Origin of the sequence: Aliagarivorans marinus DSM 23064 (assembly GCF_000429485.1) — a bacterium.
GTDB classification, from domain to species: Bacteria; Pseudomonadota; Gammaproteobacteria; order Enterobacterales; family Celerinatantimonadaceae; genus Aliagarivorans; species Aliagarivorans marinus.
Genome location: NZ_AUBY01000017.1, coordinates 1 through 115,343, shown reverse-complemented (window position 1 = coordinate 115,343; position 115,343 = coordinate 1). Strand labels below are relative to the sequence as shown.

At 54.7% G+C, this 115,343-nt stretch carries 101 protein-coding genes and 2 rRNA genes (1 of these 103 running past the window's edge); 45 read left to right on the top strand and 58 right to left on the bottom strand.

The features are described from left to right. Window positions 1–920: the 5' portion of a homoserine kinase gene (gene thrB / locus G461_RS0108130; RefSeq protein ID WP_026971468.1), read on the bottom strand. It extends 43 nt beyond the left edge of the window; 920 of the gene's 963 nt are visible here — the first part of the coding sequence; its start codon is at window positions 918–920; the stop codon falls past the left edge of the window. Next, the gene (thrA, locus tag G461_RS0108125; protein WP_026971467.1) at window positions 921–3,392 is read right to left on the bottom strand and encodes a bifunctional aspartate kinase/homoserine dehydrogenase I; all 2,472 of its coding nucleotides are present in this window, start codon (window positions 3,390–3,392) and stop codon (window positions 921–923) included. 395 nt (window positions 3,393–3,787) lie between these two features. Between thrA and aceK the strand changes: the two genes are divergently transcribed. Continuing rightward, the gene (gene aceK / locus G461_RS0108120) at window positions 3,788–5,494 is read left to right on the top strand and encodes a bifunctional isocitrate dehydrogenase kinase/phosphatase (RefSeq protein WP_035479776.1); all 1,707 of its coding nucleotides are present in this window, start codon (window positions 3,788–3,790) and stop codon (window positions 5,492–5,494) included. Window positions 5,495–5,637: 143 nt separating this feature from the next. Beyond that, on the top strand, window positions 5,638–6,204 hold the full coding sequence (locus G461_RS0108115; protein WP_026971465.1) for a DUF481 domain-containing protein: 567 nt from the start codon (window positions 5,638–5,640) through the stop codon (window positions 6,202–6,204). 7 nt (window positions 6,205–6,211) lie between these two features. Here G461_RS0108115 and G461_RS0108110 read toward each other — a convergent pair whose 3' ends face one another. Continuing rightward, the gene (locus G461_RS0108110) at window positions 6,212–6,691 is read right to left on the bottom strand and encodes a putative 4-hydroxy-4-methyl-2-oxoglutarate aldolase (RefSeq protein ID WP_026971464.1); all 480 of its coding nucleotides are present in this window, start codon (window positions 6,689–6,691) and stop codon (window positions 6,212–6,214) included. Between the two features lie 605 nt (window positions 6,692–7,296). Here G461_RS0108110 and arcA point away from each other — a divergent pair. Beyond that, complete coding sequence (arcA, locus tag G461_RS0108100; protein WP_026958273.1) at window positions 7,297–8,007, top strand: two-component system response regulator ArcA; 711 nt, start codon at window positions 7,297–7,299, stop codon at window positions 8,005–8,007. 330 nt (window positions 8,008–8,337) lie between these two features. Further along, window positions 8,338–9,750 carry a pyruvate kinase PykF gene (gene pykF / locus G461_RS0108095; RefSeq protein ID WP_026971463.1) on the top strand — a complete coding sequence of 471 codons (1,413 nt, stop codon included), beginning with the start codon at window positions 8,338–8,340 and terminating at the stop codon, window positions 9,748–9,750. A gap of 82 nt (window positions 9,751–9,832) precedes the next feature. Here pykF and G461_RS0108090 read toward each other — a convergent pair whose 3' ends face one another. After that, on the bottom strand, window positions 9,833–10,426 hold the full coding sequence (locus G461_RS0108090; RefSeq protein WP_026958275.1) for a gamma-glutamylcyclotransferase family protein: 594 nt from the start codon (window positions 10,424–10,426) through the stop codon (window positions 9,833–9,835). 202 nt (window positions 10,427–10,628) lie between these two features. Here G461_RS0108090 and G461_RS0108085 point away from each other — a divergent pair, with 202 nt between their 5' ends. Then, window positions 10,629–11,084, top strand: a complete 456-nt coding sequence (locus G461_RS0108085) for a methylglyoxal synthase (protein WP_026958276.1) — start codon at window positions 10,629–10,631, stop codon at window positions 11,082–11,084. 18 nt (window positions 11,085–11,102) lie between these two features. On the opposite strand, the gene G461_RS23705 is transcribed toward G461_RS0108085, so the two are convergent. The 8 genes from G461_RS23705 to G461_RS0108045 form a co-directional block, all read right to left on the bottom strand. Then, window positions 11,103–11,765: a super-infection exclusion protein B gene (locus tag G461_RS23705; RefSeq protein WP_051326574.1), complete on the bottom strand. Its 663-nt coding sequence runs from the start codon at window positions 11,763–11,765 to the stop codon at window positions 11,103–11,105. Window positions 11,766–12,182: 417 nt separating this feature from the next. Next, a complete protein-coding gene (dusA, locus tag G461_RS0108075) occupies window positions 12,183–13,163 on the bottom strand; it encodes a tRNA dihydrouridine(20/20a) synthase DusA (RefSeq protein ID WP_026971462.1) in 981 nt (326 codons plus the stop codon). 119 nt (window positions 13,164–13,282) lie between these two features. After that, the gene (locus tag G461_RS0108070) at window positions 13,283–14,014 is read right to left on the bottom strand and encodes a glucose 1-dehydrogenase (RefSeq protein ID WP_026958277.1); all 732 of its coding nucleotides are present in this window, start codon (window positions 14,012–14,014) and stop codon (window positions 13,283–13,285) included. A gap of 94 nt (window positions 14,015–14,108) precedes the next feature. Beyond that, the gene (locus tag G461_RS0108065) at window positions 14,109–14,645 is read right to left on the bottom strand and encodes a hypothetical protein (RefSeq protein WP_026958278.1); all 537 of its coding nucleotides are present in this window, start codon (window positions 14,643–14,645) and stop codon (window positions 14,109–14,111) included. 73 nt (window positions 14,646–14,718) lie between these two features. Beyond that, a complete protein-coding gene (locus G461_RS0108060; protein ID WP_026958279.1) occupies window positions 14,719–15,735 on the bottom strand; it encodes a hypothetical protein in 1,017 nt (338 codons plus the stop codon). A 126-nt stretch (window positions 15,736–15,861) separates the two neighbouring features. Beyond that, complete coding sequence (locus tag G461_RS0108055; protein WP_051326575.1) at window positions 15,862–17,340, bottom strand: AGE family epimerase/isomerase; 1,479 nt, start codon at window positions 17,338–17,340, stop codon at window positions 15,862–15,864. Between the two features lie 104 nt (window positions 17,341–17,444). Continuing rightward, entirely contained in the window at window positions 17,445–17,900 is a 456-nt protein-coding gene (locus G461_RS0108050) for a GNAT family N-acetyltransferase (protein WP_035476993.1), read from the bottom strand. 90 nt (window positions 17,901–17,990) lie between these two features. After that, complete coding sequence (locus G461_RS0108045) at window positions 17,991–18,920, bottom strand: LysR family transcriptional regulator (protein WP_026958282.1); 930 nt, start codon at window positions 18,918–18,920, stop codon at window positions 17,991–17,993. A 114-nt stretch (window positions 18,921–19,034) separates the two neighbouring features. Between G461_RS0108045 and G461_RS0108040 the strand changes: the two genes are divergently transcribed. The 6 genes from G461_RS0108040 to G461_RS0108010 all read left to right on the top strand — a co-directional run bounded on the left by G461_RS0108040 (window position 19,035) and on the right by G461_RS0108010 (window position 29,025). Then, a complete protein-coding gene (locus tag G461_RS0108040) occupies window positions 19,035–19,970 on the top strand; it encodes an SDR family NAD(P)-dependent oxidoreductase (protein ID WP_026971461.1) in 936 nt (311 codons plus the stop codon). Between the two features lie 15 nt (window positions 19,971–19,985). After that, window positions 19,986–20,366, top strand: a complete 381-nt coding sequence (locus G461_RS0108035; RefSeq protein ID WP_026958284.1) for a DUF4345 family protein — start codon at window positions 19,986–19,988, stop codon at window positions 20,364–20,366. A gap of 156 nt (window positions 20,367–20,522) precedes the next feature. Then, window positions 20,523–22,865: a helicase-related protein gene (locus tag G461_RS0108030; RefSeq protein ID WP_026971460.1), complete on the top strand. Its 2,343-nt coding sequence runs from the start codon at window positions 20,523–20,525 to the stop codon at window positions 22,863–22,865. Between the two features lie 118 nt (window positions 22,866–22,983). Continuing rightward, window positions 22,984–23,982: a LacI family DNA-binding transcriptional regulator gene (locus G461_RS0108025; RefSeq protein WP_026958286.1), complete on the top strand. Its 999-nt coding sequence runs from the start codon at window positions 22,984–22,986 to the stop codon at window positions 23,980–23,982. Between the two features lie 380 nt (window positions 23,983–24,362). After that, the gene (locus G461_RS0108015; RefSeq protein WP_026971459.1) at window positions 24,363–27,815 is read left to right on the top strand and encodes a hypothetical protein; all 3,453 of its coding nucleotides are present in this window, start codon (window positions 24,363–24,365) and stop codon (window positions 27,813–27,815) included. A 301-nt stretch (window positions 27,816–28,116) separates the two neighbouring features. Next, entirely contained in the window at window positions 28,117–29,025 is a 909-nt protein-coding gene (locus G461_RS0108010; RefSeq protein WP_051333449.1) for an MBL fold metallo-hydrolase, read from the top strand. A gap of 3 nt (window positions 29,026–29,028) precedes the next feature. On the opposite strand, the gene G461_RS23700 is transcribed toward G461_RS0108010, so the two are convergent. The 8 genes from G461_RS23700 to nifL all read right to left on the bottom strand — a co-directional run bounded on the left by G461_RS23700 (window position 29,029) and on the right by nifL (window position 40,243). Further along, window positions 29,029–31,185 carry a putative bifunctional diguanylate cyclase/phosphodiesterase gene (locus G461_RS23700; protein WP_051333448.1) on the bottom strand — a complete coding sequence of 719 codons (2,157 nt, stop codon included), beginning with the start codon at window positions 31,183–31,185 and terminating at the stop codon, window positions 29,029–29,031. A 36-nt stretch (window positions 31,186–31,221) separates the two neighbouring features. Beyond that, complete coding sequence (locus G461_RS0108000; RefSeq protein ID WP_026971457.1) at window positions 31,222–32,154, bottom strand: phosphate/phosphite/phosphonate ABC transporter substrate-binding protein; 933 nt, start codon at window positions 32,152–32,154, stop codon at window positions 31,222–31,224. A gap of 310 nt (window positions 32,155–32,464) precedes the next feature. Then, window positions 32,465–34,537 (bottom strand): metallophosphoesterase family protein, encoded by a 2,073-nt coding sequence (locus G461_RS0107995; protein WP_026971456.1) that lies wholly within the window; start codon window positions 34,535–34,537, stop codon window positions 32,465–32,467. 228 nt (window positions 34,538–34,765) lie between these two features. Beyond that, window positions 34,766–35,422, bottom strand: coding sequence for a nitrogen fixation protein NifQ (locus G461_RS23695; RefSeq protein WP_051333447.1), 657 nt, complete (start codon window positions 35,420–35,422; stop codon window positions 34,766–34,768). Next, on the bottom strand, window positions 35,415–35,699 hold the full coding sequence (locus G461_RS0107985) for a 4Fe-4S binding protein (RefSeq protein WP_026971455.1): 285 nt from the start codon (window positions 35,697–35,699) through the stop codon (window positions 35,415–35,417). Before G461_RS0107985 ends, G461_RS23695 begins: the two co-directional genes overlap by 8 nt. After that, entirely contained in the window at window positions 35,699–37,009 is a 1,311-nt protein-coding gene (nifB, locus tag G461_RS23690) for a nitrogenase cofactor biosynthesis protein NifB (RefSeq protein ID WP_051333446.1), read from the bottom strand. The genes G461_RS0107985 and nifB overlap by 1 nt, the downstream gene beginning before the upstream one ends. A gap of 139 nt (window positions 37,010–37,148) precedes the next feature. Next, window positions 37,149–38,693, bottom strand: a complete 1,545-nt coding sequence (nifA, locus tag G461_RS0107975; RefSeq protein ID WP_035479773.1) for a nif-specific transcriptional activator NifA — start codon at window positions 38,691–38,693, stop codon at window positions 37,149–37,151. Continuing rightward, window positions 38,693–40,243 carry a nitrogen fixation negative regulator NifL gene (gene nifL / locus G461_RS23685; RefSeq protein WP_051333445.1) on the bottom strand — a complete coding sequence of 517 codons (1,551 nt, stop codon included), beginning with the start codon at window positions 40,241–40,243 and terminating at the stop codon, window positions 38,693–38,695. The genes nifA and nifL overlap by 1 nt, the downstream gene beginning before the upstream one ends. A 327-nt stretch (window positions 40,244–40,570) precedes the next feature. Between nifL and rsxA the strand changes: the two genes are divergently transcribed. From rsxA to G461_RS0107935, 7 genes are read left to right on the top strand one after another with little or no spacing between them, the layout of a single operon-like run. Next, a complete protein-coding gene (gene rsxA / locus G461_RS0107965) occupies window positions 40,571–41,149 on the top strand; it encodes an electron transport complex subunit RsxA (RefSeq protein WP_026971453.1) in 579 nt (192 codons plus the stop codon). Between the two features lie 11 nt (window positions 41,150–41,160). Next, window positions 41,161–41,688 carry an RnfABCDGE type electron transport complex subunit B gene (locus tag G461_RS0107960; protein ID WP_035477001.1) on the top strand — a complete coding sequence of 176 codons (528 nt, stop codon included), beginning with the start codon at window positions 41,161–41,163 and terminating at the stop codon, window positions 41,686–41,688. A gap of 19 nt (window positions 41,689–41,707) precedes the next feature. Continuing rightward, on the top strand, window positions 41,708–43,186 hold the full coding sequence (gene rsxC, locus G461_RS0107955) for an electron transport complex subunit RsxC (RefSeq protein WP_026971452.1): 1,479 nt from the start codon (window positions 41,708–41,710) through the stop codon (window positions 43,184–43,186). After that, entirely contained in the window at window positions 43,183–44,175 is a 993-nt protein-coding gene (locus tag G461_RS0107950; protein WP_026971451.1) for an RnfABCDGE type electron transport complex subunit D, read from the top strand. The genes rsxC and G461_RS0107950 overlap by 4 nt, the downstream gene beginning before the upstream one ends. 27 nt (window positions 44,176–44,202) lie before the next feature. Continuing rightward, entirely contained in the window at window positions 44,203–44,943 is a 741-nt protein-coding gene (locus tag G461_RS23680; protein WP_051333444.1) for an RnfABCDGE type electron transport complex subunit G, read from the top strand. Continuing rightward, the gene (locus G461_RS0107940) at window positions 44,918–45,628 is read left to right on the top strand and encodes an electron transport complex subunit E (RefSeq protein ID WP_026971450.1); all 711 of its coding nucleotides are present in this window, start codon (window positions 44,918–44,920) and stop codon (window positions 45,626–45,628) included. Before G461_RS23680 ends, G461_RS0107940 begins: the two co-directional genes overlap by 26 nt. Next, window positions 45,628–45,891, top strand: a complete 264-nt coding sequence (locus G461_RS0107935; protein WP_026958298.1) for an RnfH family protein — start codon at window positions 45,628–45,630, stop codon at window positions 45,889–45,891. The genes G461_RS0107940 and G461_RS0107935 overlap by 1 nt, the downstream gene beginning before the upstream one ends. A 60-nt stretch (window positions 45,892–45,951) precedes the next feature. On the opposite strand, the gene G461_RS0107930 is transcribed toward G461_RS0107935, so the two are convergent. From G461_RS0107930 to G461_RS0107915, 4 genes are all read right to left on the bottom strand, one after another. Next, the gene (locus tag G461_RS0107930; RefSeq protein WP_026971449.1) at window positions 45,952–48,219 is read right to left on the bottom strand and encodes an alkaline phosphatase; all 2,268 of its coding nucleotides are present in this window, start codon (window positions 48,217–48,219) and stop codon (window positions 45,952–45,954) included. A gap of 388 nt (window positions 48,220–48,607) precedes the next feature. Next, window positions 48,608–49,573 (bottom strand): sensor domain-containing diguanylate cyclase, encoded by a 966-nt coding sequence (locus G461_RS0107925; protein ID WP_026971448.1) that lies wholly within the window; start codon window positions 49,571–49,573, stop codon window positions 48,608–48,610. A gap of 141 nt (window positions 49,574–49,714) precedes the next feature. Beyond that, the gene (locus G461_RS0107920; protein WP_026971447.1) at window positions 49,715–50,377 is read right to left on the bottom strand and encodes an endonuclease III domain-containing protein; all 663 of its coding nucleotides are present in this window, start codon (window positions 50,375–50,377) and stop codon (window positions 49,715–49,717) included. Window positions 50,378–50,404: 27 nt separating this feature from the next. Continuing rightward, window positions 50,405–51,085 (bottom strand): SDR family oxidoreductase, encoded by a 681-nt coding sequence (locus G461_RS0107915; RefSeq protein ID WP_026971446.1) that lies wholly within the window; start codon window positions 51,083–51,085, stop codon window positions 50,405–50,407. 367 nt (window positions 51,086–51,452) lie between these two features. Here G461_RS0107915 and rsgA point away from each other — a divergent pair, with 367 nt between their 5' ends. Then, window positions 51,453–52,499, top strand: coding sequence for a ribosome small subunit-dependent GTPase A (gene rsgA / locus G461_RS0107910; protein WP_026971445.1), 1,047 nt, complete (start codon window positions 51,453–51,455; stop codon window positions 52,497–52,499). A 94-nt stretch (window positions 52,500–52,593) separates the two neighbouring features. On the opposite strand, the gene G461_RS0107905 is transcribed toward rsgA, so the two are convergent. Then, window positions 52,594–54,036: a right-handed parallel beta-helix repeat-containing protein gene (locus G461_RS0107905; protein WP_084429094.1), complete on the bottom strand. Its 1,443-nt coding sequence runs from the start codon at window positions 54,034–54,036 to the stop codon at window positions 52,594–52,596. Window positions 54,037–54,255: 219 nt separating this feature from the next. Here G461_RS0107905 and G461_RS0107900 point away from each other — a divergent pair, with 219 nt between their 5' ends. After that, window positions 54,256–55,419, top strand: a complete 1,164-nt coding sequence (locus G461_RS0107900) for an iron-containing alcohol dehydrogenase (RefSeq protein ID WP_026971443.1) — start codon at window positions 54,256–54,258, stop codon at window positions 55,417–55,419. Between the two features lie 46 nt (window positions 55,420–55,465). On the opposite strand, the gene G461_RS0107895 is transcribed toward G461_RS0107900, so the two are convergent. Continuing rightward, window positions 55,466–55,756 carry a carboxymuconolactone decarboxylase family protein gene (locus G461_RS0107895; RefSeq protein WP_026971442.1) on the bottom strand — a complete coding sequence of 97 codons (291 nt, stop codon included), beginning with the start codon at window positions 55,754–55,756 and terminating at the stop codon, window positions 55,466–55,468. A gap of 255 nt (window positions 55,757–56,011) precedes the next feature. Between G461_RS0107895 and G461_RS0107890 the strand changes: the two genes are divergently transcribed. Further along, window positions 56,012–56,551, top strand: coding sequence for a flavodoxin (locus G461_RS0107890; protein ID WP_026971441.1), 540 nt, complete (start codon window positions 56,012–56,014; stop codon window positions 56,549–56,551). Between the two features lie 55 nt (window positions 56,552–56,606). On the opposite strand, the gene G461_RS0107885 is transcribed toward G461_RS0107890, so the two are convergent. Next, window positions 56,607–58,142 carry a S1 family serine peptidase gene (locus tag G461_RS0107885; RefSeq protein WP_169727240.1) on the bottom strand — a complete coding sequence of 512 codons (1,536 nt, stop codon included), beginning with the start codon at window positions 58,140–58,142 and terminating at the stop codon, window positions 56,607–56,609. A 386-nt stretch (window positions 58,143–58,528) separates the two neighbouring features. Here G461_RS0107885 and G461_RS0107880 point away from each other — a divergent pair, with 386 nt between their 5' ends. The 3 genes from G461_RS0107880 to G461_RS0107870 all read left to right on the top strand — a co-directional run bounded on the left by G461_RS0107880 (window position 58,529) and on the right by G461_RS0107870 (window position 64,325). Beyond that, on the top strand, window positions 58,529–60,892 hold the full coding sequence (locus G461_RS0107880) for a glycoside hydrolase family 2 protein (protein ID WP_026971439.1): 2,364 nt from the start codon (window positions 58,529–58,531) through the stop codon (window positions 60,890–60,892). Window positions 60,893–60,977: 85 nt separating this feature from the next. After that, window positions 60,978–61,379: a cupin domain-containing protein gene (locus G461_RS0107875; protein WP_026971438.1), complete on the top strand. Its 402-nt coding sequence runs from the start codon at window positions 60,978–60,980 to the stop codon at window positions 61,377–61,379. Window positions 61,380–61,484: 105 nt separating this feature from the next. Beyond that, window positions 61,485–64,325, top strand: coding sequence for a beta-galactosidase (locus G461_RS0107870; protein ID WP_026971437.1), 2,841 nt, complete (start codon window positions 61,485–61,487; stop codon window positions 64,323–64,325). Window positions 64,326–64,426: 101 nt separating this feature from the next. Here the strand turns inward: G461_RS0107870 and G461_RS0107865 are convergent, their stop codons facing one another. After that, window positions 64,427–65,209 carry an IclR family transcriptional regulator gene (locus G461_RS0107865; RefSeq protein WP_026971436.1) on the bottom strand — a complete coding sequence of 261 codons (783 nt, stop codon included), beginning with the start codon at window positions 65,207–65,209 and terminating at the stop codon, window positions 64,427–64,429. Window positions 65,210–65,456: 247 nt separating this feature from the next. On the opposite strand from G461_RS0107865, the gene G461_RS0107855 reads away from it, so the two are divergent. The 6 genes from G461_RS0107855 to srmL all read left to right on the top strand — a co-directional run bounded on the left by G461_RS0107855 (window position 65,457) and on the right by srmL (window position 72,693). Next, the gene (locus G461_RS0107855) at window positions 65,457–66,602 is read left to right on the top strand and encodes a CaiB/BaiF CoA transferase family protein (protein ID WP_026971435.1); all 1,146 of its coding nucleotides are present in this window, start codon (window positions 65,457–65,459) and stop codon (window positions 66,600–66,602) included. After that, window positions 66,599–67,732 carry a CaiB/BaiF CoA transferase family protein gene (locus G461_RS0107850; protein ID WP_026971434.1) on the top strand — a complete coding sequence of 378 codons (1,134 nt, stop codon included), beginning with the start codon at window positions 66,599–66,601 and terminating at the stop codon, window positions 67,730–67,732. Before G461_RS0107855 ends, G461_RS0107850 begins: the two co-directional genes overlap by 4 nt. Before the next feature lie 3 nt (window positions 67,733–67,735). After that, window positions 67,736–68,509, top strand: coding sequence for an enoyl-CoA hydratase/isomerase family protein (locus tag G461_RS0107845; RefSeq protein WP_026971433.1), 774 nt, complete (start codon window positions 67,736–67,738; stop codon window positions 68,507–68,509). 59 nt (window positions 68,510–68,568) lie between these two features. Further along, the gene (locus tag G461_RS0107840) at window positions 68,569–70,038 is read left to right on the top strand and encodes an aldehyde dehydrogenase family protein (RefSeq protein ID WP_026971432.1); all 1,470 of its coding nucleotides are present in this window, start codon (window positions 68,569–68,571) and stop codon (window positions 70,036–70,038) included. A gap of 121 nt (window positions 70,039–70,159) precedes the next feature. Beyond that, window positions 70,160–71,356 (top strand): ABC transporter substrate-binding protein, encoded by a 1,197-nt coding sequence (locus G461_RS0107835; protein WP_026971431.1) that lies wholly within the window; start codon window positions 70,160–70,162, stop codon window positions 71,354–71,356. Between the two features lie 203 nt (window positions 71,357–71,559). Further along, window positions 71,560–72,693: a PheS-related mystery ligase SrmL gene (gene srmL / locus G461_RS0107830; RefSeq protein WP_026971430.1), complete on the top strand. Its 1,134-nt coding sequence runs from the start codon at window positions 71,560–71,562 to the stop codon at window positions 72,691–72,693. A gap of 82 nt (window positions 72,694–72,775) precedes the next feature. Here srmL and G461_RS0107825 read toward each other — a convergent pair whose 3' ends face one another. Beyond that, window positions 72,776–73,120 carry a winged helix-turn-helix transcriptional regulator gene (locus tag G461_RS0107825; protein ID WP_026971429.1) on the bottom strand — a complete coding sequence of 115 codons (345 nt, stop codon included), beginning with the start codon at window positions 73,118–73,120 and terminating at the stop codon, window positions 72,776–72,778. Window positions 73,121–73,226: 106 nt separating this feature from the next. Here G461_RS0107825 and G461_RS0107820 point away from each other — a divergent pair, with 106 nt between their 5' ends. After that, window positions 73,227–74,000, top strand: a complete 774-nt coding sequence (locus G461_RS0107820; protein ID WP_026971428.1) for an SDR family NAD(P)-dependent oxidoreductase — start codon at window positions 73,227–73,229, stop codon at window positions 73,998–74,000. Between the two features lie 53 nt (window positions 74,001–74,053). Here G461_RS0107820 and G461_RS0107815 read toward each other — a convergent pair whose 3' ends face one another. From G461_RS0107815 to pdsR, 4 genes are all read right to left on the bottom strand, one after another. Further along, window positions 74,054–75,940 carry a sensor domain-containing diguanylate cyclase gene (locus tag G461_RS0107815; RefSeq protein WP_169727239.1) on the bottom strand — a complete coding sequence of 629 codons (1,887 nt, stop codon included), beginning with the start codon at window positions 75,938–75,940 and terminating at the stop codon, window positions 74,054–74,056. A 352-nt stretch (window positions 75,941–76,292) separates the two neighbouring features. Then, window positions 76,293–77,603: a glycerophosphodiester phosphodiesterase family protein gene (locus G461_RS0107810; RefSeq protein WP_026971426.1), complete on the bottom strand. Its 1,311-nt coding sequence runs from the start codon at window positions 77,601–77,603 to the stop codon at window positions 76,293–76,295. Window positions 77,604–77,814: 211 nt separating this feature from the next. Then, a complete protein-coding gene (gene pdsS, locus G461_RS0107805) occupies window positions 77,815–79,992 on the bottom strand; it encodes a proteobacterial dedicated sortase system histidine kinase (protein ID WP_035479767.1) in 2,178 nt (725 codons plus the stop codon). Window positions 79,993–80,000: 8 nt separating this feature from the next. Continuing rightward, window positions 80,001–80,693, bottom strand: coding sequence for a proteobacterial dedicated sortase system response regulator (pdsR, locus tag G461_RS0107800; protein WP_026971424.1), 693 nt, complete (start codon window positions 80,691–80,693; stop codon window positions 80,001–80,003). A 236-nt stretch (window positions 80,694–80,929) separates the two neighbouring features. Here pdsR and pdsO point away from each other — a divergent pair, with 236 nt between their 5' ends. Together pdsO and G461_RS0107790 are read left to right on the top strand one after the other, a co-directional pair. After that, a complete protein-coding gene (gene pdsO / locus G461_RS0107795; RefSeq protein ID WP_051333443.1) occupies window positions 80,930–81,727 on the top strand; it encodes a sortase-associated OmpA-like protein PdsO in 798 nt (265 codons plus the stop codon). A gap of 208 nt (window positions 81,728–81,935) precedes the next feature. Continuing rightward, window positions 81,936–82,190 carry an FmdB family zinc ribbon protein gene (locus G461_RS0107790; protein WP_026971422.1) on the top strand — a complete coding sequence of 85 codons (255 nt, stop codon included), beginning with the start codon at window positions 81,936–81,938 and terminating at the stop codon, window positions 82,188–82,190. 8 nt (window positions 82,191–82,198) lie between these two features. Here the strand turns inward: G461_RS0107790 and G461_RS0107785 are convergent, their stop codons facing one another. Further along, complete coding sequence (locus G461_RS0107785) at window positions 82,199–83,569, bottom strand: (Fe-S)-binding protein (protein WP_026971421.1); 1,371 nt, start codon at window positions 83,567–83,569, stop codon at window positions 82,199–82,201. Window positions 83,570–83,714: 145 nt separating this feature from the next. Beyond that, window positions 83,715–84,113, bottom strand: a complete 399-nt coding sequence (locus G461_RS23675; protein ID WP_035479764.1) for a VOC family protein — start codon at window positions 84,111–84,113, stop codon at window positions 83,715–83,717. Between the two features lie 94 nt (window positions 84,114–84,207). On the opposite strand from G461_RS23675, the gene G461_RS0107775 reads away from it, so the two are divergent. From G461_RS0107775 to G461_RS0107765, 3 genes are all read left to right on the top strand, one after another. Continuing rightward, window positions 84,208–84,660 carry a YaiI/YqxD family protein gene (locus G461_RS0107775; protein WP_026971420.1) on the top strand — a complete coding sequence of 151 codons (453 nt, stop codon included), beginning with the start codon at window positions 84,208–84,210 and terminating at the stop codon, window positions 84,658–84,660. A 126-nt stretch (window positions 84,661–84,786) separates the two neighbouring features. Continuing rightward, window positions 84,787–85,926, top strand: a complete 1,140-nt coding sequence (locus G461_RS0107770; RefSeq protein WP_026971419.1) for an ABC transporter substrate-binding protein — start codon at window positions 84,787–84,789, stop codon at window positions 85,924–85,926. Window positions 85,927–86,203: 277 nt separating this feature from the next. After that, complete coding sequence (locus G461_RS0107765; RefSeq protein ID WP_026971418.1) at window positions 86,204–87,394, top strand: ABC transporter substrate-binding protein; 1,191 nt, start codon at window positions 86,204–86,206, stop codon at window positions 87,392–87,394. Window positions 87,395–87,600: 206 nt separating this feature from the next. On the opposite strand, the gene nifM is transcribed toward G461_RS0107765, so the two are convergent. The 12 genes from nifM to G461_RS0107705 form a co-directional block, all read right to left on the bottom strand. After that, a complete protein-coding gene (gene nifM, locus G461_RS0107760; RefSeq protein ID WP_035479761.1) occupies window positions 87,601–88,461 on the bottom strand; it encodes a nitrogen fixation protein NifM in 861 nt (286 codons plus the stop codon). After that, the gene (locus tag G461_RS0107755; protein WP_035477016.1) at window positions 88,451–88,909 is read right to left on the bottom strand and encodes a nitrogen fixation protein NifZ; all 459 of its coding nucleotides are present in this window, start codon (window positions 88,907–88,909) and stop codon (window positions 88,451–88,453) included. Before G461_RS0107755 ends, nifM begins: the two co-directional genes overlap by 11 nt. Before the next feature lie 86 nt (window positions 88,910–88,995). Then, a complete protein-coding gene (locus tag G461_RS0107750; protein ID WP_026958330.1) occupies window positions 88,996–89,271 on the bottom strand; it encodes a nitrogenase-stabilizing/protective protein NifW in 276 nt (91 codons plus the stop codon). Further along, window positions 89,265–90,434: a homocitrate synthase gene (gene nifV, locus G461_RS0107745; protein ID WP_026971416.1), complete on the bottom strand. Its 1,170-nt coding sequence runs from the start codon at window positions 90,432–90,434 to the stop codon at window positions 89,265–89,267. Before nifV ends, G461_RS0107750 begins: the two co-directional genes overlap by 7 nt. Before the next feature lie 11 nt (window positions 90,435–90,445). Then, window positions 90,446–91,660, bottom strand: a complete 1,215-nt coding sequence (gene nifS / locus G461_RS0107740) for a cysteine desulfurase NifS (RefSeq protein ID WP_026971415.1) — start codon at window positions 91,658–91,660, stop codon at window positions 90,446–90,448. Further along, window positions 91,660–92,556, bottom strand: coding sequence for a Fe-S cluster assembly protein NifU (gene nifU / locus G461_RS0107735; RefSeq protein WP_026971414.1), 897 nt, complete (start codon window positions 92,554–92,556; stop codon window positions 91,660–91,662). The genes nifS and nifU overlap by 1 nt, the downstream gene beginning before the upstream one ends. Before the next feature lie 277 nt (window positions 92,557–92,833). Then, complete coding sequence (locus G461_RS0107730; protein ID WP_026971413.1) at window positions 92,834–93,283, bottom strand: SoxR reducing system RseC family protein; 450 nt, start codon at window positions 93,281–93,283, stop codon at window positions 92,834–92,836. A 34-nt stretch (window positions 93,284–93,317) separates the two neighbouring features. Beyond that, on the bottom strand, window positions 93,318–93,623 hold the full coding sequence (fdxB, locus tag G461_RS0107725; protein ID WP_026958333.1) for a ferredoxin III, nif-specific: 306 nt from the start codon (window positions 93,621–93,623) through the stop codon (window positions 93,318–93,320). Window positions 93,624–93,642: 19 nt separating this feature from the next. Next, a complete protein-coding gene (locus G461_RS23670) occupies window positions 93,643–94,113 on the bottom strand; it encodes a NifB/NifX family molybdenum-iron cluster-binding protein (protein WP_051333442.1) in 471 nt (156 codons plus the stop codon). Further along, window positions 94,100–95,497 (bottom strand): nitrogenase iron-molybdenum cofactor biosynthesis protein NifN, encoded by a 1,398-nt coding sequence (gene nifN, locus G461_RS0107715; protein ID WP_026971412.1) that lies wholly within the window; start codon window positions 95,495–95,497, stop codon window positions 94,100–94,102. Before nifN ends, G461_RS23670 begins: the two co-directional genes overlap by 14 nt. After that, window positions 95,490–96,947 carry a nitrogenase iron-molybdenum cofactor biosynthesis protein NifE gene (nifE, locus tag G461_RS23665; RefSeq protein ID WP_051333441.1) on the bottom strand — a complete coding sequence of 486 codons (1,458 nt, stop codon included), beginning with the start codon at window positions 96,945–96,947 and terminating at the stop codon, window positions 95,490–95,492. Before nifE ends, nifN begins: the two co-directional genes overlap by 8 nt. A gap of 558 nt (window positions 96,948–97,505) precedes the next feature. Then, complete coding sequence (locus G461_RS0107705) at window positions 97,506–97,925, bottom strand: hypothetical protein (RefSeq protein ID WP_026971411.1); 420 nt, start codon at window positions 97,923–97,925, stop codon at window positions 97,506–97,508. Window positions 97,926–98,707: 782 nt separating this feature from the next. Here G461_RS0107705 and G461_RS0107700 point away from each other — a divergent pair. Both G461_RS0107700 and G461_RS0107695 read left to right on the top strand, forming a co-directional pair. Next, complete coding sequence (locus G461_RS0107700; RefSeq protein ID WP_051333440.1) at window positions 98,708–99,691, top strand: patatin-like phospholipase family protein; 984 nt, start codon at window positions 98,708–98,710, stop codon at window positions 99,689–99,691. 59 nt (window positions 99,692–99,750) lie between these two features. Continuing rightward, the gene (locus G461_RS0107695) at window positions 99,751–99,957 is read left to right on the top strand and encodes a DUF2986 domain-containing protein (RefSeq protein ID WP_035479758.1); all 207 of its coding nucleotides are present in this window, start codon (window positions 99,751–99,753) and stop codon (window positions 99,955–99,957) included. Between the two features lie 14 nt (window positions 99,958–99,971). Here the strand turns inward: G461_RS0107695 and G461_RS0107690 are convergent, their stop codons facing one another. The 6 genes from G461_RS0107690 to nifH form a co-directional block, all read right to left on the bottom strand. Then, on the bottom strand, window positions 99,972–100,253 hold the full coding sequence (locus tag G461_RS0107690) for a DUF6129 family protein (RefSeq protein WP_051333439.1): 282 nt from the start codon (window positions 100,251–100,253) through the stop codon (window positions 99,972–99,974). Continuing rightward, on the bottom strand, window positions 100,229–100,936 hold the full coding sequence (locus tag G461_RS23660; protein ID WP_051333438.1) for a NifB/NifX family molybdenum-iron cluster-binding protein: 708 nt from the start codon (window positions 100,934–100,936) through the stop codon (window positions 100,229–100,231). The genes G461_RS0107690 and G461_RS23660 overlap by 25 nt, the downstream gene beginning before the upstream one ends. Window positions 100,937–100,971: 35 nt before the next feature. Further along, window positions 100,972–101,184, bottom strand: coding sequence for a putative nitrogen fixation protein NifT (gene nifT, locus G461_RS0107680; protein ID WP_026971407.1), 213 nt, complete (start codon window positions 101,182–101,184; stop codon window positions 100,972–100,974). Between the two features lie 123 nt (window positions 101,185–101,307). Continuing rightward, window positions 101,308–102,879: a nitrogenase molybdenum-iron protein subunit beta gene (gene nifK / locus G461_RS0107675; RefSeq protein WP_026971406.1), complete on the bottom strand. Its 1,572-nt coding sequence runs from the start codon at window positions 102,877–102,879 to the stop codon at window positions 101,308–101,310. 114 nt (window positions 102,880–102,993) lie between these two features. Then, entirely contained in the window at window positions 102,994–104,460 is a 1,467-nt protein-coding gene (gene nifD, locus G461_RS0107670) for a nitrogenase molybdenum-iron protein alpha chain (RefSeq protein ID WP_026971405.1), read from the bottom strand. 29 nt (window positions 104,461–104,489) lie between these two features. After that, window positions 104,490–105,434, bottom strand: coding sequence for a nitrogenase iron protein (nifH, locus tag G461_RS0107665; RefSeq protein ID WP_281172005.1), 945 nt, complete (start codon window positions 105,432–105,434; stop codon window positions 104,490–104,492). 673 nt (window positions 105,435–106,107) lie between these two features. Between nifH and G461_RS0107660 the strand changes: the two genes are divergently transcribed. From G461_RS0107660 to modC, 4 genes are all read left to right on the top strand, one after another. Beyond that, a complete protein-coding gene (locus G461_RS0107660) occupies window positions 106,108–106,314 on the top strand; it encodes a TOBE domain-containing protein (protein WP_026971404.1) in 207 nt (68 codons plus the stop codon). A 366-nt stretch (window positions 106,315–106,680) separates the two neighbouring features. Next, entirely contained in the window at window positions 106,681–107,433 is a 753-nt protein-coding gene (gene modA / locus G461_RS0107655; protein WP_026971403.1) for a molybdate ABC transporter substrate-binding protein, read from the top strand. Then, entirely contained in the window at window positions 107,433–108,104 is a 672-nt protein-coding gene (gene modB / locus G461_RS0107650; protein ID WP_026971402.1) for a molybdate ABC transporter permease subunit, read from the top strand. Before modA ends, modB begins: the two co-directional genes overlap by 1 nt. Then, window positions 108,101–109,168, top strand: a complete 1,068-nt coding sequence (gene modC / locus G461_RS0107645) for a molybdenum ABC transporter ATP-binding protein (protein WP_026971401.1) — start codon at window positions 108,101–108,103, stop codon at window positions 109,166–109,168. Before modB ends, modC begins: the two co-directional genes overlap by 4 nt. A gap of 9 nt (window positions 109,169–109,177) precedes the next feature. Here modC and G461_RS0107640 read toward each other — a convergent pair whose 3' ends face one another. The 3 genes from G461_RS0107640 to G461_RS0107630 are packed head-to-tail and all read right to left on the bottom strand — an operon-like array spanning window position 109,178 to window position 111,567. Next, entirely contained in the window at window positions 109,178–110,101 is a 924-nt protein-coding gene (locus tag G461_RS0107640; protein WP_026971400.1) for a 5-oxoprolinase subunit C family protein, read from the bottom strand. Further along, window positions 110,083–110,790 (bottom strand): 5-oxoprolinase subunit PxpB, encoded by a 708-nt coding sequence (pxpB, locus tag G461_RS0107635; RefSeq protein WP_026971399.1) that lies wholly within the window; start codon window positions 110,788–110,790, stop codon window positions 110,083–110,085. Before pxpB ends, G461_RS0107640 begins: the two co-directional genes overlap by 19 nt. Before the next feature lie 36 nt (window positions 110,791–110,826). Beyond that, on the bottom strand, window positions 110,827–111,567 hold the full coding sequence (locus tag G461_RS0107630) for a 5-oxoprolinase subunit PxpA (protein ID WP_026971398.1): 741 nt from the start codon (window positions 111,565–111,567) through the stop codon (window positions 110,827–110,829). A gap of 387 nt (window positions 111,568–111,954) precedes the next feature. Here G461_RS0107630 and G461_RS25445 point away from each other — a divergent pair, with 387 nt between their 5' ends. The 3 genes from G461_RS25445 to G461_RS23645 are packed head-to-tail and all read left to right on the top strand — an operon-like array spanning window position 111,955 to window position 114,683. Beyond that, a complete protein-coding gene (locus tag G461_RS25445; RefSeq protein WP_051333437.1) occupies window positions 111,955–112,386 on the top strand; it encodes a FixH family protein in 432 nt (143 codons plus the stop codon). Continuing rightward, window positions 112,358–113,704, top strand: a complete 1,347-nt coding sequence (locus tag G461_RS23650) for a cytochrome c peroxidase (RefSeq protein WP_084429090.1) — start codon at window positions 112,358–112,360, stop codon at window positions 113,702–113,704. Before G461_RS25445 ends, G461_RS23650 begins: the two co-directional genes overlap by 29 nt. Further along, a complete protein-coding gene (locus tag G461_RS23645) occupies window positions 113,691–114,683 on the top strand; it encodes a hypothetical protein (RefSeq protein WP_157360258.1) in 993 nt (330 codons plus the stop codon). The genes G461_RS23650 and G461_RS23645 overlap by 14 nt, the downstream gene beginning before the upstream one ends. A gap of 329 nt (window positions 114,684–115,012) precedes the next feature. Here G461_RS23645 and rrf read toward each other — a convergent pair. Together rrf and G461_RS0107605 are read right to left on the bottom strand one after the other, a co-directional pair. Beyond that, window positions 115,013–115,128 (bottom strand): 5S ribosomal RNA (gene rrf / locus G461_RS0107610). A gap of 106 nt (window positions 115,129–115,234) precedes the next feature. Beyond that, window positions 115,235–115,343 (bottom strand): 23S ribosomal RNA (locus G461_RS0107605); the annotation flags it as partial.

Sequence of the window (115,343 nt, the reverse complement as noted above, 5' to 3'; positions counted from 1 at the left end):
TTACAAATATGGCAAAAGCCTTGGTCATTTTGCAGGAAGTTCTCTTCCATCCAACGGCTGATCCGCTGCGCCTGCTCCAGCACCGGGGTCACGATAAACACGGTCGGACCCGAGCCTGAGATGCCACAGCCTAACGCCCCGGAATGTGATACGTAGTCTTTAACCTCATCAAAGCGAGGGATCAGCTGAGAGCGATAAGGCTCGGCAATCACATCTTTGAGCACCGCAGCTGCCAACTCGGGCTGCTTACTGTAACTAGCATGAACAAAGCTGGCCAGATTACGGCCAAAGGCTAAGGTGTCTTGGCGACGATACTGCGCGGGCAATATCGAGCGGGCTGCAGAAGTAGAGATAGCGGTCCCCGGGTAAGCCAGTACCCAGTACCAATCTTCAAAGTGCGGAATGGTCTGGCTGATCACGCCGCCATCTTGCACCATCAGCTGCATACCTCCGAGGTAGCAAGGCGCGACGTTATCGTAGTGCACGCTGCCGCTGATCTGTCCTTCCAGCTCGCCCATCAGGGTCAGCATTTGATCTTTATCGAAGGGATAGTCACACAGTGCATTGAGCGCTTCTAACGCGGCAACAACTGAGCAGGCGCTGGAGCCTAGGCCAGTGCCCACGGGTAGGTTCTTCTCCAGCACCATGCGACATGGCGACAGCGCTCGTTGGTGAACCTTGTCCAGTAAATCGCGAAAAGCAAAGTAGCAATCGTAAAGAATGTTTTTCTTTGGATCTGCAGGCAATTTATCGGCGAACGGGCCTGAATTTTCAATAAGCACGTCGCCGCTGCTCATCTCTTCCACAAAGATCCTGTCGCCCAGTAGCGAGCCGTCAATCGGCGCTAATGCAGCGCCGAGCGAGTCAAAGCCAACGCTAACATTTGCCGTTGAAGCCGGGGCGTATACCACCAAGCCCATTTATACCTCCTGGTTCCAGTTCAAGGTACGCAACACATCGGCAAACACACCGGCAGCGGTTACCGCAGTACCGGCGCCGTAGCCACGCAACACCAGCGGAATTGGCTGATAGTAGCGGCTGTAGAAGGCCAGCGCGTTCTCGCCGTCCTTCACGCGATGTAGTGGATCGGCAGCAGCGACAGCTTGGATGGAGACCTTGCATTTGCTATCTTCGATGCTTCCAATATAGCGCAGCACTTGGCCCTGCTCGTCGGCATCTTTTTGCAGTTTGGCAAAATAAGCATCGGCCTCGGGCAGACGCTGCATGAACTCTTCGTTGCTTCCTTCGCAATCAAAGCCCGGCGGCAGTGCCATTTCCACTTCGATGTCTTCGAGGCTCAGCTCCATACCCGCCTCACGAGCCAGAATCAGCAGTTTACGCGCAACATCCATACCATTGAGATCTTCACGCGGATCGGGCTCGGTAAAGCCGTTATCCCGGGCAATACCGGTTGCCTCAGAGAAGCTCATACCTTCGTCCAGCTTACCGAAGATAAATGATAGCGAGCCAGACAAGATACCGTTGAAACGCACCAATTGGTCGCCGGCACGCAGCAGGTTCTGCAAGTTCTCAATCACCGGTAGGCCTGCGCCCACGTTGGTGTCGTACATAAACTTGCGGCGGGTCTTGAGGGCGGTTAGGCGCAGCTGGTTGTAGTACTCGATGCTGGCGGTATTGGCCTTCTTATTGGCGGTTACCACATGGAAGCCCGCGGCCAGGTAGTTCACGTAATCGGCGGCAACCTGGTCGTTGCTGGTACAGTCAACAATCACCGGGTTAATAAAGTGGTGGCTATCGAGCAGGCCTTGTACGGTTGGCAGATCAAAGCCGCCATTTTGCTCTGTGGCTTCTAGCTGGGCACGCCAATCGCTGAGCTCCAAGCCTTTCGGGTTAGTCAGTAGCTGGCGACTATTGGCGATACCACATACGCGGATGGCGATATGCTGCTCTTTCAGATGGCTCTGCTGCTCGTTGATTTGATCAATCAACGCGCCGCCCACACCGCCACAGCCAATCAGGAACAGATCGATGTAGTGCATGCTATCGAAGAAGTTCTGATGACACGCGCCCACGGCTTCTTCCACTTTATCTTGGGTAACCACAGCAGAGATCGAGCGCTCGGAGGAGCCTTGGGCGATTGCCACGATGTTAATCGAGACTTCCGCCAGCGAGGTAAAGAAGCGCGCTGCCACACCTTTACTCTTGCGCATGCTATCGCCCACCAAGGAGATAATCGCCAACTGGTCGATGGACTCGATGGATTCCAGCAGTTGGTTCGCCAACTCCAGTTCAAATTCACTTTGCAGGGCTCGCTTGGCGGTTTCGGCATCGGCACTGTGGATACAGAAACTGATGCTGTACTCGCTGGATGATTGGGTAATCAGTGCAATCGACACCTTGGCTTGCGCCATCGCACCGAAGATGCGGCTGGCCATGCCCACCATGCCCTTCATGCCCGGGCCAGATACGGTCAGCATGGTCAGGTTTTCCAGGCTAGAGATCGCCTTAACCGGCAGGTTGTTCTCTTGCAGATCTTTAGCGCCGATCAAGGTGCCCTCACCCTGCGGGTTAAAGGTGCTCTTAATCAGACAAGGGATATGATACTGGGCAATCGGCGCGATGGTTTTCGGATGCAGCACCTTGGCACCAAAGTAGCTCAACTCCATGGCTTCGGCGTAAGAGAGGCTGCGCAGCAAGCGGGCATCTTCCACCACGCGAGGGTCGCAGTTATACACGCCGTCTACATCGGTCCAAATCTCACAACAATCAGCAGCAAGGCATGCGGCCAATACCGCAGCGCTGTAGTCGCTTCCGTTACGTCCTAACACAACGGTTTCACCCTGCACGTTGGCAGCGGTAAAGCCGGGCATTAGCAGGACATCCAACCCTTGGTAGTCAACCGCGGCAAAGCGCGCCTTGCTGGCTTCGATATCCACCTGTGCTTCTATATAGCTATCGTTGTTGCTAAGCAGGAGTTGTTGAGGAACCAGGATATCCACCTGCTGCTGTTTAACTTGCAGCAAGGCCTTCATCCAGTTCACGCTTAAGCGCTCTCCGGTGGCCAATACGCTCGCGGCAATATTGTCTGGGCACTGGCGCAATAAACGAACGCCTTGCAATACTTCGCGCAGGCCTGCCAACTCTTTCTCCAGCATGGCTTGCAGCGGCGCAGCATCAAAGTTGCTGAATTCAGCGCTTAGATCGTCCAACAGGCTCTGGAAGATATGGGTGATACGAGTAAGCTGCTGCTGTCCATCTTCGCCTTGACTGGTTGCAGCAATGACCGCTTCCAACTCATTGGTAATCCCTGCTGGCGCCGACAGCACCACCGCCAATTGTCCTTGTTGTCGATTCCCCACAATGATCTCGGCAGCCCGCTTGAAACGTTCAGCGTTGGCTAACGAGGAACCGCCAAATTTGAGTACTCGCATTGATCCTCCTGCAAAAAAAAACCCGTATCGATTGATACGGGCCTTTTTGGTTGATGCTTTTTCTCGTTTACAACCAGCCCGCCACTGCCACTGTTGTGGTAATGGTCATCATGGTGGTGTGCATGGAAGAAAGCATAAACATAATTGAAAACATCCTATATTCTGAGCACTACCTTTAAACAGACGGGCGATTCTGTCAAGCTTTTTCCTAGCTAGCACTGGCCTTTCGTGTTCACTTACACCGCACGTTTTAGCGCGTTATCCTGCCTCCACTGCTTTTGTACCTGTGTCGCTAAACGAATATTTCAATAACGCAGGCTATGCTGCAGATGCGAGTTGGAACGCTTGTTTAAAATCTGCCATAGTCAATTTGCCGACTTGGAAAGGGATAACCAATGACAGACTCAATGGCCGATCAAGCAGCCCACGTTATGCTGCAGCGCTTCAATCGCTTTTATCAGTGCTTTCTCGATGTCACCCGCGGTGCTCAAGAGCGCTTCGAAGAGGCTAACTGGCTTGGTGTGCAACTAGCATCACGTGAGCGTATCCGCCTTTATGATCACCACGCCACTGAAGCACGTGCCGAGATAAAGGCTCTAACCGGCCACCTGCAGCGTAGCGACGCCTTCTCTGCCCAAGTGAAAACTGCCTACTCAGAGCTGCTCAAGCAGCACGATAACTTTGAAGTAGCGGAGTCGTTTTTTAACTCGGTCTACCAGCGTTTGTTCCACCATCGCTACATTCGTGAGGACCAACTGTTTATCCGCGCCCACCGCACCAGTCATTTAGTGGACTATCAGGCCATCCTGCATCACTTTGAAGGTAGCCAGCTGCAAGAACTACTACATGCACTCATCACCAGCTATCAGTTCGAGCTTCCCTTTGAAGACCTGCAACGAGATATTGCTTGGGTGGTCGCCAAGCTGGAGAAGCACCCCAGCATTGAGCAGGCTAAATGGCTGAAGCTAGATTTCGTTAAAGCGGTATTCTTTCGTAATAAAGGAGCCTATCTGATTGGCCGAATTGACTGTGGCGGAGAATCGGTGCCAATCGCCCTACCCATCTTGCATGGTGGAAAGAGCTTATATATCGACACCGTGCTCTCTTCCAGTGACGATGTCAGTATCTTGTTTGGCTTTGCCCGCTCCTATTTTATGGTGGATGCACCAGCCCCGCGGCGGATCGTGAACTTCCTAAAACTATTAATGCCCAACAAAACCGACTACGAGCTGTTTACCGCCATCGGCTGCCAAAAGCACGGAAAAACGGAGTTCTATCGCCACTACCTTTCTCATCTAAATAACTCCACTGACCAATTCGAGTTGGCACCGGGAATAAAAGGTATGGTGATGAGCGTGTTCACCCTGCCCTCCTACGATGTGGTATTTAAGATCATCAAGGATAAATTCACCCCGCCCAAGGAAGTCAGCCACGCCGTGGTCAAAGAGAAGTACCGCATAGTTAAGCAACATGACCGGGTTGGGCGGATGGCCGATACCCAAGAGTTCTCCAACTTCGACTTCCCATTAGAGCGCTTCAGCACCGAACTAATAGAAGAGCTACAAAAAGTGGCACCTTCTGCCCTGCAAATCGATGGTGACACCCTCACCATTAAGCACCTTTATACTGAGCGTAAGATGATACCGCTCAACATGTACCTTGATGATGCCGACGAAGCGCAAGCAAAAGCCGCCATTGAAGAGTACGGTAATGCCATCAAGCAGCTTGCTGCAGCCAACATCTTTCCAGGAGACATGTTGTTTAAAAACTTCGGTGTCACCCGCCATGGTCGGGTGATCTTTTATGACTATGACGAAATCTGCTACATGACTGAATGCAATTTCCGTGATATCCCACCTCCGCGTTACCCAGAGGACGAGTGGGCCGCAGAGCCTTGGTATTCAGTGGGCCCTAACGATGTGTTCCCCGAAGAGTTTGCCACCTTCTTAATGGGGCGGCCGCTGGTAAGAAAAGTGTTTAGCGAGGTTCATAGCGATCTGTTCAAGGCGGCTTACTGGCGCGACCGGCAAAAAAATATTGAAAAGGGTAAGTTTGAGGATGTGTTCCCTTATCGCAGGACGCAGCGCTTCCAAGCGAGATAGCAAACACTTACCAACGCAACATAACGAGCGCTAACGTACAAATAATTTGAACTTCCCCTATGATCTTTTGTCATGGATCGCCCATAATGATTGGTACCGCTCTGTTTAATCTATCAACAAAAGCTACCAACCAAGGAGGAAGGATGAACAAGCGCCGTTTTGCCCTGTTATGTCCGACCGCGTTGTTAGCGTGCATGGCATTATCTGCACAAGCAGAAGTGGTAAATCAGTTTGAAGTCACCATGACCGATCAGCTGCAGCTTCATAGCCGCACCCAAATCGACAATTGGTACGTGTCTGGCTACAACCGACTAAGCAACGAGCCTAGCGCTTCCCCCTATCAGTTAGAAGGCAGTGACCAGACTTGGTATTTCAACGGCGGTTATCAGCGCCCTATCTATCAAGAAGTTAACCTGTTTGTTGAGGCAGGGGTTAATTCCGAGTATCAAGACCTCGCCACCCAACGCGGTTTTAACGTAGCCACCGGGGTGAAATACCAAGCCAGTAGTAATCTGAGCGTTGCCTCTAAACTAACCTCAGTACACAAAGACAGCCAAGCGGGCTTAGAGCACAGCCTCGAGCTAAGCGGCTCCTACCAACTGCGCAATCGCTTTAATGTTGAAGCAAGCTACCAAATCGAGTCAGTTCGCGATACCGATGCTCAGCAAGTACAGCAGCAACTTCGTGTCGGACTAGGCTACCGCTTCTAAGCTCCTCTTAAATCAGCTTTTCCTTGCTTATGGCTATGCCGTTTAGGTCGGCATATAGATAAACTCCCGGCTCAATTATTACGCCATTTATCGCCACCGTTACATTGACCTCGCCAAGCCCTTTGCGCTCCGTCTTGATTGGGCAGGCACCGAGAGCTCGCACCCCCAATGGCATCGTCGAGATAGCTGCAACATCGCGGATTGCGCCGTTTATCACCACCCCCACCCAGCTATTCTCCACTGCGTTTGCGGCAATCAGATCGCCCATCAGCGCGCGGCGAAGGCTTGCGCCACCGTCAACCACCAGCACCTTGCCCTCTCCTTCTTGGGCTAACAGTTCCTTAACCCGGCTGTTATCTTCATAGCAACTTACTGTTACCACTTGGCCCTGGAAGTTATCGAGTCCGCCGAACACAGCAAAAGCACCCGCAATCAATTGCAGCTTGTCAGGGTATTCATCAAACAAATCGGGGAGAATATCGTCCATGAGCTCAATCCTATTTAGTACAAACGGAAGGTTAATAAGGCATTTCTAGTTTAGCCAATATAAACCGACCTATCCTTGCCTTACGGCGCTTCACACTATAGTTCTAGGGCATTTTCTGCACTAACCGAGTGTCGATGCTCAATAAGAAAGTACAGTGGAGAAATGGAGGGGGAAAACCTAGCTTAAGAAACTATTCAATAGATATCATAAGCTTATGTGACAGCCCTCAAGACTTAGCTCCCGCGTTTCACTTCGGAATATTTGATGATTTGGCCATTTGTTGTTTTTATTCATCAGAAACAAATAAATTTCGCAATAAGCCAGTTTTTCCGATTGATTTACATCAAAAGCAACTCAAATAGCGACGAATATGTTGTCGCAGAAAGTTGTTATGTCACTGTTAAGTTCATAGAATGGATGCCATTGTTGGAAGCCGTGCATATCGACAATCCCTTGAGTAAGTGGGGATAACCAAGATACGGCGAGAGGATGTTTTTGATGCGGCCTTGATGGACTTTACATTTCTGTAACAAATACCACCACCAGCCCATCCATCCGTAATATATTAACTATCGCAGATTTTAGAAATAGCATTGGGGAAGGCCATGACACCTAATATTCTTATCGTCGAGGACGAACTGGTCACTCGAAATACCCTGAAGAGTACCTTCGAAGCCGAAGGTTACAACGTATTCGAGGCCTCAGACGGTAACGAAATGAATGCGGCTCTGGAAGGGAACACCATTCACCTGATCATTATGGACATCAACCTTCCGGGTAAAAACGGACTGTTGCTAGCCCGCGAGCTTCGTGACCGCGAGCAGATTGCATTGATGTTCCTAACCGGACGAGATAACGAAGTCGATAAGATCCTTGGCCTGGAAATCGGCGCCGATGACTACATCACCAAGCCATTCAACCCACGTGAGCTGACCATCCGTGCGCGTAACCTGCTAAACCGTACCATCAACAGCCAAGGCGCTGCTGAAGATAAGGTTGTGGTTGAGCAATACCGCTTCAACGGTTGGGTGCTGGATATCAACAGCCGCTCGCTGATTAGCCCAAATAAAGAAGTGTACAAACTGCCTCGCAGCGAATTCCGCGCGATGCTGCACTTTGTGGAGAACCCAGGCCAAATCCAAAGCCGTGCTGAGCTTCTGAAGAAGATGACCGGCCGCGAGCTTAAGCCACACGACCGCACTGTTGATGTGACCATTCGTCGCATCCGTAAGCACTTCGAGTCGCTACCGGAAACCCCGGAAATCATCGCCACTATCCACGGTGAAGGTTACCGTTTTTGTGGTGAACTAGAGTAATTCAGGCTGTCAAAAAAACCTCGCTAGCTAGCGAGGTTTTTTTTGTCCTGTGACACGCAAATGACACTACAACACGCTATGCTCCTTGGTTGTATACCCAAGCTACCTTGCAAAAACCTAGCGAAATCAACACGCGAGGTAACTTCGGTATATGTGTTAAGACAACGCGAAAATGTAATTTGGCAAGCTTTTCAATGTAACGATGTGTAACTAATCGCAGAAAACTTGATTTCGCGACGTCTAATGTCGTTAATTTTTTACAAATCTAAAGTTTCATTCCTGTATAATGCGCGGGTTTTTGAAACGCATCCTGAGCGGAGATTTACTTCAATGAAGAAAACTAAGATTGTTTGTACCATTGGTCCAAAAACCGAGTCAGTAGAGATGCTGACTAAGCTGGTTGAGTCTGGCATGAACGTAATGCGCCTGAACTTCTCACACGGCGACTACGATGAGCATGGTCAGCGCATTAACAACCTGCGTGAAGTGGTTAAGAACACTGGTAAGAGCGCTGCTGTTCTACTAGACACCAAAGGTCCAGAAATCCGTACCATCAAGTTGGAAGGTGGGGAAGACGTTGCTCTGGTTGCTGGTCAAGAGTTCACTTTCACTACTGACCAAACCGTTATCGGCGACAAAGACCGTGTTGCTGTAACCTACCCTGGTTTTGCTACCGACCTGAGCGTTGGTAACATGATCCTGGTTGACGACGGCCTGATCGAAATGGAAGTTATCGCCATTTCTGATAGCGAAGTGAAGTGTAAAGTACTGAACAACGGTGACCTGGGTGAAAACAAAGGTGTTAACCTGCCAGGCGTTAAAGTTCAGCTGCCAGCATTGTCAGAAAAAGATAAGGGCGACCTTGTATTCGGTTGTGAGCAAGGCGTTGACTTCATCGCTGCTTCTTTCATCCGTAAGAAAGAAGACGTTCTGGAAATCCGCGAGCTGCTAAAAGCGAACGGCGGTGAGAACATCCAAATCATCTCTAAGATTGAGAACCAAGAAGGTGTTGATAACTTCGACGAGATCCTTGAAGCCTCTGACGGCATCATGGTAGCTCGTGGTGACCTGGGTGTAGAAATCCCAGTTGAAGAAGTAATCTTCGCGCAGAAAATGATGATTGAGAAATGTAACCGTGCTCGCAAGCTGGTTATCACTGCAACCCAGATGCTGGACTCAATGATCAAGAACCCACGTCCTACCCGCGCAGAAGCTGGTGACGTTGCCAACGCAATCCTGGACGGCACCGATGCAGTAATGCTATCTGGTGAGTCTGCGAAGGGTAAATACCCAGTAGAAGCAGTAAGCATCATGGCCACCATCTGTGACCGTACCGACGCTGTAATGCCTTCTAACCTGGATCCAGCACGCGACAGCGGCAAACTGCGCATCACCGAAGCGGTATGTAAAGGTGCTGTAGAAACTTCTGAGAAGCTGAGCGCGCCTCTGATTGTTGTTGCTACCCAAGGTGGTAAGTCTGCTAAGTCTGTACGTAAGTACTTCCCACAGGCGAACATCCTGGCTATCACCACCAACGACAAGACTGCTCGTCAACTGTGCCTGACCAAAGGTGTGGTACCTCACGTAGTTACCGATATCGAAAGCACCGATGCGTTCTACGCACTGGGTAAAGAGCTGGCTCTAGAGTCTGGTCTGGCTAACAAAGGTGACATCGTAGTGATGGTTTCTGGTGCCCTGGTTCCTTCAGGTACCACCAACACCTCTTCTGTTCACGTACTGTAATCTCAGTTACCGAACAGCAAAAAGGCCGCATCAGCGGCCTTTTTTATTGCCTTCAACCTAGCCCCAATTACCTTTGAGACAATTACCTTTGAGGCAATGGTGAGTGGGCTTGCAGGTGCGCCATGTCGTTGAGGATCGAGTCGATCTTCTCCAGACATAGGGCATCAAGATTCTCAGCACGCGGATAACGCGGCGCATTGCGATCATCCTCCCAATGGCTTACCCAGAACTCGGTCGAATGCAAAAACTCTCGGGCATAGTGCTCACTCACCTCCAGGCAGCCGCGCAGACACACATCCAGATAGCTTTGCAGGATCGGCGTCTCATCGGCTGGTCGCCACAGCTCTTTAGCAACATAGGTGTAGATCTTGGTTGCAGAGTGCGGCAGCGGGTCTAACAGCTCCAGCTGGTCTTGCGATAACAGCACACGGTTATAGTCGCACTCGCGTTGGTCCAAATCGTCAATAAAGCGTTCATCAAAGGGGATCAGCACCCCGTTCACACTGCTATCTTCACTCGGGCAGATCACCACCGCAGAGCGGTCCCCGACACTCTTCAGCCCTGACCAGTAACGCTGAAATCCTTTTAATCGCGCCGGATACGCATGCTCTCCGGGAAAGGTACGCTGGCGACAATCGGCATCGATTAAGCTGCCGTAGCCAAAAATATAAACCATCCTATTTCCTTGGTGATGTTTTTATCTACTTCATTATCCTGCTTCATTATGAGGTAAAACAGCGTATAACCGCCCTTAAAAACCCCCTCTCAATCAAAACAGGAATACGTTTTCATACAATCTAACGAAAATCCCGCCAGACAACTAGCCACTGTTCACCCAACTCAGTAACATGAGGCATCTCAATAAAATAAGTAAAGACATGGAAACGACAACCCGCAAAATGGCTGCGTCCAAACGCATTGCGTTGGTCGCGCATGATCATAAGAAATCCGCGCTAATTGAATGGTCTAAACTGCACAAGGCAGAGCTCGACAAGCACCAACTTTTTGGCACCGGCACCACCGGCACCCTACTGAGCCAACATGGCTTTGCGGTTGAGCCCCTGCTTAGCGGCCCAATGGGTGGCGACCAGCAGCTTGGCGCCATGATTGCCGAAGGCAAGATCGATGTGATGATCTTCTTCTGGGACCCACTCGATGCGGTGCCGCACGACCCCGATGTGAAGGCCTTATTGCGTTTGGCTGCAGTATGGAACATTCCCGTGGCAACCAACAAAGCAACGGCCGACATTCTGCTTGCCAGCCGTTATTTTGACCAAGAGTTTGAAGTGGAAGTACCCGACTACGCAGGCTACCTGAAAAAGCGCACCCAGTAGTTTGCTTGGAGCATGCGGCTAAGCCGCATGTTCACCATCGGCCTGTTCTTCCCCATTCGCCGACGTTTGCTCGGCACGGATCCTAAACAAACGGCCATTATGGGTGCGACTGGCTTGGTAGTCAGCTCGCAGAAACGGTGGACGTTTAGCTTTTAGCTGCTCCACGTGCTCCTCACTCAGCTTACCCACTGGGAGTCCCAGTGCGCGATAGCTCAGAAGCGGGCGCGCTTCCAAACTGATCATCAAATCAACCCGCGTGCGACCTTCAATCATCTGCCGAGGCTTAACTGGCGTTAGCACCCCGTTATCAATCAGGTTTACCACCGATGGCTCAAGCACCGGTAGGTTAAGTACGCTCTTGCGGGCAATCACAAACTCACGCAGTACCGCTCGCTCAGTATGATCGAGACAGGCAATCATCGAGCTAAGCTGTTGCATCTGCTTGCGGCTAAACCAGCTGCGCTTGGCAAACGAGGCCGCCAGCATCAAGCCACGACTCACAAAGAACGCGATACCCACGATTAGCCCAATCACAGCCAAGGTGTAACCCTGCCCTTCAAGCTTTTGGATATGCAGCACATTTTGGGGGATAAACAGCAGCATGGCACTGGCGATACTCAGCCACGCCACGACTACATCTAACGCTCCCCAGCGTAGGACAAAACGATTGATCGTTTCCATAGGCAAACTCCGTCAAAACGGTGACAATTCTTGTACAGAGTTAGCAAAGGGTGTGCCAAAGGCAATAAAGAGGGGTGGGCAGCGTCCCTGCCCGGCTGGTAAAGGAGGCAGATTACCAGCCGAAATGGCTCAATTGGTGACTACCAACCGAAGAATTCCTGATTATGGGTTCCAATCAGTAGTACCGCAGGAAAGAAGTACAAAGCACTGATTTTAAAGCCCAAAATTGCCAAACTGCCAACAGCAAATCGAACCAGAAAACGCTGAGTCCAACAGCCATTCAGTCGGCGAAGCAAAGATAACGCACGCATAACTCACCAAACAAAAAAGCATCAATATCAGACTAAAGTATATACAACTAAAGTCTAAGACTCAGCTCATTGGCAAAATCTGCGTGTAAGCTTTTTGTGACAGCGGTCACTCTTGTTCAGGCGCACGAACCAGGCTGGCAGCGGTCTTTAGCACGTCGATATCGGCCCCCGCTTTATGGGCATTCTCACTTAAGTGACGACGCCACGCGCGGGCGCCTGGGCAGCCCTGAAACAACCCCAGCATATGGCGAGTCACATGCTGCAGGCGGCCGCCACTGACTAAGTGCTTTTCGATATAGGGGATCATGGCGTCAACCACCTGATGGCGGGAGAGTCCTGGGTCCTGCTCGCCAAAAATCCGACTGTCGACCTCGGCCAGCAGGTAGGGATTCTGATACACCTCGCGGCCAAGCATCGCACCGTCAAGATGTTGTAGGTGCGCTTCCGCCCGCTCCAGGCTGGTAATTCCGCCGTTGACCGAGATATTCAGCTGTGGGTAGTCACGTTTGATCTGGTAAGCGCGCGGATAATCCAGCGGCGGAATATCGCGGTTCTCTTTCGGGCTCAAACCAGAAAGCCACGCCTTGCGAGCATGAATGGTAAAGTCTTTCACGCCTGCAGCAGCCACTTTATCGATGAAGGTGGTCAAAAACTCGTAAGAGTCTTGCTCGTCGATGCCAATACGGGTTTTCACGGTAACCGGAATGCTAACCGCATCGCCCATCGCCGCCATACATTCAGCCACCAAGTCCGGCTCGCCCATCAGGCAAGCACCAAAACGGCCGTTCTGTACCCGATCAGAAGGGCAGCCTACATTCAGGTTCACCTCGTCATACCCCAGCGCTTCGGCGCGCTTGGCACATTCCACCAGCTCAGCGGGATTCGAGCCCCCCAGCTGCAGCGCAACCGGATGCTCCGCATCGTTATAGCCCAGATAATCGCCCTTGCCATGGATAATCGCGCCAGTGGTCACCATCTCGGTGTACAGCAAAGTGTTGCGGCTCATCAAGCGATGAAAGTAGCGACAATGGCGATCAGTCCAATCAAGCATTGGGGCAACAGAAAAACGGGACGCGGGGTAATTCATGGCTTTCTCATCTGGGTACAAACAGGCCAGTTCGAGCACTGCGGATCACTCAAACTGGCTAAAAGGGCAGCGATTATACAACCAGAAACTGGAGAGACCAAGCGCCTGGCAACTCCCAATTATCGGCCACCGGCCACATCAATCACCGAGCCCGTCACATAGGAGGCCTCATCAGAGAGCAACCATGCGATAGATTGAGCGACCTCCTCTGGTGCGCCGCCGCGCTGCATGGGGATCTGCGGGGCCAAGCGCTTGACCCTGTCTGGCTCACCGCCGTCGGCATGCATCTCGGTATAGATAAAACCTGGTCTGACGCCGTTCACCCGTATCCCTCGCGCCGCCAGTTCCATGGCCAGCCCTTTGGTTAAGCTGTCCACCGCGCCTTTAGATGCGGCGTAGTCGATGTATTCAAAGGGAGAACCAGTTTTCGCGGCGGTTGAAGATACATTGACGATTGCCCCATAGTCACTAGCTCTCTGAACGAAGGCCTTGGCGCACAGAAAATAGCTGCCCACATTCACCGCCATCACTCGCTCAAAGCGCTGATAGTCAATCTCAGAGGTAGCCGCCTGAGTAAACAGCACACCGACATTATTTACCAGGTGAGTCACTTGGCCGTAGCGCTGAGTCACCGTCTCGAACAAGCGCTCTACCTCGGCCTCTTGTGACACATCCGCTTGCACGCAAAAGCCTTCGCCACCTGCCGCCAAGATCTGCTGCACCACTGCCTCGGCCCGCTCGCAGTGGCTAAGGTAGTTAACGCACACGCGATACCCTTGCTGAGCCAACAGCAACGCAGTCGCAGCGCCTATGCCTCGGCTAGCGCCGGTAATGATAACGACCTTGTTCATACACTCTCCTTAGGCTGACTATCAGCACGCGCAGTCAGGTTTACACTGTGCGTTTTATTCAGTCTAGCGAAGCATGATGAATAGCTAACAGCTGCTATCTTCCGCCTGATATCACCACTCGCTGATACTCTTTGGTAAACGCATACCGCGGAACCGATACCGTTCGAAAGCTATCGCTATCAGCAATATCCTGACTACAGCTTGGCCTTTCACCCTTAAGGGTCACCAAATAGAGTGCACTGCTTAGCAGTAACTCTTGGCTGTGTTTCTCAGCAAACAAGTAGTGGTATATACACGTTGGATCATCCCACTCCCCCTGATTCACACTGCTGGCAAAGCCACGCTTAGTGAGCTCATCAAGGCGCAGCGGGGCGACCGTTGCTAAGGGGTAGTCGTTTATATCAACCCAATGCAGCAGCAACCAATTACCTTGGCGCACCGCTGAATCTGGCTCATCCCAGCAATCAAACACTTCCCCGGGAATCTCCTCTTCATCCAGCTCTGTTAGCCAAGTCGGGGGGGCTGCTTCATCCCACAACAGGTATATGGTATGCGCCCAAAGATCACTGAACACCCCTATCTTGGGTTGCTCAATAACATATTTAAGGTCTTGCGAAAGCTTATCTATCATTGGCTCATCAATATCTAGTTAATACCAGTAAGCTATTGCTTCAATCGCCAGAAGCCAGAAGAGTGACGGATAGCTAAAACGACTGACTATATCCTTGGGGTAACTGCAGCGAGCCATCATCCTTCACCACCAGCTCCATCGGGCTTTTCTCGCGAGCTTGCTGCTCTACCTGCGCGTTGTATGCCGCTGATAGCTCATCAATATGGTAGCGCAATGACACGTATACCGGATGGGTGTAGAGCTGTTCGAACTGGAAGGTAATGTCGCGGTAGCCGGTGTCGGTTTGGTTCTTCGAGGAGGAGTCTTTTTTGCGATAGATCTTATCGAAACTCACCACTTGCCCGGTCACCCGCTCGCTACGAGGCGCTATCTTCATTAGTGTGCGAGGAGCGCCATGAAACTTCGCCCACAGCGCGTGAAATCCCACTTCAATCAGCAGGTGAACAATCAGATAAACCATCAAGCCCATCACTGCCACAACCGGATGAATGCCAAGGGGCCGCAGTAAATAGTTCAATATCTCTTCTGGGTTCATTCCGGCAACCGGGAGCTCCGGCAGGTAGACACTGATGACACAGCTCACCGCGCAAATCAGCCCGGTCACCACTAGCGCCGCCATGTAGCAACACAGCAGCGCATAGAGCAGTATGCCTGGCAGCGATAGCGCTCTGCGATTGACTACCCGCCCCTTCCATAAGCCTTTGATTCGATCGCTGGTAACGCCAAGTGCCTCAAACGAGTAATTCAAGTAGGCATCGGAGCGGCCAGTAAACAGTGCCCTGGGCGTTTTATAGTCGACATAGGTGCCTTCTCGCGTATAGCGATTACCGAGGTACATCACGCACACCGCCCGGCCAAATAGGCTTAAATAGATCCGCTCAAGGAGGTTAAGCACACCGCTGCAAAAAAACAGGCTGGATAGTACAAATAGCAGGTTGATGATGATGTACATGGGCGTTTCTACCTGACCAAATGCGCCAAACCACTGCAGCAGCGTCGGCCAGGTATCGAGGCCAAAAAACAGCTGCATGCTGGCATCGAGCAGCCATAGATAAAGCGCGATAGAACACAGAGCAAAAACAATCAGCATAGGGTCATCCAGTAACCATGCTTGGCAGCGCTGCCACCAAGCAAACTCCAGTTACCCCAATACTATCGGCTGCTCACTTCAAGCCATTGATAAAACGCAATAAAAGCTTGCGTTGAGCCGAGCGCTCTAGCCAGATATACCGCTAAAGCGGACCCGCTGCCTACCTTGCTGTTTGTCGAGTTCGACACGCTCAGCCTTAAAGTAATAAGGTCGCAGCAGCTTGGTAAGTTCATCGCTTAACGCTTGCGGCTGAATCGCAAAGTAGAGGGTTGCTGGCTGTTGCTGGTGCTGGCTCGCACCAAGGTAGGCGATCAAGGCATGCTCGGCCCCGTGATAGCCGTTCTTCCAGTGGTGCAACTTGGCTGCCTGTGTCCCGTAGGGATAGGGCAGGATGCCGCCATGTTCGTGGTCGACCATCGCGCTTAGCCAGGTGCCATAGGTGTAGCGCAGGTAATCATTCATGCTGGGGTCGCTAAACGCCAGAGTTTGCGCGGCTTGGTCGAGCTCGGCATACTGCCACCACGATGCGCCCTCGCTGTGCTCGGTGGCGTTCCAAAAACCCACCTCGGTGTTGGGGTCCATACCATGGTCGTCCGGCAAGATATCCATCAACTTAAACTGCGCGTAGGCGCGCTCTAACACCGCATACATACCCTGCTCGGCGATATCGCGCTGGTCGTCAAGCCCCAGCTCTGCCGCCGCCAGATACAGCATCCAATACGCCTTGATGGTGTGCCCCCAATCGCCATGGCGCCCGGTGGTCGTTTTGCCGCTGGGGTGATGCAGATAACCATAGAAACGCAGCTCTTGCTCGTTGTGATACTGGCTAAGTAACACCTCGCTGAGCCAGGCTAAATCCTCGCGCCACTGCGCCGCATAAGGCTCAGGCAGCAGCGGCAACATCAGCAGCATGTAGGCGTTGATTTGATCGAGTTGCGCCACCAGCTCTAGCTGACCGGTAGTGTTATCGGCGCTATCCTCCAACACCCATAGCAACTGATTATGTTGCTCACTGCGATAGTGGCTAAAGATATAGTCCTTAAGCTTAAGGATATCGGCCAACACCGCGTCATCACGCGTCAGGTAGTAGTAAAAGGCCAACCCGAGTTGGGCATAGGACAAGTCTTGGGTAGTGCCTTGTGCCAGACTCAAACCCGGCTGACCATCGCTATCTAAATAGCTGTAGGCTCCGCCCTCTTCGCTCAACATATTGTCCCGCAGGTAATCGACGCCTGCTTTGGCGGCAGCCAAGGCCTTTGGGTTACCAGTCATATGAAAGATTACGCCATAGGTATAGATCTGCCGCGACAACATTCTGGTGTACTGACGCCCCAAACTGTCCTGCAACCAGCTCGCTTGCAGCTCCGGACAAAGGTCGGAGAGGTCGGCCGTTTGACTATCGTTACACAGGTAGGTGGGAAAGCTACCTACAGGATCGCCCAAAGGACCGGGCTGCAGATAAAAGCGCGCAATGTCCTGTTCGATATGCTGCAGCCACTGCTGCGCACTTGGAAGGACGGGGTCAACAAGAGGGGTTACTGGCGCAGCCATACTGCTGGAGCAGCACAGCCACAGGCCCGCGAGTATCGAGGCTAGTTTTCGCATCATCATTTCCCTTTACAACGCTGTTTATCGTTTTATCAGGTCAGATTATCATCACCATAGAGGGCCGATTATGCGATGTATCAAAAATGAACAACTCGCAGGGACTAGCGGCGTAGCTGTTTGATAAATCGGATCTTACTGTTATCAGTGCTGCCGTTATCCTCGTAGCCACAGATCTGATAGCCACTGGCAAGTAACAGCTGCAGCATCGGCGGATACTTGTTCATCGATTTCACGCTGACCCACTGATAGCCCTGCTCCAGCGCCCACGCCTCTTGCCGCTCTCGCAGTATGGTTGCGATACCGCGTTTACGAAAAGCCGGTACAACACCGCCTAGCCAACTGTAGAACTCACGGTCATCGATGTGATAGCCCGCTTTGTAGGCCACCGGCTTGCCGTCACAGCAGGAAACTAAGATAAGGCTTGTAACGCCTTGCAATCGTGATAGGAGCTTTTCTTTGGAGGTTTTCCGTTCAAACTCTGGTATCGCTTGGTCGAGCTCAATAATCTCTTCAATGGTTCCAGTTCGGACGGTGACAGTGGAAGAATGGAGGATCATTGGGTACTCCCATAGTACGAGGGGAACGATAAAACTGTAGGTCACATTTTCGATGATTCGCTCCAACAAACCAAGCCCGCTTTTCAGTCCCTATTTAGCCACAGGACTAGTCACTGTCCCTGCTACCCAAAACTCATTTTCCCGCGCCTGCACTTGCTCAGCCAGAAAGTCGACAAAGCAGCGAATGCGGGCTGTACGACGTAAGTCACGGTGCAGTAGTAGCCAGATACTGCGATAGGGTAAAGGCTTTTGAAATGGTGCGCGCACCAGCCCGGGATGACGATCGCCCAAGTTGCAAGACAGATACGCCATCCCCAGCCCAGCGGCAGCCAGAGACACCAACGGCACCAGCTCGGATACCCGGTGCTTTAAGGTGGCCTTGGGGTAGAAGCTCTCCTTGAGCCATTGGGCGGTGACATCTCCTTCCGGTTCGTGCCAGCCGATAAAGTGCAGCCCTTCTCCCTGATTATCCTTAACCCGCTCAGCATACTCTCTGGAGCAGTAGGCCGCCTGAGACATCTGCACCAGGCGGCGACCCACCGCATCGTCGAACACCTCATTGGCGACTCGCACCGACACATCGGCCTCACGCCGGCTCAAGTTGGCAATGTCATTGCCAAACTGCAGGTTGAGAGTGATATCGGGATAACGTGTTGAGAATAGCGCGAAGTCATCCATCAGTGAGGTCAGGGCCATCCCATGGGGCAGCGACACACATACTGTACCAACGGGGTCGGCATCTTTGCCCACGATAAAGCGCGATGCGGCGGTCATCTCCTCCTCCATCCGCTGGGCATAGGGCAATAACTCCTCGCCAATCTGGGTCAATACCAGGCCTTGCTTGGAGCGGTCGAACAAGCGGCTGCCAATGCGCTGCTCCATCACCGAGAGGCGCCGCGTCATCGTGGTGTGATTTACCGCAATGGCTTGTGCCCCACCGCGTAGGGTGCCGGCCCGAGCCACTGCCAGAAAGAACTTGAGATCGTCCCAGTTAAACGCGTAGCTGTCCTTGTTGAGCATGCCAATCCTTGGTTCATTTTTGAAACACCATGTCCACTTTTACCTATCTACAGCGCATTTTTCAACGGTGATAACGTTAACCACGTCGCTACAGAAACAGCTAAAGGAGACAGCATGAAAACCATCAAGACCGTGCTAATCACTGGCGCAAATGCAGGGATTGGCTTTGAATCAGCGCGGCAACTCGCGTTCGAAGAAGGCATCAGCAAAATCTATCTAGGTTGCCGCAGCCAGCATAAAGCCCAGCTCGCCAAGCAACAGTTAGTCGAGGCCACTGGCAAAGACATCTTCGAGGTACTGATCATCGATGTGGCCGATGCCCAATCGGTGCGCGAAGCAGTCCAGCGGCTCAGCACCCCCATCGACGCGGTGGTGCTAAATGCAGGCGGAACCGGTGGACAAACCCCTAACCAACTGACCGCCGACGGCGTTACCACCATATTTGCAGCCAATGTGCTGGGCCACTCAGTGTTAGTGGATGAGCTAATCAAACGCCAATTGGTCACCTCCACCATTCTGTATGCCGGCTCAGAAACTGCCCGCGGCGTTCCTAAGATGGGCGTGGCCAAGCCCCAGTTGAAAGATGCCTCGGTAGAAGAGTTTACTGCCATTGCCAATGGCCGCAAGTTTGGCGCAAAGGCTGATCCACTAGATATCTACGGCACCATTAAGCTCACAGGCACCCTTTGGATGAGCTCGATGGCCCGGCAACACCCACACCTGCGTTTTATCACCATGAGCCCCGGCGGTACCACTGGCACTAATGGCATGGACGACCTGCCATTTATGAAGAAGCTGTTTTTCAAATACATCGGCGAGCTGATAATGCCAATGCTCGGCATGATGCACAGTGTCGATAAAGCCGCCAAGCGCTATTTAGATGGGCTGTTCGACCCTCGCTTTGAAACCGGCCAGTTCTATGCCAGTCAAGCGGGTTCCCCAACCGGACCAGTGGTAAATCAACTCAGCTTAGAGTCATCGCTTGGTGATGTTAGCGCTCAAGACAACGCCCGCTACGCCATTGAGCAGTTCTCGCACGACCGTCTTTAATACAAGGAGAAACCCATGGATACAATGCTGCAAATACTGGTCATTCTGGCAACCATAATGCTAAGTGGCCTGGGTGTAATGTCGATGCTTGCCCCACACAAGATGCTCAGCAACTTTGCCCTGCAACCGTCAGGTAACGCCGGTTTAAACACCATTCGTTCGGTGATTGGCGGGCTGTTCATCGCCTGCGCCAGCGCGCTGATCTTAGGTCTCACCCAAGGACTAGTTGCGGGCTACTTGTTGGTTGCCCTAGTGATGGCGGCTGTCGCCTTTGGCCGGGTCCTAGGATTGGCCATCGACGGCTTTGAAAAAGCGGTGCTTCCACCACTGATATTGGAGCTGGCGATCATCGCTGTACTAGGTTTTGGGTATCTGTCGGCAACGAGCGCTGTCTAGCGCTCGGCCTTTTGAGGGTGTACCAAACACGGCAGCCCCATTGGTATCAGCTCAGGCTGATAAGCGCTGCCGCATTCAATCCCTCGCCCAGCAACGCTATACTGGGCCCCCAAAATAGTTATCCGCTCCCCTCTGTGAAGGACCTATAACAACAACATGCGCCAACAACCCAACCTCCCCATCTTCGCCCTAGAACAGCAAATCAAAGCCCGCCTCCCCAAGCAACACTTAGTGGTTGAGGCGGCAACCGGCTCGGGTAAGTCGACCACCTTGCCACTTTGGGCAGCGGAAACTGGGCGAGTGTTGGTAGTACAGCCGCGGCGGATTGCTTGTGAGGCTTTGGCGGGATATGTGGCGACACTGACCGACAAAAAGGTGGGCCACGCAATCCGCTTTTTCTCGGATGTGGATGAGCGCACCGATATCGCCTTTGTCACACCGGGGATTGCGCTGCGTTGGCTAAGTGAAAACCAGCTACGCGATTTCGATACGCTGATCCTCGATGAGTTCCACGAGCGGCGCTGGGATACTGACTTGCTGCTGGCGCTGTGCCGCGATAGCCATCTGCGTTTACTGGTAACCTCGGCAACCTTGAATGCACAGGCTTTGCAGCACTACCTAAGCGCCGAGCAGCTATGCGCCGAAGGGCGGCAGTTTGAGGTTAGCCTGCACTACGCGGCAAGAGAATCTCATCACTTACCGGATGGGCGGAACCTCGCCGAGCGCTGTGCGGAGCAAGTACGCGCCAACCTTGAAGCTACCGCCGGCGATGTGCTGGTGTTCTTGCCCGGGCGCGGCGAGATCAACAGCTGTGCCCAGCAGCTTAGCCAACTTGATTGCCCGGTGCTGCCGCTGCACTCAACCATTAGTGACAGCGAGCGGCAGCGTATTCTCAAGCCCAGCCCGCAGCAGCGAGTGATTCTGGCGACCAACGTAGCCGAAACCAGCTTGACCATTCCCGGGGTTACGCTGGTGATCGACTCCGGATTAGAGCGGCGCACCGAACAGCGCAATGGCCGCACCGTGCTCAGCTTGAAGCGTATCTCTCAGGCCAGTGCCCAACAACGGCGGGGCCGTGCCGGTCGAACCGCGCCCGGGCATTGCATCCGTTTGTGGGGCGAGTTCGCACCGTTAGAGGCGCAAACACCGCCGCAGCTACAGCGCGAAGAACTGTTAGAGCCGCTGCTACACGCCGCTGCCGTAGGCAAGCAGCTATCCGAGTTAGACTTTATCGAAGCGCTACCGAGTAAAGCCCTCGGCATCGCCGGTGAGCGAGCGCTACAAATGGGCGCGACCGACGAAAATGGTAAACTCAGCGCCCATGGCAGCCGCTTACTCAAAGTGGGTATAGATAGCTTCTTCTCCCACCTTATCAGCCTGATGCCCGACACGCATACCCGCGAGGCGATGGTGGATATTGGCGCTGCCCTGAGCACGCCGCAGCGGCTCTATAGCCCGCCGTCGGAGCTCGATTGGGAGAAGGTGTTTAATCAATGGTTACCCAGCTATTGCGAGGCTACCGCGATTATCCAGCTGATGCGCACTGGTGAAGAGCATTGGCCGCAAGAACTTGAGGTCAACCGCGATGCGCTGCGTCAGGCGCGCGAGTTGGCCGCGCAGCTACGGCAAAGCCTTGGGCTTGCCAAGCTTAACAAGGCCAGTACTTACCAAAGAAATGCGTTGATCAGCGCCCTTTTGACTCATGCCCCCGAGCTGGCCTTTGTCCGGCGTGAACGTCGCCGCAATGCCATGGGCAACGGCCAACTGGAGATCCAGATCGCCCGTGACAGCATTATTCCTGAGCTCTGCGAGGCGGCCATCGTGCTCGATTACTTCTCGCTACCCGGCAAAGGCAGCAAGCAACTCAATACTCTTGGCCTGTGTATGATGCCGCTACGTTTGGACGATCTGATGCGCCATCAGCTCGGAGAAACCGAGGCCATCGATGGCAGCCTAAGCGAGGGTGGCGCACAAGTGATCCGCCGCTATGCCGGTCGAGAAATCGGTCACGAGCAGCAAGCCCTCAGCCCCGACGCACTATGCCAACAGCTAAGCCGCGAGATCTTGGCCAACCGACTGTTCAAAGGCCTCGGTGCAAGTCTGCGCGACGATATCGGCGCCTGGAACCTCTGGGTGCAGCTAGGCGAGAAGCATGGTGGCGGTGAGGGTGAGCCGGTCGATGCCGAGCAGTGGCTTTATCAGCAGCTAAGCGCCTTGGGCTGTGAAAGCCATGCGGATGTAGAGCTGCTGGATGCCGATGACTTTGCCTTTGCCGGCATTCCCGACTGGCAGCGCGAGGGCTTCGATGAGGCCTACCCGCGCAGTTTAGTGTTGGCGGAGCTAAAACTGGATGTGGAGTATTTGCCGCTACGCCGTCAGGTGGTGGTGCATTATCGCAGCGGTTTACGCAAAGACGGCCCCAAGCGTTGGGAGTTGCCGCGCTGGAACGGCTGGAAGATCATCTATCAAAAGGCCAGCAAGCGAGTGACGCTGAATTAGCCTTGATAGCTTCACAAAACCCCTATCTCTGAGAACGATTTGCAAGCACAGCTATTGGCTGAACGCACAAGCGCAACTACCATAGGCGGGTTTTCCCATAACAAGAGGTGGTTAGGGCTTGATTACGATTAAGGAAGTGTCTGAGCTGGCGAAGGTGTCGCAGTCCACGGTGTCCCGTGCGCTAAACGGCCACCCTACAGTAAAAGAGAAGAATCGTAAGAAGGTGTTCGATGCGATTGAGCAGCTGGGCTATCAGCCTAATGCCTTCGCTCAGGCGCTGGCCTCTAACCGCTCCAACAGTATCGGCATGTTGGTTGGTACCCTGTCAGGGCCGTTTTATGGTCCCTTGATGCACCATGCGGAAAAGGTGGTACGGGCGCGCAACAATCACCTGATCATCACCAGCGGGCAAGAGCAGCATAGCGAAGAGCTGGAGTCGATCCGTTTTCTGCGCGCCAAAAAGGTCGATGGCTTAATCATCCATGCCGATACCCTGAGCGACAGCGAGCTGATCAGCTTGGTACAGCAGCAGCCTGCTACCGTCATCCTAAATCGCTATATCCCTGAGATCGCCGAGCACTGCGCCTACCTCGACAATGAACTCGGCGGCTACCTGGCCACCCAACACCTGATTGAAAGCGGCCATCGCCATATTGCCTGCATTACCGGGCAGCTAAGTAAGTGCGACAGCCGCGAGCGCCTGCAGGGTTATCGCAATGCCCTGAGCGACGCCGCCATCGACTACGACGCCAACCTGGTGGTGGAAGGCCGCTTCGACGATCAGGGCAACCATCAAGCCGCCCGGCGGCTGCTCGACCGCGATCCCAAGATCAAGGCCGTGTTCTGCCAAAACGATGCTATCGCCCTCGCGCTATACGATGTGGCAATGGAGCGCAGCCTGCGCATCGGCCACGATATTGCGGTGGTCGGCTTCGACAACGACAGCCTGAGCGAGCACCTGCGCCCCCAGCTTAGCTCGGTCAACTTTCCCATTAGCGAGATGGGCCGCATCGCTGCCGAGCGCGTGATGGCGCTGATCGATGGGCAAAAGGTGGACCAGCTACCCGCACTGCAACTCACCCCCGAATTGATCGTGCGAGCATCCAGCACATCCTAGGATAGTTCGCTAGATACAGAGCCAGTACTGGCTGTTCTTGGTCAATTAAACAACAAAAGAAAGCGCTTGCTTTTTTTGCTGGCTAAAAATCCTCATGATGGCTGCAGCTGTAAGTAACACAAGCAATCGCAAAAACGACCAACTTCACTTTTATCAGGCAACCAAAGAAAAACGCAATAAACACAAACATTAATCCCTATCCTTATGTTTTATATGTATTTAATATTGATGCGGCTACTCATTTGTGAAATTACCATGAATCCAGCAAGGAAAAATCTGTGATCCTTAAAATGCTTTTAACGATCACTTATTGAACACCAGCGATGGACCGCCGTACATTAACCCAAAAGAAAGCGCTTTCTTTATGGAGTAAATTGCGTATGAGTCTTGCACACCCTTCGAGCCAACCACCCGTCAGCGGTCAGTTTGTCGACCTAGATGGCGAGCGTTACTACAAGATTGCCAATGTCGATCATATGGCCCCCTTCTTTATCAGCGTGGTCTCGGCCAGTGACCATTGGCTGTTTATCTCTTCCACAGGCAGCCTTACCGCCGGACGGATCCGCCCCGAGAATGCGCTGTTTCCCTATAAGTCGGTGGACTATATCCATGAGAGCGCCGAGAACACCGGTTCCAAGACCTTAGTCAGAGTGACAACCGCCACTGGCAGCGCGTTATGGGAACCGTTTAACCGCCACCACGATGGGCTCTATCAGGTGGAGCGCAACATTTATAAGAACACCATTGGCGACAAGCTGGTGTTCGAAGAGATCAACCATAGCCTGCAGCTGAGCTTCCAATACAGCTGGAACACCAGCGAGCGCTTCGGCTTTGTCCGCCATGCCGAGATCCGCAACCTCAGCGAGAATAGCCAAAGCATCGAGCTCATCGATGGTCTGCAGAACCTGCAACCCTCCGGCGCGCCGCTGGGCTCAATGCAAAAGGCCAGCGCGTTGGTCGATGCCTATAAGTGGAACGAGCGACTCGCCGACAGCCCGCTGGTGCTCTACACCATGTACGCCAAACTGACCGACCGCGCAGAGCCCGCCGAGTCGCTGTTGGCCACCAGCGTGTTCAGCCTCGATAGCGGCGACAACCAGCTGCTGCTCAGCAGCAAGCAGCTGCAAGCCTTCCGTCGCGGCCTGGCGCTTGAACAAGACACCTTGGTGCGAGGCGAGCGCGGCGCCTACCTGCTAGCCAAGACCCTGAACCTGGCGGCCCAACAAAGCGCCGACTGGCGCATCGTGGCGGATATCGACCACAATCATCAGGCGATTACCCAGCTGCAGCAGCTACTGAGCGATCCCGCCGCACTGCAAGCGCAGGTTAGTGCCAGTATCGCGGCTAACCAGCAGGAGCTGATTAACTTGATGTCGGGCGGCGATGCCTGGCAGCTGACCAACGACGAGGCCACCAGCGTTCACCACTATGCCAACGTGTTGTTTAACAGCATGCGCGGCGGGGTGTTCGACAACGGCTACCTGCTCGACAAGCAAGACGTGCTAAGCGCCATCACTAACACCAACGCCAAGGTGGCAACACGCCAGCAGCAACTGTTGGCGACGCTGCCTGAGAAGCTTCTGCATAGCGAACTGCTGACCGCGGCCAAGCAAAGCGGCGACGCCCAGCTGATCCGGATCTGCTACGAGTACCTGCCGCTGACCTTTGGCCGCCGCCACGGCGACCCTAGCCGCCCTTGGAACCACTTCGAGATCAAGCTCAAAGACGATCAGGGTGAGCGCTTACTCTCCTACCAAGGCAATTGGCGAGATATCTTCCAGAACTGGGAAGCCATGGCGGCCAGTTATCCGGGCTTTGTAGGTTCGTTCCTGGCCAAGTTTGTTAACGCCTCCACCATGGACGGTTACAACCCCTACCGCATCACCAAAGAGGGCATCGACTGGGAGCTACTGGACGAGAACGATCCGTGGAGCAACATCGGCTACTGGGGCGATCACCAGATTATCTACCTACTTAAGTTCCTAGAGCAGCTGAGTAAGTACAACAGCGGCGAACTCAGCGAGATGCTGAGCAGCGATATCTTTAGCTACGCCAACGTGCCCTACCGCTTGGGCAATGTGGACAAGCTGTTTGCCAACCCTAAAGACACCGTGGAGTTTGATAGTGCGCTGCAACAGACCATCGAACAGCGCGTCGACGCCTTGGGCTTTGACGGGCGGATGGTGCTCGATGGCGAGCAGCAAGTGTACATGGTCAACCTGATGGAGAAGGTGCTGGTGCCGCTGTTGGCCAAGCTCAGCAACCTGGTGCTCGATGGTGGGATCTGGCTCAACACCCAACGCCCGGAGTGGAACGATGCCAACAACGCCATTGTCGGCAATGGCCTGTCGATGGTCACGCTCTACTATATGCGTCGCTATGTGGCCTTTATGCAAACCTTGTTGCAGCGCTTGCCTGAAAGCACCCGCTTGTCGAGCGAGGTGGTGGAGTGGATGCTCTCGATTAGCCACACCCTTGAGCAGGCCCAACAAGCTATTAGCCAAGCCCATGTCACCCCACAACTGCGCAAGTCGCTGCTCACTGAACTTGAGCTGGCCGCCGAGCGCTATCGCAACAAGGTGTATCAGCAAAACGGCTTCTCCGGCAAACAATCGGTGGAAATCGCCACCCTCAAGCAGTTTGCCAACGTCGCCCTCGAGGTTCTCGATGCCAGCATTCGCAGTAACCTGCGCAGCGATGGCCTGTATAACGCCTACAACATCATGACCTACAGTGCCGAGCAGCTAAGCATTGAGCAGCTCTACCCAATGCTTGAAGGTCAGGTAGCGATCCTCAGCGCCGGCGTACTCTCGCCAGAACAAGCGGTGGCGTTGCTCGATAAGCTGTTTGCCAGCGAGATGTATCGCCCCGACCAGCAGAGCTTTATGTTGTACCCCGACCGCGCACTGAACGGCTTTATGGACAAGAACCGTCTGAGCGCCGCCAGCGTTGGCTGCAGCACCTTGCTAAGCAGCATGCTGGAGGCCAACGATACGCGGATCATCCAGCGTGATGAGCAAGGCAACTATCGCTTCCATGCTAGCTGCGAGAATATCGGCCAGTTGCGCGCTGCGATTGCTCAGGTCAAACCCGACTATGTCAGCTTTAACGAGGAGCATTGGCAAAACTTGGAAGCCGCCTATGAAGAAACCTTTAATCACAAGGCCTTCACCGGTCGCTCCGGCACTATGTTTGGTTACGAAGGCTTGGGCTGTATCTACTGGCATATGGTCTCCAAGCTGCTACTCGCAGTGCAGGAGAACTACCTGGCAGCCCGCGAGGCCGACCCACAAGGCGCCGCCACCCAGCAATTGGCGGACTACTACTACCGGGTACGCCAAGGCATTGGCTTTAACAAGACGCCAGATAACTACGGCGCCTTCCCCACCGATCCCTACTCGCACACGCCCAAGCAAGCCGGCGCTCAGCAGCCGGGGATGACCGGGCAGGTGAAAGAAGAGGTGCTAACCCGTTTCGGTGAGCTAGGTCTGGAGATTATCGATGGCTGCCTAAGCATCAAGCCAAGCCTGCTCAAGCGCGACGAGTTCTTGCAAGCGCCGGCGCCGTTCCGCTTCCAAGACCTGAAAGGCGAAAGCCATAGCGTAGGACTCGACCAAGCCCAACTGGCCTTTACCTACTGCCAAGTGCCGTTTATCTATCAGCTCGATGACAGCCAAGCGCCCGGGATCCGCTGTGAGTTAAGCAACGGCCAGATTGAGCAGATCAGCGGCCTGACGCTTCCCGCATCGTTCACCGCGCAACTGTTCCAACGCAGCGGCGAGATAGCCAAGTTAAGCGTAACCCTAAGCAGCGTAAGCTTGCGCAGCGCTTAAGTCCTTTCACACTCCGTTGCGCCTGAGGCAGCAAGCCCGGGCGCAACGCCTCCCCTTTCCTACAAACGCCGCTCCTTTCCAACAAACGCCGCTCCCCCTAACGCCACAGCCACGATACCGCTGTCTCGGCTCGCTAAGATATAAGCGCGGCCACATCGCCTACACTTGGTGGTTATACCCGAGCAACCTCAAGATGCTTGTCCGGCTCTAAGCGAGTGATCGCCCTAGCCGCGTTAACTGTAGTCTTGCTAAACACCCATGGCGCAGTCTCAGCCATCCACCGACAAAAAAGGAATAACACATGGAAGGAATCAGACGACTACCGATCGCTGCCCTATTGATTAGCTGCCTGTGGCTACTGCTAAGCCAGCCTTTGCGCGCCAACGAGGTCAGCTTCGAGGTCCAAGAGCTCGCCCCTAAGCTGTACATGCTCTCCGGTAAGGGCGGCTTCACCGGCGGTAATATCGTGGTGCTAGACGGCCAGCAAGGCAGTGTGATGATCGACGATGCCCTGCCCGATCACCTCGCCCTGTTGGTCTCAACCCTGGAATCGATGAAGATCGCGCCAATGCGCTTTTTGCTTAACACCCACTTCCACGCCGACCATATCGGCAACAACGAAGCCTTCGGCAAGGCCGGGGCGCAGATCGTCTCCCACGAAAACCTGGGCGCCTATCTGGCCGAGCACGGCATCCGCTCGCTCAGTGGCAATATCCCGGTTGAGCAAACCGGTCAGCCGATGATCACCTACTCCGAGTCCTTGGGCCTGCACCTCAATGGCCACAATATCGAGATGATCCACCTGCCCGCCGCCCACACCAGTGGCGACTCCGCAGTAGTGTTTAAAGACGCCAATATCATCCACCTCGGCGACGTGTTCTTTAACGGGCTGTTTCCGTTTATCGACCTAGATGGCGGTGGCACCCTGCAAGGCTATATCGCCGCCCAGCAGACCATCATTGCCCTGTCTGATGACAACACCATCTTGGTGCCCGGCCACGGCCCGGTAGCCAAGCGTGACGACCTGCAGCGCGCCAACAGCATGTTGGTGGAGACTAGCGAGATCGTGCAAAAACACCTGGATGAAGGAAAAACCCCGCAGCAGATCATGGAACTCAATCCACTTGAGGGCTACGAAGGCGACTGGAGCTGGGGCTTTATCACTACCGAGAAGATGACCATGCAGCTGCTAAACGCCATGGGGCATTAGCCGCTAGCCTCGCACGTTCTCCACCCCCGGCTGACGGTAATACGCCAAAAACTGTTCAGCCGGAATGGGCCGGGAAAAGAAATAGCCTTGTGCAATATCGCAGCCCGCTTGAGACATGATGTTGCTCTGCTGAATGTTCTCAACCCCCTCTGCCACCACGCTTATTTGTAGGCTTTCAGCCAAGCGGATCAAGGCAATACACAGGGCGCGATCGACCTCATCCTCACATAGGTCGGCGACAAAGCTACGATCGATCTTCAAGCCATCGACCTTAAACTTGCGCAAATAGCTCAGCGAAGAGTATCCGGTACCAAAGTCATCCAACCAAACCGGGATCCCCAGATGGCGAAGCTCCACCAAGTTGTCCATTACCCGCTGCTCGTCGGTTAGCAGGGAGTTTTCGGTAACTTCAACATGCAACCAATGACGTTGTAGGCCGAAACGCTCCAAGTTTTCAGCAAAGCTTGTCGCAGCATGCTCGCGGCTCAGCTGCTTAGCCGATAGGTTGATTGCAATATAAAAATCATCATCAACCTGACTAGCCCAGTGCTGCCGCTGCTGGCACGCCTGCTCAATCACCCACTCACCCAGTGGGATGATCAAACCTGTGGCCTCGGCAATCACTATTAGCTCATCAGTCGGCACCATACCTAAACTCGGGTGCTGCCAACGCAGTAAGGCTTCAGCGCCAATCACTTGTTGGCTCTCAAAACTGAGCAAGGGCTGATAGAACAGGGAAAACTGCTGGCAATCACTGAGCGCTTTGTGAAGCTCTCGCTCCAACAGCCCTTTGCGGGCAACCGCATCGCCCATTTGCTGATTGAAGTGGCGATAGGTGCCTTTACCCGCGCTCTTGGCTGCATACATGGCAATGTCGGCATTCTTTATCAGCTCAACGGCGCTTGTGCCAGCATTTGGCGATAACGCGATGCCAATACTACAGCCGATGAACACCTCATCGCTGCTATCTTCCAAGATGAAGCCTTTGGTGAGTACATCCACAATGCGTCCGGCGATAACATCGAGTTGCAGCACATCTTCCACGTCGGGAATGCACAAGAGAAACTCGTCGCCTCCCACTCGCGCCAACACGCAGCTTTCATCCCGCATATTGAGCGCCGATGCGACCATATCGCTGGCCCGTAAGTTGTGTTCAATCCGCTTAGCCACTTCACAAAGCAATTGGTCCCCCGCTCGGTGGCCATAGTTATCATTGACCGCTTTAAACTCGTCAAGATCGACGAAGATGACCGCAATATTGTGCTGTGTTTGCTCAATCACCCCAGAAACAAACTCAATAAAACGCAAACGGTTGGGTAGCTCGGTGAGCGCATCGTGATAGGCCAAGAACTCGACTTGCTCGGTGCGCTCCTTCAGATTCGTGCTCATTGCATTAATCTCGGTCGCCAGTTCTCCCACTTCATCACTGCGCTTAACGCAGTTGGGTCTTGAGTAATCTCCTCGCCCTATGTATTTGGCTTGTTTGACCAAGGCGAGGATCGGGCGGCTCCAGGCACTCGCTAGCCACGCCGACAATACAACAGTGACCACCATTACCACCACTACCGCCAGCAAAGACCCTAACAGAGCATCGCGAATACTGCCTTCGTTGATCCGGGCGATAATATTGGCGGTGTCGGCGATATCTTGATTAATGGTTTTTAGCGAATAGCTTAGGCTCAGGCCGCCCAGCAACTCATCACCTATGTAGAGCGGGTCTGCAACCGTAAGAGTATTCTCAGCGAGGCGGTGGTAGTGCTGCTGTTCCTGCAATACTGTGTTCAGTATCTCTGGCTGCTCAAATGGACTACCGTAGGCCTGCATGACCTCTTGGCCATTGTGAATAATGGTTCCCTCAGCTGAGAACACAACCACCTCAATGACTTCCTCTGAGTTAAGTGCTGGCTCAAGAAGGTCAAATATACCCTCCATATCAAACAGGTAGATGGGGTTAATCAGTGCTTCTGAAAGGTAACCTAAGGTGTAATGTGCCCGTTGCTCCAACTGAGATATCAGGCTGCTGCTGACATCTTTACTCGAGTGACTAAGTAAATGTTGTGCATGGTGTTTGAAGATATATAACTGAACTATCAGTAATAGAATCAAGGCAGCTAAGGACGAGAGTATGCTGTATACCGTTAGCCGCCCTTTTAGCTTCATAAGTTGATACTCTTCTACCGAGCCTTACACATGAGACTAGTAAAGCTGCTCTAACAACGGCGCCGCTTTCTCGACCCAATCGATACTGTTTTGAACGGCTTGGTCAAGCTCATCAAACTGGGCGGTTTTCTTGTATTGACTCAACGCTTCTTGCCCTTGTTCATCCAAGTGTGCTGAGAGCATTACCTCGGTTAATGCTTGTTTAAGCTCGACCGTCAAACCAGGTCGAGCCACCTGCAGTGCGCGGGGAATAGCAATAGAGGAAGCGAAGATTTCAAGCTCTTGGCGCATTGCCGGTGGGATCTCTTTTTCCCAGTCCAGGTTACTAAATGCTGCAGCAGCAGCTTGCCCATTAAACACCCACGCCGACATGTTCACCTCACCGCTGGACGAGGAAATTTCGTCAACAAACACATAGCCAATCGAATCAGCAGGTGGCATATCACGCAATGAGGCCTGCTCATACAGGGTGAAACCTTGCTCTAGTAACATGATAACGGGGACAAAATAGGCACTGGTTGAATAGCGGTCTTCAAATACCACCGTCTTGCCAAGTAGTTGATCGAACGACTGAATCTCGCTGTCTTGCCTTGAGAAGAACACGCTACTGTATTCCGCCACCCCACTTTTCCAGCGACGCGCCAGCAGCTCAGCGCCAGCTTCGTTGACCAGAGTCACCGCAGAGAACACTGTATCGGACACCATGTCGACTTTGCCCGCTTTCATCCAGCGAACCATTTGCTCCAGGTTAGTCGCTACCATCACTTTGGACTGAGTAACGCCATGGTCTTGTAGCTGCGATACCAGATATTTTGCGAAAGGGGTTGTGCGTTTTACCGCTTTCTTTGGGTTAGTGCTAATGACTCCCAAAACTAGCGTTGCATCATCGGACTTGGCAGAGTACGCGGATGGGGGAAACAACAAAAACAAACTGATGACTACGGCTAATACTTGATACTGCTTACTCATGCCACCTGCCTTTGACTAAATTTCACTCTACTAAAGATATAGTCCATTCGGCTCAAGTCTTAACCGCCGTGGCGCTGCAAACCTGCGTTTTCAGCGAGTTAAATGAAACCATGCTTCGCAAAGCGCCTTAATGAGTGTAAAGACATTAAAGAGAACCTTTTTTAATCAGTTTGTTAGCCTGACATAACTACTTTTTTATTAATTAATAGGCTAAAAGAGCTGTAACGAAAAAGCCCTCACAGGGTTGCGAGGGCTTAGATTTCACGAACATTAGATTCTACTAATAAGCAGAACTCTGTTTAGCATCTATCTAACGATACACGTTACCGCTCATATCCATCACATCACCGCTGCGCGTGTCGATCAGGAAGTTATCCGATGGTGCACGGTTGTAGAGCATTTCCAAGATGGTGAAGATCACACCGAACTGCTCCTTGAACACCTCGCCCACTGGGTGGTTGTGGTTATCTTCCAGTACGCTGACATCCATATCGCGCAGCGCGCCCGATACCAGCGCGTATTGCGCTACACTCTCTTCGGTGAGTTGCCCAACCTTGATGGCCAGCTCGTCGGCGTTACGCAAGCGATAGAAGTCGGTCAGCAAATCCATGCCGCTCCATACAAAGTCACGCAAGTGCATGCCATTCTCAAGCGCGAGAGCTTCGGCTTTCAAGGTGGCATTCGCCCAATCTTGGCGGAAGGTATCACCGATGTTGCTGTTAAAAGCACAAGCATCAGTATTTGGCAGATCAATAACTGAAGCCAGCTCACAGGTGGTGATATCCGTCTCCAGTTGCGACAAGATCATCATCTGACGACCGTTGATATGCTCGATCATGTGCTTCGTCTCACCCGGCCAGCGACTGGCCCAGCCCTCAGCCAGCCCCATGATGTGGTAATCATTCATCTCAACGTAAGAGCGAGAACTTAGTACACGCTCGTTCCAAGTCGCACCAGCGGCCTTCTCCAAGCGATAGTGCTCAAACAGTTGATCAAAATCGCGCACATCATCCATTACCACGGTTTCCACCTCGATAATGTCGCTGTTATCCAGCGTCACCAGTTTGTAAGCTGGCACATAAGCCGCTAGCGATGGCGCCTGGATATTCACCAAGGTGTTGCCTTCGCTGCTTACCGTGGAGGTAGTGTTGTAGTGCATGTGTCCACCCACGTGCAGCTTGATGCCCATAGCCGCAAGCTGCTCGCTGATGCTATTGCTAGGTAGGCGGTGATGTTGCAGGAAGTTGGTTTCAACGCTTTCAAAGTAGTCTTCTGCCACCTCATACGCGCCGCCGTAGAAATCATCCATTGGGTAGTGGCTAAAGGTCACCAGTTTCTTGCCTTGCTCCTCAGCGCGAATAACGACATCTTGCATCCAGTCAACCAAGTACTCTTTGTGGCTGAATACGTGGTCCCAACCTTTGTTTTGAGCACCGCTGTAAGATCCCGAATCCTCTGGGTTTACCGCCGCAGAGTCGTTCGGTAAGAACACGGTTGAGTCGAGGCTTAGCACCCAAAGGCCTTCGATTGGCTCAACTAAGTAACTGGCATCAAACTGCATAGAGCACACACCGCGATCGTTAGCGGTATTGTAATCACCACCGGTACCGTCTGCGCAGATCTCATGCTGACGGTTAGCCAGCGCAGCCTCTTCTTTAGCCAAATCAAAGCTATAGTCGTCGCGTAGCGCCTCGCTGGTAAATGGCGTCTCGAAGTAGGCATACTCTTGTTTCGGGAAGAAGCCGTGGGCGCCCATGTCAGTCATCACATTGCCCATACCTTGGTGGATAACCTCATGAGTACAGATAGTGTTCTCATTTCCACTCAGGCAGTCACCGTGACCCAAACTGCGGATATTTTGATTCTGATAGTCCGCGCCTAGGTAGTCACTTTTACCGGCTTCGTGATCGAAAGGACGAACCGGGTCATGGTTACCCGGCGCTGCGAAGAACTCCATTCCGTACTTGTCGGTGTATTCTTGCAGCATCTTATCCATGCCGCGCAGGTGTACCGGCTGGCCGTCATCACTGAAATCCCCCGGCATCGCTACCAGCTTCACGCCGCGTTCAGCCAGATCGTCTAGCGCAGCGCGCAAAGCGAAGTAGTTCTCGTTGAATAATCGGGTTGAGCCGAGCTGAGCGCCCATAGTACGAATGGTCGCATTGGGGTTGCCTTCGTAGCTCACCAGCCCTTCAAAGGCTTGGTTTCCGCCCTCGGTAGAAAAATCAGCATACACATCATGGAAGTGAATATCCGACATAAATGCGATGCTAACTGGGTCTTTTAGTCCACCACGATCACCGTCATCGCTGGAAGAAGAACTGCCACAACCACTTAGTAAAGCTGCGCTGGCAAGCGCAAGGGCGCTGATTTTAAAATGCATGATTACTCCTCGAAAATTAAGCGAGGTGCAATCTAGGAAGGAAAAATTACAGTTAGATTAATGAATTGCTACAGATATATTTAGCAATGCATTATTCCGGCAAAAATTGATCTGAGCGATGATAACACCACCAACGGCGTTGCAGCAGTGATAAATACGCGCGACCGTTTGTTGCCTTAGTGTATTAATTTACTTATTGGTAAAGCACTTCTACACAACATTTGTTACTCAATCTTCCGGCGCAAAACACTCGCTAAAAGAGCTGCATTCGCCGCAGCTTGGTGCCCGGCAGACATAGTCGCCCCCATTTTGGCAAAGCTGCCGATAGAAAAAACGCTTCCAGCGCATACGCTGGGTATTGGCCGCGGCAAGCTCCGGAAAGTAATGGTGCAGTAACACACCGAGCTCGGCTCGCGTGCTCAAGCCCAAGCTACTCCAAAGGTGCGAGGGTGCCATGCAGGCGTGTACGATAATTTCCAACATCCAGTGGTTGGCCGGGTCCTGATGGTCACGACAATGCTCAAGCAGCAAGGCGCGTAAGCTCTGTAGTTCATCGGCTTTTAATTGGCACATCTGCTGATACAGCTCAGCGCGCTGGCCGGCCGAAGAGCTGGCTTGCCACTGCAGATTGAGTTCGCTGAGTTCGGGCACGGCTAGCCAGTCGAGTAGCTGTTGATAGTCGCCATCACTGAGCCCGACACCATAGGGCAATGCCGCCTGCCCTTGTAGCTGGGCGGCGACAATCTGGCGAAACCACTGCTGTGGCTCTGGCGCGCCTTCAGTCTGAGCACTATTAGCCGGAGAGCTAGCAGACTGAGCGGAGTGAAGTGGAATCACCTCGCCGCTGGCGCGCGGATCCGCTTCATCGTTAAGTGAGTTAAGCATGGCCTGCCAGCTCCGTCAGTTGAATCACCTGTTCTTGCTCACAAGGAATGCCAGTCAGGCTACCCAATGGATTGAGGGCGCGCCCTTCGTTGTCGACGATGGCACATTCAATCGGGCAGATCTCACCACACTGGGGCGGATTGGGTTGGCTGGCACATTCATCACAGCGATGGGCATTGATGGCATAGCCGTGGGCATCGCGCACCACCGCTTTTTGCGGGCACACCAGTTTACATGCGTTACAGCCAATACAGCTGCGGGTTATCCGTAGTGCCATTAGCCACACTCCTTAGCGCAGGAACCTTGCGCGCTCTTCTCAAGTAACTGCTGGCGAACCTGCTCTAGAGCCTCCGGTGTTGCCTTGAGCGCCAGCTCGGTGTTCACCGAGATGCCCGCCTCTTGCAAGGCTTGGCGCGGCGGCAGGCCGATCCGACTGCATAGCAACACATCCACCCCTTCCAGGGTATGCAGTGCCCGGCTCATACGCAGCTGGGCTTCGTCCTCATCACACTCGTTTTGGCCGCGGCAATAGGCCTCGATATCCCGTGCGGGTAGTGCTTCAACGCCAGCCTTACCGATGCGGTACAAATCAAAGGACTTGGCATAGCCAAAGTGTTGGTCGATGTACTCGCCGCTGCGACTGGCCACGGCCACTGTCAGCTCGGCAGGTACCACATCTGGTATCTCATCGACATTAACCTGCTCGCCCAATTTTCCGACCGCATCAGCGCGACACTGCTGGCAGTGGGTCATCTGCGCCATGCTCACCCCGGCATCACTGCGCGCCTGAGCCAACTCCTCGTCAGTCGGTCCGCGTTGCCCCATCAAACCAAAATAAGTCCCGTGGGCGGGGTCGGAAATCAGCGGCATAACGTTGTGAACAAAGGCGCCATAGCGCTGCAACTCCTCGGCTAGCTCAGCAATATGCCAATCGTTGATTCCGGGGATCAGCACCGTATTGACCTTGACCAACATACCCGCCTCGATGGCCAACTTCAGCCCCTTCAATTGACGATCAATCAAGGTTTGCGCCGCATGCTTGCCTCGCAAACGACGACCATTGAAGTAAACCCACGCGTAGATCTGCTCGCCGATGGCAGCATCGATACAGTTGATGGTAATGGTGAGGTGCTTAACGCCTATCTCCAAAAGCTTGGGTAACTGATCCTCCAGCTCCAAGCCGTTGGTGGAGACACAAAGGTGCACCTCATCGTCGTGCTGCCCGACCGCCTTCAGAGTTGCCAGCGTGGCGTTCGGGTTGGCCAGCGGGTCGCCAGGCCCGGCAATCCCCACCACTTGGGTCTCTGGGATGCGCTGCTTGACCTTGGCAAAGCGCTGCACCGCTGCGGCGGGCGATAACAGGCTGGAGGAGACACCCGGGCGGGTCTCATTGCTACAGTCGAACTTGCGATTGCAGTAGTTACACTGAATGTTACACGCTGGCGCGACCGCTAAATGCATACGCGCAAACTGGTGGGCGCCCTTGGAGAAGCAGGGGTGTTTTTCCACCAGTGCGGCCTGTTCGGCACTCATGTTCGGTGGCGGCAAAGATGCGGAGCAAGCTGACTGAGAGGCGGATTGAGACATAATCGAATTCCAAACATCTATTACGGTTAATAGCTGTGTTGCAATTCACATACCCTCAATCTATTTCCTTATTTTTCATAAACTTAAACAGATTATAAGAGACAATTGTCGACCCCATGATCGACAATTGTCGCCTTTGCTACAGCTGACGCATCTGGATGTTCATCACCTGAATGCGATAAGCAATCTGACGCGGGGTCATGTTCAGCAGCCGTGCCGCCTTGGCTTGCACCCAGCCGGCTTGCTCCAGCGCGGCAATCACCCGCTCCCGTTCATCCAGCTCCGGATCCTCCAGATTAGCCTTGGCCACTTTGGCACTTGGTCGGCTGATGGTAATTGGCTCCATATGGTCGAGCATGATCAGGTCTTGGTCGATGCGGCCACTTTCACTCATCACCGAGGCCCGCTCCAACAGGTTCTCGAGCTGGCGCACATTGCCCGGCCAGTGGTAGCTCATCATCAGCCGCAGCGCGCTATCGCTTAGAGTCAGCTCACGCTTTTGCTGCTTGGCGATCTTCTCCAACAGAAACTGGGCCAGCTCGGGTAGGTCTTCGATGCGATCGCGCAATGCTGGCGGATAAACCGGCATCACGTTCAGGCGATAGTAAAGATCCTCGCGAAAATCGCCTTCGGTGACCGATTCTTCCAGATTGACATTGGTCGCAGCAATAATGCGCACATCCACCACCTGAGTCTGGGCACTGCCGACCCGTTCGAACTCGCCCTCCTGTAGCACCCGCAACAGCTTGGCCTGGAAGGCCGCCGAGATCTCACCGATCTCATCGAGGAACAGGGTGCCGCCATCGGCCAGCTCAAAGCGGCCCTTGCGCTGTTTCACTGCGCCGGTAAAGGCGCCCTTCTCGTGGCCGAATAGCTCCGACTCAAGCAGGTTATCCGGCAGCGCCGCGCAGTTGAGCTTTACAAAAGGCCCAGCGGCGCGCGGCGAGTTGTAATGGATGGCGTTGGCGATCAGCTCTTTACCGGTCCCCGACTCACCACGTACCAGCACGGTGCTATCCCATTTAGACACCAAGCGGATCTGCTCAAACACCCGGCGCATAGCCTTGCTATGACCAACGATGCTGTCCAGCCCATAGTTGCTGCGTACCTTACGGCGCAGGCGATCCCGCTCTTGCTGCAGGTTGTCGGTTTGCACCGCCACATCCTTGGCCAGCAGCACGCTGCGGGTCACCAGGCTGGCGGTCATATCCATAAACTGGGTGAAGTTGGCCAGCAGCTCTGGGTCAGCCACCTCCGGCTGGGCGGCCAGCACCCCGATCACCTGCTGGTCTTTACTCAGCGGCACCGCGATAAACGGCAGGTCCAGCGAGTAGAGGTCCAGCTTGTCGCTAAAGCGCATATCGTTCTCGACTCGGCTTAACACGATCGGCTGCTTGCGGCTGAACACGGTGCCGATAATCCCTTCTTCGCTGCGGTAGCGGATCGACTTAATCTGCTGTTCGCGGCCCGGTGCATGCACCTTTTCCACCTCCAGCAGCTTGCCCTGCTCGTCCACCAGCGCCAATATCGCATGCTGCAACATCGCCTTGTCGTGCATCACCTCCAGCACCTTGGCGATACTCAATTGGTAGTCCAGACTGCTGGTCAGCACGCTACACACTTCATAAAGCGCCGCCAAATGGCGCTGGGCCAACTTGGGGCAGGCATTTGCTGTCGTTACCATCACTCACCTCCCTGACGATCCGATGGCAGTGAGATCACTACCTTGCTTCCCCCCAAGGAGGAACGATGAAACTGCACCAATCCGCGATGCTCGCTGATCACCTGTTGCACGATGCTCAGGCCTACCCCGCGACAACCGCTACTGGTCATGGGCTTGGTACTATAAAAAGGCTGAAAGATCTTAAGCTTGAGGCTCTCATCGATACCCGGCCCGCTGTCTTCCAGTACAAACTGCAGGTCGCCATCGCATTCCATGGTGCTGATCACGATCTCCCGCTGGGCACACTTGTTGAACTCAATCGCTTCAATGGCATTGTCGAGCAGTTGCTTGAGTGCCACCCGCAAGCGATTGGCCTGCCCGGTCACCGACGGTAGCACCCCAGTCAGCTTGAGCTGCACGCTAACCGAGCCTTGCAGCAGTCGCTGATTACTAATCGCTGTGACGTCGTGTACCAATTGATTGAGGTTGACCGGCTGACGGGCTTCCTGGGGACGCTCCGGCAGGGCCTGCTGCAGCTGCTCGATGGCCTGGCTGCCCGCCTCAACGCCGATCTTCATCGCCTCAACCCGCGGGCAGGCGCGGCCACTACTACAGAAGAAGTTCACCGCCGCATCAATCATGTTGATCGGCCCTTGGATCTGATGAATCGCCGCCTGCAGTGCCTCCTGCATGGTGTGCAGGGCCTCGGACTCAGCGGTCATTCGCGCCAACTCTTGGATCCGTTGGTGTTCGCGACGCCGCTGCTCCTTGGTGGTCTCGGTCATGGTCAGGATGTAGTAATCCGATGGCGTGTTGGCGAAGAACTTATCGACATCGAAGCGCTGAAACGGTAGCCGCGATACCTGACAGCTAAACCAGCGCTCCCGCGCCATCGCTGGGGTCTTAACGCTCAGACTCCAGCCTTCCTGATTGCAGTTACTCAAGGCAAAACAGCCTTGGGTCCGCTGCTTGTACTGCTCCAGCACTAGGTCGGCGGGCTCTTGCTCAAAATCGCTCACCAGGGTTTTGTAGCTAAGGTTATCCAGCACTACCCGACCTTCTTCATCGAGCATTGCCACCGCCACCGGTGCGGCGTTGAGGATCCCCTCCAGCAGGCTCTTTTGGTTGTTTAGGCGGGTTTGCAGGTCGTGGCTTTCGGTGACGTCCTGATGGATCCCCATATAGTGGGTAAGCTTGCCGCCCTCATCGAACAGGCCCGCGATGGTGACGTCGGCCAGATAGCGCTCACCGTTTTTACGGCGGTTGATCAAACAGCCCTGCCAGCGATCGCCCTTGCGGATCTGCTCCCACAGTGATTGATAGAGCGCCTTGGGTGTGGTCTTGTAGCTAAGTAAGGAGTGGTTGACTCCTTTTATCTCCTCAAGGCTATAGCCGGTCACCTCAGTGAAGTTAGCGTTCACATACTCGATCTTGGCATCAAGGTCGGTGACCGAGATAGCCACGGGTGCCTGGGCCAAAAGTTGCAGGTACTGCCCTGCCAACGGCATCTGGGAAAACAAGCTGTCGAGTCCATCGTCCAACGCTTGCTCTGTGTGTTGCGTATCACTCATAGGATCCTCACTCCTTGGTCCAGTTAAAAGTGATAATGCAATCAGTATTCCTGCATGGAGAAGTAGCCGTGCCACAAGCCCGTTTAGTTCGAGCTTGTTTGATTTGTGACAAACTCCACAGTCCTTTTTGTGGCGATTGTCGGCTTTGAAACCTCAATGTCGTTGAGTCCTGTCACCCGCTACACCACGCCATGCGGGGCTTAAGCCCCAAAATAGTGCTCCGCTGCCCCATGGTATGCCTTGTGCAATCACTCTTCTTATACAGCGCAATGGACCGCTCAGCTCCCCGAGCGTCCAGATAAGCCACACAAGCAAGGAGAGAGCCCAATGAGCGAATATCTGTTGGTGTTTGTTGCCACGGCGGTGGTGAACAACGTGGTACTGGCGAAGTTTCTCGGCCTGTGCCCGTTTATGGGCGTCTCCAGCAAGGTCGACAGTGCCTTAGGCATGGGGCTGGCCACCACCTTCGTGCTCTGCCTAGCCGCCATCGCCGCCTGGCTACTGGAAAGCCTGCTACTCGAGCCGCTGGGGCTGGGGGTGATGCGCATCCTGGTGTTTATCCTGGTGATCGCCGCCGTGGTGCAGCTCACCGAACTGCTAATTCAGAAATATAGCCCAGGCCTGTATCAAGCCTTGGGGATCTTCCTGCCGCTGATTACCACCAACTGCGCGGTGCTTGGGGTCGCGCTGTTGGTCATTCAAGAAAAGATGAGCCTGCTTACCACGCTGTTCTATGCCTTCGGCAGCGCGGCCGGTTTTACCTTGGTGATTGTGTTGTTCGCCGGACTGCGCCAGCGCTTGGTACTGTCGCGCGTGCCCGAGGCCTTCGCTGGACTGCCGATAGCCTTTATTACCGCAGGCATCCTGTCGATGGCCTTTATGGGCTTTGCTGGCATGGTCAAATAAGGAGAGATGCGATGATGATAGTCCTTTCACTGCTAGCCCTAACCTTATTGGGCGCCTCACTCGGCGGCGCACTGGGTTGGGCCTCTAAAACCCTCAAGGTCGAGGGCGATCCGCGGGTCGATGAGATTGAAGCAATGCTGCCCGGCGGCCAATGTGGCCAGTGTGGCGAGCCCGGCTGTCGCCAAGCGGCCGAGAAGATGGTCTCTGGCAGCCTTTCGCCCAACTGCTGCCCGCCCGGTGGCAAAGGCCTGGCGGCCAGCGTGGCCGAGCTACTGGGCATTAGCCTGAATGACGACGGCGAGCAGGTCACCATGATTGCGGTGATTGATGAGAGCAACTGCAGCGGTTGCACCCGCTGCTTTAAGGCCTGTCCCTTCGATGCCATTGTCGGTGCCAGCAAGCAGATGCACACCGTGATCTCTCAGGTATGTACCGGCTGTAACCTGTGCGCCAAGGCCTGCCCACAGGGATGCCTGACCATGCAGCCGCAGGCCGTCCAGCCACATACCTGGAACTGGCCGAAGCCCCAAGTAGCCTAGCCCAATTAAGGAGCCGAGCATGTTTTTATCCGCACGCCCCTTCGCCGGGGGCATTCATCCCAAGGGCTTTAAAGAGCTGACCGAAGATAAGTATATCGACCGGCTCGACTCGCCCGATCATCTCTATCTCAATCTTCAGCAACGCAACGGCGCTAAGCTGGTCTCGCTGGTCGAGGTGGGCGAAACAGTGTTTAAAGGCCAGCTGCTGGCCAAGGGCAGCAGCGATATGGCGGTGCCACTGCACTCGCCGGTCAATGGCAAGTTAGAAGCGATTAAAGAGGTGACCAGCCCACATCCGGCGGGGCTTAAAACCAGCTGCATGGTGCTGTCGAACAATGGCGACCCACGCTGGGGTGAGGACCATCGCCCCTGCGACTTTCGCCAGCTCACTCCCGAGCAGATTATTCAAAAGGTGTTGGACGCCGGGATTGTCGGCCTCGGTGGCGCGGCCTTCCCCACCGGGGTCAAGCTGCGCTTGGCCCGCCAAGCCAAGGTCCACACCCTGCTGATTAACGGCGGCGAGTGCGAGCCCTACCTGACCTGTGACGACCGACTGATGCGCGAACAAGCGGCCGAGATCGTCTCAGGGGTTCAAATGATGCTGAAGGCCTTGGGCGCTCAGCAAGCGATCATCGCCGTGGAAGATAACAAGGGCGAAGCCATCGCGATGATGGCCGATGCCATCGCCGAGCTCCCCCAGATTTCGCTGAAAAGCGTGCCTAGCCTTTACCCGATGGGCTCGGAGCGCCACCTGATCAAAGCGGTCACCGGGGAGATGGTGCCGCCGGGGCAGCTCAGTACCAAGCTCGGCATCCTGGTGAACAACGTCGCTACCGCCCGCGCAGTGTTCCATGCGGTGCGCTTCTCTCGCCCACTAATAGAACGGGTGATTACCGTATCCGGCGCTGCGGTGGAGGAGCCCGGCAACCTGGTGGTGCCGATTGGCACGCTGGTATCCCAGCTTATCGCCCAGCGTGGCGGCTTGAAGGTCGATGCGGCCCGCCTAGTCGCTGGCGGTCCGATGATGGGCCAGGCCCTACCTTCTCCCTTTGTGCCCACCGATAAAAGCATCGGCGGGGTGCTGGCGCTAACAGAAAGCGAACTGCGCCAAGAGCAGAGCCACGCCTGTGTGCGCTGTGGCAGCTGTGTGGAAGCCTGCCCAATGGGGCTGATGCCCTTTCAGATGGCGGCCTACAGCCGGGTTTCCGACTGGCCGCAGGCCCAGCATTTTGGGCTGGATAACTGCCTGCTGTGCGGTGCTTGTAGCTATGTCTGCCCATCTAAGATCCCACTGGTGCAGTACTTCCAGCATGCCCGAGGCAACCTCAACGCCCAGCGTAGCATGCGCCAAAAATCAGCCCATGCCCGTGAGCTGACCCAAGCTCGCCAGCTGCGCCTGGCCAAAGAGGCAGAAGCGAAGAAAGCCGCTAAAGCGGCCAAAGCCAGTAAGCGAAAACGCCCGGCCCGCCGCCGCGCCGCTTCAGGAGGTGAAGAATGAGCAAGATGTTAGCCCTGGCGTCGCCGCATACCCATGCCGGAACGTCGACCACCCGCTTAATGTATATCGTGGCAGCCTGTCTGCTGCCCGCCGCTGCGGCGGGAGTGCTGTACTTTGGCCTGCCGGCGCTGATCGTGCTGGCCAGCTGTATTGCCGCCGCGTGTTTGTCTGAGTGGCTTTGTCTGTTGCTGCGCCGCCACGATTGGCGGGCCTGTATGGACGGCTCGGCCTTGTTAACCGGGTTGCTGTTAGCGATGAGCCTGCCCGCGTCCACCCCATGGTGGGTTGCCGCCTTTGGCTCAGCCTTTGCCATTATCATCGGTAAGCAGGTGTTTGGCGGGCTTGGCCACAACCCCTTTAACCCAGCAATGCTCGGGCGGGTGATGCTGCTGATCTGCTTTCCGGTGGAGCTCACCGACTGGCGCGCCATCGCCACGCCTGATTTTGCTGATGGCGAGATTATCTTAAGCGCCGCCTGGCAGGGCATCGATGCCATCAGTGCCGCCACCCCGCTGTATAACATGGCCGAAGGGTTGAGCCTGGTTGAGCTGGTAAGCGGTGCCCACCCCGGCAGCTTGGGGGAGACCTCGTCGATACTGATCTTGCTTGGTGGTCTGGCGCTGGTATGGCTGAAGATTATCCGCCCGGTGATCCCGGTGGCCTTGCTGCTTGGCCTAGGCGCGCCGGCGTTAGTCGCTCACTTAATCGCCCCGGAGAGCTTTGATTCGATCCTCCACCACTGGCTAAGTGGTGGCGCCATGCTAGCGGCCTTTTTTATCGCCACCGATTTAGTCAGCTCGCCCACCAGCAACAAGGGACAGTGGGTGTTTGGTCTGGGCTGTGGCCTGCTGATCTGGCTGATCCGCAGCTTTGGCAGCTACCCCGAGGGCGTGGCCTTTGCGGTGCTGATTATGAATGCTGCCACGCCGGTGATTGACCATTATCTGCGCCCGGCAGTGTTCGGCAGCCAGTCGGCTCACCTGCAGTAATCACGCGCATCAAGGAGGAGTTAGCCCATGCAAGATGTCGCCAAACCCAGCCAAGTCAAGCTGTCACAAAGACTAGAGCAAACCATGGAGCAGGTGCGCGAGCACACTTGGTATCAGTCGGCCTCACTGGCCATCGCGGTTGCGCTATGCAGCTCGCTACTGTTGCTGCTGAACAGCTTTACCGCCCCCGCCATTGAGCAGCGGCTGCGCGAAGACAAGCTGGCTGCCATCGATATGGTGATCCCAGCCAGTTACTACCACAACGCCTTGCTCGACACCGAACAGCGCTTCGAGTTCGATGGCCAAAGCTACCTGTGGTATCAGGCCAGCGATGAGCTTGGCCAGCCCTCGGGCTATGTACTGCAGGGCCAAACCCCCGGCTACGCCGGAGCCATCGAGTTTTTAGTCGGCCTCGACCAGCAGATGCAGATCCTCGGCGTACGGGTGCTCAGCCATGCCGAGACCCCGGGCCTGGGCGATAAGATTGAGATCGCCAAGGACCAATGGATTACCAGCTTCGAGGGGCTCAGCCTCGGCAACACCGATACCAGCCAATGGGCGGTGGAGAAAGACGGCGGTCAGTTCGACCAGTTCACCGGCGCGACCATTACCCCACGCGCGGTGGTGTATGGGGTGCACCATAGCCTGCAAGCGCTGGCTGAGCAGCTCAAGCCAGTCGCCGAGCAGCCTGCCGACCTTCCTCCCCTCAGCCTTCACTCTCTAGAACAACCGGAGTCAGCTCATGAGCAACTATCGCAGCATTTTTAAAGACGGCCTGTGGGATAACAACGTGGTGCTGGGTCAGTGTCTGGCGCTATGTCCGCTGCTGGCGGTAACCTCCACTGCCACCAACGGCTTGGGACTGGGGCTGGCGACCATGGCGGTGATGATCTGCGCCAACGTGGCAGTATCCTGTTTAAAGCCCTTTATTAGCCGAGCGGTGCGGATCCCGATTAACATCTTGCTGATCGCCTCCTTGGTGACCATGACCGACCTCATCCTCAACGCCTGGCTGCACCCGCTGCATAAGGTATTGGGGCTGTTTATTCCATTGATTGTCACCAACTGTGCGATCCTTGGCCGAGTGGAATCCTTCGCCAGCCGAAACTCCGTGCTGCCCGCCCTTGCCGATGCCGTGGCGATGGGCCTTGGCTTTACCTGGGTGCTGGTAGTACTGGGCGGACTACGCGAGGTACTCGGCTCTGGCACCCTGTTCGCCAACGCCAGCATCCTACTCGGCCCTGCCTTCTCCTTTATGGAGCTGCAGGTGATTGAAGATTATCGCGGGATGCTGTTGTTGGTGCTACCGCCGGGAGGCTTTATCGTACTGGGTGGCCTGCTGGCCCTGCACCGCCTGCTTAAGGCGTGGCTGGAGAAGCCTAGCGAGCCCGAGGTCGCAGAGCTATCTGTAGAAGAGTCCGGCGAACAGCCGTCTGTAGAAGGAGCAAGCTAATGCATGTCAGTATTGCCTACGCCACCCCCGAACAGCAGCTATGGCTGGACCTGGAAGTGCCAGAAGGTGCCACCGCCATCCATGCCATCCACCAAAGCGGCATCCTCGACCTGTTCCCGCAGATCGATCTACAGCAACAGAAACTGGGGATCTTCGGCCGCTTTGTCGGTTTGGATAATCCCTTGGTCGAAGGGGATAGAGTGGAGATCTACCGCCCCACCACCTGGCGACCCGATGATGATGACGAAGATGATGACGATTAAAATGAAGGCTCGCAAAATGCGAGCCTTTTCGTTAGTTGATGATGCTAGTGCATCGATTGATTACTCGGCGTCAAATGCACCTCGCATGATGTTGTTGATCGAGGTGTTATCGATAATGTGGCCGTTAAACACCTGTTTGTTGACGCCCCAGCTAAAGATTGAGACGTCAGAGTTGGTGTGATCGCCGGTGCTCCAGCTCACTTGCGGGCGCTCTCCTTTACCGTTGTTGCGGATAAGTTCCAGGCCACCGGTTTCGTGGTCCGCGGTGACAATCACCAAGGTTTCACCATCGGCCTTGGCCCATTCAACCACTGCAGCTACTGCATCATCGAAGTCGAGGGTCTCCTCGATGACTCGGTCGATGTCATTGTTGTGGGCGGCAAAGTCGATCTGTGAGCCTTCGATCATCAGGAAGAAGCCATTAGGGTTTTTCGACAGGATATCGATGGCTGTTAAGCTCATCTCTGGCAAGCTCGGAATATCCAGCGACTCATAGCTCCAACCTTTTTCACGCTGATAGCGGTTTGGCGAGATATACGGGATTTCATCTACACCAAAGATACCCGCAAACAGGATCTCCGCATCGGCATCGCTCGCTGGCAGGGTGGCCAGCTTGGCTTGCATATCGGTGTTATTGTTTGCCACGATGTAGTCGTTATCGTTCGCCGCTTGGCTAATCACATCAACGCCGCTGACTTGCTTGGCACCACATAGGGTGACGTTGGGTTGAACATCGCCATACATGCTTGCTGATAGCTGTACAAAGTCGTTCCGGTTTGGTCCGTGAGAGGCGAAGCCTGCAGGGGTTGCATGCACACAGTGCGAGGTCGCCACAATACCGCCAGAGCGGCCGCTTAGCTGGGCATACTCCAGAATCGTTTGTAGCGGTGAGCCATCACCAGGGTAGGCCAACGAGACCACGCCGTTATTTACCTTACGACCGGTGGATAGCGCCGTTGCAGCCGCTGCAGAGTCGGTGTAGTAGTTCTCACCGATGCCAGGTAGTTGCTCAAACCCTAGCGTATCGGCGCTGGCGGTTTTAGAGCGGCCATGGCTGGTACCTCGCTCCATAAACAGGGTTTCACCAAGGTAGGCGCGGCTAACATCGAGAGCACCATCGCCCATACCATCACCGATCATTAGGATCACGTTTTTAGTAGGTAGCAGGTCAATCACGTCGACGCTGTGGCTATCCACCAGCTCTGCTTTGGTGCCCGCATTGGTGGTAAGCGTCACATCGAATGAGCCCGCAGCATCAGCTTTTGCCAGCTTTCTGAAGTTTTCAGTGGTTTGGGTCTCATCACCAAGCAGTGTTACTGCTGCATCACCGCTCACTTGCCAATCATAGCTTTCTGCATCGCTAGAGCCATCAGCTCCCACACTTGTGGCAACCAAAGGCGCAGTCAGCTTGTTGTGGCCAGACACTGCACGCATCTTCGCCATTGAAACAGGCACTGCCACTTGGCCATCGCCCAGCATAGAGATGTTGAACACATAGTTGCCTTGCTCAACCGACGCATTCATCTTGCCGCCCGGATATGATGTCAGGGCAGAAACCCCTTCACCCAAGTTCACTGAGCGATCTTTAAGTGCGCCATAGACCAGTGGGCTGTCGCTGCCTTGCTGGAAGTTAAACTGAATGTCGCCTGCGGCCTCGAAATACACCAGCACCTGGTAGTTACCCGCACCTTGGTACTCAAACTGGTAGTCTTGGCTGACTTCCCAGTCATTGAAATCACCGACCAGATAGACCGGCACCGTGAGGTTATCGGTATCGCTATCGGTGATATTTTCGATGTACATGTTGGGGTTATCAATCCCACCGGCAGCTTCCGATGCGTCGAGGGTAAAGCGGAACACCTGCTCTTGCGCATCATCCACAACAAAGGTCATGTTCTGGTTTTGGTAATCGTCAAACTTGCGCTGTAGGTTGTAGAGGGTGTCGATGGTAACGACTTTGTCTTCATCTGCGCCGATGGCCAGGTCGCGCTCATTGCTCCATTCTGGATCGGAGATTTTGAACTCGTAAGAGCCTTGCTCCATGCCAAACAGTGCGATATGCAGGCCATCGCCTTGGTAGTGAAGCTGTGCGTTCGGTGGCGCTGACCAGCCATTCATCGAGCCTTTGATGTAGAGTCGGCAGTCTTTGTTGGCATTTTCCAACAGTTCTTCTTCGGTACAGGCGTAAGGCCCGGTATCGATGCTGGTAACGATATCGCCATCGCGATCAACGTAAACGTATTCAGTGTCGCTGCCACAGCCAACCAGCGTGACAGCGCCGATCACCGCCATGGCGCTATATAGCAACGAGAGTTTTGCTTTTTTCATATCCTTGTATTCCTTTCCCTTATCAGCGAGCTATAAACCCGCCTTATATGTGATGCCAATACCAATTGGCTCGAGAAAGGCTAGCGAAAAAAACATCAACTAAGAATTGACCAAAAAGTCAAACTGCGAAGGTTAGCTATTTAAAATCAGCAAGATAGAGAAAAAGTGGGATTGAAAGGCTTTTCATTTTTCACTTAGATTACAGTTATGTGACAAAGGAAGTCTGACCAGAGTCGGGAGAGTCTGTTGGATTGACTAAGCGCTGACGCTTCCTTTAGCTAAGCGAGAAAAGTCAATTGCAATAAGCGATTAGCCTAAGTAACAAGGCAGGTCCTAAGTTAACAACCGAAACAAATCGGCAACTAGTACTTACGCGTGCAGTTATAGCCTAACGGCCTTTCTTGGCTTGCTTCGCTTGATACATCAGCTTATCGCCCGCCTCCAACAAGGCCTCTAGCGATGGATGGTGCTCGGGGTCATACTCCACTACCCCGCTGGAGAAGGCGATGGCGCAGCCACAGCGTTCGGCCAACTCGTTACTGGTGGTTAGCACATTGAGCCGCTTGAGGGCTTCCTCGGCTTGTGTCTTGCGGGCGTTACTAAACAACACCACAAACTCATCGCCACCGAGCCGCGCCACCACATCGGCATCGCGAAATACCTGACTTAGCTGGTTGGCAAACTCCTTCAATAAGCGGTCGCCATGTTTGTGGCCAAGCCGGTCGTTGATTTGTTTGAAGTCATCTAGGTCGATAAACACCAGACTGGCAGGCAACTGTTCACGGGCGCACAGTTGTAACGAGTGTTGGGCCAACAGCATAAAGCCGCGGCGGTTGGAGATATTGGTGAGTTCGCACATGGTGGCCAGTTGATAGGCGGCAAACTCGTTCTCAATCATCCGCGCCAGATCCACCAAGGATTCCAGCTCATCACTGGTCAGCAAACGCGGGTGGGTGTCGATAATGCATAGGGTGCCCAGTTTCGTTTGGTCAAAGGCCCGCAGCGGACAGCCGGCATAGAAGCGGATATGCGGCTCGCTGGTGACCAGAGGGTTGTCGGCGAAGCGCGGGTCTTTTGTGGCATCGCAGATGATAAACGGCTCGTCGCCCAATATGGCATGGCCACAAAACGAGATATCCCGATCGGTCTGGCACACCTCGGTGCCAAGCTTCGATTTAAACCACTGGCGGTTCTCATCGACAATGCTCACCAAGGCGATGGGCACATCGAACATGCGCTTGGCCATTCGGGTGATCCGATCGAAGCGCTCTTCGGCAGGACTATCGAGCAGATTGAGCGAATGCAGGGTGGTTAGCCGGGCCGCCTCATCTGCGGGTAATTTCGGTTTTAGCAAGTCACAACCTCCTGAAGCCCTAAGCTTAGGAGTGATGATTGCAATCGACAAAGTAGCCGTACAGAGGATGCCCAGTGAGGTCACATTATTTTAGTGATCACCTGTTTTTAGCCTGTAAGTCACTGTTTATTGTTTATTTTATCACTTGCAGGTGTTTGTCCGTCCAAGGGCGCACAGACGATTAAGCGGACAAGCATCGCACTTCGGGGTGGGGTTACAGAATTGCTGGCCGTGGTCGACCATCAAGCCATGGTAGTGGGCGTAGCGCTGAGTATCCGGCGTGATTGCTTGCTCAACCAAGCCACGGAAGGCCTCGTAGGATTTGGGGACGTCCAGCCCCACCCGCTCGAAGATCCGCCGGGCGTAGGCATCAATCACAAAGCTCGGCTTGCCCACCGCATACACCAAGATAACGTCAGCGGTTTCGCCGCCAATGCCGTTGATCGCCAGCAGTTGCTTACGCAGTTCGGCCTGCTCCATAGCGCGCAGCGCATCGATACGGTACTCAAAGCCGGCAAACCACTCGGTCAGCGCTTTCAGTCGCTTGGCCTTCTGGTTGTAATAGCCGCTGGAGCGGATCGCTTGGGCCAGCTCTTCCAGCGACAAGCTGGCAATCAGCTTAGGGTCGAGCGGCTTACCTAGATTGAGCAGCGCTTGCTCGGCGTTGCGCCAGTTGGTGTTTTGCACCAGGATCGCCCCGAGCATAATCTCGTAGTGATCATCGCAGGGCCACCATTGGTAGTAGCCATAGTGGCGCTCAAGGCTCTCGAACACCTGTTGTATCAAGGTTATCGCTTCGCTCATAGCCACTCCCAAGGCGCTATCGCGCCCTTACTCCAGCTCGACCGCCGGGCGGAAGGTCATCTCATGCATGATCAGGTCATCGGGCAGGCTGAGGATCTGGGCGATGCTTTTAGCCACGCTGGCTGGGTGCATATACTCCGGGCGCTCTGCCTCGCGGAAGTTGGTATCGGTGCCGCCGGGGTACAGCGCGGTCACCTTCACGCCATGGGGCTGCGCCTCTTTCATCAGGATCCCATTAAAGCCGGCTAGGCCCTGCTTCATCGCGGTATAGGCGCTCATGGTGGGGTTGGCGCGCTTGGCCACGGTGCTGACCACGTTGATGATATGGCCTGACTGGCGGGTCTTCATCTGCTTGAGCGCCTCGCGGGCCAGCAACACGGGGGCACGCAGGTTGACCGCATACTGCAGGTCGAACTCTTCCAAGGTCAACTCGTCGATGCCGCACTTGCGGGTGTTGAGTCCTGCGTTGTTGATCAGCACATCGACATGCCCCAGCAGCTCGCTGGCCTTGCTAAATAGCGCAATGGTTTGCTCAGCATCAGCCAGGTCAGCCGCCACGACATGGCAGCCAGTTTCGCTTTTCAAGCGCTCAAGTTGCGTCTGATTGCGACCACTTGCCACCACTTGATGGCCTTGCGCGCAAAGCAGTTTGGTTAGCTCAAAGCCGATGCCGCTACTAGCGCCGGTAATCAGTATATTTTTGGTCATAGCCTGTGTTCCAAACGATCATTCAGGCCGATAGTTACACACGCTCAGCCGAATGTGGAGGACTGCCATCGCCGATTGGCATAGTCAGCTCAAACACTCACCAGCTTGTGCAAATTTACGGCTGTGGTAAACTGCCGCCGATTTTAACGCCAGTGGAGGAAATTAATGATTGTATCTCACACCCACCCGGCAAAGGCGCGCAGCTAAACTCAACCTGCCCCTCCTTTTGCCCGGTGTAGCTCTATACCGGGGTCTACCTATCGGTTTGTCACGCATCACTGACTGATTCAGTTGCTGCGACAGCCCGTATCAATCTGACCCTGATGATTCTCTTAAGCACAACACTAATGTGCTCAGGGTATATGTAATGCATTCAAAGTTAACCATCCAGCAACTAGGCTGGAACAGCTATTTTTCACAACAACTGACACTCGACGACTACCAACACCGACTCATCGCGCGGGTGGTTGAACAACAGCGTTCGGGATACCGCCTGCTCAGCGAGCAAGGGGCGATTGAGCTTGCCAACCATCATCAACTGCCAGCAATGGCAGTGGGCGATTGGCTGCTGCTCGACCAGCAGCTGCATTTCGTGCGCCTGTTGGAACGGCGTTCTTTGTTTCAACGCAAGGCGGCGGGTAGCAAGCTGGCTCGCCAGCTGATTGCCGCCAACGTCGATACCTTGTTTATCGTCAGCTCGCTCAACCACGACCTAAAGCTCAGTCGCATCGAGCGCTATCTGGCTCTGGCCTATGAAGTGGGCGCGCAGCCGGTAGTGGTACTGACCAAGGCCGACTTGTGTATTGATGCCAGCGAGCGACGCGCGCAGGTGCAAGGCCTCGACCCGATGTTGCTGGTCGAGACAGTCAATGCTCTGGATAGTGACTCCATCGCGCCGCTGACGCACTGGTGTGGCAGCGGTCAGACCGTAGCGGTGATGGGCTCCTCCGGGGTTGGCAAGTCGACCCTAAGCAACACCTTACTCGGCGAAGGCCAGCAGCAAACCGGCGGGATCCGTGAAAATGACAGTAAAGGCCGTCATGTCACCACCGCCCGCTCGCTGCACCGCCTGCCCCATGGCGGGGTGTTAATCGACACCCCGGGGATGCGCGAGCTACAGCTCAGCGACTGCGAAGCCGGCGTCAAGGAGACCTTCTCGGATATCGAGGAGTTGGCCCAGCAATGTCGCTTCAGCGATTGCCAGCACGGCAACGAGCCGGGCTGCGCGGTGCAACAAGCGCTTAGCACAGGGGAGATAGACCAACGCCGCTTGGACAACTACTTCAAGCTGCTGCGCGAACAGGCACGCAACGGCGCCAGTCTGGCCCAGCAGCGCTCCAAGGATCGCGAGTTCGCCAAGATGTGCCGCTCGGTGATGAGTGAAAAACGCAGGCGTAAGTCGCGAGAAGGCTGATCGATTGATACCGCTTGGTATCGATGGAACGACTCTTCAGCAAAACTAAAGGGCCGATGCGTGACAGCATCGGCCCTTTGTTATCGTCATGAGCCTAATCGCTTGCCAACGGCTGGGCTTGTATCGCCCCAATATCTACCCGGTGTCGGCGCGACTGGCCAAAATAGTCTGGTAGCGTTGCGGTATCGACCTTGCCGATAATACGCAGCCCCTGACCCTTGGCATGGGAGAGATGGTGCAAGCGAAAATCCTCGGCCGTGAGCATTGGTGTACTGTTGCTACCTGAAGCGACAGCGCGCAACGCCTCGCCTTGAAATAGCGGGTCACGGGTCAGGTTCTGGCTGAGCGTAGCGCGACCTTGATAGAGGTTCAGTGCGCGCCTGCGATTGGCAAACAAGATGTTGTTGCCGATATACAGCTCGCGGATGCGCGGAAAGTTAAGGTGCAGCCCATCGCGACCATTCCCCACGATCGTATTGTTAAAGATGGTCACATCTTCGATCCGACCGCTGCCCTTGCCGGTGTCGCCGGGGTGGTCGTAGAGCAAGATGCCGTCTTCCTGATTATCGAAGAACAGATTGTTGTAGATGCGAATATTGCGGATATCGCCAGTGCCTTCAGTCATCAGGGCCATCGCTCCTGCCCCCACGAACAGCGCACGCCCTCGGTCGTCGTGAAGCTCACGGATACCGTGCACCCGGTTATTGCAGATATCGATGTTCTCAACGGTTGGCTTGCGGCCAAAGTCTTGCCCGGGCAGGCCTCCGCCGCCATCAAGGTAGATACCACGGCGGTGGATACCATGGATATGGTTGCCGCACACCCGCCCGTCTCGTACGCCCTCTTTAAGGTCGATCCCCTCGCCGCCCTTGCTGGGATCGCCGCCTTCTGAGATATGGTTGTCCTCAACCGCGAAATCGACCACGCCATTAGCCAAGGTAATCACTTCGTTCCAGCCGCCATTTACTGCACGCTCTATTCGATTCCCTTTGATGCTGACCTGGTGGATGTTGTGGTAATCCAGCGGATCGCTTCCCCAAGGCACGCCCCATACTGCAATCCCGGAGCTCTCGCTGTTTACGATGTGGTTTTCCTCGACCACCACATCACTCACCACCCTGTCATTGGCCCCCTCGATATAGATGCCCACGCCTCGGCCCGTTTGGTAGCTGGGATCCTCAATACTCAGCCCGGCGATGCGGATATGGCTTTGCCCCAACACCGCCAAGCCCGCGCCTGCCAGCACCGCTTGCTGGTGTTCGTCTGGCAGGGTAGTCAGGGTGATGGGCGCGTGGGGCGCACCGGATTGCGCCAGTACAAGGTCCTGCTCAAGCGGATAGCGCCCGGCTCGCAGGTATAGGTAGTCGCCGGCTTGTAGCTGCGCAACGGCATGTTCCACGCTACCCCAAGGCCGCGTCCGACTGCCATCATTGGCATCGCTTCCCTGCGGCGCGACAAAGTACTCGGCGGCATTAACAGTGGTGGTAACAACCAATAGCGCTAGCGGCCATAACCAACACCTGGATTCCTTAAACACTCGTTACTCCTTTTCGACCAGAGCGGCTAAACGCGATGGTTTTGGAATGTCGCGTAAGGCCATCAGCGATAGTGAGCCAGTTCGTTTCATTACCATCCTCTTTGACATCTTAAGTACCACACAGTGGGATAAACCCAGCAAGTGGTAGACCACTATAGGCATTTTGGTGTACAAATATTCCACTATTTTTTATGTGGTTATTGTACAAGGAGGAACACAGTGAATACATTCAAGATCCCAGAGAGTATCTATTTTGGTGAAGACGCCCTATCGGCGCTCAAGGGCCTGCAAGGCAGCAAGGCGCTTATTGTCACCGGCGGGCAGTCGATGAAGCGCTTCGGTTTTATCGAGCAGACCCAGAGCTTACTCAAAGAGGGCGGCATCGACTCGCAGGTGTTTGACGGCGTAGAGCCTAACCCTTCGGTGGATACGGTGCTTAAAGGCGCCCAAGCCATGCGCGACTTCCAGCCAGATTGGATCGTTGCCATCGGCGGCGGTTCTGCGCTGGATGCAGCCAAGGTGATGTGGTGCTTCTACGAGCATCCAGAGCTTAGCTTTGAAGACATTATTCCGGTAGCCGCCATGCCCGCGCTGCGCAACAAGGCCAAGTTTGTGGCCATTCCGTCCACCAGCGGTACCGCCTCCGAGATCACCGCCTTCTCCGTGATCACCGATACCGAAAACCATATTAAGTACCCCATTGTCTCGGCCCATATTGTGCCCGATGTAGCGATTATCGACCCGGCCCTGCCCGCTAAGATGCCGCCCCATATCACCGCTAACACCGGTATGGATGTGATGGCGCATGCTTTAGAAGCCTTTGTCTCTATCGCTGCCAATGACTACTCAGACCCGCTCGCAATGCGCGCAACTAAGTTAGTGCTGGAAAACATCGAGACCGCCTATAGCAACGGCGCTGATATGCTGGCCAGAGACAAGATGCATAATGCCTCGACACTCGCGGGTATGGCCTTCTCTAACGTGTCGCTGGGCTTGGTGCACTCACTGGCGCATAAGATTGGTGGCGAGTTTGGGGTGACCCATGGCTTGGCCAACGCCATCTTGCTGCCCTTCATCGTGGAGTACAACAAGCAGTCCACCGACAAGTATGCGGAGATGGAGCGCTATCTGGGCATAGGCGCCATCGAAGATGAGCTGCGCGCGCTCAATGGCAAACTGGACATCCCTCTGACCTTTAAAGAGATCAGCGAGGTGGATATCAGCGAAGAACAGTTTATGGCGGTACTCGATCGCATGAGCGACAACGCCTTCAATGACCCATGCACCCTCACCAACCCGGGCACCCCAAGTGTGGCCGATATAAAACAGATCTATCTGGATGCCTTCTTCGGCAAAAATGCTGGTACCACCAAGGCTGCGTAGCCCTCTTAAACGGCAGGCAGGGGCCACTCCTGCCTGCAAGGCTCACTTAGCCTTCAAAGCGCTCTAGATCGATCTTGTAATGCTGCAATACCTCCTGCATCTGCAGCTTCTTTTGCCCAGCCGCCACCGCCATCACCTTGGCGGTAACATCGGTGACCTCACCTTTAGTAATCCCGGCCTGTTTCGCTTGATGCAAATAATAGCGAGTACAGGGCTGACAGTTCATCGCCATGGCCGCGGCCAGCCCCACCAGCAACTCAGTCTTGCTATCTAAATGGTCGTTCTCATGAGTGGAATGGTAAAACTGCTCATAAGCGGCTTGGTGCTTTCCTAACATGGCGGTTCCTTATCAGTATTGTTGGCGAGCAAACAGAACAATCTCTGTTGCATTTACGACAAGACTACGCGCAAAAGAAAATAACGCTTTGATTTTACTCACATTAACTTACGGCATAAGGATTGCTGTGAGGTAGATAAACGTAGTAGATAAACTCAGTAGCAATTGCGCACAATCGCGACACAAGGCATCCATATTGGCCAGCTATCTAGCGGTGGCAAGGCAAGCGCCAGAACACGATAAGGGAGTAACATTATGAGCAAGGTAGGCATTTTCTTTGGTACCGATACGGGTACCACCCGCAAGATCGCCAAGCAGATCTTCCGCGCCCTGGGCGAGGACGTGGCCGATAAGCCACTTAACATTAACCGCGCCAGCATCGATACACTGTTGGGCTACGACTACCTGATCCTCGGCACGCCAACGCTGGGCGAAGGCCAGCTACCGGGTATGTCAGCCGATTGTCAGGAAGAGAGCTGGGAGGAGTTTTCTCCTAACCTGGAAGAAGCGGATTTCGCCGGCAAAAAGGTTGCCCTGTTTGGTCTGGGCGATCAGGTCAACTACGCCGATGAGTTTGTCGATGGCTTGGGTGAGCTGTACGACCTAATGGCGGAAGCTGGCGCCGATCTGGTCGGCGAGTGGCCCAGCGAGGGTTACACCTTTAATAGCTCGGCTGCGCTGTTGGAGAACGACAAGTTTGCCGGTCTGGTGCTGGATAACGACAACCAGAACGATATGCATGAGCAGCGTATTGCAGCGTGGCTGGAGCAGATCGCCGCTGAGATGGCTTGGTAACAAACTTGGAGGTTCAGGTGCGGCTCCTGAATCGGCCTGAACCTCCCTTTTTAGTTTAGCTAGCTAAGCGCACGAGCTTTACTCGATATGCTCGCATTAGTAGCAGCAGAGCTATCAGACCAAGCCCTGAGCTGCCACCACCGCCTCCGGTGGAGTCCTCTCTGGCGCTATCCGATTGCGTGGACGCATCAACATAGTCACAACGCAGTCGAGGTGCTGGTAACTCTTGGCCTGCAGGGTGAAAACTAAGCCTATCTAAACGAAGATACCCCGCCTCGGGCTCTAGCCCTTGATGCCCAGCCAAATACTTAACAAGCAATGGCTTACCCGCCTCGATTGGCAGCGCGAACGACTCAAACTCGCAGCGACCACTAAACTGAGTAAGCAGTTGAGAGCCCGCCATTAACTGCAAACTGTCTTCTCCACTAAAGCCTTGCAGCTTGCCAGACAAGACCAGATAGCCAGCCTGTTCATTCGCTTGGTAAAGATACATCTGTTTAGCCAAGCCATCAGCACTGGTGGCTAACTCACCGTCGTCGCCGTGCTGCCATTGGTCATCACCCGCAACCAGCTTGCCTTGCTCAGTCGACAAGGCGAACACCTGTAGCTCAGTTTGGTAAGTCACGCCCGAATATTGCAGCTGAATCAGCGATTGCGCCTGTGTTTGTCCCTGCATGTCAGCCTGAAGCTCAAGCTGGCAACTGCCACCCGCAGCAATCTGATCACAGGTCGTCGCTGTCACTTGAAACTGCTCCTCATCCGCTAGCCAAACATTCTCCAAGTCCAAGGCCTGCTCAGTCAGATTCGTCAAACGAAGCACACCCGTTAGCTGGCCTTCACTATCTTGAGCCCAGCTAAGCCGCTCTGGCACCACTAACTCGCCGAGCGCATCCTGCATGTGATCTCGAATCCATGCCGTGTAGGGCTCAATACGCGTAAACACCCCGGTGTAGTTGTAACCGTGAGAAACCAAACCAGCCAACACCGGCTGATTGGCTAGCCATACAAAGGCTCCCGTGCCGCTGTCTCCCATCGCTGGACCATGGGACGAGCTGCCCGCACATAGAAAGTGGCGATCATCCACCGGCATCGCACCACCGATGCGCTGTTGGCAGGTATCGATATCAATCAAGGGCATCGCCACACCTTGCAGTTGGAATGCCGGGTTGCTGTAATTAATATCCGAATAGTCGGTGACACCCAGCCCTAGAATGCGCAACTGCGTGTTGGGGTTAAACTGCGCGTCTTGTGCCGTCGTCGGTAGCAGAGCGTGGGGATAGTTATCGCTCACCCCTTCTAATCTGAACAAGGCAACATCCAACTGATAGCTGTGCGAAGAGCTGTAATCGGGGTGGCGTATGATCTCGCTTACTGGGTAGCAGTTGTTTCTAACAGCAGCCCCACTATGCCCTAAGCAAACCCGGGTCCAGTCAGGCTGGCGATTAGCGCAATGTGCTGCTGTGAGAAAGTAGCCATTGCCCAAGTATGTGCCACCACAATCGTGCTGGGGTAACACCGCACTGGAAGTTAATGAACGAATACTGCCGAGAAATGGCCAATCCAGGTCTTTCTCCGTTTGTCCTCCTACCACAGCATGAGCGCATGGCAAGAAAGCCACAAGTAACCAACATAGCCGCCTAATAGATTGTGTCATCGCATTTTCCCTAATGTGTAATGAGTTATTTTTTATCCCATCATCGCGCTAATGCCGAAGTCGCTCAATAAATACACAGCAAAAACATACGCTTATAATGAGTTTTCAAACATCTATCACGCTAACTACACATTCTCTTCAATGCATGCAGAGTCAGACCTGTTGTTAAACCTCGACGTACGTAGCGAAACTGGTTTACCAATAATCGAAGTTAGCAAACCAAAACTGTGATTCGCTACACAGATCTTCATCGAAGCACGTTGCAAAGAAATTCCTATATGAATATCTTATTCACATACAAACAAGAAGGAAGTGTATTTGTAATGTCTCGTGAAATTCTGGATTTAAGTGGCTACCGCTGGCAGATGGAGCGCATGCGCCCCGGCCAAGGTGTAAAAGAAGGGCTGCATCTGCTACCTGCTGAGTATCAGGGCACCCACTTCAGCTGGAACTTTGGCGCGGTACCGGGCGATGTCTATACCGACCTGCACCGCTGTAACGAAATCGATGACCCTTACTTTGGCCGCAATATGCACCGTGCCAAGTGGGTGGCGGAGTATGAGTGGTGGTACAGCCGTCGCTTTGAGCTGCCAAAAACCATGCAGGGCAAGAAAATCCGCCTGATCTTCGAAGGTGTCGACTACAGCTGTGACGTATGGCTAAACGGCCATCACCTGGGTCGCCACGAAGGCATGTTCTCTGAGTTTGAGTTCGACATCTCGGAAGTGGCCAGCTTTGAAGACTGGCGTGATGGCTCCAACATGCTGATGGTGAAGCTGGATCCGCCACCGAAGAACTACCGCAACTGTGGTGGTAAGAAGGTGAACTTCTCCGGTGACTACTTCTCAGGTCTGGTTCCATTTGGTATCTGGCGTCCAGTTAAAGTGGAAGCTACCGAGCAAGTGCGCGTGGACAACATCCGCACCGACATCACCGTGCAAAGTGAGCAGCAAGCAACCATCGCCGCGACCGCTGAAGTGGTGAACCACAGCCAACAAGTGAAGCAAGTTACCCTGGTGGCTAAGGCCCAAGGCGCTAACTGCGACACCGAACAAACCCAAGTGAGCCAGAGCGTTAGCCTGCAACCGGGCAGCAACAAGCTTGAGCTAAACATGGTGGTAGAGGACGCCAAGCTATGGTGGCCGTGGGATATGGGCGAGCAAAACCTGTATGACTTCAGCATTGAGCTGGTCGATGGCGCAGTGTCTTTGGATGCCAAGAGCGAGCGCATCGGTCTGCGTGAAGTACAAATGGACTTCAACCCAGGCTACACCCGCGACGACAACGAGTTCCCATGGACCTTTGTAATCAACGGCAAGCGCCACTTCCTGCGTAGCGCCTGTTGGGGCGGTCAGCCTTCGTTCCTGTACGGCCAAAACAGCCTGAAGAAATACGAAGATCGCCTAGAGATGGTGAAAGAAGCCAACATCAACAACCTGCGTATCTTCGGCTGGCACCCACCAGAGATCCCAGACTTCTACCGCATCTGTGATGAGCTGGGTATTACCGTTTGGACCAACTTCACCCTGGCCACCCAGGCCTACCCGAAAGACCCTGAGTTTATCGAAGGGGTACTACACGAGTGTGTGGAGACCGTGAAGCAACGCCGTAACCATCCGTCACAGATCTTCTGGATGGGCGGTGAGGAAGTATTCTTCTCTGGTGCTCACGAAGAGAGTGGCAACAAGGCGCTAATGGAAGTGATTGGCAAGTCGGTCAACAAGTACACCAACGTACCTTACGGCCTGGCCTCGCCACTGAGCTCTGAGTCTGCGATCAACATGGGCTTCAAGCCGCATGAATCAATGCACGCCAACGAGCACTACTACCAAGGCGGCGCAGAGTTTATGGAAGAGTACTACCCGGCTCTGGACTGCGCGATTATCCCTGAGCTAACCGCAGCCTCTGCACCGAGCATCGACAGCCTGAAGAAATTCATCCCTGAAGATGAGCTATGGCCAATGGGCCCAAGCTGGGCTTACCACTGGGCCGACATCGACATCCTGATCAACCTCAACTACGAGGTGTTCGGTGACTATCGCATGGGCTCGCTGGAAGAGTTTGTGGAAGCCACTCAAATCGCCCAAGGCACGGTGATCCAGTTCGCGCTGGAAACCTACCGCCGCCGTAAGCCGAAGATGAGCGGTGTGGCGCTGTGTCACTTCATCACCCACGTGCCAGACATCAAATGGGGTGTGGTGGACTTCTACGGCGAGAAGAAGATTGCCTTCGACTGGCTCAAGCGCACCTATCAGCCATTGCTGCCTAGCCTGCACTTTGACAAGCGCCGCTGGTCAGCCGGTGAAGCCTTCAACGGCGGCCTGTGGATCATCAACGATTACCAGCATGGCTATGACGGCCTGAGTCTGGAGTGGCAGGTTGAGTACCAAGGCAAGCCTGTGGCAGAAGGCAAAGTGAGCGCCGATGTTGCCATCGACAGTGCCGAGCAGTTTGGTGCCATCGACTGGCAGCTACCTGCAGATGCTGAAGGTCAGTTCGAAGTTCGCCTAAGCCTCAAATCAGCCGATGGCGAAGAGCTAAGCAACAACCACTACGTACTGTTGGTGGGCGATCAGGCACAAGCCAAGCAGAAGAGCCTGGAGTATCTGGCGGAAGCGCAAGCCAAGCTCGATAAGCATGGCCACTGTGTCTACCGTTACTGGCCGGAGATGTGGGAAAACCACTAAGCCGAAAATCAGCCGGAGATCCTATGTTCTCCGGCTTTTTGTTGATCTTGTCTAAGCAACTTGTCTAAGCAAAAAGGAGAGACGAATGGCAAAACACATCGTGATGCGCGCCACAGCCGAGGGTAGCGAGCTAACCGAGACCCCATTGGCAACAGCGGCTCCCATTGAGCTCCCTCAGGCCGATGGCACCCCAGCGCCATTAGCCGGTTGGAAGGTGCGAGTGGTCGAGGATATGGGCGTCACCCTACTCAAGCTCGAGATGAGCGAACAAGCGGTTGAGTTCCCCATCCATAGCTCTGATGACAAGTGGCTGGCCTATGTCGCATCGGGTGCAGGCACCTTGTTTAGCGGCAGTCACAGCGAACAGAAAGGTCCGGGCGTCGCCTATCAGGCCGGCGACTACATCACCTTTGAGGCCAGCACACCGCATGGTTGGATAAGCGATGCTGGCGGCTGTGAACTGTTGTTTGTTAAACGCGATAGCTAGAAAAACCATAGAAAAACAATAGAAATACAATAAAACCAACTAGATAGCGTTTCATTCAGGCATCATCTTGAAACAGATTCGACTATCAGAGATAAGGAAATACCCATGAGAAAGACGCAATTGGCCTTGCTGATGTCGGCGATCCTTGCTGGCACCTATGGCTGCGGTACCACCACCGACACTGCTTCGGCAGAGAGCACTGCGCCGCAGGCTCAGGCGAGTACCCAAGACGCAGAGGTCAGCTATGACTTCGCCGATGTGTTCGGACGTTTGATCTCCAGCCACGCCAGCAGTCAGCTGATCGATGGCGATGCCCTGCAAGTCGACTTCGAAGCCGTGAGCGACGCCAACAAGTACGTGTATTGGCCGCATGTGCGCTTTGGCCCGGAGTCAGGAACCTGGAACTGGAACACCAAGGGCGGCTTTACCGTTGATGTCACCAACCCCAGCGATACCCCGCTGAGCATTATCTTCAAGATTGCCGACAACGTAGGCGTTGCAGGCTCTCCCGATAATGCCATCAACTTCGCCACCGTGATCAACCCTAACACCACCGATACCATTGAGATGGTGTTCGATGGCGCCACGCGCCAGATGCCCGGTTACTGGGGCGGCGCGAGCCTCGACTTAAGCAAGATCTCCGAGTTCCAGGTCTACGTACAAGGCCCTATCGATGAGCAAACCGCGATTCTGGAGAACCTGGAACTGTTTGGTGCCACCGGTGACTTTATTGCGCAAAAAGCCGAAGTGGTCGACGCCGGCCCAATCCCAACCATCGAGTCGATCAGCGATTTTGTGAACAACACTGCCTACGCGCCTGATCGCACCTTCTTCAGCGACATTAAGCTGGTTGAGCGCGGCGACTCGAAAGGCCTTGACGTCACCTTCACCACAGCGTCGGACTACCCGAACGTGGCCTTCCGCTTGCCAGAGCCATGGGACTGGTCAGACAAAGGCGACTTCAACCTGGGCTTCGATATCGAGAACCCCACCGACGAAGCACTGCAGATCTACGTGCGGGTTGACCAAGACGAGCACAACGAATGGGGTGGCACCGCCGATGGTGCAAACAACTCCATGGTTGGCTACATGACCTTGGCGCCCAATTCCACCAGCACCTACTACATGGCGCTGGAGCAAACCGAAGATAACTTCGAAACCGGCATGCGTGGCGAGCCGCCTAAAGCGGGCTACAACGCCAAGCCGATCTCCTACTCATGGGGTGAATCGAGCCTGAACCTGGATAGCATCTACACCATCCAGCTGTTCTTGATGCAGCCCACCAAAGAGCACCGCATCATCATCGACGAGATGCGCCTGGTGCCAAACCTGGCCTCCGACGCCAGCCGCTTCGCCGGCATCTTGGATGAGTTCGGCCAGTTCACCGGTGCCGAGTGGGATCTGAAAGTCCACGATGTGGGAGAGCTAGTCGCCGATGCCAAACCTGAGCTGGAAAACCTCGGCAAGGCCAAACCAATGGCGGATCGCAGCAAGTTTGGCGGCTGGGCTGAAGGACCTAAATTAGAAGCCACCGGCTTCTTCCGAGCCGAAAAAGTCGATGGACAGTGGGCCATGGTCGACCCAGAGGGCCACCTGTTCATCATGACCGGTGTCGATAACATCCGCATGGTCGATACCTACACCATCACCGGTGTGGACTACGACACCCCTGCCACCCGCAGCAACCCACAAGTGGGCTCAGAGCTGCGCCACAACATGTTCGAGTGGCTGCCCGAGTACGACGACGTGCTAGCCGATGCCTACGACCACGTACCTTATGTACACAAAGGGGCGATGGAGAAAGGTGAAGTGATCAGCTTCTACAAAGCCAACGTGATGCGTAAGTACCAGTCACAAAGTGGTAGCGAAGCACTGGCGACCTGGGACGAAGTGGCCATCGACCGCATGGTTGACTGGGGCTTTACCTCACTGGGTAACTGGGCCGACCCACGCTTGTTTAACAATGAGCGGGTGGCCTACGTGGCTCACGGCTGGATCCACGGTCGCGACGAGATGGCGCGGATCAGTAGCGGTAACGACTACTGGTGGCCAATCCCAGACCCCTTCGATCCAATCTTCAAAGAAGAAGCACGTAAGACCGCCGAGGAAGTTGCGTCAACGGTTGACGTAAACGACCCATGGCTGATCGGTGTGTTTATGGATAACGAGATGAGCTGGGGTAACACCACCAACGAAGCCAGCCATTACGGTATCGCCATTAGCGCCCTAAGCTATGACGCCGAAGAGAGCCCGGTGAAAGCGGTGCTGGTTAAGCACTTCAAAGAGAAGTACCAAACCGTAGCAGCACTGAACGATGCCTGGGGCAGCGATGTACAGTCGTGGGATGAGTTTGCCGAGTCTTACGACTACCGCGGCCGCCTGAGCGCAGGTCAGAAGAAGGATTACGGCGACATCTTGCAGATGATCTCCGAGCAATACTTCTCGATTGTCCAGGCAGAAGTGAAGCGGGTATTGCCCAACCATATGTACATGGGCTCACGTTTCGCCGACTGGGGACAAACCCCAGAAGTGCTACGCGGCGCAGCGCCTTACGTAGATGTGATGAGCTACAACCTGTACGCCAACGACCTAGAGTCAAAAGGCGACTGGAGCCTGCTGCCTGAACTGGATCGTCCAAGTATCATCGGTGAGTTCCACTTTGGCTCGCTCGATTCGGGCCTGTTCCACGGTGGTATTGTGTCAGCGGCTAACCAACAAGAGCGCGCCGACAAGTACGTGAACTACATGCAAAGCATTGTAGATAACCCCTACTTTGTAGGCGCTCATTGGTTCCAGTATGCCGACTCTCCAGCCACCGGGCGTGCCTGGGATGGCGAGAACTACAACGTGGGCTTTGTGACCGTGGCCGACCGCCCTTACACCGAGTTGGTAGAAGCCGCCAAGCAGTTTAACCGCGAGCTTTATCCAAACCGCTTCGGTAAGTAACTAGCTAAGCGTCATCCACTAAAAAAGCAGGGCCACTTGGCCCTGCTTTTGTTGTTGCTTGAAAATACTTGTTGCAGCAGGCGCTAATCAGGCATGCTGCACTAGCAACCCAATTGGCTGGCAATCTTGTTGGCGGTTTGGGTCAGCAACTCAATCATCTGCTGCTGGTCGACCGTTGGGCCACCAATATGGGTATTGAGCGACGACACCGCCAGTGACGCAATAATAAAGCCTTCCGGTTCGCCTACTAGAACCGCGGTATCACACACCCCTTCGGTAAACTCACTGTCGGCGGTGTGGTAGCCCTGCTCGCGGATCTCGCTAAGCTGGTCTAACAAGGCCTTCTGGCCGGTTTTGCTGAGCTTGGTGAAGTGCTCATCGCGCTCCAGAATCATATCGCGTACTTCCGGGTTGCTGTTGGCCAGCAATACCCGACCGGAGGTGGTGGCGGTGGTAGAGAACAGCGAGCCCTCAGCAATGCTAATCGACACCGGCCCGTGGCTGCGCGCATGCACAATCACCATGGTCTGACTCTGGTAGAGCATGCACAGGTGGCAAGAGTGGCCGCTGGAAAATGCCAAGTCTTCCATGTGGGGGAGTGCGCATTGGCGCATCTTATCGATGGGAGAAATCCGTCGTGACAGGTTGTAGATCTTCAGCGTCGCTTGGTATTTGCCTGATAGCTCATCTCTGAGCAGATAGCCTCGCCCTTCCAGACTCACCAGTACCCGATAGATCTCGTTCGGGCTGCGTCCGAGGGCGGCGGCGATCTCGGTTTGCGAACGGGGTAGCTCCTGCGTAACCAGAAACTCCAGCACATCCAATCCCTTCTCCAATGCTGGAACCGCATATTTCTTCGACGCACTACTCTCCGTCGTTGTCATCTTTCTACCTTCTTACCTATTTGGTTTTTTGAACATCTTAACAGTGTTGCTTAATCATACGAAAATCCGATTGACATTTATATACAAATACCATATTCATATTTATATACAAATCAGATATACCTATGTGAATGAATATGGAAATACTTAAAAGCATGGTCTGGAGTCGCCTCACCAACAGCGGCAACCAGGAAGTACTGCTGGCTAAGCTGACCCATTCAGCGACTGCATCGCGGGGTAACACCCTATGAAGCTGCCATTAGAAGGACTCACCGTTCTCGAGTTCAGCCAATACCTGGCAGGCCCTTACGCAGGTCTGCGTTTGGCCGATCTGGGCGCTCGCGTGATCAAGGTTGAGCGCCCGAAATGGGGCGATGCCTGTCGTCAGTTAGCCACCAAAAACATGTGGGCCGACGGCGACAGCGTGCTGTTCCACACCATCAACCGCAACAAAGAGTCGTTTGCTGCCAACTTGAAGGATCCTGAGGATCTAGCGCGAGTGAAAAAACTGGTGGCACAGGCAGACGTGCTCACCCACAACTTCCGCCCCGGCATCATGGACCGCATCGGTCTGGACTATGACACGGTAAAAGCCATCAACCCCGGCATCGTTTACGCCGAAGTCAGCGGCTACGGCAAGGTTGGCCCATGGCGCGACAAGCCCGGACAAGACTTGCTGGCACAGTCGTTCTCTGGCTTGGTATGGCACTCCGGCGAAGGCGATCAGCCCCCGGTTCCCTTTGGCGTCGCGGTGGCCGATATGATGTGCGGCACTCATTTAGCGCAAGGGATCTTGGCGGCACTGGTGCGCAAAAAGCGTAGCGGCATAGGCGCGAAGGTTGAGGTTAGCCTGCTGGAATCGATTCTGGATATGCAGTTCGAAGGCCTGACCGCTCACCTGAACCTAGACAACCAAACCCCGAAACGCAGCCTTAGCAACAACGCCCACCCCTATCTGGGCGCACCCTATGGCGTGTACCAAACCGCCGACGGCTTTATCGCCATCGCCATGGGCTGTATGAAGAAATTGGCCGATGCACTGGAGTACCCAGCATTAGCGGCCTTTGAAGATCAAGACCGCTGCTTTGCCGAGCGTGACGAGATCAAACAGCTGCTGGCCGACTACCTGATCCAGCAACCGACCAGCTACTGGCAGGACCGCCTGACCAAGGTGGATTTCTGGGCCAGTGAGGTGCTGAACTACCAACAGCTGACCAGCAGCGAGGCCTATAAAGCGCTGGATATGGAACTGAGCGCCACCCGCAAACCGGGCGTGGCCATTACCACCACCCGCTGCCCCATCCGTTTAAATGGGCAAGCGCTGAAATCTGAGAAAGGCGCTCCCGCTCTGGGCAGTGGCAACGCCGTTATCGAGAAGGAGTTTGGACTATGAGCCTTCCACTAAGCGGCATTAAGATCCTCGATTTTAGCCAATTTCTTTCCGCGCCTTCGGCGACCCTGCGCCTGGCAGACCTTGGTGCAGAGGTGCTTAAGGTTGAACATCACCAAAAGGGCGACCTAAGCCGCAGCATCTACGCCTCGCAGATCGATATCGCAGGCAGCTCGGCGTTCTATCAGGCAATTAACCGCGGTAAGCAAAGCCTGAGCGCAAACCTGAAAGACGCCGACGATCTCGCGCTGGTCAAGCAACTGATCCGCCAGGCCGATGTGGTGGTCAGCAACTTCCGCCCGGGGGTGATGCAGCGTCTGGGTCTGGATTTCGAAAGCATCCAGGCGATCAATCCTAACGCCATCTATGCCGAGATCAGCGGCTACGGCGCGACCGGTCCATGGGCCGATAAGCCTGGCCAAGACCTGCTGGTTCAGGCGCTTTCGGGGGCATTGTGGATGACTGGCGCCGACAGCGAAGGCCCAGTACCGATGGGCGTGGCAGTGGCCGATATCCTGGCAGGCGCGCAGCTAGCCCAAGGCATTCTGGCAGCGCTGCTGTGCGATGAAACCAAACTGGTACAGGTGAGCATGCTCGAATCGATGCTCGACTTCCAGTTTGAACCGCTGACCCTGTTCTACCAAGACGGCGAAGAGCTGAGCCGCGGCGAAGTGAATCCCGCTCACCCGCTGGTTGCCGCCCCTTACGGCCTGTATCGCACCACCAATGGCTACTTGGCGCTGGCGATGGGTGCCATCTCCACCTTGGCCGAGCTGCTCGACAGCGATCCGCTGCGGGTCTACCAAGACCGTGGCGAGTGGTTTGCCAAGCGCGATGAGATCAAACAGGTACTGGCCGATTTATTGGCTACCAATACCACCGAGCACTGGCTGGCCATCCTTGAGCCGGCCGATATCTGGTGCGCCAACGTATTGGACTGGCAGCAACTGCTGGAGCACGACGGCTTTAAGGTGCTGGACATGGTACAAACCGTAGTGACCGGCCAAGGCGAGCGCTATCAGACTACCCGCTGCCCGATCCGCCTCGATGGCCAGCTGATCACATCCGCCCAAGGTGCCCCAACCTTGGGTGAGCACAATGAGTTAATTAAAGCCAAGCTGCAGGAGGCTTAAGCCATGACATTGCAATATCGCGTAGCGGGCAAGGTTGCCATCATCACCTTTAACCGCCCCCCTGCCAATGCCTACAACCTGGCGTTCTTTGAGCAGCTACTGGCCCTGATCAATCAAGCGGAAGACAACGGCGACGTTGGCTGCATCATCATCAACTCCAGCAGCGAGAAGTTCTTCTGCGCTGGCGCAGATATCAAAGAGTTCCAAGCCAACAGCACTGCCGACAACCAACTGATGGTGGACAAGGCCCGCGAGACCCTGGCCGCACTGGATAACTGCAGCAAGCTCGTCATCGCCGAGATCGCCGGGCACGCCCTCGGTGGCGGCCTGGAGATTGCCTTAGCCTGTGACCTGCGCTTTGTTGCCGAAGGGCGTTATCGCTTCGGCCTGCCCGAGATCAAGCTAGGCCTAATGCCGGGCGATGGTGGCACCCAGCGCTTTACCCGTCTGGTGGGTGTCGCCAAGGCCTTGGAGTGGTTGGCCAGTGGCGACAGCTTCAGCGTTGAGCAGGCCGAGCACATGGGCTTGGTGAACCGCGTCTACCCCGCCGAGCAGCTTAGCCAAGCAACCTTGGAGTATGCCCAAAGCGTGGCCAAGGGCCCACTGCTAGCGCTTAAAGCCACCAAGCAAGCGGTCTATCAAGGCGCAGCGCTGCCGCTGGCAGAAGGACTCAAGGTAGAGCAGCAGCTGTGTGATGCGCTCTATGACACCGAAGATGCCAAAGAGGGCTTCTTGGCATTCGTCGAAAAACGCGAACCGCGCTTTCAAGGCAAATAGGCAAGGGCAAATAGACCCCAAACCGAGAGATAACAGAACAAGATATAAGGGAACAAGACATGAACCAACCATCTATCCAACACTACCCTTGCTATATCAACGGCGAGTGGGTCAATGCTGCCAACGGCGCCACCTTCGAGGTGAGCAACCCAGCCAATGCCGAGGTGTGGGCAACCGTACCGGATTGCACCGAGCAAGACGTAAAACAGGCGCTGGAAACCTCGCGCACAGCCCAGCTGGCGTGGCAGCAGTACCCGGCCATCGAGCGTGGCCGCTACATTCTCAAGCTGGTTGAGGTGCTCAAGCCTAAGCGCGATCACTTCGCCAAGCTATTGGTGCTGGAGCAGGGCAAAACCTTGGCTCAGGCCTATGGCGAGTTTGACGACACCTTAAACTACCTGACCTACTCTGCTGAAGCGGCGCGCCGCCTGGAAGGCAACATCTTCCCTTCAGACAACGCCAACGAGCAGCTGTGGATCCACAAGGTGCCCTACGGTGTCACCCTAGGTTTATGTGCCTTTAACTATCCATTGGCGCTGATTGGCCGCAAGGTAGGCCCTGCGCTGGTCACCGGTAACAGCATCATCCTGAAAGCCCACGAAGCGACCCCAGTTACCGCCTCTGAGTTCTGTAAAGCGGTAGAAGAAGCGGGCATTCCAGCCGGTGTAATCAACCTGGTTAGCGGCGCGGGCATCGATGTAAGCGCCCAGTTGGTCACCAGCCCACTCACCCGCCTGGTATCACTGACCGGTAGCACCCAGGCCGGCCAAGCCATCTACCGTTCTTCGGCCGACAACGTTGCAGGCTTGGTACTGGAGCTGGGCGGCAAGGCCTCGTTTATCGTACTGGCTGATGCCGATGTGGAAAAAGCCGCTGAAGCGGCAGTGATCTCGCGCTACGCCAACTGTGGCCAAGTGTGTATCTGTAACGAGCTGGTGTTGGTTGCCGATGAGATTGCCGACGAGTTCACCGCCAAGGTTATCGAGAAGGCCAGCAAGCTGATTGTGGGCGACCCAATGAAAGATGGCATCGACATGGGCCCAAGCGTTACCGCGCAAGGCCTTGAGCGAGTACATCGCCTGCTGGAAGAGTCGGTTGCGATGGGCGCCAAGGTTGCACTCGGCGGCGGCCGCCCAGAGGGTGACCAGTTCGCCCAAGGTAACTGGTACGCGCCAACGGTACTGACCGATGTGACCCGCGATATGCCGGTAGCTAAAGAGGAGCTGTTCGCGCCAATCATGCCGATTATCCGGGTTAAGGATTACTTCGAAGCGCTGGATATCACCAACGACCGTGAAGATGGCTTGTCGTCGTACCTGTACACCCAAGACATCGGCAAGGTAATGCACGCCATTGGCAATATGGAAGTGGGCACCATCTTCGTTAACCGCCAGATCGTCGGTTACGTGCAGGGCTACCACTCTGGCCATAAGCGCAGCGGCACCGGCGGTGAAGATGGGATCTACGGTATCGAAAACTATCTGCAAAAACGCGCGGTTTACCTCGCCTTTGATGCACCGAGCGCTTAACAAGACTCAGCCATGTTGCCCTTAGGCGACGTGGCGCAACGATCACCTTGTAGCAAAGTGCGTCACGGGTTCGCCTGTGGCGCCTTTTTTATGCAACGCCCTTTTATAGACAGGATTAAACATGATCAAACTGAAAGGAATGACCTGGTCCCATGACCGCGGTGTCAAACCCCTTATTGCCGCATCGGCCACCTTCAAACAGCAGCATCCCGATGTGGAGATCAGCTGGGACGCCCGCTCCTTGGCCGATTTCGAACTGTTCCCGCTAGACCAGCTAGCCAGCGAGTACGATTTCATCATGATCGACCACCCACATATCGGTGTCGCCTATGAGCAAAACTTGCTGCTGCCACTTGAGAACCTGCTGCCCGCGGAGTTCATCGAAGACCAAAAACAAAACTCCGTAGGCCAGAGCTTTGCCAGCTACACCTGGGAAGGCCGCCAACTGGCTTTACCAGCCGACGCAGCCGCGCAAACCGCCGCCTACCGCAAGGATCTGTTAGAGAAATACTCCCTGCCACTGCCGACCACCTGGAGTGACGTATTGGCGCTGATCGACGCATTGGCTGCCGAAGGTGCGGATGCGCCAGTGATTGGCGTGCCGTTCGTACCGGTACACGCCTACTCCAGCTTCTACTCACTGTGCTCACAGATCTCCGGCGAGATCGTCTGGAGTGATGGCTCCGATCTCGACCCAGCGGTGGGAGAGCAAGCCCTGAAGCTACTTATCCAGCTACTGGACAAGGCCCACCCCGAGTCCTTCGATTGTGACCCGATCAATATGCTGGACAAGATGGGCAGCAGCGACGAAGTGGCCTATATCCCGCTGGTATACGGCTACTCCAACTACGCCCGCGAAGGCTATCTTGAGCACGTGGCAACCTTTAGCGATATGCCATCAGACACTGGTAAGCCCAACGGCAGTATGATTGGTGGGGTTGGCCTGTCGATCTCCTCACAGTGTAAGCACCCGGAGATCGCCGCCAAGTTTGTACAGATGACCGTGGCTGCCGAGTTCCAGAAGACCCAGTTCTTCGACGACGCTGGCCAGCCGGGTCATAAAGCGGCCTGGACCGCGCAGCACACCAACGACAACAGCAACGGCTTCTTTATCAATACCCTAAAGACCCTGGAGCTGGGCTCGATGCGCCCACGCTTTAATGGCTACATCGAGTTCCAAGGCCATGCTGGTGAGCTAATCCGTGAGTTTGTGAAAAGCAAACGTAGCGATTACGCGGCATTTGTCGCTGAGCTGAATCAGCTGATTAAGAAGGCGCGAGCGGAAGGGGCCGACGCACCCGCAGCAACTATTGCATAGCATAAGTGGATAATTTATAGTCATTTCATGAACATAGTGATAATCGCATACCAGACACGATTTATGTGCCCTCGGGAACCTCAAGGCTCGGGTGGCTTAGTCATATGATGTAAAACGATGACAGTGTTGAATGCGGAAATCCCCCGGCCTCTTCCCGGGGGATTTTTGTATGTTCCGCTCCATTATCTAAACAGGAGCTAGGTATGCTTAATTTACTCAATCAAACTCAACTTGTTGCTTCCCTTTCCATCGTCGATCTCAGCGATCCCTTGCAGGCCCCAGAGCATGCGATGGGCCAACTGGTAACAGCCGCCGCCGAGGCGCTCAAACAGCGATGGCAGTGCCCGTTGCATATCCTTCGCGCCAGCCCAGTGGTGCCACTTAGCAGCAACTACGATCGGCTTAACTATCCCAGCGATGGCGCAGCGCGAGCCGCCCGCTACACCCGTTACGTGACTGAGCACTATATCCTGCGCACCCAGACCTCCAGTGCCATCCCTGACTACCTTGCGGGCATGGCGGGGGATAGCCGGGCAGACCAACTAATCGTCATCCCCGGCCTGGTCTATCGACGTGACAGTATCGACCGCCTGCACTGCGCCGAACCCCACCAGCTCGATCTTTGGCGGGTAGTCGATAACCAAGCTGCGGGCGCGGCTAGCCTCGACGACCTCCATCAAATGATCGCCACGCTGATGGACACATTGATCCCCCACACCGAGTGGCGGATCACCCCATCGCCCCACCCCTACACCACCGATGGCGTGCAAATCGATGCGCATTGGCAAGGCGATTGGATTGAGGTGGGCGAATGCGGCTTGATCCACCCGACCATCTTAGCGCAAGCGGGTTTGCTGCATCATAGCGGCTTGGCAATGGGGCTGGGGCTGGATCGGCTGCTAATGATCAGCAAGGACATCCCCGATATACGTCTGCTGCGAAGCCGCGATCCTCGGGTACTCGCGCAGATGCACGACCTACAGCCCTATCGCGCAGTGTCGGTGATGCCCGCAATTACCCGCGACCTATCCTTGGTGGTTGATATGGAGATGGATGAAGAGCAGATCGGCGATCGAATACGGTGCGCTTATCCACGGCAGTCATCGATTGAATCACTCACCGTGGTTCAGCAAACCGCATATGACCAACTGCCAGAGCCTGCCAAAGCACGCCTAGCCATCCGGCCTGAGCAGAAGAACCTGCTGCTGCGACTGGTGATACGGGATATGGACCAGACCCTAACCGCGGAAGATGCCAATCTGATCCGCAACGAGATCTACCAACTGCTGCATCAAGGCGCAGTGGCGGAGCTGGCAATGGATAAGGAACCGTCTTAAATCGAGAAAGTAAAGCAAGAGAGAACACAACGACAAAGCGCGGAGCCCTTCACCGGGCTTCGCTCTTAGCCAACGCGGCACGCTATGGGTACTGGGTGTCGATATCCTTCTGTAGCGCTTCAATCTCGCTCACCACACGCATAAACTTCTCGCCAAACTCAGTGACTTGGTACTCCACCCGAGGCGGGATCTCGTTGTATGACACCCGATTGAGAATGCCAAATTCGACATTTCTGCGCAGGCATTGATTGAGCACCTTGGTGGTCAAGCCATCCACGCTGCGCACCATCTCACCGGGGCGGTTCACCCCAAGAGCCAGCAGCTGATACACCGTCAGCGACCATTTACAGCCAAAGATGGCTTCCACCATGCGCGCGCTGTCGCTGGGCGGCATTTTTCTCGACAAAAATATTTCGTTATTTTTCATTAAGATGAACCCATTAGTACCTACCTTACCAGTAGGTGCGTACTATTTTTGCTCCACGTCGAGCGCTAAGTTGGCTTCGAACACTAACATAGACCGGAGAAACAACATGAATAGTGTAGGCGTAGCATTAATCGTTGGCGGCTCAAGTGGTATGGGCCTGGCAACCGCCAAACAACTGGTCGCCCAAGGCACCAGCACCATCATCCTTGGCAAGAATGCCAGTAAACTGGACAAGGCCAAGACTGAGCTGGCTCTCAGCGCGGCAAACCAAGCCACCGTCGAAACCCTACAGGTCGATCTTTACGAGCCACAACAACTCGCTGTGCTGATCAGCCAGATTGAGCAAGAGCCGCGACATATCCAATACCTGGTGAACGCTGCCGGTTACTTCAACCCCAAACCGTTCTTGGAGCACAGCCAACAAGACTACGACATCTACGCCGACTTGAACCGCGCCACCTTCTTTATCACTCAAGCAGTCGCCAAGAACATGCGCCAACATGGCGGTGGCTCGGTGGTCAACATTGGCTCGATGTGGGCGAAACAAGCGATTAAGGCCACCCCTTCGTCGGCCTACTCCATGGCGAAAGCGGGCTTGCACGCGCTAACCCAACATATGGCAATGGAGCTGGCCGATGACCATATCCGGGTCAACGCGGTATCGCCTGCCGTGGTTAAAACGCCGATCTACGAGACCTTTATCGACCCCTCTGAGCTCGACCAAGCGCTACAAGGCTTCGATGGCTTCCACCCCATCGGCCGTATTGGCACCCCAGAGGACGTTGCCAATAGCATCGTGTTCCTTCTGCAAGAGCAGACAGGCTGGGTCACCGGGGCGATTTGGGATGTGGATGGCGGCGTGATCGCCGGTAGAAACTAGCCCTGCGCAATCTCAGCTAAACAGCCTTATCTTCATAGAAAAGATAAGGCTGACTAGCTGCTCTGCACCGTTTTACTGAGCGAAGGGCTGGTAATCACCTCGAAGCGCATATCGTTACGGCCATCGCTTTTCACCTGATACATCAGATCATCCGCCTTGGCCAACAGCTCCTGCAGCAGCTGCTCGGCATCTAGCTTGCTCACGCTCTGCTCATCGCATTGGTAGCGGGTTAGGTAGATCAAACCAAAGCTGGCGGTCACCTTGATCTCTTCTCCATGCGGGCCGGTCACCGAAATCGCACAGATCGCCTCTTGTAGGCGCTCGCTCAGCACCTTGGCCTGCTCTGGCTTGGACGCCTGCAGCAACAGAGCGAACTCTTCACCGCCATAGCGACAGAGCAAGTCGGTTTGTCGGCAGGTCAGCTTGATCGCCTGAGCAATCGATTTGAGTACCTGATCGCCGGTGGGGTGACCGTATTGATCGTTGACCTGTTTAAAGTGGTCGATATCAAACAACAGCAGCGACAAGGGCTGGTGGTAACGCAGCGAGGTGGATACTTGACGGGTGGCCAACTCCATAAAGGCGCGTCGGTTTAGCAGCTTGGTGAGGAAGTCCTCTCGGGCCAGTTGCTTGAGTCGCTGCTCACTGGAGCGTAGCGCCTTGGTGCGTTGCTCTACCTCCGCCTCCAGTGAGGCGGTCAGGCGGCGCAAGCGTCGCTGCTGTCGCAGATCTTTGAGCAGATATACCCCAAGTAGAGTAAGCGAGAACAGGCTCAGTCCCCACTGGCCGGTGCGGCCAATCCAGGTGATAAAGCCATGGGAGCTCAGCATATCCAGCAGCAAGGAGACAAACAGCACCACAATGCCAAACACCACCAATACCTGCTGGGCGCCGCCATCGGGCAGCTTGACCCAACTCAGCCCCGGTTCGTCCGACGCTGCACGCGCTGCTTGCAGCGGCCGCAACCAACTGAGGGCCTTGCGACAGCTGGCCACCAACAGCCCCAATACCAGCACGATGAACAGGCCATCGAACAGCGGGTAGGCGTTGATAAACACGTAATCAAACACCAAGGTGGCAAACAGCACACCAGCGGGAAACAGCAGGGAGATCTGAGCAATGCCACGCACTAAGCGGGAACGATTGAGCTTCAGCCAAGCCACCACCACCCAAGATAGGAACGCCGGAATCAAGAAGTAGCTGAAGGCGGCGATATAGCGCCACACCAAGGGGGCGTAGACCACTTCTTGAGCCAGCTCGTTCTCCGCGAACATCATCAACGCGAGATTAGTAGACAACAAGCCGGCCGATAGCGCCCCGCTGCGCTCTTGTTTGATTAAGCCCAACAGGGTGACCAACAAGCCCACAATGGCAACGACGCCAATAAAGAACTGCCCCCACAATCCGCGGTGATAGACCTGCGCCAACAAATCGGCCTTGTTGCCAATCAGCAAGGGACCAGACAAGCCGATCCACGCGTAGTTGGAATACACTCGAAAGTACAAGGTGGTAGGCTCAAGCTGGTTGACCGGGATAAGGTGCCAAGGCCAGCCCGCAAAGCGGCTGTTACCCTGTTCATCAAACTCACCAAACTGGTAGCTTAGCTGGCCCTGCTCATACACTTGAGCGGTCAAATCAAAGCTGTTGGCAAAGATGTAGGGGTCGCGCCAACGGTTGGCGGGCAGCTCCAGACGCAACCACAAGATGGTTTCATCACCCCGCTGTGACAGTGAGCCAAGGTCGGCAACAGCCGTCCAATGCTCACCATCAAAAGCCCAATTGTCGCCACTTCGAGGAATATCTCCCCAGTGATAGGACCAGCCGGATTCGATAAGCTCCGGCTTGGCGGTTAATCCATGCTTGGCAGAGCTAAAACTAGAAAGCTCGGAGACAAGGGAGGGAGGCTCAGCTCGAACTGATGCGCAGATCAGTAATAGCAAACAACAAAACAATCGCGTTCGAGCAGTCAAGCAGCCTTGGGTGTTCATAGTCTTCCGTGACAAGTAAACCACATCGGGAATACGTATACCCCGATGCTAACAATCGCCCATAACCCGGGCGCAAATCAAAATGTGTTAAGACACAGATTAATAAAAGTAAGGGACCAGCTTAGTCGAAAAAAGCAACAAACTAAACCATTTATCAAAATTACATCAAACGCAACGCGCGCAAGCGAAGTGAATACTTGCTTTCAGGCGGGAGTAGCAACAAAAGGCCCGTCTTTTGTCGCGGGCCTTTGCGTTGGGAGTGTGTAGCTTAGTCGTTACAGTTACTGCGGCTACATGCTAGCGGCTATAAGCTCGCGGGTAGGCGCATGCAGCTCGCGTAGTAGGTGGTGGTGGCTGGCCAATCGGAGAACACGCCCAGTACGCCAACATCTTTGGCCAGCACATCGAGCAAGGCAAAGGCATCGCCGTCGTTATTGGTGATGTTACCGATGGTTTGATAATACCAACCACCGTTTTGATCCGGCCCGCCGTCAGACAGGCGGCCTGAGCGCTCTAGCGTCCAGGTGATGATATCCAAGCCAGCTTCGCGCGCTGCGGTAGCATAGACAGACGGCACGATCGCATCGCCCTCTTCAGCAACCAGTACCCACAGCGGCGGTGCGATGATCTTCACGCCATCGGCCACCAGTTGCTCCATGCTGGGGGTCCAGCTTGATGAGTCGCTGGGGTCAAACGCCGGGTCGCTGTAGCGACCATCCAGATACACCGCTTGATTGCCAAACTCCGGCTCGGCACCAATCCAATATTGGACATCGTTCAGGTTGAACGATTGAGCATAAACATCTTCGGCCGGCACACCGGCAGCCTTGAGCTCATCAATCAGCTTCTGTGCGTAATCTTCTTGGGTAAAGCCATTAAACGGCATGGTGACACTGGGCGATTTCAGCTCCGGGGTCATCTTCACGCCCAGAGTTTTAAACAGCTCCACGCTCTCTGCGTGGGTCATCAGGGTACCGTTTGAGGCATACAGGTCGGTACGGTAGTCGGCGGTGCCATCCATGTACTCTTCGATGGTCGTGCCCATTGGATTGGCCGCATCCATCTTACCTTGCAGGGTACGGAACTCCGCCAGGGTGATGTCTGAGGTGCAGCACTGAACCTGAGCCGGAGTACCGCTCTCAGGGTCGGCTGGGGTAAACGGCACAGAGCACTTCGCCGCCAGCTCAGGGATCGCCAGAATATTTGTGGTGGTGTGCAGATCGCACTGCGAGTGGCGACATACCAGCTCCTGATCGCTGGTAAAGGTCACATCGCACTCAAGGATCCCTGCTCCCATACGCGCCGCGGCTTCATAGGATTCGCGGGTATGCTCAGGGAACTGCAGCGGCGCACCACGGTGGCCAATGGAGAAATCGGTTTTGTAGAACGGGCCGCCGGCGCAGGCAGCGAGTTGATCTTTCAGTGCGCCTTCATCCATGTCATCGACTAAATAATAAGGGCGAGGGCCAAGCTCAACGTTAAAGGCAGCACCGGCGGGTACTTGCACGATCACCGGTGTTTCAACGGTTTCAATCCGGGTCTCGGTATCATCATCACAAGCGGCCAACAGCAGTAGCGCGGCTGCGCCACCGACAAACATACGAGGGGTCTTCATTGGAGCATTCCTTTGCTTAGTTAGGGATGCTCCAATCTATGAGGCGAAAATGACAAATAAAGGTAACTTACATGTCCAAATAGTGACGTTTAGACTAACTATTCTAAGTTTAAAACCTGATAAAAAAGCCAATAAAAGCCTAGGCTTATAGCTTGTCTAGTTGTAAAAAATCTTGTCTAGTTGCTCGGGAATAAGCTCTTAGGCTTATACCCTACTTAATCAGTGGGATCACAACCTGCACCACCACCCCGGAGCCATCCTGACGGTTAAAAGCGCTGATCTCACCGCTGTGAAACTGGCAAATCAAGCGGGCGATATACAGCCCTAAGCCCAAGTGCGGCTTGTCTTTTTTGGCCTCATCACGTACCGATACCATCGACTCAAAGATCTGCTGATTCATCTCGTCAGGCAATAGTGGGCCATCATTGCTGACCTGCAAGATGGCGCGGTTCTCCTGCTGGGCTAACGAGACCTTAATAACGCTCTCGGGCAGGGCAAACTCGCGGGCATTATCCACCAACTTGTCTAGTAGCTGAGCGATGTGCTCGGGCACCCCATACAGGCTTAGCGATTCGCCGCCCTCGGCTGCGATAAACTCGAAGGCCTGCTCGGGGTAGGTGAGCTGATAGCCCTGCACGCAGCCGCCCACCACTTGCTCTAGCGGGAACACGCAGCACTCGGCCTGCGACAGGCTCTGCTCTAGCCGCGTCGCCTCGCTCATATTATTCAGGATCAGGCTTAGGCGGCTGGCCCCCTCTTGCGCCCGCGCCACATACTTTTGCTGGTGCTCGGCCAAGGGCTGCAGCTCCAAGTGCTCCAGCGAGCTGCGTACCACCGCCACCGGTGTGCGCAACTCGTGGGAGAGACGCGACGACATCTTCTCCAGATAGCCGGTGTACTGCCCAAGCCTTGATACCATGTCAGCAAAGCTGCGCGACAGGTCGCCAATCTCATCGGCATTGTTGGAAGGGGTAATCGCACCGGTCACCCGCCCTTGCGGGTCAATCGCCTGCTCGGCTTGATTACGCAGCTTACGGATCCGCGAGGCGATCCCCGAGGCAAAGATAAACAGGCTTAGGGTGCCCAAGGCCATTACCGTTAGCATTAGGGTAAACAGCTTCTCCAAGGCCCGATTACGAATCGAGCGAATGCCGTTGGTGGTCTCTTCAGCCACCACCACCCCCATCACCTTGCCGTCGATCCAGATCGGGCTGGCCGCCGAGAGCACCACCGCCGCACCCTCTGGGGTTAAGCGCCGACTGGAGCTATGCTCACCATTCAAGGCCCCTTGAATATGGGTGCCACCGACCTCGGTGGAGTCCTCGAGAGAGTCTATAAAGTCCTTGGGCGGGCGCTCCAGCACGGTGTAGTAGAGGGGGTTGAGATAGTCACGCTGCAGCACGCTCCACCAATCGTTGCCTTTCAGCTCATCTTCCGGGCGCGACCAGATCCCTTGTGAATCGCGGATATCGCCCGATTTCGCCAATACCCGGCCGTGCCGGTCCAGCACAAAGATACGCGCGGTGTTGTAGCTCATGCCGCGGATGATCTCTTCAATCTCCGGCGAGGGCACCAACACCGTACCCAGTGCATCCACCGATTTAATCGACGATGTGCCCACCACCTGCGCCAGATGCCGCTGCGGGGTGCGCTGAAACGCGTGATAGGCAAAGCTGAGCTTGGAGCCAAGCAGATTCACCGGGATACGCAGCTCCAACTGGTAGCCGCCCACCTTGCTGCGCCACTGGCCCTGAATGGCCAACTCCGCGTCGGCTGGCAAGGCCGGATCATCGGGCAAGGCGAAGCCATTCACCCAGCCATCGGCAAAGGCGGCGACGGCATAGCGGCGCAGCTGCCCTTGCGGGTCGACTGTGGCAATCATCAGATGATCGTTATTTTGCACACTCAGGCTGCTGCGGCTGCGGTAAACCAAGTCAGGATCGTTGATATCAAAGAAGGCATACAGATAGCCCTCATACTTACCCACCATATGGGTAAAGCTCACCTGAGATTTAGCGGTGGGAGAACGAAACAGATTGTGCTGGCCGCCATAGTGTAGCCAGCGGTGTTTGTAGGGCTGCCAGTCGCCGAGCTTGCCATCGAGCTTAATGGGCGCTGCGAGCGGATAGGCGTACAGATCGCGCCCCTCTTGCAGTTGATTAAGATAGCTGGCTTGCAGGTCAAACAGCTTGGGCCGCTCATGCAAGGCGGTCGCCAGTGCCTGCGTGGTCCCTTCCAAGGTCTTTTCTTGACCCAAGCGCAGGTACTTCTCCATCTCCCAGACAAACTCGTAGGCCAGATACGGCAGGCACAACAAGAACAGCGATAACAGGGTGACTTTATGACGCAGCTTAAAACGAAAGCCCTTGGAGTTAGCTCGACTAAACATGCGACAAACTAGTCCTGTGCATCCCAGCGATAGCCCATCCCATAGACGGTATCGATGCAATCAAAGCCCGTGTCCAGCGCAATAAACTTCTTGCGGATCCGCTTGATATGCGAGGTGATGGTGCTGTCATCAACAAAGATCTTGGCCTCCTGCATCAGCTCCTGACGCGAGCGTACATGGCCGGGGTGCTTGGCCAGCAGGTGCACCATCCAAAACTCGGTCACGGTCAGCGCCACCAGCTGACCGTTCCAGCTCACCTGCATCCGGTTGATATCGATATACAGCGGGCCATATTCGAGCTCTTGCTGCTCATCGGGCGCTTGCGCCTGCAGTTCACTGCGGCGAAACAGCGCCGCCAGCCGCGCCAGCAAATGGGGGAAGCTAACATCTTTGGTGAGGTAGTCATCAGCGCCTAAGCGCAGCCCACAGACGGTATCGAAATCGCTGTCGCGGGCAGTCAGGAAGATAATCGGCACAGTTTGCGACATCGCACGCAGGCTCTGGCAGAGCGAAAAGCCACCGTCGATCTCATCATTCAAGCCAATATCGAGGATCGCCAAATCGGGCAGGCGGGTGCGAAAGGCCTGCAAGGCGGATTCGCGGTCGGCATAGGCCTGCACGCTATAGCCTTGCTGCTGCAGGACTTCCTTGTAGTTCTCGCGAATAGCGGCTTCATCTTCAACCAGGGCAATGCGTTTCATGCTGTATCTATACACGTTCATTAAATATCTGACTTAGCACGACTATACACCAATCCACCGGCAAAAAATCGCGGCCACAGCAATTGCCAGATTGTTGCCACAATTGACCGCTAACTTGCCCGATTTGCTCCCCTTGATGGCCATTTCGCTGCGGTTTAATTAACTCATCGACACGGCGCAACGCAGCAAAGCGCCTCACTACTGCAAGCAACAAATTACGTATCAAGGGGATTACCATGAACACTCAAGCACAAACCAACTCTTCACTCACCAGCCGCAACCCAGCCATTTTGAGCCTACTGCTGGTGACCAGCCTAGCCTTCAGCCAGCCAACTCTGGCTGCAGAGGATAGTGGCGATGAACACACTCGCTCAGCCAAACCCGAGCTGATTGGTATGGGCTCTGGGGCGGTTATCGGCGCCATCGTTGGCGGCCCAGTAGGCGCCTTTATTGGCGGCTTCACCGGCACCTTTATCGGTAAGTCGGTGAACGATGAAGACCAACTGGCCCAGCAAAACAACCAGATCCAAAACCAGACAGAGCAACTAGAGCAACAGCAGCTAGCACTCAATGAGCAGCGCCAAGGCTATCAATCGCTAATGGATCAGCATCAACAGCTGGAACATCAATTGTTGAGCTTCCAGCAAGCCCAGCAAGACAAGCTGGATGAGCTGGCCATCGGGATGAATGTGCACTTTAAGACCGGCTCGTCGGAGATTGAGCCACACTTCCAAAAGCAGTTGGATGATGTGGTCTACGCCATGAACATCGCCGATGAGTTGCAACTGGACCTAAGCGGCTATGCCGACCGTCGCGGCGACAGCGAGTTCAACCGCGCCCTGTCTGAGCAGCGTTTGATTGCGGTTCGCCAATACCTTACCGAACGCGGTATCCACCCTACCCGCTTGCACGGCAAAGCCTTCGGCGACAGCCAGCCGCTGGCCCAGCAAGAGAGCCTGGAAGACAACTTCTTTGACCGCCGCGTCACCTTGAAGCTACAGGCACCACAAGACGGCATGACCGCCAAGTTCTAGCCCAACTGACAAGCGGTATTGTTTTAGCGAGCGACATCAGCCCTACAGGGAAGTAGGATTTGCCACCCAGATTTTGGGTGGCTTTTTTGCACCTTCAGCTAAAGCAACTGAGCAAAACTTGATGGAGAGCGGTGATAAGAGCGTTGAACTTGCGATAATCACCACAATGCTGAGCCCCTAACCCATAGCCCTAAACACCGAGACCTTTATGCCAAGCTACGACTACCGCTGTGAAGCCAATCAGCAAATCTACGAAGTTCGCCATTCCATGTCTGAGCGGGCCCAAACCTGGGCCGAACTGTGTGAGTTAGGCGGCTTGGCGCTGGGAGATATCGACCCCAACAGCAAGGTTACCCGTTTGATCAGCGGTGGCGGCGTGGTTAACAGCGCAAGCCTGAAAAACCCTGAAGCGCCACCGTGTATGTCTGGTGGCGCTTGCCCCGGCGGTCGCTGCGGCGGCTAACGGGAAGCCTAACTGCGCGCCAGTCGCTGTGCCAGCAGGCTAGCCAAATGAACCGTTGCCCTGCCGGTTAAGGTATATATCTGATGGCTGCAGCCGAAGCCATTGCTGATGATCGTAGCATCGGGATGGGCAGCTAAACCCGGCAGCAGCGAGGTTTCGGCCATCTGCTGAGACATGTTGTGATGGCATAGCTCTAGCCCCCAGGTTCCAGCCATGCCGCAGCAGCTGGATTCGAGAAACTGAAACTCGACACCCGGCAGTTGCTTGAGCACCCGGCGCATCGCCTTCATCGCCCCCGTGGCTTTTTGATGGCAGTGGCCAAAAACTATTAGCGGCTGCGCAGGCTGCGTTGCTTGCTGGGGGTGGAAGTCCAGCGTAAAGCGGCCATTACGTAGCTCACGCGAGATAAACTCTTCCATCAGCCATGCCTGCTTGGCCAGCGCCAGCGCCGGTTCACCTAAGCCCAATGCCAGATACTCATCGCGCAGCATTAACAGATCCGCAGGCTCCAGCCCGATAATCGGCCGCCCGGCTTCGATATGTGGCTGTAAACACTGCAACATCTTGTTGGCCTGACGGCGGGCGGCCGCGATATAGCCGTGTGACAACAAGCTGCGGCCACTATCGAGCAGCTCACCCGGATTGCTGCGAGGGTGAACTAGATGCACCTGATAGCCCCCAGCCTGCAACACCCGAATTGCATCGTCGGCCAGTTGCGGGTTAAACAGCGTGGTGAAGCTATCCAGTAGCAACACCACCGAGCGTGCCGACTCGCCGCTGCCCCGATCTGCCGGATAGACTGATGACTGGGCTTTAAACGTTTCAGCGCTAGGCACTGGTAAGGGTAGTGCTTGGGGGATCGCCAATAGCATCTGCCCCAGCTTGGCGAGCCAAGAACTGCGATTTCGCCACATAATCAGCGGGCGCAACAACGGCAGCCGCTGCAGCACCTTAGGCAGGTGAGCCAACAGCGCGCGGCGCGGGTTAAGTCGTTGGTACCAAGGCCGCCGCAGCTGCCCCAAGTACTCGGCCTTGATCAGCGCCATATCCAGGTTGCTCTCGCACTCCCGCTGACAGCCCTTGCAGGCAACGCAGTATTCCAAGGCGTACTGCAGGTCTGCAGATGCTGTTTGAGGTGTAGGCTCAGGTTGATTCAACCACTGCTTTAACAAGCCGACTCGTCCGCCCGGGGAGAGGCGCTTATCGCCGCTAACTTGGTAGGAGGGACACATCAATCCGCGGCGTTGGGTTTGGCATACCCCACTGTTGATACAGACCGAAACGGCTTTGGCAAAGTCGCCACCTTGCTTGGGAATATCGGCATAGGCATCCCCCATTCCCTGATCGCGATAACGCGACCAATCAAGCTCTGTTTTCATTAAAGCTCACTGTTCAATCCTGTAGATACTTGTTCTGTTTTCAAGAACAGTGCCTAACACGCCAGCAGGTGAGCACAGGGCTTAAAGGGGAACTAAGTAGTACTAAAGCCTACAAAGCATCGCTATTGGTAAGGTTCGCCACAGGCTAGGCGCGATTAAGCGCCTCGCCAAAGCTGAGCATATGGCCATCTGGGTCTTGCAGGCTAAACTCGCGCATCCCGTAGTGGGTGTCGACCAAATCGGTGGGCTGATAGCCCTCAGCGCAGATATGCTGATAAAGGGCCGCCACGTCGTTCGGGTAGAAGTAGAAGATGGTGGGCCAGTCGGTACACTGCTGCGGGTCGATGCCGCTCTTTAGCTGCCCGGCGCTTTCGGTTTGCGACAGCATGATCTCGGTCTTACCCGAGCGGATGGTCGCCCACTGCCACTGATCCACCGCCGCCTGATCACTGACCACCTCAAAGCCAAGGGCGCGCTGGTAGAACTCCAGGCTATGGCGGATATTGCTAACATTGAGCATAGGAATCATCAGTTTTAGTTGCATCAGTGGTGGCCCTCGAGGCTTGCCCTTTGCATTGAGTATAGTTAGCCTCTGGTCATCGCCAACAGCGCCGCTTGAACCGGCCAGAGGAAACACCGTGAAAATTTGGGTCGATGCGGATGCCTGCCCAGCCGCCATCAAAGAGATACTGTTCCGCGCCGCCGAGCGCTGCCAACTGCCAGTGACGCTGGTCGCCAACCACTATATGAAAACCCCAGCCAATCGCTTCGTGAGCTTTATGCAGGTGCCCAGCGGCTTTGATATTGCCGACAACGAAATCGTAAAACGTTGTGAAGCCGACGATATGGTGATCACCAGCGATATCCCCTTGGCCGATGAAGTGATCACCAAAGGCGCGCAGGCCTTAAGCCCCCGTGGCGAGCTGTTCACCAAAGCCAACATCAAGTCGCGCCTGAACATTCGCGATTTTATGGACACCATGCGTGCCAGTGGCGTACAGACCGGCGGCCCTGCGCCACTGAGTCAGGCCGATCGCCAAGCCTTTGCCAATCATTTGGACCGATGGCTAGTGAAAGCCAGCAAAAACTAGTACCGCCAGCTAGGATAAGGTAAGTAACTTGTCAGCTTGGAATCATTGGTGCGAAGGATTGCCGTCACTTTAATCGTATTATCGCTTGTTAGTTGGGCTACTCCAGCCAAAGTGCTGGAAGTAGGCTTGTTACTTACCCCCAAACAGCGTGCAATCTATGAGATGGTGTTCGAGCAGTTCACCTATGAGACCGGCGTTGACGTTAAGATCCTGCCGCGTAACGACAGCCAGTACAAAGAGCAGCTCCCACGCTGGCTTAGCCCCGGCGCATCAGGCCCCGACGTACTTTACTGGCAAGCCTCCCAACGCCTGTTTGCGCTAGCCCAAGACTATCCGCTGCTGCCCATCAACGACCTATGGCAACAGCATGACATGGACAAATCGTTTGCCTCCATCGAAGCTAACCTCAGCTACCAAGGCAATATCTACGCAATCCCTTACTCCTACTACCACTGGGGCTTGTACTTTAAGAAGTCGGTCGTCGCGCGCTATGGCCCTGCGCCTAATACCTGGCAAGAGTTCCTCGCGCTGTGCGAGAAGATGAAAAACGATGGGCTTACGCCCATTGGCTTGGGGACAAAGAACAACTGGCCCGCTGCTGCTTGGTTTGATTATTTGAATCTCAGGGTGAATGGCCTGCAGTTTCACCGCCAGGTACTTAACGGTAAGGTCAGCTTTTTCGATGCCCGGATCCGCAAGGTCTTCAACTACTGGAAAACTCTACTCGAGCGGGGCTATTTTAACGATGATACCGCCAGCAATACTTGGGAAGACATCGCCTCCAAGATCCATCGCGAGCGGGTCGGCTTCACCTTGATGGGCAACTTCATCGCCAACAAATGGCCTCGCTCATTACGCATGGGCCTAGGCTTTACCCCCTTCCCCACCTTGGGTCTTCAGCCACCCTATGAGTTGGCCCCTACCGAAGTACTGATGCTCAATCCCAATACACGGCAACCTGAGCTGGCCAAGGAGTTCTTGGTGTTTGTCGCCCGCGCCGACACCCAGTCGCTACTGAATAGTCAACTCGGCTATCTCCCTCCCCACAACAAAGCTATCACTGGCAGCGACCCGTTTATCCAACAAGGCCACCAGCTGTTGTTGCAAGCCAGCGGCGTTGCTCAATACTTCGATCGGGATACCCAACCCGCCTTTGAGAAACTAGCAGTGCCGCTGCTGGCAGAGTTTGCAGAGCACGCCGATATAGGCAAAACACTGCAAGATCTGGAAAAGGCCAGACGGCAAGTGTTCGATGAAGAGCTTTGATGATACCAATCAGAACAAGTATCTGGTCATCTTTGCTGGTTAAAATCTTTGGTGACAGCGTCAGCGCTTTTGTAATTAGTCCACAAGTACGGCAAGCCCCTCCTCGTCCTCAAAGATTTTTCCTGCGCAACATCTGAACATCTACTTATTCGGATTGGTATTAGCTCTGCACAACCTCACTGATTCACGCTTGCTTGGTTTGCGAAGCCCACCATCTGAACTACACCTTGTATAGAGAACTGTCAGGAAGCCGCATTTGAGACATACCGCAGCATTGATGCTCACACTATCCTTCAGCATTAGCGAGCTAAGTGCACAATCGTTGGAAATCGGCCTGCTGCTTGCGCCCAAGCAGCGCCAGATCTATGAAGATGTATTCGCTCAGTTCACCGAAGAGACCAACATCGAGCTGACTTTGGTTCCACGCGATGATGCCGACTACAAGCAAATGCTCCCCAAATGGCTGGCGGCCGATGTCGATGGCCCGGACGTGCTGTACTGGCAAAGTGCCCAACGACTGTTTTCGTTGGTGGAGCGTTATCAGCTACCTACCCTCAATCACCTATGGGATGAGTTGAACCTGGATCACGCGTTTGGCCACCTAAAGCCCAGCATCAGTGTGCGCGACGATATCTTTGCCATCCCTTTTTCCTACTATCACTGGGGGATGTACTACAAGAAACCGGTTATTGAGCGTTACGGCGGTGCCCCACGCTCCTGGCAAGGACTGCTCGAACTCTGTCAGAAGATGCGCGCCGACGGGCTGGCGCCAATTGGGCTCGGCACCGAAGAAGGTTGGCCGGTAGCCGCTTGGTTTGACTACCTCAACCTACGCCTCAATGGCATGACCTTTCATCATCAACTGCTCGCCGGCGACATCGACTTTGCAGACAGCCGCGTACGGCAGGTGTTTGAGCACTGGAAACAGCTGCTGGACCAGCGCTGTTTTAACAACAACCGTAACCGTAACAGCTGGGAAGATATCGCCTCGCGACTCTATCGAGAACAAGTCGGGATCACCTTGATGGGCAACTTTATCGCCCACAAGTGGCCCAAGCAGGCGCGTGCCGAGATGGGCTTTGCCCCCTTTCCCAGCGTGGGAGAGTTCAGCGACTTTGAGGTGGCCCCCACCGAGGTGTTCATCCTTAATCCCCACTCAGAAAAACGCCAGCAAGCGGAGCAGTTTTTGGCCTTTGTCGCCCGGGCGGATACTCAGTCACTGCTTAATATTCAGTTAGGTTATCTACCGCCACACGCAGATGCGGTGACCAGCGATGAGCCGCTTACCCGAGCGGGCCAGCAACTACTTCGCGGCGCCCAAGGGGTGACCCAGTATTTTGATCGCAACACCCAACCCGAGTTCGAGCAACGCGCGCTAAGCATCTTGGTGAACTTTGTTGAGCATGGCGATATCGACACCACGCTCACGCTGTTAGAACGTGCTCGGCAGGAAACCTTGCTGCCCTAATCAGACCTTATTTCTCGTAGTATTCCACTATCAACCACAGTTAAAAAAAGGCCCAACCACAGTTAAAAAAGGCCCAACCACAGTTAAAAAAGGCCCAACCACAGTTAAAAAAGGCCCAACCACAGTTAAAAAAAGGCCGGCTTACGCCGGCAAATGTCTCTTAGACAAGGAGAAGGTAAGCCGCCCTGTCGGCTTTTTGGTCAGTGTTACCCCATCAGGCTGGCCAGCCATACTCGCTGACGCTGCTTACGCTGCTGGGCATAGAGTTTGTCCTGGATCTGCGCTTTGGCGTGCTCGAACTCCACGCAATGGGCGGGCTGTTGTTGATGACAAAGTAGCAGGTGAAAGCCTATCTCGCTGCGCAGCACCGGGCTTAGCTCCCCCTCACTCAGGCGAAACAAGCATTTGTCCAAAGCAGGAAATAGCTGCCCCCCTTCCACCCAGCCCAGCTCGCCGCCGTTCATGGCAGTGGGGCACTCGGAGTGGCGCAATGCTAACTCGGAGAAGTTACTGCTATCAGCCTGTTCGGCCAAGGTCATAATCCGCTGCCAAGCCGCTTGTTCGCGGTTCTCCGGGAAATCATCGTTAATGGTGATCAAGATGTGTGAGGCGCGACAACGGGCAGGTTGGGTAAACTTGTCGGGATGCTGCTGATAGAACTCCAGCGCGCGCTGCTCGCTAATCGGGGCGATGTCTTTACAGGTGTATTCCAGTACCGCATCGCACAGCAGCTCATCTTTAACCGCTTGGCGCAAGTCGTCCTGATCCAAGGCATTGTTGTACAGCGCCTGCTCAAAGGCTTGCTCGCTGTCGAACTGCCCGCGGATCTTATCCAGCGCCACATCGAGCTCCTGTTCGCCCAGATAGAGCATGCTGGCCTCGGGTGATTGCAGCACCCGACGCTGCAGTTTGAGCAGCCGCTCGGCGATGCGCTCCACCTCAGTTTTCTGCTGGGGTGGCAGGGCGTTAGGCACTTGCTCAAAACGCTCGATGGCCACTTTCATCTGTAGATAGGCCTGCTGACGACCGCTGTTAAGTGCCTCCATGGCAGGGGCGTTACTCGACATAGGCGACCTCCTCAATGGCGCTCAAGGCGCGTTCTGGCACCATCACATCGAGGTCATGATACTGGATGCGGTAGCTGGGGCTTTCCGGGGAGCGGCGATCCACCGCGAGGATGTCGACCACCTCACCGGCTTCCGCCAAGATATTGCCTTGGCTGCCCAGACGCAGGGTTAGCCGGGCCTTATCGCCGTATTCAAAGCGATTACTAAACCACTGTTGCTCGGTGCCAACCAGCTCGGTTTCACGGCAGCCAACGGTGAGGCCACGCTGCAGAAAATGCACCTGATAGATCACCTGCTCCTGTAAAAACAGCCCAGCTTGCTGCACATAGCCCACCGAGCCGCGACGCACCAGTAAGTCGCCTTTCTTGCAACCGGGGAAGCTACCGTCATTACGGATGTTTTTAATCACCCGCACTTCGGTTCCATATTCAAACTTTGCATCGATCATGATGCCTCCTTGTTCGTTTTTACTGCAGCGACTAGGTGCAGCTCTTAAGCCTCTCTGGCTTTGACGCCGAATGATTGGCTTAGCAGTTAGTCGCAGCCTTCGCAGCCGCCGCAACTGGACGTTGACTGTGGTATCACCCCGCGCTCCAACAGGCAGTAGGCTTTGGCCAACAAGCGCCGGTAATGTTGGCGGTCTACCTCGCCCGGCTCGCGGTCCAACTCTTGTTTAAACAGGCGCATAAACAGCAAGCGCTTGGGGCGCAGCAGCGCTTGATCAAACTCCACCTTAAAGTGCTGCAAAAAGGCCTCGGCGCTCTCCAGGGTGTCGATTTCCTGCTGCAAGGCAGTGTCGGTAATCAGCAACTTAGTACTCCTTCCAGGCCATTCCTCTGGCTTCGACTGAAGGCAACACTGCTTTGATAGATCGTCAGCAGGTCGTGGTCGTTGGGAATACGCTTGTGCCGCTCTGCCCACTCGCCCAGCTTGCGACGCAGCCACAGGCACTGGGAGTGCGACAGGCTGATCCCCAAGCCTTGGTAGATCTGCAATATCGCCTTGGTGCCGGAGTGCTTGCCCAATACCAGTTGATGCTCACGGCCTAGCTTTTGCGGGGCGAAGCCTTGGTAGTTCTCCGGGTCTTTGAGCAGGCCATCGACATGGATGCCTGACTCGTGGGTAAACACCGCCTGACCGACAATGCTCTTGTTGGGGCTTAAGTTGCGCCCAGAGTATTGCTCCACCAGCTTGCACAGCCGCGGTAGCTCGGCAGTATCGATGGGCTGCAGCAGCCGATGCTCTTGCTGTTGAGTCACCTCCAGCGCCATCACTACCTCTTCCAGCGGCGCATTACCGGCGCGCTCACCCAGTCCGACCACGGTGGTGTTTACTGAGTCGGCGCCTGCCTTGATGGCCGCGAGGGTATTGGCGGTGGCCATGCCCAGATCATCGTGGGCATGCATCTCCAACTGCAGATCGCAGTGGCTGCGCAGGCTTTGGATGGCGACAAAGGCCTTGAATGGGTCCAGCACCCCCAAAGTGTCGGCGAAGCGTAAGCGATGAGCGCCGGCATGCTGGGCGGCAAAGGCGATGCGATAGAGCTGGTCGCTATCGGCGCGGGAGGCATCTTCCATCCCCACACACACCTTTAGCCCCATATCCAGCGCTTGGCGCACCGCAAACTGCAGCGCCACCAGCATATCGTCTTCACTCAAGCGCAGCTTGGAGCTGCGCTGCTGCTCGGATGCGGGCACCGAGATATCGATCCAATCCAGGCCGAGGCTGGCAAAGCTGGCGATATCGGCGTGATTCATCCGGCTCCAGCCCATGGTCTCGCTGGCATGCAGCTCACCCACGACTTGTTGGATCACCTCGCGCTCCTTGCCCCCCATGGCCGGGATCCCCACCTCCAGCTCAGGCACACCGATACGCTCCAGCTCCCGGGCGATCCGGCACTTCTCTTCCAGATTAAAGGCGATGCCGGCGGTCTGCTCGCCATCGCGCAAGGTCGTATCGTTGATAATCAGCATGGGCCGGCTCCTTATGCGTACTGCGGCTGAAACTGCTGCTCTTTGGGCTCGCCTTTGGCGGCATCCCAGTAGGGCGACATCAGGCGTAGACGGCTGATGATCTCCGGCAGTACCTCTAGCACCCGGTCGATATCTTCATCGGTGGTGTAGCGCGACAGCGAGAAGCGGATTGCGCCATGGGCCGCGGTGTAAGGCACGTCCATCGCCTTCATCACGTGGGACGGCTCCAACGAGCCCGAGGTACAGGCCGAGCCCGATGAGGCAGCAATGCCGTATTGGTTGAGCATCAGTAGAATCGATTCGCCTTCAACGTACTCAAAGGCCACGTTGCTGGTGTTAGGCACTCGCTGCTGCGGGTTGCCGGTGACGACGCTAAAAGGTACCCGCGCCAGCAGCCCCATCTCTAAGCGATCGCGCAACAGGCGAATACGTGCGGTGTCTTGCTCGATGGCTTGCTGGGCCAGCTCTGCCGCTTTGCCCAAGCCAACGATACCGGCCACATTCTCGGTACCAGCGCGGCGGCCGCGCTCTTGATGGCCGCCACGGAACAGTGGGCGATACTTCAGGCCACGGCGCAGATAGAGCGCCCCCACCCCTTTCGGCCCGTGGAACTTATGGCCGGAGATCGACAGCATATCGATGCCACTGCCACTGAGTTGGATCGGCATCTTGCCCGCCACCTGAACCGCGTCGCAGTGAAACAGCACATCGTACTCCTTGGCTTGTTCGGCCAGGCCACGGATCGGGAACAGGCTACCGGTTTCGTTGTTGGCCCACATCAGCGAGATCACCGCGACCCGCTCGCTCAGCGCTTCTTGAAAGGCCAACATATCCAGCCGCCCTTTGTTGTTTACGCCAATCCAGTGCACGGTGTAGCCCTTGCGCTCTAACTGCTTGCACAGGTCCAGCGTGGCCGGGTGCTCCACCGTTGAGGTGATAATCTCTTTGCGATCCGGGTAGGCTTCCAGCGCCGATAGAATGGCGGTGTTGGAGGCTTCGGTGGCGCAGGAGGTAAACACGATCTCCGTGCTATGCTCGGCCCCTAAAAACTGCTGTACCTGCTCACGGGCTTTTTCGAGGGCTGCCGCCACAGGCGCGCCAAAACCGTGGATCGAAGAAGGGTTGCCGTAATACTCACTGATGAACGGCAGCATCGCCTCAAGGACTGGCACTGCGACTTGGGTTGTCGCGTTGTTGTCGAGATAAACCGGTTTAGCTTCACTCATTAGCTTGCCTCCTGTTCACTGGCCGCCGCGCTGCTACCAAGCGCAGTCGGATAGACTGTTACTGCTTGTCCCAGCACTTTGGATACGGCGTCTTCAATCATCGCCAACGTGGCATGGGAGAACCCACAGCCCGAGCAGGCGCCGGTTAAGGTGACAAACACCATGTCATCGTCGATGTCGTTAAGTTGCACATCGCCGCCATCGGCCTGCAACTGCGGGCGGATCTTCTCCAGCGCTTGTTCAACCAAACGCACCTTGGCGACGATCGATAGTGGCTGGTCGGGATCGACCGCGGGCAACTCACTCACTAGCTCAGGGGCCTTAGCGCTCTCCTGCAAACACTCGCTTAGCACCCACTCAATCTTTTCGTGACAGGTGGCGCAGGCTCCGCCCGCCTTGGTGTAGTGAATGACATCTTCCAGGCTGCTCAGCCCGTTTTGCTGCACCACTTTCTTGATCATCACATCGTCGATGGCGAAGCACTTACAGATCAGCTCGCCCTCTTCGTGATCGTCTTCCAGCTCTTCGCCACGGTAGTCGGCAATCGCCGCATGCAGCGCTTCCATCCCCATCACGCTGCAGTGCATCTTCTCCGGTGGCAGGCCATCGAGGTAGTCGGCGATATCTTGGTTGGTCAGCTTGAGGGCCTCATCCAAGGTGCGGCCGATGATCATCTCGGTCAGCGCCGAAGAGGATGCAATCGCGCTGCCGCAGCCAAAGGTTTGAAAACCGGCATCTTCGATGGTTTCGTTGCTGGGATTGACTTTTAAGGTCAGGCTTAAGGCATCGCCACAAGCGATAGAGCCCACATCGCCGGTTGCGTTCGCTTGCTCTACCGGCTTGGCATTTCGTGGTGAAAAGAAGTGTTCTTTCACCTTTTCGCTATAGTTCCACATTGGTTCCCTCCCCACTTTCACAGCTGATGTTATTAGCCTTGATAAGAAGCAACGGACCGGAAGCAAACTCCAAGCTCTCGAGTAGCGAAGGCAGACTCGGGAACCAAGAACAAGCGGCCTAAGCGGTGGAGCTTAGGTTTGCCTCCGGCCCTTGCTTGTTACTGAACTCATAACAGGTGTTGCAAGGGGGATACCTATCGAACAGAATATGTAAGTTATTGTTTTATATGAATTTGAATCGAGTTAACCACAAGAAAAAGCGTGAGTTAGCGCACATTTATTCCGAGCTTGTGGTGTTTACGACAATCTGTCCGTCGGCGCGTTGCTGCCAACTATAGTGGCGCTGCGATAAGTAATAGCGGCTAAGCGACAAACCCGCTGCCAAGCCTACCAGACAGGCGAGTAGGCTAAGCCCCCAGCCCGCTGTCGGCAGGCAGGCCATCAGCATCAGCGGAACAATCAGCAGGCCGATGAGCGGTGGGACAAACAGCCGCAGCAGCGAGCCAAGGAGCACCCGGTCGTCGCAATGCAGTTGTAGGGTTTGTCCTTCTTGAAGTGCCAGCCCTTGATGGGCCAGCTCGACTGACACCGGGCGGGAGTAGCTTTGCGCCAGACTCACCGTGGCGCAATCATCTTGCTTGCTACAGTTGCTGCAGGTGCCAAGGCGCTGCCCTTGCAGGCTCAGACCTTGTTCGCTGCGGGTCACAATCAGTTGCGCTTGCGCCATTGGCTACTCTCCCGGTTAGGTCGCGTTCTGTTTACTACAGCAAAGCACTGGCTTTGGTGTGGGTCATGCAGTTTTTCGAGCAGACCCGGGCGCAAGCGCCGCAGCCGATGCAATCGTCGGCATCGGCCAGCTCCATTACCATCACCACGTCGTCATCGTAGTCGTCGTACATTGGATCATCTTCATCGACTTCCCGCTCGACCAGGTCGAATACGTTACGTGGGCAGGTTTTAAAGCAGCGGCCACAGCCAATACATTGCTGTTGGTCGATTTCGGTAACGAACTCGGGCTCCCATTCAGTGCCACCGCGGGTGCGTCCCATATAGCTTGATGCAGTCATCGTGTTTCTCTCCCTAAGGTTAATATTCCCATTCTTCTTCCAGCATCTTGGCCAGGCGTTCCAACTGAACCTTGCCCTTAAGCATCCAGTTGGCGGGACTGTCCAGATACTGCTTATGTAAGTCCTGAAGCAGCTGATGGATATCGCTGCAGTGGTCCACCATCATCACTTTGATGCCGGCTTTTTTAAGCATCAGGGTGGCCGACGCGCCACAGGCTACGGTGTACACCGCATCGACATCTTGCAGTTGGTCGATACGCGAGCGTAGCTTGCTCTCATCATGGCCCGCCTGATGGCCCGCACGCGGATGCTTCATCTGCAGCACCTCCAAGAGCTTGGCCTCATCTTTGCTGATGCCATACACCACAAAGCAGTCGGCGCTGCCGAAATGCTGATTGACCTGTTTACGGTCGTCGCTGGCAAAGGCCACCATAAAGTCCATCTGCTGGCTCTCGCCCACCACTTTTAAGCAACGCTCAACGCCCTCCATAGCTCAGATCCTCCGGTTGGAAGCGATAGGGGCTATGATGGGCAGGCACTTCATCGTGGTGATTGGCCTTGAGCAGGTTGGCCATCTCAAACAGCCGCGCTCGCGCCCCCTGGTAGCCCAGTTGCAAGCGTTCGCTGTTGCCAAAACGGTCATGACAGGGGTAGCCCAGGCGATGCACCGGCACCGCCGGTTCACACAGGTTGGCGCAGTGGGTATTGCCCAGCACCAGCTCTACGCTATCCAGTTTGGGGCGCAATGCGGATAAGTCTCCGACCACCACTTCCTTGGCGGAAAGCTGCTTTAAGGCATGGTGATTTAAAGTCGTCACCACCAGCTGCAGGTCAACGCCAATCTCATCGAGCAGCGCGGAGTAAGCCAATACACAATCAGGCTCGGCGGCGAGCGCCATCGGCGCGGATGACAATAGGAAGTGGGTATCCAGCAGGGCATCTTGCAGGCGGCGGCGCTCACGGGAAATCCACGCAGGAACCGGATTACCACTGATCTGACACAGGCAATTGATCAGCGCATCGCTGCCCGCCAGGCCCATGCCGAAGGCCTGATAAGGGGTGCCAAACTCGCGCTCCAGTAGCTGGGCGCTATCGAGTAGGGACTCGCCCAACACCAAGGTGTAGCGGCTATGCGGCAACTGACGTAGCTGCTCAAGGCCAGTACCACCGGTGCTGGTGGGGCTAAACGAGTCGGCGGCCAGATGTCCATCCAGCGACGAGCCCAAATCGGGCAGCGCAATACTGTCGAGGCCGAGGGCATCGCAATAGCGCTGCAGCAGCTCCACATCGGCAGCGTTGTAGGTGGAAGAGCACAGCAAGGTCACCAGCGGGCGCTGGCTGTCACGGGCTAGACTCTGGTTGTCACGGACTAAAGGCAGCTTAGCGCGTGGCCCAAGCAGCACTTGTTCCAGACAGGCCTTCACCGCAGCGGCATAGCCGCTCTGTAGTGAGCCGCTAAAATCGGCGCTATTCACCGCCACCACCACGATATCGTTAAACTGCGGATGGTCCTGATAGAACTGGTGCACCAGCCGCTGCAGATCGCAGCCCTGCATCTCGGTCAGCCCGGTGCTCATTAGCATGATCATCTCAGGCTGGTGCTTCTCGGCGATCAGTGCCAACGCCGACACCACGCTATCATCGCCGCCCATTACCGCAGAGATCTGATCCACCGCGGTGTTTTGAAACGGCATTGGTTCACGAAAATGTTGGATAAGGTAGACCTTGGCAAAGGCGCAGCAGCCTTGGCTGCCATGAAATAGCGGCACACACCCGGCCAAGCCCATGGCGGCTAACGCAGCACCGGTCGCCTGGCTGGTTTTTAAGGGCTGCTCGACCAAAGGGTCTTTGGCGATACGGACAACATTACTCATCGCGGGCCTCCTGCGCTTTGGCTTGATCTGTTTTAGGGGCTTTATCAATTTGAGGGGATACGCCTGTTTGAGGAGCTTGCTCCCAAGGAGCTGCACTGCGCACATGCGACCAGATTGGGCTCTCCAAGGTGCGGCATAGCTCTTTGGCAAAGGTCAGCATGCCCGCATAACCGGCATAGGCGTGCTCGCGCTCTTGGTTAATATCGAGGAAGGGCAGGCGCGCTTTGAGGGCGGTGTACATGTTACGGCCACCCGCAATCATCAAGTCGGCGTTATGCTGATCCACCACGCCGAGCAGCTGGCTGGCACCGCCCTGCTCAAGCATCAGGGCGTCTTCGCCCATCAGCTCGCGGATCTTGCTTTTATCTTCGGAGGTGGATTTACGGGTACCAGTCGCCACCACCTCAATGCCCAGCTCTTGTAGTGCAGAAACCACCGACCAGGACTTCACCCCACCGGTATAGAGCAGGGCTTTTTTACCCTCGAGACGCGCTTTATAGGGCGCAAGCTGCGCGCGGATATCCGCCTCTTGCTCGCCGATAAGCTGTTCGGTCTCGGCGATAAGCTGCTCATCGCCCACCAAGCGGGCAAATTCACGCAGTGCATTAGAGGTATCCTCAACCCCATAAAAACTGCCCTCAAACCAAGGGATCCCCCAACGCTCTTGCAGATGGCGCGCCACGTTAAGCTGGGCGCGCGAGCACACCACCATTGCCGCATCGGCGCGATGCATGGTTTGGATCTCGTGGAAGCGGGTATCGCCAGACATACAGCTCAGCACCCGGTAGCCTAAGCGTTCCAGCAGCGGCGAGACATGCCAGAATTCCCCGGCGATGTTGTACTCGCCAATCAGCACAATATCGTGCACCGTGCGCGAGGGGTCGTGCTGCATCAGCGGCTTGGCCGGTGGCTCGGCACTACCAATCACATGCTTTACCATCACCTCGCCGGCGATCCGGTTACCGAGGTTCTTGCTGCCGTAAAAGCCCGCTGCATCCACCGGCACCACCGGGATCTCCCAGCGACTCTCGGCCAGCTTACAGATGGCATTGACATCATTGCCTTCCAGCGCCGGCACGCAGGTCATATAGACAAACACCGCCGGTGGCTGATGGCGCTCAATCACTTGCTTGATGGCATGCAGCAGGCGCTTCTCGGCGCGCCCCATGATCACGTCTTGTTCATTCAAGTCGGTGGTAAAACCGAGGCGGAACAGGTTACGGCCACTGGCGCGCGTGCCACGGTTGTTCCAGCTGTTGCCGGCACAGGCAATCGGCCCGTGCACGATATGGGCGACATCAGCGATCGGCAACAAGCTGATCTGCGCGCCATCGAAGCAGCACCCCCCAGCGGTAGCGCCGGGCGTGGGTCTGGCACAGCCCCCCTTGTCGCCTTTGTTGTCCGGGCAGGCCGGCTCATCCAGTAATTCAGCAATCTCTTTTCTTTTCATTTGCCCCTCTTTGGTTCCCTTGCTGGCAATAGCTAGCACTACGCAAGAAATAAACCTTACATAACCCACTGTTTTTTATGGGTTTTGCATTGTTAGGTTTACGACAATCAGCAAGGTTTGAAGGACACACCGCACAAGAATGGCCCTTTACAATAGCGGGATGTATATAGATGAACGAACAACTGGAGATGATGAAGCAGATAAAGCCTCAAGGTGGTTCTTTATGACCGAACAACTTCAGGATACTTATTCGGCGAGTTTTTACAGGCACCCAGACAAGCCACTGTTCCGCAAATCTAGTGGTCTAAATCAAGGAACGGTATTGCGACATGAGGGGTTGTGCTGTGGGGATTTGGGTTGTTACAGAGTATGAGTGTATAGAATTTCGAGCCTTGCGCTTCTCTGGTTGTTCCACCCTACGAGCAAGCCGCCCTATCACTCCCATTTGGTGGTACACAGCAAGAACGATGCTGATCCTCCAAACTTCCCCATTAGTAAGAGAGTTACAGACAAGCGCATCCAAATGCACTTGTCATAGTCAACAACCACGGTGTAGCCCTAGCCAGCTAAAACCTCATCCACAAGGTTGTAGCGGGGCGCTACGGCTAAAACGAAAGCGATGCCTTTGATCAGCCCAACCTCAACCTCCAACCCACTTTTCAAGGCCTCGCCTAGGGCGCGATCTGTACAGATAACAGGGATCCCTGACACTACTATCTCTCGCTCACCCTCTACTGTAGTTAACTGCATGGGTCCCTCAAGACGGTATACAGGGGCTTGCTTCACCTTGGTGTCACTGAGCTTACTGAGCGCAGCCAGTTCTTGGGGATCAGCAGGACGAGAGGACTTGTCTACCAGCAACGCTTGAGTAGTGTTTTTAGCTTCTTTAATGTTTTTGCGTTTTTTAGCATCTTTCAAGCTCTGCTTGAACATTATGTAGGCAAAAATAAACGTCACTAAGCTAAACAATAATTCCATGAAACACCTTCACTTTATTTTGAGATAACACACTGCCAGCAGACTAATTTGAACCAAGATCATGAATGCTTTATCTAAACGAGCAATCCACACTCAACTGCATATTCGCGTTCTACGATATGCAACAGGCAGCGCCTCAATCTAGCATTTAGCCCATTTAAATCAATGAGTTGAAACGATATTATCGGGATGAAATGTGAGAGTAAGAAGATGGTAGCATAAACTTCGTGGCGCATATTGATGCCAATATTGGGTAGGCAGGTGGTCTCGATTATGTAGGCAACAGACTGAACTGCGCACCATCGAAGCAGCAACTCAGCAATCTCTTTTCATTTGCCCTTTTTGTTTCCTTTGCTGGTAATAGCTAGCACTGCGCAAGAACTAAGCCTTTTCTTAACTTATTGTTTTTACTGAATACAGATATATCGCAAATACCACATAGCAGGCGCAAAGAGCTTAGCACCCGTTGGATTGGGATAGGGTAAATGAAAAAGGCGAAAACCTGCATTGACTCTAGAACCATACCAGAGTGCATCATCTGTTTACGCCTTCAGCAACACGCTGATTGCGATAACAAGTAATCACTTAAACGAAAGGAAAACGCATGAAAGGTAAGCACTTTATCCTGATTGCACTGGGTCTGGTGGCGCTGGTGTTAGCAATGGCCTAAGCCACAGCCTGACCAATATTGTCCAATCCCGCCGAGCCTCTGGCATTTGCTTGGTGGGTGCGGCAGTGACTCCTTATTCAACTAACCACTATTTTCTAGCGCTGATACCACGATGACGACCGACTCACTGTTAACACTTGGACCAAGCTGCCTGGTTGTTCAGGGTGGCGGGCAGAAGGCGACCTTTGCCGCTGGGGTATTGGACAAGTTTATGGATGAAGGCTTCCACCCCTTCAGCACCCACATTGGCACCTCGGCAGGCGCACTCAATCTGGCCTCTTACATCACCCACCAACGGGGGCTAAGTCTGGACTTTATCCTCAACTACACCACCAAAGAGCGCTTTTTTGATCTGTGGAAGTTTGTCCGAGGCCGGCAAGCAATGAACCTGGACTGGGCATTTAGTCTAGTGGGGAGTGGCGAGTTTAACCTCAATGTCGCGCACGGTATTCAGCGCCATCAACAGGGTAAACAAGCATTGGCCTGCGTAACCTGTGCCGATACCTTTGAAGACCACTATTTCCCGATTTTTTCAGAGAACTGGCTAGAGATCCTTAAAGCGACCTGTGCGATCCCTTTTCTATACAAACAGCGCATCGAGTTCGCCGGTAAACGCTGGGTCGATGGCTGCGTATCGGCCAATATTCCGGTCATGGAAGCGGTGCGCCGCGGCTACCAAGACATCGTGGTGATCCAAACAACCCCGTTGCATCACCAACAAGGGTCGCTGATGAGTTTCTCACAGCAGCGTACACCACAACGCCTGCTAACAAAGTGGTGGCAGCAGCTAAAAACCTTCGACTACGAGCAAGTGCTTAACGATGTGATCCGCAGCAGTTCGCGATATGCGCACCGAGTGGGCTTGAGCGCCAACTACACCGAGCTATTAGAAATGCTGGCTAGTCATATCGACAATAGCGAAGAGGTCCTTGAGTATCTCGACTGCCCCATGCAGGGAGGTCATGTTCAGCGCATTGCGCCGCAGCGCCCACTACACAGCCGCACCTTACTCAGCGACAAAAATGACATGCTGGCCGACTACAAGCACGGCAAAGCGGTGGCGACCTCGTTCTTGCAACAACGGGGCGCGATCTAAGCCGCGAAGGGGGCTAACTTCTGCTATGCTTCACGCCCCGAGCTAACAAGGCCAGCGCAGTGAACCGTAAAAAGAAGATTATTCAAACCCTGAAGAAGAAGGCCAAAAAGGCCAACGCCAAGAAACATGGCGCGGGCAGCAGCAAGCCCCGCTATATCTCTAAGGCAGAGCGCGCGGCGCAGCAGGCTGAGGGCACTGAAGCGACGGCTGCGGCAGAGCAGCCAGCTCCTCAAATGCCTTCTGAAGACGAGGCCACTTCTTCTTGACCACTACTGCCCCGCTACTCCTCTTCGTGTAAGGCGATGATCACCCCGGCAGCCGACTCCAACTGATGGGTGAGCTGGGCACAGCCCATGCTGCGCGCCATTAAGTGCAGGTCAAAGCCTTCGTGGGTTTGGAAGGGCTCGCGCTCAAACATGTCGTCTTCACTACAGACAATCATCGGCAGGCCTGGATAATGCTGGCGTAACTGCTGGATAGCGGCCTCTTCAGGCTTCGCGCTGATCTCAAGAACCAGCTTTTCCAACAGTTGTGATTCTATTGGTGTGTTTCGCATCGACATTCGTGCTCTCCTTCACAGCTCGCGCTAACGCCCAGCAGCTTTGCCAGCCAGCGCGGTAAGTCACTGCGCATCACGGTTTGCAGCCGCTCCAGTACCGGCTCCGACTCTTGTGGCAATAGTTGCTTAAGTGGCAGGATATCGGCGCGGGTAAGCTTGGCGGCAGCCGGCCCACCAATCGATAGGGTCGCCAGCAACTGGCAATCGCTGATTAAGCTCAGCAAGTAATCGGTGCGGGCATCGCCATGCAACTGCTCCTCAACCTCGCGCACAGCGCACAGCTGGTAGCCTTGAGCGCTTACCTCAAAGATCAAAAAGCGCAGGCATGAGCCAAAGTGACCATCGACTTGTTGCTGGTTGTTAGAGCTCACAGCCAACCGCAACACCGGTCCGCCCAAATCAACTTGCGGTGGGATGCTCGGCGCTTCCATCGCAGCGACCTCGGCCGAACTTAGAATGGCGTACAACTGATTGACCTGACTGCGCTCCACCGTTTGCCCGGCCTCTGCGAACATTTGGCGCAGCTGCTTGGGGCTGAGCGAGCGAAATTTTTTCTCGCTTAGTGGCTCACCGCACTGGCTAATCAGCAGGTTAATCAGGGCTTTGGTGCCCACTTCAGGTACCGCTTTTGCTGCCAGAGCCAGGCGCAGTGCCAGGCTATCGCTGATCGTTGCAGTTGTACTCATAGTCCTCTCCTATCCTTTCCTAACCTCTCCATATCCTATCCTGCGCGACGGGCGCGTAAGGTTTTCGGCAATGATGGGGCCTCGCTGAGCGGCTCGATATAAAACTCGCTGCCATCGGCCAAGGTAATGTTGCCGCCCCAACGGTCGGCTTGTTGAAACTCCAGGCTGGCAACCGCCAACTCCAGATCTTTTTTGGCAATGTAGGCCTGCAGGCCATCATCGGTTTGACTGATTATCAGATTCGGCATGGGCCTTTCCTTGTAAGAGAGCCGTGTAGTTGGGCCTTGATACTAAGCGCTTCCGTTTAGAAGCGGGAAACAAGCAGGAAGCGCACAGCGGCTTCCTGCTTGGAGTTACGGGCAAGCCCTCGACTAGCGAACTAAATCGTAGCCGTAGTCGGTGCGTCCCATTTCGCTGGTATCCAAGTCCAACTTCGCCAGTACCTCATTGACCAAGGTGGTCAGCATGTACATGGCACCCTCGTATCCGAGCGTGGCATTGCGATGCAGGTGGTGGCGGTCGAAGATTGGGAAGCCCAAACGAATCAGTGGTACTTCAAACTCTTCGCCTTTGGCCTTGGTATCACGCTGGATGAACTTGCCGTAGGAGTTACCAATGATGAAGTCCGGCTTGTTGGTGAACACCAGCGAGCGGAAGTGCCACAAGTCCTGCTTGAAGTAGATCTCAGCATCGGCCGTGCCTGGGGCTTCGGCGATGAGTGCTTCCATCTTCTTCTTCCAACGCTTGTTACCGTTGTTACACAGGATGTGTTTCACTTCACAGCCCAGCTCTTGCAGGAACTTAACCAGACCCAACAGGTAGTCTGGATCGCCGTATACAGAGAAGCTGATGTTGTGCAGCCAGGTGTGGGAGTCGGTCATCATGTCGACCAGACGACCACGGGCTTTGGCCAGCGACTCAGGGATCTCTTTGCCAGAGATCTCGGCAATCTTCATCAGGAATTCATCGGTGTAATCCAAGCCCATTGGGATGTTCAGGGCTGGCACCTCGTGCTTCCAGGTGTTGTCGATGAATTTCTTGGTTTTCACCAGTTGATCCGGTTGCAGCAGCACGGTGGTCAGTGCGTTCGGTGCATCCTTCATCTCGGCGATAGGCGTGCCGCCTGCGTACATGCGGTATTCACCATCGGCCGGGGTGTCTAGCACCTCGCTTGGGTCACACAGTAGCGAGTATTCCACGCCCATCTCTTGCAGCATGCTGTGGATCACTCGGTAGTTGCCCAGATAGGTCTCAAAACCAGGAACGATATTAATCTTGCCATTGCTACCCACCTCTTTATCTTCCATTTCGTTGAGGGTGAAGTAGCGCATAAAGCCTTCGAACATGCCGTCCCAACCGGTGGTATGGCTGCCCACGAAGCTCGGGGTGTGGGCAAATGGGGTTGGGAAGTCTTTGTCGATGTAACCTTCCGCCTTGGCGTTACCAATAAAGGCGTTTAAGTCATCACCGATGACCTCGGCCATACAGGTGGTCGACACCGCGATCACCTCTGGCTTGTACAAGGCCAGTGCATTTTGCAGACCATCGAACATGTTCTTTTGGCCACCGAAAACCGCTGCATCTTCAGTCATGGAGTCGGATACACAGGCGACCGGCTCTTTGAAGTGACGGTTAAAATAAGTACGGAAGTAGGCTACACAACCTTGTGAGCCATGCACGTAAGGCAGGGTTTTCTCAAAGCCCAATGCACACAATACCGAACCCAATGGCTGACAGGCCTTGGCAGGGTCAATCGCTACCTGCTTCCGGGCAAAGTTCAGCTCTTTGTATTCCTCGGTGGTGGTCCACTCGAAGACCTCTTTTACCTTGGCTTCATCGAAGCCATCCTCGTGTTCGCCACGTTTTTTGGCGAACAGTTCCTGGTATTCCGGCTGTTGAAACAGCGGGTAACCCGGTTTGATTTTATCTACTGTTTGACTCATATCTATTCTCCTCCCGCGCCACTCATCTGTGAACTACGGGTGAGTGAAACTTGTGAATGCCACTGCGCTTGCTATTCGCTCACACTGCATCCGCTCTTTCTGATAAACCGACATTTAAGCGGCCGCAGCTTCGCTGTCCTTCTCTTGTTTCCAAGGTGGCGTCAGCTTGTCCCAACATGGGTTGTTCAGCGTCATGTCCATATCGCGGGCGAAGATGGCGAAGCCGTCGTATCCGTGGTAAGGACCGGAGTAATCCCAGCTGTGCATCTGACGGAAAGGAATACCCATCTTCTGGAAGATGTACTTCTCTTTCACACCGGCACCGATCAGGTCGGGCTTGAGCTTGTCGGCGAAGAACTCCAGCTCAAAGCCGGTGGCATCGTCAAACAGCAAGGTGGCGTCTTTCACTTCTGGGGTGGTTTTGGCGTAGTCATCGTTATGTGCAAACTCATAACCAGTACCCACGATTTCCATACCCAAGTCTTCATAGGCACCAATCACGTGACGAGGACGCAGACCACCTACGTAGAGCATCACTTTCTTGCCCTGCAGACGTGGCTTGTACTTGTCGATAATTGGCTGCCACTCGGCGCGATATCTGGCGATCACTTCCTCGGCCTTGGCCTGGATCTTCTCGTCAAACTTAGCGGCGATAGCGCGTAGCGACTCTTCACACTTGGTAGGACCGAACAGGTTGTACTCCAACCATGGAATACCGAACTTCTCTTCCATATGACGGCAGATGTAGTTCATAGAACGGTAACAGTGCACCAGATTGAGCTTCACCTTAGGGGTGTTTTCCAGCTCGGTCAGAGTGCCATCACCCGACCACTGAGCGACCACGTTCAGGCCAATCTCTTCGAGCAAGATGCGCGATGACCAAGCATCACCACCGATGTTGTAGTCGCCGATAATCGCTACGTCGTATTCACCCGCTTCAGCTTGCGCCGCTTCAGGATCGGTACCATCCAGCACATAATCGCGCAGGGTATCGTTGGCAATGTGGTGACCCAAAGATTGGCTCACACCACGGAAGCCTTCACAGCGTACTGGTACGAGGGTTTTGCCGATTTCAGCCTTTTTGGTTTTGGCCACGGCTTCGATATCGTCACCAATCAGACCGACCGGACATTCCGACTGGATGCTGTAGCCCTTAGCCAGTGGGAACAGGGTTTCCAGCTCATCGATAATGGTGGATAGCTTTTTATCGCCACCGAATACGATGTCACGCTCTTGGAAGTCTGAGGTGAAGTTCATGGTGCCGAAGGCATTTACCCCGGTGTAGCCGGTGTAGTAGTTACGACGGCCGGCACGTGAGTACTGACCACAGCCAACCGGACCGTGCGAGATATGAATCATGTCCTTAATCGGACCCCATACCACCCCTTTTGAGCCTGCGTAGGCACAACCACGGGCAGTCATTACGCCGGGTTGAGACTTACGGTTAGAGGTAATGCACTTACCCTCACCATTGGTCTCGTTGACCGCCAGGTGTTTGGCACGATCTTTCTGGGCCTTCTCGGGATAGACCTCGAGAACCTCGTCGATCATCGCCTGAGTTGTTTGTTTATCCATAGACATAGTTGTCTCCTTACCTTAACGCGTCGGGCTTAAGCGGTTTCGACGGCTTTACCGATGATGGAAGTGTCTTCTTCATCCATGATGCCGAACTCCATCAGCAGCTCTTCCAGCTCATCCATGGTGGCTGGCTCTGGCACGACAAACAGTTCGTTCTCGATGATCTTCTTGGCCAGGGTGCGGTATTCATCAGCCTGGTTACATTTCGGGTTGTACTCGATCACGGTCATACGGCGGATCTCAGCTTGCTGAACCACGTTGTCGCGCGGTACGAAGTGGATCATTTGGGTACCGATCTTGGCAGCCAGTGCTTCAATCAGCTCGTCTTCGCGGTCACACTTACGTGAGTTACAAATCAGACCAGCCAGACGCACACCACCTGAGCTTGCGTACTTACAGATACCTTTAGAGATGTTGTTAGCGGCGTACATTGCCATCATCTCACCCGATACCACGATGTAGATTTCTTGTGCTTTGTTTTCACGAATAGGCATCGCGAAACCACCACATACCACGTCACCGAGTACGTCGTAGAACACGAAATCCAGGTCTTCTTCATAGGCGCCTTCCTCTTCCAGGAAATTGATCGCGGTGATTACACCACGGCCCGCACAGCCAACACCTGGCTCTGGACCACCAGACTCAACGCAGCGCACACCGCCGTAGCCAACTTTCAATACATCATCCAGCTCTAGATCTTCTACCGAGCCTTCTTCTGCGGCCATTTCCATAATGGTGTTTTGTGCTTTTGCGTGAAGAATCAGACGCGTAGAGTCAGCTTTAGGGTCACAGCCAATAATCATGACTTTTTTACCCGCTTCAGCCAGGGCCGCTACCAGGTTCTGTGTAGTGGTGGATTTACCGATACCACCCTTTCCGTAGATTGCACATTGACGAATTGCCATAGTCTTAATCCCTAAGTTGTTTAATAAAGCGGTTCCGATCAGGCTATTGCCAAAACCACGCCACAAACCCACATGGGAATTAAGCTCATGTTTTTATTGAACTTTATTATCAAGGTGAGATTTATCCCCGAGCCTAAAGCCATACAAAATGTCTGGATTTGTTGGCTTTGGTACAAACAACGCGCTCACGTTCTTGTCGGTGTCATCACAACAAATGCGTGAGGCGCTAAAACACTCATGCTTGAAGCAATACTATGTGGGAGGAAAAAGCGAAGGGTGGCGATCATAGAGATAGGCACAGGCGTCCATAGAAGTAATAAGCAAGAGACGCCACTTAGCAGCCAGCGCTAGGTAATCGGGCTCAGTGCGTAAGCCTGTTGCTTCTATAACCATTAGGGGCACTCTTCAGCCATTAGATGCCAATCAATCATCGCCCGATATCGTCAGAAATATGGAAAACTCGTCTTTCCCCTAAAAGAGTCAAAACCCTCAAGCCCTACTATGAATAGTCAAACGAGGGCCGGGCGATAGCTCAAACCTTTAGCATCTGCCTTACTACTCGTTGTATTAATACGCCCGCTATTAATATCGTTAACAACGACTTAATCAGTAACACACCGTGCAACACTTGTGACTCAGCTCTGTTCAGCTTGAGCCTCTCTATTGGTGTTTCCGCTATCAATAAGGTCTGTTAGCGTGAATACGTCAGGTAGGCACCTGACTTAGTATTTTTGAAGGAAGAAACATGAAATTAAGTGCACGAAACCAACTCACCGGAATCATCAAGTCAATTCAAGAAGGTGCGATTAACGATGAGATCGCGATTGAGCTGTCAGACGGTGTTGTCGTTACCTCGATTATCACCAAAGGCTCTGCGAACTCCCTTGACCTAAAAGTAGGTGGTACTGCCACGGCGGTAATTAAAGCCAGCGATGTCATGATCGCGGTTTAATATCGAATGAGTGATATGGCCTTGCTGCTATCAAGGCCATTTAGTTTATTGATGGAATATTCCCCCAGTCATCTTCCAACAAAGCAGCAAGCAACTATCTGTAGTACCAGCAGGCCATGTAATAGCGCTAAACAAATTCTCAATTAGTTGGGTTTAAACTCACTCTCCCGGCCTCAGGTACAGTTTTTGCTGAATTCAATTATCTGCAGCATGTTGCTCATCGAGATGTATGACTATACGTGGCGCACGCCAAGCATAGTGCAGGCTCGAGGCAGCATTCAGATTTGCAGATGAACCTGTGCTAACACGACAAATTGTTGTTTTTGATGGAATTAGCACATACTGGACAAGTCTTAAGGAGAAGTAATGAAGTTTTTATTTACACTACTAGCCAGCATTTTATTTTTTCCCCACGCCCACGCTGCTCAAGTTAGCGTGGCGGTTGCTGCCAACTTTACCAAGGTGGCACAAGAGCTACAGCAACAGTTTGAGGCCGAAAGCGAACACTCGGTCAGCTTATCCTTTGGCTCAACCGGAAGCCTGTATGCGCAAGTCATCAACGGCGCGCCCTTCGATATATTCCTCGCTGCCGATGCTCGCCGCCCGAGCCTGCTGGTTGAGGAAGGCTTGGTGGACTCTGAGCAGCACTTCACCTACGCCATTGGACAGCTGGTGTTGTGGAGCAAGCAAGGCTATGGCGAGGATGTTCAGCAAGCCCTGTACAACCCTCAAGACTTCGAGCATATCGTGATCGCCAACCCCAAAACCGCCCCCTATGGCGAGCAAGCGCTGGCGGTGATGGAAGCGTTGGGGGTATATGGCAGCCTGCAAGCCAGTGTGGTGGAATCCAACAATATTGCCCAGACCTACCAATATATTGAAGGAGGTATTGTCGACCTTGGCTTTGTCGCCCTCTCTCAGGTTATTAAGAGCCAAACCATGACCCCCGAGTACGCGTGGGTTGTTCCTCAGGAGCTGTACGCGCCCATCAAGCAAGACGCGGTGCTGCTTAAAACTAGCGAAGACAACCCAGCTGCCCAAGCATTCTTCGAGTTTTTACGCTCTGAGCAAGCCCTGAATACCATTCATAGCTATGGCTATCGCACCGGAGGCGAGTAATGTTTGATGCCTTGAACTGGCCGGTGATTGTCACCACCTTGCAACTTGCCAGCATGGTCACCCTGTGTGTGCTGCTGTTGGCCTGCCCGCTGGCCTGGTATCTCAGCCAAAGCCGCGGTAAGTTGCGCGACTTGGTGGCTGCCGTTACCAGCCTGCCCTTGGTGTTACCGCCGACCGTTCTTGGCTTTTATTTACTGATGCTGCTGGGCAAGCAAGGCCCGCTGGCCAACTCGCCCATCGGTGCGCTGGCATTTACCTTCAGCGGCATCGTTATCGCATGTAGCATCCACACCTTACCGTTTGTGGTTCAGCCGCTACAAAACGCCTTTGAAGCCTTCGGCAAGCGCCCCTTAGAGGTGGCAGCAACACTTGGCGCATCGCCTTGGGATCGCTTCTTCAACGTTGCGCTACCGCTGGCTAAACCCGGCTTGTTCCATGCGGCTATTTTGGGCTTTTGCCACAGCATCGGCGAGTTTGGGGTGGTACTGATGGTGGGCGGTAACATTCCCGGCAAAACCCGGGTGATCGCGCTGGAGATCTTCAATAACGTGGAATCGTTGAACTACCAAGCGGCGCATCAACTCGCCTTCCTCACCGCCGCCTTCTCGCTGGTAGCGCTGCTACTGATCAACCGCTTTAAGAATGCCACACGCCACGAGGTGCACCCATGAATGAACTGCATCTGGCCATCGACCATCAGCGTGACAACTTTCACCTTAAACTGGATCTAAGCCTTCCCGGCAGCGGGATCACCGGCCTGTTTGGCCCCTCTGGCTCGGGCAAGACCACCTGCCTGCGCGCTATCGCCGGCTTGGAGCGCTTGAGCGCCACCACGGTGAGCTTCAACCAACAAACCTGGCAGAGTGAAAGTGTATTTGTTCCCACTCATCAGCGCCCGATTGGCTACGTGTTTCAAGAGGCTAGCTTGTTTGCCCATCTGTCAATCCGTGACAACCTGCTGTTTGGCTGGAAACGCCTGCCTGAATCCGAGCGCCAACTTCAGTTCGATGATGTGGTGGACTTGCTGGAGCTAAGCCCACTGCTAGAGCGCGCGCCCGGGCAGCTATCCGGCGGTCAACGCCAGCGCGTTGCGATTGGCCGCGCTTTGCTGCGCGCGCCTCAACTACTGCTGCTGGATGAGCCGTTAAGCGCCTTGGATCATCGCCTGAAACAGGAGATCCTGCCCTATTTTCAGCGGATCCATCAGCAACTCGGGATGCCGATGGTCTATGTCAGCCACAGCGCCGACGAGCTCGCCAAGCTGGCCGATCACCTGGTGGTGCTCGACCAAGGGCGCTGTGTGGTTTCTGAAGCCAGTCACTTGGCTTTGCAGGATCCCGCCGCAGAAGCCTTCTATGACCATGGCTTGAGTAGCGTATTGGAGGGAGAGATCATCGATCACCCCAGTGAGCACCTGTGTGCGATGTCGCTCGGCAAGCAGCAGCTTATTGTCAGTGGCGACGGCGAGTTGGGCCAGCAGCAGCGTTGTCGGATATTCGCCAACAATGTCAGTTTGTGTGTGGTGCCCCCCGGGCGAAGCTCGATACTCAATATACTGGAAGTTAAGGTTGTTGAAGCACGACCCAGTCAGCGCCCCGGCGAAGCGCTGGTGAAACTGCAGCTGCAATCGGGCCAGTGCCTGCTATCGCAGCTTACCCAATACTCCCTAGAGCGCCTAAATATAAAACCTGGTGATCAACTGTGGGCGCAGATTAAGGCTGCGGCTATCGCTTAAAGCTCGACGCTAACACTCAAAAAAACGCAGAAAATTACGCCACTTTTCGCTCTGCTCATCAAGTTCGGCGGGTACAAAGCGAATACGCGTGCCCGGGCGCGCTTGCGCCAAGGCATTCAGGCTCAAACGCGCAACACAACCCAGCTTTGGGTAGCCCCCCAAGGTTTGCCGATCGTTCATTAGCACGATGGGTTGCCCATCGGGTGGGATCTGCACTGCGCCTTGGGCGATCCCCTCAGAGATTAATCCTGCATGCAGCCCGCTCACGACGGGACCGCTCAGTCGGATCCCCATACGATCGCTCTCAGGCTTCACCTGATACTCGCCTTGGTAGAAGGCCTGTTTTGCCGACTCACTAAACAGCGGCGCTTGGTAAGACTCAATCAGCGACAGGTTTAACTGTTCGGGATAGCGGCCCTGAAAGGCCTTGGGCACTTCGCTATGAAAATTGGCCAGCAGCTGCTTAGCCACCGGCAGCCTATCACCTGCCTGCAGTGGCTGTCCGTCACGCAAGCCGCCTAAGCGATTACGGGTTACGGTGGCCACCGAGCCAAGGGTTTTAGCGACCTGAAAGCCGCCCTCCACCGCCAGATAAGCGCGCAGCCCCGTTCTGGCGTAACCGAGTTCAAGTAGCTGCCCTTGGCGTAGGATAAAGCTTTGCCAGTTGGGCTGGGCGACGCCTTCAACCTTGGCGGCCATCTCTGCGCCACATAGGGCAAGTTTGACATCGCAAGTCGCGCGAAAGCTGGCATTACCCATAGTGAGCTCAACTACCGCTGCATTGCTGTGGTTTGAAAGCAGCCGATTCACCCAACCATAGGCATGTAGGTCCATCGCGCCGCCGCTACTCAGCCCCTGCAGTGCCACGCCGTAGCGTCCGCGATCTTGCAGCAAACTCAATACGCCCGGTTTGACTACTTCCAGTCCAGACATATCTGCCCTCCCAGCTCGATAAACTGCTCGCGGGAGAGCGGCTCGAAGCGCACCTGCATCCCCACTTCAAACGGCGACATCGGGCTGTGCTTAGGGTCAAACAACAGCTGCGGGCAGTTACCGATGATCTGCCAGCCACCGGGGCTTTGCTGCGGGTAGACCGCGGTTTGCCGCTCGGCAATCCCGACGCTGCCCGCAGGCAGTTTTAGCCTTGGGGTTGCGCGACGCGGAGCCGCGATACGCTCATCTACTGAGGCGAGAAAGGCAAAGCCGGGGGCAAAGCCGATGGCGCAGACGGTGTAGATCTGTTGGCTATGGATTTCGACCACCTGCTCTTTGGCCAAGCCGGCCGATGCCGCTAAGTCATCAAGATCAGGGCCAACCTCGCTATGGTAATACACCGGCAAAGTTAGCGTGTGTTGCTGAGTTTGCCCGCTCGCTTGGCTACTTTGCAGCAAGGCATACTGCTCCAGCACCGCCCGCTCGAGTTGCTTGCGACTGATCCGCAGTGGATGAAACTCCAACAGCAGGGAGGTGTATGACGGGACCACCTCCACCAAGGCACTAGGCAGTGCTGCTCGCAAGGCCTTGGCAAGAGCGGCAATCGATTCTGCTAAGCTGGGGTCGATTGCCTCACCAAGGTAAACAATGCAGTGCGTCTCACTGACGGGCTCGAAGCGAAGAGTCATTTGATAGTGCTTATCCTTAGTCCTTCTCCCCAGTCCTTATCCTTGCGGCGGCTTCAGCGCTTGGGAGAGGGTTTGCACCATCGCCACTGATTCTGGGTTGTCGCCGTGTACACACACGCTATCGGCCTGCAGAGGGATCCGCTCACCATTGATGGCGGTGACATAGCCATGGCGCGACAACGTCATCACCTGCTCAATGATAAGCTCTGGCTGATGAAAAACCGCCCCTTCCTCAGTGCGAGGCAATAACTCACCGAGGGGGGAGTAAGCGCGATCGGCAAAGGCCTCAAACAACAGGGTCACCCCTTTCTTTTCGGCATAGCGCTGGTAGTCGCTGTTATCGCTGCGGGCCAGCACCATTAACTTGGGCTGCTCCGACATAGAAGCCACCCCAGCCACCACCGCCTTAAAGATACCCTTGTCGCGCATCATATCGTTGTATAGCGCACCGTGAGGTTTGACGTATTCAACAGCAGCTCCCTTTAATCGGCAAAGCGCCTGTAGCGCGCCAACCTGATAGGCGACTAGTTGACTTACCTGCGCCATGGTATGGGGAATGGAGCGCCGGCCAAAGCCCTGCTTATCGGCATAGCCCGGATGGGCGCCAATGGTGACATTATGCTTGAGCGCCAGCGATATCGTTTGGGCCATCACATCTGGGTCGGAGGCATGAAAGCCACAGGCAATGTTGGCCATATCAATCCATGGCATGACCTGCTCATCTAAACCCATCTTCCAAGCACCAAAGCTCTCGCCTAGGTCACAGTTCAGTTTCATCCTTTCTACCTTCTGGATTGTTGGTAACGCTCAGATTAACTGCAGCATGTCGATATCGGTGTGTAGGGTTAGTGACAATTGCAAAACAATCGACTGACTTCGAGCATGCTAACAACCATCTGTAAGATCACTGTGCATTCTACAAGCAGTATGCCCTTGTTTAATTGCGCAGTTCTGATGATTGTCACTTACCTACCCCGACTCATAGTATCAAACTCCCCCGGCTTTCTGGACAACAAGCCCAGTCCCACTAGAGGGCTGGTCTCTGCGCCAGCTCACGTTAACCAGAAAAACCTCCCATTCTCGGTTCAATATTTTTAGCAATTATTGTATTTGACTAACTTGTCACTTATTGTCATTTATATCATTAGCGGAAAGGAAGCTGCTATGCCCACGATTAAAGGGGCACTAGGCCCCGGTTTTCAGATCGTTCTCTTCTATTTACTGCTCAGTAACGCCAGCCATGCTAATGATTTTTCGTATCTACGGGAAAGAGATACGAATGGCAACATCTGGGAGGTACGCTTAGCAACCGCCAGCCCTCCACTCAATCAAATCCACAGTTGGTACATCTCAGCATTTAGCTCAGAGGGTCGCCCTTTGACTGGCCTAACACTGTCGATATCTGGCGGAATGCGCGCACATGGCCACGGCTTGCCAACCGCACCCAAGGTAAGCGCAGAAACGTCGCCAGGCATCTACCAAGTCGACGGCTTCAAGTTCCAGATGTGGGGAGAGTGGCAGGTGCTGTCTGAGTTAACGGATCAACATGGAAACACGGTAGGTAGCCATGAGTTCGAGTTTGTCCTTGCGCCTTAAGCTAGCCGCTCTATTGCTAGTAGCATTGGCGACATTAGTGCTGCTTGTGCTTGGCTTACAGCCACCGATAAACCAAGCGCGGCTTCAGTGGAGCCCACAAGAGCGGGCAATGCTTAACAGCCTTCGCTTGCCAAAGCGTCTTCAGCCAAGGGATCCTTCCAATCGATTCTTAGACTCACCAGCCGCAGCGCAGTTAGGCCATCAACTGTTCTTTGATAAGAGGCTAAGCGGGGCAAAGGATATGGCATGTGCCACCTGTCATATTCCGGAGCGCTACTTTAGCGATGGGCGGCCATTGCCCATCGTTGCGAATAACACAAGCCTGAGCGAGTTGCCCACCCGCCATACTCCTACCGTGGTTGGCGCCGCACTGCATCGCTGGCAGTTTTGGGATGGCAGAGCCGACAGCCTATGGGCGCAGGCTCTAGGGCCGCTCGAGAATCCGCTTGAGCACAATAGCGACCGGCTGGCGATTGTACGGTACGTGCTAAACGAATATCGCTTAAGCTACTTACAAGTGTTTCCCAATAGCGAAGTTACGCTCCCTAAGCTCGAACGCCTTCCCGAGCATGGCAGTCCGCTGAGCCCCATCGCTGAGTACCAAACCAACTGGCAGCAGCTGAGTAGTGAGCAACGGAGTGAGATAAACCATGTGTTCGCCAACATCGGTAAGGCACTCGCGGCCTATCAAGCCAAGCTCCTTCCCGATGATTCGCGATTTGACCGCTTTGTTGATGGATTAAACCTGCCAACTGACAATCGACCGCAGAGTTACCTGGACCAACACGAGCAAGCAGGTTTAAAGCTATTTATTAGCGAACAGGCCGGATGTATCCAATGCCACAACGGCCCGCTATTCAGTAACAGCGACTTTCAAGCCACCCTATCTTCAGCTGACATTACTCCTGAGCGAGAAGGAAGAATTGCTGGAATAGCGCTCGCCCATGCAGATCCTTTTAACTGCCGAGGGATCTACTCCGATGCGCCGAATTCCTGTGGCGAATTAGACTTCGCCAAAGTCGATGGCATAGAGCTACAGGCCGCCTTTAAGGTGCCGGGGCTGCGCAATGTAGCGAAAACAGCACCCTATATGCACGACGGTGGCTTTGCCTCGCTCTCAGAAGTGCTTCATTACTACAATCAAGCCCCCACGCATGGCTTTAGCCACAATGAACTTCAGCCCTTGCGGCTACTGCCTTACCAACTAAAGCAACTTGAGTCGTTCTTAGTTGCCCTAAACAGCGAGTTAATAACAGACGCTTATTGGCTTACCCCCCTACTCCCCCTTCGCAAGGAGATAACTCATGAGCATAGTTAAGCGAATGCCTGCCTACCCGTACCTACTTCTGCTACTACTGCCAGCCCCCAGTTACGCCCATGTTCGCTGGTTCAGCGACCAAGCCGTGGCCAACGCCTACCTGCCTTTCGATGCGATCAGCGTACTTATGGCCGCGCTGGTGATCGTGCCATGTTTGCTGCTTATCCCGGTAGCATGGTCATCTTCTATAGGAAACCTAGTCAACAAGTTATATGTCGAACGCATTCACCTGTTTTGGTACTTGTTGCTGGCTGCGATCTGCATATACCTGCTCGCAAACCTGCTAATGGGAGATTTTCTCGCACCTAACTTGATCTTGCCGCCAAGCTTGGCGCTCTATGGTTTGTTACTGCAATCAGCCGTGCTGGTCTTACTGCCGATTAGCGTATCACTGGTAGGCATTGCGTTATGCCTAGTCGCGACATTGTTACTGATGGTATTCGGCATTGGCTTGGGGATAGATTACTTTTTTGAGTTCTTCGGAGTCGGACTCGCACTGGTCTTCATAGGTCCATCAGTCTCACTAGTTGATACCAAACTCGCCTTGAATCTAAACCTTGAAGCGCATGGACTGCGCAAAAAGGCGGTAACCTGCCTACGCTGGGGCTTAGGCCTGCAACTGGTAGTCCTGGCGGTACATAACAAATTCTTAGAGCCCGGCATCTCCTTTGCTTTTCTCCAGCAATTCCCGGAGTTTAACTTCTTCCCACAACTCGGGTTCAGCAGCATTACCGACGGCCATTTCGTACTCTGGGTAGGTCTCGCCGAAGCAGTACTGGGGGTGATGCTAATAGCAGGGCTAGCAACCCGCTTAGTGATCGTGGTACTAGCCGTTGTACTCACCATCACAGCGCTATTACTAGGTATGCACGAAGTATTCGGGCACCTACCGATCTTCGCAGTGGCGCTGGTGATTCTATTTGAAAGCCCCAAACAGAGATTAAGTGGTAACGCAGTGTTGGAGCCACAAGTGGCTTAGATTGCATCCAAAAAGCTACTTACACATAAGATGGGTTGCGCGAGAGGCGTACTTAGCGGCTCCCCAAGCTAAACCCGGTCAGTGGCGCGTGTGCTGAATGTAAATAGGCCTGCTCTTACAGTCAGTCTCTGTTCTATTGATACGCCGCGAAGCCTTTCACATGGGGGTGGAAGCGGCGTTGTTAACAAACCGGAGGTTTGTGCCGCTGGAGCGCGTAGGACGGAGTCCGGAGCTGGACGTCCCACCTTGTGGGCTGATGTGAACGTCTATCACTGGCAGGGGCCCAATACGAAAAAACCCAGCCGTTAGGCTGGGTTTTCGAATTGGGAGCCTGGCAGTGACCTACTTTCACATGGGGAAGCCCCACACTATCATCGGCGCAGTTGCGTTTCACTTCTGAGTTCGGCATGGAGTCAGGTGGTTCCACAACGCTATTGCCACCAGGCAAAAAACGGTGTCTTTAAGCAATTCGGATAAGGATAAAACTTTAAATCTGGAGTTCAAACAAGCATTTCTTGTCTAGGTGAACAACAACACCCCTTAGGTGTTGTATGGTTAAGCCTCACGGGTAATTAGTACAGGTTAGCTCAACGCCTCACAACGCTTACACACCCTGCCTATCAACGTCGTAGTCTTCGACGGCCCTTCAGAGACCTTAAA

Excerpts from the sequence above, each read along its gene's own strand:
- thrA (WP_026971467.1), bottom strand. The coding sequence starts at position 3,392 with ATGCGAGTACTCAAATTTGGCGGTTCCTCGTTAGCCAACGCTGAACGT.
- aceK (WP_035479776.1), top strand. The coding sequence starts at position 3,788 with ATGACAGACTCAATGGCCGATCAAGCAGCCCACGTTATGCTGCAGCGC.
- G461_RS0108115 (WP_026971465.1), top strand. The coding sequence starts at position 5,638 with ATGAACAAGCGCCGTTTTGCCCTGTTATGTCCGACCGCGTTGTTAGCG.
- G461_RS0108110 (WP_026971464.1), bottom strand. The coding sequence starts at position 6,691 with ATGGACGATATTCTCCCCGATTTGTTTGATGAATACCCTGACAAGCTG.
- arcA (WP_026958273.1), top strand. The coding sequence starts at position 7,297 with ATGACACCTAATATTCTTATCGTCGAGGACGAACTGGTCACTCGAAAT.
- pykF (WP_026971463.1), top strand. The coding sequence starts at position 8,338 with ATGAAGAAAACTAAGATTGTTTGTACCATTGGTCCAAAAACCGAGTCA.
- G461_RS0108090 (WP_026958275.1), bottom strand. The coding sequence starts at position 10,426 with ATGGTTTATATTTTTGGCTACGGCAGCTTAATCGATGCCGATTGTCGC.
- G461_RS0108085 (WP_026958276.1), top strand. The coding sequence starts at position 10,629 with ATGGAAACGACAACCCGCAAAATGGCTGCGTCCAAACGCATTGCGTTG.
- G461_RS23705 (WP_051326574.1), bottom strand. The coding sequence starts at position 11,765 with ATGGAAACGATCAATCGTTTTGTCCTACGCTGGGGAGCGTTAGATGTA.
- dusA (WP_026971462.1), bottom strand. The coding sequence starts at position 13,163 with ATGAATTACCCCGCGTCCCGTTTTTCTGTTGCCCCAATGCTTGATTGG.
- G461_RS0108070 (WP_026958277.1), bottom strand. The coding sequence starts at position 14,014 with ATGAACAAGGTCGTTATCATTACCGGCGCTAGCCGAGGCATAGGCGCT.
- G461_RS0108065 (WP_026958278.1), bottom strand. The coding sequence starts at position 14,645 with ATGATAGATAAGCTTTCGCAAGACCTTAAATATGTTATTGAGCAACCC.
- G461_RS0108060 (WP_026958279.1), bottom strand. The coding sequence starts at position 15,735 with ATGCTGATTGTTTTTGCTCTGTGTTCTATCGCGCTTTATCTATGGCTG.
- G461_RS0108055 (WP_051326575.1), bottom strand. The coding sequence starts at position 17,340 with ATGCGAAAACTAGCCTCGATACTCGCGGGCCTGTGGCTGTGCTGCTCC.
- G461_RS0108050 (WP_035476993.1), bottom strand. The coding sequence starts at position 17,900 with ATGATCCTCCATTCTTCCACTGTCACCGTCCGAACTGGAACCATTGAA.
- G461_RS0108045 (WP_026958282.1), bottom strand. The coding sequence starts at position 18,920 with ATGCTCAACAAGGACAGCTACGCGTTTAACTGGGACGATCTCAAGTTC.
- G461_RS0108040 (WP_026971461.1), top strand. The coding sequence starts at position 19,035 with ATGAAAACCATCAAGACCGTGCTAATCACTGGCGCAAATGCAGGGATT.
- G461_RS0108035 (WP_026958284.1), top strand. The coding sequence starts at position 19,986 with ATGGATACAATGCTGCAAATACTGGTCATTCTGGCAACCATAATGCTA.
- G461_RS0108030 (WP_026971460.1), top strand. The coding sequence starts at position 20,523 with ATGCGCCAACAACCCAACCTCCCCATCTTCGCCCTAGAACAGCAAATC.
- G461_RS0108015 (WP_026971459.1), top strand. The coding sequence starts at position 24,363 with ATGAGTCTTGCACACCCTTCGAGCCAACCACCCGTCAGCGGTCAGTTT.
- G461_RS0108010 (WP_051333449.1), top strand. The coding sequence starts at position 28,117 with ATGGAAGGAATCAGACGACTACCGATCGCTGCCCTATTGATTAGCTGC.
- G461_RS23700 (WP_051333448.1), bottom strand. The coding sequence starts at position 31,185 with ATGAAGCTAAAAGGGCGGCTAACGGTATACAGCATACTCTCGTCCTTA.
- G461_RS0108000 (WP_026971457.1), bottom strand. The coding sequence starts at position 32,154 with ATGAGTAAGCAGTATCAAGTATTAGCCGTAGTCATCAGTTTGTTTTTG.
- G461_RS0107995 (WP_026971456.1), bottom strand. The coding sequence starts at position 34,537 with ATGCATTTTAAAATCAGCGCCCTTGCGCTTGCCAGCGCAGCTTTACTA.
- G461_RS23695 (WP_051333447.1), bottom strand. The coding sequence starts at position 35,422 with ATGCTTAACTCACTTAACGATGAAGCGGATCCGCGCGCCAGCGGCGAG.
- G461_RS0107985 (WP_026971455.1), bottom strand. The coding sequence starts at position 35,699 with ATGGCACTACGGATAACCCGCAGCTGTATTGGCTGTAACGCATGTAAA.
- nifB (WP_051333446.1), bottom strand. The coding sequence starts at position 37,009 with ATGTCTCAATCCGCCTCTCAGTCAGCTTGCTCCGCATCTTTGCCGCCA.
- nifA (WP_035479773.1), bottom strand. The coding sequence starts at position 38,693 with ATGGTAACGACAGCAAATGCCTGCCCCAAGTTGGCCCAGCGCCATTTG.
- nifL (WP_051333445.1), bottom strand. The coding sequence starts at position 40,243 with ATGAGTGATACGCAACACACAGAGCAAGCGTTGGACGATGGACTCGAC.
- rsxA (WP_026971453.1), top strand. The coding sequence starts at position 40,571 with ATGAGCGAATATCTGTTGGTGTTTGTTGCCACGGCGGTGGTGAACAAC.
- G461_RS0107960 (WP_035477001.1), top strand. The coding sequence starts at position 41,161 with ATGATGATAGTCCTTTCACTGCTAGCCCTAACCTTATTGGGCGCCTCA.
- rsxC (WP_026971452.1), top strand. The coding sequence starts at position 41,708 with ATGTTTTTATCCGCACGCCCCTTCGCCGGGGGCATTCATCCCAAGGGC.
- G461_RS0107950 (WP_026971451.1), top strand. The coding sequence starts at position 43,183 with ATGAGCAAGATGTTAGCCCTGGCGTCGCCGCATACCCATGCCGGAACG.
- G461_RS23680 (WP_051333444.1), top strand. The coding sequence starts at position 44,203 with ATGCAAGATGTCGCCAAACCCAGCCAAGTCAAGCTGTCACAAAGACTA.
- G461_RS0107940 (WP_026971450.1), top strand. The coding sequence starts at position 44,918 with ATGAGCAACTATCGCAGCATTTTTAAAGACGGCCTGTGGGATAACAAC.
- G461_RS0107935 (WP_026958298.1), top strand. The coding sequence starts at position 45,628 with ATGCATGTCAGTATTGCCTACGCCACCCCCGAACAGCAGCTATGGCTG.
- G461_RS0107930 (WP_026971449.1), bottom strand. The coding sequence starts at position 48,219 with ATGAAAAAAGCAAAACTCTCGTTGCTATATAGCGCCATGGCGGTGATC.
- G461_RS0107920 (WP_026971447.1), bottom strand. The coding sequence starts at position 50,377 with ATGAGCGAAGCGATAACCTTGATACAACAGGTGTTCGAGAGCCTTGAG.
- G461_RS0107915 (WP_026971446.1), bottom strand. The coding sequence starts at position 51,085 with ATGACCAAAAATATACTGATTACCGGCGCTAGTAGCGGCATCGGCTTT.
- rsgA (WP_026971445.1), top strand. The coding sequence starts at position 51,453 with ATGCATTCAAAGTTAACCATCCAGCAACTAGGCTGGAACAGCTATTTT.
- G461_RS0107895 (WP_026971442.1), bottom strand. The coding sequence starts at position 55,756 with ATGTTAGGAAAGCACCAAGCCGCTTATGAGCAGTTTTACCATTCCACT.
- G461_RS0107890 (WP_026971441.1), top strand. The coding sequence starts at position 56,012 with ATGAGCAAGGTAGGCATTTTCTTTGGTACCGATACGGGTACCACCCGC.
- G461_RS0107880 (WP_026971439.1), top strand. The coding sequence starts at position 58,529 with ATGTCTCGTGAAATTCTGGATTTAAGTGGCTACCGCTGGCAGATGGAG.
- G461_RS0107875 (WP_026971438.1), top strand. The coding sequence starts at position 60,978 with ATGGCAAAACACATCGTGATGCGCGCCACAGCCGAGGGTAGCGAGCTA.
- G461_RS0107870 (WP_026971437.1), top strand. The coding sequence starts at position 61,485 with ATGAGAAAGACGCAATTGGCCTTGCTGATGTCGGCGATCCTTGCTGGC.
- G461_RS0107865 (WP_026971436.1), bottom strand. The coding sequence starts at position 65,209 with ATGACAACGACGGAGAGTAGTGCGTCGAAGAAATATGCGGTTCCAGCA.
- G461_RS0107855 (WP_026971435.1), top strand. The coding sequence starts at position 65,457 with ATGAAGCTGCCATTAGAAGGACTCACCGTTCTCGAGTTCAGCCAATAC.
- G461_RS0107850 (WP_026971434.1), top strand. The coding sequence starts at position 66,599 with ATGAGCCTTCCACTAAGCGGCATTAAGATCCTCGATTTTAGCCAATTT.
- G461_RS0107845 (WP_026971433.1), top strand. The coding sequence starts at position 67,736 with ATGACATTGCAATATCGCGTAGCGGGCAAGGTTGCCATCATCACCTTT.
- G461_RS0107840 (WP_026971432.1), top strand. The coding sequence starts at position 68,569 with ATGAACCAACCATCTATCCAACACTACCCTTGCTATATCAACGGCGAG.
- G461_RS0107835 (WP_026971431.1), top strand. The coding sequence starts at position 70,160 with ATGATCAAACTGAAAGGAATGACCTGGTCCCATGACCGCGGTGTCAAA.
- srmL (WP_026971430.1), top strand. The coding sequence starts at position 71,560 with ATGCTTAATTTACTCAATCAAACTCAACTTGTTGCTTCCCTTTCCATC.
- G461_RS0107825 (WP_026971429.1), bottom strand. The coding sequence starts at position 73,120 with ATGAAAAATAACGAAATATTTTTGTCGAGAAAAATGCCGCCCAGCGAC.
- G461_RS0107820 (WP_026971428.1), top strand. The coding sequence starts at position 73,227 with ATGAATAGTGTAGGCGTAGCATTAATCGTTGGCGGCTCAAGTGGTATG.
- G461_RS0107810 (WP_026971426.1), bottom strand. The coding sequence starts at position 77,603 with ATGAAGACCCCTCGTATGTTTGTCGGTGGCGCAGCCGCGCTACTGCTG.
- pdsS (WP_035479767.1), bottom strand. The coding sequence starts at position 79,992 with ATGTTTAGTCGAGCTAACTCCAAGGGCTTTCGTTTTAAGCTGCGTCAT.
- pdsR (WP_026971424.1), bottom strand. The coding sequence starts at position 80,693 with ATGAAACGCATTGCCCTGGTTGAAGATGAAGCCGCTATTCGCGAGAAC.
- pdsO (WP_051333443.1), top strand. The coding sequence starts at position 80,930 with ATGAACACTCAAGCACAAACCAACTCTTCACTCACCAGCCGCAACCCA.
- G461_RS0107790 (WP_026971422.1), top strand. The coding sequence starts at position 81,936 with ATGCCAAGCTACGACTACCGCTGTGAAGCCAATCAGCAAATCTACGAA.
- G461_RS0107785 (WP_026971421.1), bottom strand. The coding sequence starts at position 83,569 with ATGAAAACAGAGCTTGATTGGTCGCGTTATCGCGATCAGGGAATGGGG.
- G461_RS23675 (WP_035479764.1), bottom strand. The coding sequence starts at position 84,113 with ATGCAACTAAAACTGATGATTCCTATGCTCAATGTTAGCAATATCCGC.
- G461_RS0107765 (WP_026971418.1), top strand. The coding sequence starts at position 86,204 with ATGCTCACACTATCCTTCAGCATTAGCGAGCTAAGTGCACAATCGTTG.
- nifM (WP_035479761.1), bottom strand. The coding sequence starts at position 88,461 with ATGTCGAGTAACGCCCCTGCCATGGAGGCACTTAACAGCGGTCGTCAG.
- G461_RS0107755 (WP_035477016.1), bottom strand. The coding sequence starts at position 88,909 with ATGATCGATGCAAAGTTTGAATATGGAACCGAAGTGCGGGTGATTAAA.
- nifV (WP_026971416.1), bottom strand. The coding sequence starts at position 90,434 with ATGCTGATTATCAACGATACGACCTTGCGCGATGGCGAGCAGACCGCC.
- nifS (WP_026971415.1), bottom strand. The coding sequence starts at position 91,660 with ATGAGTGAAGCTAAACCGGTTTATCTCGACAACAACGCGACAACCCAA.
- nifU (WP_026971414.1), bottom strand. The coding sequence starts at position 92,556 with ATGTGGAACTATAGCGAAAAGGTGAAAGAACACTTCTTTTCACCACGA.
- G461_RS0107730 (WP_026971413.1), bottom strand. The coding sequence starts at position 93,283 with ATGGCGCAAGCGCAACTGATTGTGACCCGCAGCGAACAAGGTCTGAGC.
- fdxB (WP_026958333.1), bottom strand. The coding sequence starts at position 93,623 with ATGACTGCATCAAGCTATATGGGACGCACCCGCGGTGGCACTGAATGG.
- G461_RS23670 (WP_051333442.1), bottom strand. The coding sequence starts at position 94,113 with ATGGAGGGCGTTGAGCGTTGCTTAAAAGTGGTGGGCGAGAGCCAGCAG.
- nifN (WP_026971412.1), bottom strand. The coding sequence starts at position 95,497 with ATGAGTAATGTTGTCCGTATCGCCAAAGACCCTTTGGTCGAGCAGCCC.
- nifE (WP_051333441.1), bottom strand. The coding sequence starts at position 96,947 with ATGAAAAGAAAAGAGATTGCTGAATTACTGGATGAGCCGGCCTGCCCG.
- G461_RS0107705 (WP_026971411.1), bottom strand. The coding sequence starts at position 97,925 with ATGGAATTATTGTTTAGCTTAGTGACGTTTATTTTTGCCTACATAATG.
- G461_RS0107700 (WP_051333440.1), top strand. The coding sequence starts at position 98,708 with ATGACGACCGACTCACTGTTAACACTTGGACCAAGCTGCCTGGTTGTT.
- G461_RS0107690 (WP_051333439.1), bottom strand. The coding sequence starts at position 100,253 with ATGTCGATGCGAAACACACCAATAGAATCACAACTGTTGGAAAAGCTG.
- G461_RS23660 (WP_051333438.1), bottom strand. The coding sequence starts at position 100,936 with ATGAGTACAACTGCAACGATCAGCGATAGCCTGGCACTGCGCCTGGCT.
- nifT (WP_026971407.1), bottom strand. The coding sequence starts at position 101,184 with ATGCCGAATCTGATAATCAGTCAAACCGATGATGGCCTGCAGGCCTAC.
- nifK (WP_026971406.1), bottom strand. The coding sequence starts at position 102,879 with ATGAGTCAAACAGTAGATAAAATCAAACCGGGTTACCCGCTGTTTCAA.
- nifD (WP_026971405.1), bottom strand. The coding sequence starts at position 104,460 with ATGTCTATGGATAAACAAACAACTCAGGCGATGATCGACGAGGTTCTC.
- G461_RS0107660 (WP_026971404.1), top strand. The coding sequence starts at position 106,108 with ATGAAATTAAGTGCACGAAACCAACTCACCGGAATCATCAAGTCAATT.
- modA (WP_026971403.1), top strand. The coding sequence starts at position 106,681 with ATGAAGTTTTTATTTACACTACTAGCCAGCATTTTATTTTTTCCCCAC.
- modB (WP_026971402.1), top strand. The coding sequence starts at position 107,433 with ATGTTTGATGCCTTGAACTGGCCGGTGATTGTCACCACCTTGCAACTT.
- modC (WP_026971401.1), top strand. The coding sequence starts at position 108,101 with ATGAATGAACTGCATCTGGCCATCGACCATCAGCGTGACAACTTTCAC.
- G461_RS0107640 (WP_026971400.1), bottom strand. The coding sequence starts at position 110,101 with ATGTCTGGACTGGAAGTAGTCAAACCGGGCGTATTGAGTTTGCTGCAA.
- pxpB (WP_026971399.1), bottom strand. The coding sequence starts at position 110,790 with ATGACTCTTCGCTTCGAGCCCGTCAGTGAGACGCACTGCATTGTTTAC.
- G461_RS0107630 (WP_026971398.1), bottom strand. The coding sequence starts at position 111,567 with ATGAAACTGAACTGTGACCTAGGCGAGAGCTTTGGTGCTTGGAAGATG.
- G461_RS25445 (WP_051333437.1), top strand. The coding sequence starts at position 111,955 with ATGCCCACGATTAAAGGGGCACTAGGCCCCGGTTTTCAGATCGTTCTC.
- G461_RS23650 (WP_084429090.1), top strand. The coding sequence starts at position 112,358 with ATGAGTTCGAGTTTGTCCTTGCGCCTTAAGCTAGCCGCTCTATTGCTA.
- G461_RS23645 (WP_157360258.1), top strand. The coding sequence starts at position 113,691 with ATGAGCATAGTTAAGCGAATGCCTGCCTACCCGTACCTACTTCTGCTA.